The organism is Streptomyces sp. NPDC090045, assembly GCF_044747975.1.
Classification (GTDB): Bacteria; Actinomycetota; Actinomycetes; order Streptomycetales; family Streptomycetaceae; genus Streptomyces.
Genome location: NZ_JBIVFA010000008.1, coordinates 113,738 through 228,114 on the forward strand (window position 1 = coordinate 113,738; position 114,377 = coordinate 228,114).

Sequence of the window (114,377 nt, forward strand, 5' to 3'; positions counted from 1 at the left end):
CACAGCGGTGTCATCCGGCACGGAGCGAAACTGCTGTACGCGTACTGCGCGGCCACGGTGCCCCGGGTGCAGGTGATCCTGCGCAAGGCGTACGGCGGTGCCTACATCGTCATGGACTCCCGCTCGATCGGCGCGGACCTGTCGTTCGCGTGGCCCACCAACGAGATCGCCGTCATGGGCGCCGAGGGCGCGGCCAACGTCGTCTTCCGCCGGGAGATCGCCGCCTCGGACGACCCGGAGGCGGCGCGCGCGCAGCGGGTCAAGCAGTACCGGCAGGAACTCATGCATCCCTACTACGCCGCCGAGCGCGGCCTCGTCGACGACGTCATCGACCCGGCCGTCACCCGGCAGGTGCTGGCGGACGCGCTCGAAGTGCTGCGCGCCAAGCACGTGCCGCTGCCCGAACGCAAGCACGGCAACCCGCCGTTCTGACCCCCGTCCCCCATCTCCCACCCCACTCCGACCGACCCGACCCGACCCGACGACCGAGGAAGCCGCCCGATGACCGAGCGGGCCGAACCAGACGTGAAGATCGTGCGCGGCGCACCCGACGGCACCGAACTGGCCGCCGTCCTCCTCGCGCTGCTCTCCGCCGCCCGGCAGCCGGGCGACGGCGGCACGGAGGCCGCGCCGCCGGCCCGGGCCGACTGGGGTCCCGCGCGCGGCTGGCGTCCGCCGGGCGCCTGGACCGCCGCCGTGAACCGGGCCGGCCCCCACCGAAAGGACACCGACCGACGATGACCCGTACGACCCTGACCCCCGCGACCCCGACCCGTTCGCCCCTGTCCCGTTCGACCCTGGCGGCGAACAGCGTCTGGCTGCGCCGGTTCCACCCCGCCGAGGACGCCCCGGTGCGGCTGTTCTGCTTCCCGCACGCGGGCGGCTCGGCCAGCTACTACTTCCCGGTGTCACGGGCCCTGTCCCCGGACGCCGACGTGCTAGCCGTGCAGTATCCGGGCCGCCAGGACCGCCGCCACGAGCGGTGCGTCGACGATCTGCACGAGCTCGCGGACCGGGTCGTCGCGGAGCTGCGGCCATGGTGCGACCGGCCGGTGGCGCTCTTCGGGCACAGCCTGGGCGCGTCCCTGGCCTTCGAGGTGGCCCGGCGGATGGAGGAGGCCGGCGATCCGGTGCCGGTGGCGCTGTTCGCCTCGGGGCGCCGGGCGCCCTCGCGCCCGCGCGAGAACCAGCTGGTCCACCTCGCCCCCGACGAGCAACTGCTCGCCAGGATCAAGGGGATGAACGGCACGGATGCATCGGTCCTGGCCGATGACGAGCTCCTGCGGTCGGTGCTCCCGGCTATCCGCGGCGACTACAAGGCCGCCGAGACCTACCGCTACCGCCCGGGTCCCGCCCTGACCTCCCCGATCACGGTGCTCACCGGGGACAGCGACCCCGAGGTCACCGCCGAGGAGGCCGCGGCCTGGGCCGACCACACGGTGGGCCCCTTCGCCCTGCGCCGCTTCCCCGGCGGCCACTTCTACCTCAACGAGCACGTCGCCGAGGTGATCGCCCTCATCCGCGGCGAGCTCGCGTAGCCGGTGCTCAGCCGTCCCGGCGCAGTACGGACATCACCATCAGCTCCGGTTCCTGGCGCAGCAGACGGGCGTGGAGCGTGCGCAGGGCGGGGCCGGGCTCCGCTCCCAGTTCCTCGACGACCCGGCTGCGCTGGGCGGCGTAGACCGTCAGTGCCTCGTTGCCGCGGTCCGAGCGGTAGAGGGCGAGCATGAGGAGCCACAGGAAGCGTTCCCGCAGCGGGTACTTGTGGACGGCGTAGTGCAGGTAGGGCACCGCGTTGCGGTGGCGTCCCAGCTCCAGTTCCAGCTCGGCGCGCACTTCCATGTCGGCGAGGAAGCGCTCCTGGCGGTAGAGGCGCTCGCGTTCCAGCATGGGCCCTTCGAGCCCTTCGCCGAGCGGGCCCGTGGACATCGTGCGGGCCTCCTCCAGCAGCCGCGCCGCCTCGGCGAGTTCGCCCGCGCGCGCCGCGGCGATGCCGGCCGCCGCGAGCCGCTCGTAGGTGTAGAGGTCGACGTCCGCGCCCGCGAGGTCCAGCCGGTATCCGCTGCCGGACCACTCCAGCCTCACCCCCAGGGCCCGGAGCCCGGAGGCGTACTTCTGGATCAGGTTCTTCGCGTACGCCGGGTGCTCCTCGCCCCAGAGGGACTCGATGAGCTGGTCCACCCCGGTCTCCAGGCGCGGCCTGAGCAACAGCACGGCCAGCAGGGCCTGCTGCCGGGGCGGACCGGGATCCAGCACCCGGCCCGCGCGGCGGACCTGCAGCGGGCCCAGCAGCCGGAAGGCCGTCCCCGAGGCGGCGCCCGCACCGTCCGCGGCGGCCGCGCCGGCCTCTTCGCCCTCGAAGCCGCGCTCGCGCAGCAGCACACCCGACATGAATTCTCCCCCGTGCCCGGACCCTCGTACGGAGGCTAGGCACTACCGGCCGGTTCGTGCGGGCACGGTCCACAGGGTGGTCAGCGATCGTTCCAGCGTCCGGTGAAGACCCCCCGGCCATGGTGGTGCGGTCCCCCTCCCCCTGTGGCTCCTGGAGAACGACGATGACCCGTGCCGTCCGTCCCGCGGACCGCCCACCCGCCCTCCAGCGGTGGGGGCGGCTGACCGCCGCCCGCTCCCGGCTCCTGACCTGGACCGGTGTCGCCCTGGCCGTACTCGGCCTGGTGCTGGCCGCCGGCACCATGGACCGCCTCGTCCTGAGCCGGTTCGAGAGTCCCGGATCCGAGTCGCTGCGCACCCGGGCCCTCCTGGAGGAGCGGTTCGGGACGGGCACGCCCGGCATGCTGCTGATGGTCACGGCCGCGCACGGCACCGTGGACGACGCCGCGGTCGCGGCCGAAGGGCGGGCGCTGGAGCGGGAACTGGCCGCCCGGGACGGGGTCGCCGAGGTCGCCTCCTACTGGTCCCGGGGCGACTCGCCCGCCATGCGCTCCGCCGACGGCCGCCAGGCCCTCGTCATCGCCCGGATGGCGGGCACGGTGACCGAGGCCCGGACCGCCATGGCGCGGATCTCACCGGCGTTCAGCCGGGACGGCGCCACCGTGTCGGTACGGGTCGGCGGCGGCGACGAGGTCTTCCGGCAGGCGGCCGAGCAGGCCCGCAAGGACTTCCTGCGGGCCGAACTGATCGTGTTCCCGCTGGTGCTGCTCCTGCTGTTCGCCATCCACCGCCGCTTCTCGGCCGCCTTCCTCACCCTCGGCATGGGCCTCTTCTCGGTGGTCACCACCTTGGCGCTGCTGCGCGGGATCACCTACGTCACCGACGTGTCCACCTTCGCCGCGAACCTGGCCCTGGTGATGGGCGTCGGACTCGGGGTCGACTACAGCCTGTTCGTCATCAGCCGGTTCCGCGAGGAACTGGACGCCGGACGCCCCGTCGCCGAGGCCGTCGAGCACACGGTCGCCCGGGCCGGCCGCACCGTCGCGTTCAGCGGCCTCACCGTGGTCCTCTCGCTCTCCGCCCTGCTGCTCTTCCCGTTCCCCTTCCTGCGCTCGTTCGCGTACGCCGGTGTCTCCACGGTCTTCACCTCGGTCTTCGCGGCGCTGGTGGTCCTGCCCGCCGCGCTGGCCCGGCTGGGCCCCCGGGTCGCCCGCCGGGCCGGCGGCGCCCGCCCCGGCCGGGGGTGGTGGCACCGCACGGCCCTGCGCATGATGCGCCGGCCGCTGCGGTACGGGATCCCGGCACTGGCGCTGCTGCTGGGGCTCGCCTCGCCGGCGCTGGGGCTGGACTTCGGCGTACCGGATGAACGGGTGCTGCCCGCGGGCGTGTCCAGCAGGGTGGTGCAGCAGCAGATCCGCGAGGGCTTCGCCGCGGAGGAGATGGACGCGATCCAGGTCCTGCGGCCCGGCCCTGCGGGCGGCGCGGGGAACGCGACGGCGGACGGGACGGCCGTCGAGGCCACGGCCCTCGGGCTGTCCCGGCTCTCCGGGGTCCACCAGGTCGACGCCCTGACCGGCTCGTACGCACAGGGACGGAAGATCTCCGGACCGGACGGTTCCGCCACCCGGTTCGCGGGCGGCGGGCCGGACACCTGGTACTCGGTGGTCGCCACCCACGACGGGCTCGACCGGGACGCCGACCGGCTGCTCGCCGAGATCCGCAAGATCGTCCCCGGCGCCCTGATCGGCGGCTATCCCGCCGAACTGAGCGACTTCCGGGCCGAACTGACCGACCGCCTGCCGCTGGTGTTCGGCCTGGTCCTGCTGGCCACCTTCCTGGTGCTGTTCCTGATGACCGGCAGCGTGCTGCTCCCGGCGAAGGCGATGCTCCTCAACGCCCTCAGCACGGGGGTGATGGCCGGAGTCCTCGTGTGGATCTTCCAGGAGGGCCACCTGTCCGGCGTGCTGGGCTTCACGGCGAGCGGCTCCATCGAGCCCAGCATCCCCATCCTGATGTTCTGCATCGCCTTCGGGCTCTCCATGGACTACGAGGTCTTCATGCTCTCGCGGATCAAGGAGGAGTACGAGCGGACCGGCGACGGCCCCGGCGCGGTCGCCGTCGGCCTGGAGCGCGGCGGTCCGCTGATCACCTCGGCGGCGGTGGTCCTGGCCGCCTCCTTCGCCACGTACGCCTCGTCCGGGATCGTCTTCCTCAAGATGCTCGGCATCGGCATGGTCGTGGTGATCCTCGTCGACGCCACGCTGATCAGGGCGGTCCTCGTCCCGGTCGCCATGCGGCTGGCCGGCCGGGCCAACTGGTGGGCCCCGGCTCCCCTGCGCGCCTTCCACGCCCGGTTCGGCCTCTCCGAGACCGGATCGGCGGACAACCCGCACGAGTCGGCGCGTTGGCGTGCGGAAAGTGATGAAACCCGATCGGCTGTGGGGCGTTAGAGAGGTGGGCCGCCGTTCGCCCGCGGCGCGCAGACGAGAGTACGAGGAGCACGATGACTGACCCGAAGCCGGCCGGACGTGGTCGGATGAAACTGGCGGCCCGGTGCCGGGTGGCCACGGAGGCCCCCGCCTTCGGGATGGTCGTCTTCTGCGCGATCCTGTTCAACGCCGCGCTGATGGGGGTGGAGACGTACAGCGGGCTCGCCGCGGAGCACCGGCTCGTCCTGCAGGGCGCGGAGAACTGCTGCCTGGCCCTGTTCAGCGTGGAGATGCTGCTGCGCATGGGCGCTTTCGCCGACCGGCCGAAAGCATTCTTCCGCGACCCGTGGAACCTCTTCGACCTCGCGGTCGTGGCCTCCGCCTTCGTCCCGCTCGTCCGCGAGAACACCACCCTGCTGCGGCTGCTGCGACTGGCCCGCGTGCTGCGCACCGCCCGTTTCCTGCCGCACCTGCGGATCCTGCTGATCGCGGTCGGCCGCAGTCTGCCGGGCACCGCCAGCTTCCTGTTCGTCGGCGCGCTGGTGCTGTACGTGTACGCCATGGTCGGCTGGGTCTGCTTCGCCGAGTCCGACCCCGGACACTACGGCTCGGTGGGCCGCGCCATGCTCACGCTCTTCCTGCTGACCACCCTCGACGGCCTGACCGACGCCGTCCGGGCCGGGCTGCAGATCTCCCGGCTCAGCATCATCTACTACGCCTCCTACGCGCTGCTCGCCTCCTTCGTCCTGGTGAACGTCCTCATCGGGGTCGTCCTCAACTCCCTCGACGAGGCGCGCGAGATCGAGGACGCGGCCAACCGCGACCGGAAGCAGCCGGGGCCGCCGCCGGCCGACGCCGACGTACGGGACCGCATCGCGACGGCCCGCCGGGCCCTGGACGAGATCGAGGCGAGCCTCCCCGCGGCGGACGGCCGCCCGCCGCGCCGACTGGAGGCCTCGCACAGCGGGCCCTGAACGGCCGGGGTCTCACTTCTCCCCGGCGTCGAGCAGGCGGATGTCCCACGTTCCGTCCAGACGTCGGCCGGCCGCCCAGCGCTCGGGCTGGTCGGTGAAGGGGGGCAGGGCGTCCGGGTTCGCTTCGAAGCGCACGCCCTCGAAGCGGACCCGGCCCCGGAAGGCGGCGTCTCCGAAGTCGACCGGTCCGTGGAACACGGCGCCGCTGGAGACCAGCCCGCGCTCCCACACGGCGGACGAGAAGGAGACCGGTCCGGCGAAGTCGGCACCGCTCAGCCCGGCCGGGCCGCCGAAGACGGCGCGGGAGAAGTCCGCTGTCCCGGTCACCCGCATCCCGTTCAGGTCCGCCGGGGCCTCCAGCGCGGCCTGGCCGAAGGAGACCCCTTCGATGAACTCGGTGTCCGTGAACTCCGCCGAGCCGCGGAAGACCGTACGGCGGAACGTACCCGCGCGCTGGAAGAGGCTCCTGTCGAAGACGGCGACCCCGTGGAAGACCGCACCGGTGAAGGAGGCCCGCCCCGCGACGGCGGTCCGCACGAACACGGCCCGGCCGGCGAACACGGCCCGGGAGAAGGAGGCGCGGCCCGAGAACTCGGCGTCCACCGTGTTCCAGTCGTCCACGAAGTGGGCCCGGTCGAAATCGGCCGCGCCGAGCCGCACGCGCCGCGAACTCGGCTGCCGCACCGCCTCCAGGACCTCCTGGAGCAGTCCGCGCTCAAAGGTGGTGCCCCGCAGGTCCAGAGGTGACCCCGGTTCGAGCGTCTCGAGGTAGGCCCGCTGCTCCGCGCTCTCCAGATGGGCCAGGCACCGGTCGTACCCGGGCAGCCGGATCCCCGTGCACGGGGTGGGAAGGGACTGCACGGAACGCCGGCCGCAGACCGGCCAGTCGATGTCCCCGCCCTGGAGCTCACCGGCCTCCGTCAGGGCGAGGCCCAGTTCGACGGGGTCGCCGGTGCACACCCAGCCCTCGGCCCCGCCGCCGATCGGCACGAGGGTGAGCAGCACCGTGGGACCGACCAGCTCGGCGAGTTCCTCGTACACGGAAGGGGACAGGGCCACGGCGAGGGGCCACGGCGCCGACCCGGTCCGGTCCACCTGGCGGAGGACCCGGACGGCCTCGGACGCGGTCGGCCAGGTGATGACGGGGGTCCCCTCCGGGAGGCCTTCCGTGGGCCCCGCGGCCACACCCACGCCGAGGGAGAAGGGCCGCCCGTCCATCCTCCGGCTCGCGAACAGGGCCATGGCCGCGGGCAGTTCGGACAGCAGCTGGCCGGCCTTGCCGAGGGCCCCCGGCGCGTCCAGCAGCACGAGCGTCGGCACGCCGTCCGCGGCGGCGACCAGCCGGACTCTGACGCCCGCGGCCCCCGTGAGCTGCACCACAAGGTCTCTCATCTCCGCTTCCGGCGAGCTTCCGACCGGGTACACGCCGTCGTCACCGGGCCGCACCGCCAGGCACACGCCGGAGTCCTCCGGCGCGTGTACCGGTTCGTGCTCGGCCATGGCCTCCCGGAAGCCGGGCTGTTCCCGCAGGGCGCGGCCCGACAGGAACACCATGCGGTCGGGCCAGACCCCGTGCACGACACCGATCAGCGCACCGTCGCGGGAGACGGGGCCGCCGCGGTAGTGCGTCCAGCTCTCGGGCTCGGCGGAGAGCCGGACCAGCTCGCCGTTGCGGGCGCCGCCGTCCGGGACCACCTCGCCCGTCAGCGCGACCGGTTCCCCGCGGTCCGTACGGCCGTCGACCCGGACCCTCCCCGCCCCCGCGTCCGCTTCCGCTCCCGCCCAGGGCAGTGGCTCCAGCCACGCGGCCGGATCCGCCAGGTCCTCGTCGGCCGCCATCAGGGACACCCGGGGCTGCCCGTCGTCCCACCACACCGGGGAGCAGGACACCTCCCGGGCCCCGGCCCGCACCCAGGCGACCGCGCCCCTGGAGAGCGGGGCGTCGCCGACCGTGAGCACCAGCCGGGGCGCCAGGAGCGTGCCGACCTCCTGGGGCTCCGGCGCCCCTTCGTACCGGACCCGTACGACCCTGTCCCGCAGGCCCGGTTCGGGATCCGGCGGCGGCCCGGCCGCGAAGGGCAGGGCGCCGTCGGCCACGCGGCGGCGGCCGGCCCGGCCCGCGGTGACCCGGACCGCGGAGAAGTCCGGGCCGGTGCTCCGGTTGCGGGACATGAACTCCCAGACGCGGCGGCGCACCAGTTCCCGTACGGCGGCCACGTCCCCGCGCAGCTGCGAGCCGAGCAGGGCTTCGCGCACGCCGGGCAGGAACTCGAACTCCACCTCCTCGGCGTCCTGTTCGGCGCCCCAGGGGGCGAAGAGCCCGCCGAGGGCGACCTCCGCGAGGTGGCCGTGCTCCGAGTCGCGCAGCAGGGAGCGCCGGACGAGCGTCATGACCGGCAGGGTCAGCGGTACGGCGGCCAGGTGGGCTGCGAGCTGCTGCGCGGTCGGGGAGGCGCTCGCCCGGAAGCGTTCCACGACGTCCAGGGCGCCGCGGGCGCCGGCGGGGGCGGGATCCTCCGGGGCGCCCGCGGCCCCCGGCTCCGCGTCCAGGCGCAGGCAGGCCAGCCGCCGCCACCGGCCGTCCCCGGAGACCACGCCCACCAGCCGGGCCAGGCTTCCCGAGGCGACGCCGACCACGGGCACGACGGCCGCGGCCGCTGCGGCGGCGGCGCGGCGGCGGCCGGCGCCGGCCCGCCGGGTGGCCGGTACCTGCTGCCAGGAGCGGGTGGCCGCCGCCGGCCGGTCCGCGCGGACGGCGAAGGGCACGGGCCGGACGGCGCCGCGCGTCCAGAGCCGTTCGGGCAGGACGTTCAGGACGGCCACGGCGTTGTGCGCGCACCAGTGCCGGAGCACGCCCTGGACGGGGGCCTCCCGCCAGCCGCCCGCCACGGTGTCGGAGAGGACGAGGATCAGCCGGCGGCCGGCGGGGTCGGCCAGTTCGAGCGGGTTGCGGGGCGGGCCGCCGCGGCCCTGCGTGACCATCGGGGTGGCGCCGGATCCGGTGCCGGTGAGCTGCCAGGTGCGTACGTCGCGGAAGACGCCGCTGCGGGTCAGGACGCGGCGGAGCTCGTCCACGAGGTCCGACCACAGCAGCATCGAGTGGTGCGTGTCGACGACCAGTGCCAGGTCCAGCCAGCGGCTCTCGGCGGGCCGCAGGACCGGGGTCGGCACCCTCCGCTCGATGCTGCGCTCGACGGTGAGCTGTTCGTCCAGTTCCTCCCCGGGGCCGCCGATGGAGCGCCGGCCGACCGGGCGCAGGGAGCGCATCAGGGCGAGCGGATCGTCGAGCGAGGAGGCCCGCGGCAGCCGTACGGGCGAGCCCCCGCGGCCCGCCGCGTCGGCCGGCTTTCCGTGGACGTCGGGCTTTCCGGCGGGCTCGCGCGGGGAGGCCGGGAAGAACTGCACGGCGGGCTCGTCCCCGTCCCGGGCGCCGGGCACGGGTGGGGAAGGGGTGTCCGGTGCGGACTCCGGCGCGTGCGGTCCGGGGACCGGAGGCTGCCCGCCCGCGGGGCCGGCGGCCGGCGCACCGGGCGGGCGGGCCCCGGCCGGGTCCACCCGGGCCGCCAGCCACAGGATGTCGGCGATCTCCTCCGCCCCCACGCCGGTGCGCGGGCCGCCGTCGTCGTCGGCGCCCTCGGCGAAGGCGGCGAGCAGCCTCTCGATCACGCCGTCGGCCCGGTCAGGTGCTGCATGACGGTGGCGAGGAAGCGGTCGCGGTCCCCGGGAGCGGACCAGGCGCCGGCCAGGCGCAGTTGGATGGCGTTGAGGAGCTGGTCGGTGGCCAGGTCCCCGTCCTCGCCGCGGTCGAGGAAGCTCTGGACGAGTTCCTGGTACTCCTCGCCGTCCTCGATGTCGACGCCCAGCCGGCGGCGCACGATGCGGGCGAGCTTCTCCGGTCCGGGCGGCTCCAGGTGGAGGCGGACGCAGCGCCGCAGGAAGGCGGGCGGGAAGTCGCGTTCGCCGTTGCTGGTGAGGACCACGACGGGGAAGTACCGGCACTGGACGAGGCCCTGGGTGATCCGCACGGCGGCGTCGGGGTCGTCGTCGGTGCCGATGGCGACGGTGGGGTCCTCCTGGGCGAGCCGGGCGAGTTCGGGGATGAGGAAGCCGCCGTCCTCGAAGACGGTGAGGAGGTCGCCGGGCAGGTCGATGTCGCTCTTGTCGATCTCGTCGACGAGCAGGACGCGCGGGCGGTCCTGCGGCAGCAGTGCGGTGCCGAGCGGTCCGAGGCGCAGGTAGCGGGAGATCGACGGGGCAGTGGGGGCGGCGGGCGGCGCGCCGGCGGCGGGGGCGGTGGCCGGGTCCGGTGGGGGCGGTACGGCAGCCCCGGCGGCGGCCTCCACTGCGCCGGCCTCCCCGGCGGCGGTCGCGGGCCGCGCGCCCGGCGGGCGCAGCTGCTCCAGGCCGGCCTCCTGGAGGCGCCCGATGGCGTCGTACAGGTACAGCCCGTCCCGCAGCACGGTCCGGCTGGTGATCGGCCAGTGCAGTACGGGCCCCAGGCCCAGGTCCGCGGCGATGCTGTAGGCGAGCGTGGACTTGCCGACGCCCGGCTTCCCGGTGATGAGCAGCGGCCGGCGCAGGTACAGGGCCGTGTTGACCACGTCCTTCTCCGGCTCGTCGGGTACGTAGCCCGCACCGCGCAGCACGGTGCGTTCCCAGGCCGGCCCCTCGCACCCGGGGGGCGCGTAGCCCGGGTCGGGGGTGCCGGTGAAGTCCCGCCAGGGCGGCGGGGATCCGGCCTCCAGGCGGGTGCGCCGGTCCCCGCCCGGGCCGCTCCCGTGGTACAGCCACCAGTCCTTCACCACTGCCTCTGCCTCCATCGTCGGTGTCGCGGTCTGTCAGTGGTCGGGGGTTCAGGCCAGGGACCGGAGGTCCGGCATGTCGTCGGGATCGTCCCACAGGAGCACCAACTGGTCTCCCCCCAAAGGTGGTTGGCGGGCGGCGCGGACGGCTCCCGCGGGAGCGTCCGGGGCGCTCGCGGCGGCGCCCGCGGCTCCCGACGCGGCGCTCGCGGCCGCCCGGCGTACCTCGCGCACGCGCGCGGGCAGGGCCAGTACGTCGAGCGCGCCGGGGTCGGGACGCCCGTCCGGCCCGGCCGGCGCGAGCAGGTCGAGGAGCGCGGGCGCCGGTGCGCCGCCCCCGCGCCGCCACACCGCCACCGGGACGCCGCCCTCGAGTACGGCTTCCAGCAGTCCGGCGTGCGGCGCGGCCGTGGTGTGCGCGAGGACGCAGGCGGGAGCCGGCCCCCCGGCCAGTTCCATCCCGAGCGCGTCCGTGACCGCGGAGTCGTCCACCACCCGGACGGCGTCGCGGTGCCGGCCGCCCTGGGCGCACAGCCAGCGCCAGGAGGTGTGCCATTCGGTCCGGGTGTCCGTCCGCTCCTGCGGGCAGCGCACCACCACCTGGTGGAGCAGCCCGAGGGCGCGCGGGCGGCCGGCCGGGCCGCGGGGCACCGGCCACTGGTCGAAGTCGGCGTCCAGCAGCTCGTACGGCACGTGGAACTCGATGCGGTCCACCGCGCCGTAGGTCCGCCGCCCGGCCTCCCCGCCGTCCGCCGGCGCCCCTCCGATGAGGGCCAGTTGACGTACGAGCTCCTCCCGTACGGCGTCCAGCCGGACCGGCGCGCCCTCCGACTCCCATATGTGCTCGGCCCGTTCGCCGTGCAGCCACATCCGGGCCAGGTGGCCGGGCCCGCCGTCCGGCGGCGCCTCCAGCCGCACGTGCACGACCGTCCGGCGCGGGGGAGGCGGGGGCGGGGGCAGTGCGGGCAGGGCGAGGCGCTCGCGGGCGGCGTGCACCCAGTCCCGCAGCCGGGCCGCCCAGTCCGCGTCGCCCGCGGCGGCGGCCCGGTCCGCGAGGAACCGTACGAAAGGCACGGCCAGCGGCATCCCGCCGCGCCCGCCCTGGCGCTCGTCCAGGTCCTGGACCACCTCCAGGAGGCTGTCCCCCGGCAGGCCGCCGCGGACCGGGGTGGTGCAGCCGGCCGCCTTGAACGCCCACGCGTAGGCCTCGTGGGCGCAGCGCGGCAGCTCGCGGCCCTCGAAGAGTGCGCCGAGTCCGTCCCAGGCCGGCTGGTCGAGCCGGGCGGCCCGGGGCAGCCGGGGCCCGGGCAGGTCGTCGTCGAGGAAGGAGCAGGCGTCCCAGTCCCGGTCCACGAGGAACTGCGGCAGCTGCCAGCCCTCGCCGCGTGCGCGCATCTCCTGGAAGGCGCGGTGGATGCTGAGGGCGGCGCCGGGCAGTCCGCTGACGCTCTCGCGCACGGAGCGCTGCCCGAGTTCGCCGAGCAGGGCCTCGGTGAACCGGCCGGCGCCGCGTTCGGCGTCGTTCTGCGCGGCCTCCCCCTCCCGGGAGGCGTAGAGCCGGAACTGCCGGCGGCCCGGCACCGAACTGCCGCCGCCGTAGTCGGTGGTGCCGAAGTTCCACCGGGCGTCGCGGGGCGCGTCGACCCGGCAGGAGTCCACGAGTGCGGCCTGGAGCGGGAAGCGGCGGGGTTTGACCAGGTCGGTCCGCCACCAGCGCAGCGCCGAGTCGAGGTTGAGGTGTCTGATCTGGCCGCGGCGGGCGTCGGCGCAGGGCAGCATCAGTTCCTGGCGCGGGCCGAGGTAGCCGTGTCCGGCCCAGAAGATCCACAGCAGGTCGCCGTCGCACTGCGGGAGTTCGTCGAGGAGCACCGCTTTGACGTTCTCCTCGGTCGCCGGGCGGTGCGCCGTCCGCAGGGCGGCCATGGCGGGCGTGTCCGTCCAGTCGAGGTCGTCGGGCGCGTCGAGCGGGGACAGCAGCAGCCGGACGTTGCCGGCCGGCACCTCGGCGGGGCCGGTCAGCCAGCGGGCGAAGCGCAGGGCGTCGCGGGCCGGACCGCGCAGGTTCCAGTGGTGGCTGATGTCGTAGCGCTCTACCCCGGCGACGAGCGCGAAGGTGCGCCGCGGCCCGAGGGCCGGGGGCAGGAAGTCGGCGGGGATCACCCGATCTCCGCCTCGGCCACCGCCTGTTCGATCCGCTCGTAGAGGGAGTCCTGTTTCCAGTAGGCGCTGTGGCAGGCGGGGAAGGGCTGGCGGCTGCCGACCTCGTGGTCGGTGACGCGCGGGTCGCCGGGGAAGACCGGCCCGGCGAGGTAGGAGAGCACGTCCTGGCGGTCGTAGACGTTGAGCCAGTGCGGGAAGCCGTACGGGAGCTTCGCGCCCGGTTCGAGGGCGGTCAGCGCGCCGAGCTCGTAGAGGAAGGGTGCCTGGGAGCCGACGGTGACGAGCAGTTCCGCCCCGGGGACGGCCTCGCCGCGGGCTGCGGCGAGGGCGAGGAGGTCCACCAGGGCGATCCCGCCGAGGCTGTGGCCGATGAGCACGGTCGGCCCCGGGTCGGCGGCGATCCGGGCGTGCAGGAACGTGCGCAGGTCGTGGCCGCGGGCCTGGTAGCGCAGGATGTCGCCGAGCGCGGGGGTGGCGCCGACGGTGAGGGAGCCGCGCCAGGCGTTGAGCAGGGGCTGGGTGGTGACGCGCAGGGCGAGCCGGCCCAGGACGGCGGCGGCGCGGGCGCCGGGCACCCGGGCGTCGCCGCCGAGGCGGGTGGTGAGCAGCTCGACGAGGCGGTCGCGTTCGGCGCCGGTGCAGTCGGCCTCGGCTCCGGCGCGGGCGAGCGCGGCGGCGGTCACGGCCCGGGCGAGGGCGGTGGCCAGCTCCCGGGCCTGCGGCTCGCCGGCGGCGCGTTCCCCGGCGCGGGCGGCCTCGGTGGAGCGGGCGGTGGATTCCAGGGCGGCGGCGAAGCCCTCGGCGAGCCCGGTGCCGTGCAGCAGTGCGCCGAGTTCGTCCCCGGTCCGGGGCGGCGCGGGCGGTAACGCGGTCAGCAGTGCGAGCACCCGGGCCCCGGCGGACCGGACGCCGGGCATCGCGAAGCCGTCGTCCTCGGCATCCCCGCCGTCCGCGCTGCCCCCGCCGTCCGCGGCGCCTCGGCCCTCCCAGCCGGCCTCGGCCAGGACGCGCAGCTCGCACAGCGGGTCGGCGAGCAGGAGCGCCCACTCGGCCGTCTCCGCGTCCACGGGGTCGGGCTCGGCGTCCGGCCCCGGCGGCCGCAGCCCGGGCACGGACCGGCCGCCCGCGCCGAGGGTCGCGCCGAACCGGTCGCCCCAGTAGCAGGATTCGACGTCCGCGTCGGGGAATCTCGCCGTCAGCCGCTCCCGGACCAGGCCGAAGAGCCGGTCGTGCCGCTCGCGCCGTACCCCCGTGCCGTGGACAAACAGAAAACGCATCGCCGCCCCGCCCCCCTCGTGCAGTCGCCCCCGCTCGCACCATAGCGCCGGGTGGGTGACAAGGGGCGTGGAAAGGCGAGTTCGGCGAGGAGCCCGGGGGTGACGCGCACACGGCCCTGCGGTCGGCTGTGAGCACGGACACGTCCGATTCCCGGAACCCGCGCCGCCGTCCCCCCATCGAACGAAGAGTCAGAAGTGTCGGTGGGGTGGGAGTGCAGATGGTCAGCAGGGTTCACGGGCGGAGCCGGGGACGTGAGCGGGGGCGGGGCGTACGGGGCTCCGTCCTCGTCGGCCTGCTCTGCACCCTCGCCCTCGCGGGCCTCGGGTACACCGCCTGGGAGCTGCGCGGCATCGCCGCCAACCGCGCCGACGGGGATCCCGCCCTGGGCACCTACCGGCAGGACCCCGAGCGCGCCGACAAGACGGCGGCCGCCGTGCTGGACGGGATCGTCCGGGAGGCCATGGAGCCGCCCACGGACGGCAAGGCCTTCGCCAACGGCGCCGGCCCGGTGGACTGGCGGACCGCCGGATGGCAGCCCTCCGATCCGCTGGAGGCCCGGCCCGCCCCCGCCGAGCCCGCGATCGGCGCGCTCTTCTCCCCCGGCTCGGACGGCGACCCCGACCACCACTGCTCGGCCGTCGTGGTCCACTCCCCCGGCGGCGACCTCATCGCGACCGCCGCCCACTGCGTGTACGGCGGCGGGTTCCGCACCAACCTCGCCTTCGCCCCCGGCTACCGGGACGGCCTGGCCCCGTACGGCGTGTGGGTGCCCACCCGGATCGACGTGGACCCGCGCTGGACCGAGGACCAGGACCCCGACCACGACATCGCCTTCCTCCGGCTGCGCCGGCCCGGCTACCCCGGCCAGCGGCTGGAGGACGTCACCGGCGCCGAGACCATCGCCTTCCGGACCCGGCTGCCCGCGCCCGCCCGGCTCGTGGGCTACCCGCACGACTCCGAGCAGCCGCTGGAGTGCCGCAACACCGCCGTCGCCGCCGGGCCGACGCAGCTGCGGCTGGACTGTGCGGACGTACCGAACGGAACCAGCGGCGGCCCGGTGCTGACCGACGGCCGCACGCTGATCGGGGTGATCGGCGGCCGCGACGGGGGCGGCGACGAGAGGACCTCGTACAGCATCTACTTCGGCGACGACACCAAGACCCTGTACGAGCGCTCCAGCACGCCCTGACCCCCACGCCGGCGCGAGGAATCACGAAGGATCTTTCTAGAAAGGTCTTCCAGTTCCGCGATCTTGCTACGCTCGGTGGCGCAGATTCCGGACAGCATCACCACGCACACCGACGGGACCGCAGCATGACTCCCAAGCAACAACGCGGCGAAGCCACCGTCGACCTCCTCCTGACCACCGCGCTGCGGGTGTTCGCCGAGTCCGGGCAGCAGGGCTTCACGGTGAACGCGGTCGTCTCGGCCAGCGGGGTCAGCCTCGGCAGCCTCTACCACCACTTCGGCAGCTTCGACGGCCTGGCCGCCGCGCTCTACATCCGGTGCATGGACATGCTGTGCGACGACATGGTCGCCGCGCTCACCCGGTGCCGCACGGCCCGCACCGGGGTGCGCTCCTGGGTGGCGTCGTACCTGGCCTTCACCCAGGAGCACCGGGACGTGGCGCTGTTCCTGCACGCCTCCGCCTACTCCGGCTACCTGGTGGCCCACGCCGAGGAGATCGGCGCGGCCAAGGCGGAGAAGTTCGCGGCCATCATGCAGTGGCTGGGGGTGCGCATGGAGCGCGGCGAGATCGCCCCCCTGCCGGCCCCCGTGATCGAGGTCCTGGTCATGGGCCCCCTCGCCGAGGCCGCCCGCCGCTGGCTGTCCAGCACCTACGAGATCGACCTCACCGAAGCCGCCCGCTACCTCCCGGACCACATCTGGCGCTCCCTCCGCCCCGACCCGGCCTGACCCGTCCGCTCGCGCGGGAGCGTGCGCGTCGCGCAACGACCAGGGACCCGGGGGTCCTGGACCTGTGGGGTCCGCGGCCACACCCGGAGGACCACCGCGTGATCGTGGGCTTCTGGGTGGTTGTCCATATCGTCGTCGCTCATGCCGCCGAGTCTCCGGCGCGGGAGGGGCGCGGGTCAGGCCCGGGCCGGGGCGGACGGAGGCGCCCCGGGGGCGGACGGACTCATGGCGGGGGCGCCCGCGCGGGAGCGTGCCGGCGCCCCTGTCCGGCCGGCGGGTCGGCCCCGCGGGGATCAGCGCGGCAGGGATGCGTACGAGACTCCCGTGAGCTTCTCGGAGGCCGCCCAGAGCAGTTCACCGGACGTGTCGTCGAGGGTCCACTTCGCCCGCCAGGACGGCGCCGGCGCGCCGCGCCAGCCGAACCGCGGGCCGATGAAAGCGTCCTGCCCGACCCCGGGCGCGGTGGCCGCGTAGAGGGTGGGCAGCGCGCCCGCGGAGGTGGGCTGGGCGACGACCGCGTTACCGAAGGCCGCCACGCGCGAGTTGAGGGTGGGGCCCTCCAGCTTCGACGCTCCGGAGTGCAGGTTGCTGGAGGCGTAGCCGGGGTGTGCGGCGGCGGCGGTGATCGTGGCGCCGGCGGCCGTGAAGCGGCGGGCCAGCTCGTGCGTGAAGAGCAGGTTGGCGGTCTTGGAGCGGCCGTAGGCGATCCAGCGGCGGTAGCCGTGCTCGCCGGAGAGCGCATCCAGGCCGCCCCCCTCGGCGTCGATCCTCCCCAGTACGTGGAAGCCGCTGGAGACGTTGACGATCCGGGCCCCGGGGGCGGCCGCCCGGATCCTGGGCAGCAGCAGCCCGGTGAGGGCGAAGTGCCCGAGGTGGTTGACGCCGAACTGCGTCTCGAAACCGTCGGCGGTCCGCCCGTACGGGAGCGCCATCACGCCGGCGTTGTTGACCAACAGGTCCAGCGCGGTGTGCCGCTGCCCGTACGCGGTGGCGAACTCCCGTACGGAGGCCAGGTCGGCGAGGTCCAGCGGCATGAACTCCACCCCGGCCCCCGGCACTTCGGCGCGCAGCCGGACCATCGCGGCGCGCCCGCGCGCGGCGCTGCGGCAGGCCAGCACGACCGAGGCGCCGCGCCGCGCGAGCTCGCGGGCGGTGACGTAGCCGATCCCGCTGTTGGCCCCGGTGACGACGGCGGTCCGGCCGCTCTGGTCGGGGATCTTGCTGGCGTTCCAGCCGGGCATGGCGACTCCCTCGGTTGGCAGTGGGTTACCGAGGGTAGCTCCAGGCGTTCGACGAGGTGTCACGAGGGCCGCGCGAGGGCCACGCGAGGGTGGGCGCGAGGGTGGGCGCGAACCGCGGATGCGCAGGCCAGTAGGCTGCGGGTCCGCCGCCTTTCCCCTTCCCGTCCCCGAGGTACCGCGCCGTGAGCTCCGCACCGCCCCCCAGAACCGTGACGGTCGTCGGCCTCGGCGCCGACGGCTGGGCCGGGCTCACCGCCGCCGCGCGGTCCGCGCTGTCCTCGGCCCAGGTGCTGATCGGCGGGCCGCGCCAGCTGGACCTGCTGCCGGCCGGGGAGTGCGCCGGTGAGCGGGTGGCCTGGCCGAGCCCGCTGCGGCCGGCCGTGCCGAAGCTGATGGCCGAGCACGCGGGGCGCCGGATCGCGGTGCTGGCCAGCGGCGATCCGATGTTCTACGGGATCGGCCGCGCCCTCGCCGAGGAGCTCGGGGCACGGTCCCTGCGGGTCCACCCGCACCCGTCGTCCGTGTCGTACGCCTGCGCCCGCCTGGGCTGGCCGGTGGAGGACACCGAGGTGATCACGGTGGTCGGCCGCCCGGTGGCCCGGCTCGCGGCCGCGCTCCACGACGGGCGCCGGGTGCTGGTGCTCAGCGCCGGAGCGGCGTCCCCGAACGAGATCGCCGCTCTGCTTCGAGAGCGGGGCTTCGGCCCGAGCCGGATGCGGGTGCTGGAGCAGCTCGGCTCCGAGCGCGAGGACGCGTACGAGGGCCGCGCCGACAGCTGGGACCGCCCGCCCGGCGACCCCCTGAACGTGGTGGCCCTCGACTGCCGCCGCGACCCGGCCCACGCCGCACCGCGCCTCGGCGCGACCCCCGGCCTGCCGGACGCCGCGTACGAACACGACGGGCAGCTCACCAAGCGACACGTCCGGGCCGCGACCCTGTGCGCGCTCGCCCCGGCCCCCGGCGAGCTGCTGTGGGACATCGGCGGCGGCTCCGGCTCCATCGGCATCGAGTGGATGCGCACGCACCCCTCGTGCCGGGCGGTGGCGGTGGAGCGCGTACCGGAGCGGGCCGCGCGGATCGCCCGTAACGCGGCGGCGCTCGGCGTACCGGGCCTGCGCGTGGTCGTCGGCGCCGCACCGGAGGCCCTCGACGGACTCCCGGCCCCCGACGCGGTGTTCATCGGCGGCGGGCTGACCGCGCCGGGCCTGCTGGACGCGGCCTGGGCTGCGCTGGCCCCCGGCGGACGTCTCGTCGTCAACACCGTCACCCTCGAATCGGAGGCGGTCCTCACCGACCGCTACCGCCGCCACGGCGGCGAACTGGTGAAACTCGCGGTCGCGCACGCCGTGCCGGTCGGCGGTTTCACGGGCTGGCGGCAGGCGATGCCGGTCACCCAGTGGTCGGTGACGAAGCCTGCCGAGCCGGCCACCGCATCCAAGGAGAAGGATCGAACATGACCGTGTACTTCATCGGTGCGGGCCCCGGCGCCGCCGACCTGATCACGGTGCGCGGTGCCCGGACCCTCGCCGCCGCCCCGGTCTGCCTCTACGCGGGCAGCCTCGTACCGCGCGAGCTGCTCGCCGAGTGCCCGGCGGACGCCCGCCTCGTCGACACCTCGCAGCTGAACCTCGACGAGATCATCGCCGAGTGCGTACGGGCCCACGCCGCCGGCAAGGACGTGGCGCGGCTGCACTCCGGCGACCCCTCCATCTTCAGCGCCGTCGCGGAGCAGATGCGCCGGCTCGACGCGGCCGGCATCCCCTACGAGGTCGTCCCGGGCGTACCGGCCTTCGCCGCAGCGGCCGCCGCCCTCAAGCGCGAGCTTACGGTGCCCACCGTCGGCCAGACGGTGATCCTGACCCGCATCGCCCAGCAGGCCACCCCGATGCCGCCCGGCGAGGACCTGGCCACCCTGGGCCGCAGCGGCGCGCTGCTGGTCCTGCACCTGGCCACCCGCTACGTGGACCGGGTCGTCGACGAGCTGCTGCCGCACTACGGGGCCGAGTGCCCGGTGGCGGTGGTGGCGATGGCCAGCCGCCCCGACGAGCTGATCCTGCGCGGCACCCTGGCCGACATCGCCACCCAGGTGAAGGAGCACGGCCTGGTGCGCACCGCGGTCATCGTGGTGGGCCGCACCCTGGGTGCGGAGCAGTTCCGGGACAGCCACCTGTACTCCCCCGAGCGCGACCGGCATGTCTGCTGAACCGCAGTTCCTCCCCGCCCACCACGTCCTGATCCTCGGCGGTACGACGGAGGCCAGGCAGCTCGCGGAGGCGCTGGCACCCGACCCCTCGGTCCATGTGACCACCTCGCTCGCGGGCCGGGTCGCCTCGCCGGTGCTCCCGCCCGGTGACACCCGCATCGGCGGCTTCGGCGGCATCACGGGCCTCGCGGCCTGGATCGTCGCCCACGACGTCACGCGCGTCGTCGACGCCACCCACCCCTTCGCGGAGCGGATGAGTTTCCACGCCTCCGAGGCGGAGGCTCTCACCGGCGTCCCGCTGCTGGCGCTGCGGCGCCCCGGCTGGACGCCGGAGCCCGCCGACGACTGGACCTTCGCGGACTCCCTCGCCGATGCGGCCGCGCTGCTGCCCGGCCTCGGCACCCGCGCCTTCCTCACCACCGGCCGGATGGGCCTGCACGCGTTCGCGCACCTCACCGACACCTGGTTCCTGGTGCGTTCGGTGGACCCGCCGGACGCACCGGCGCCGCCGCGGCTCGAAGTGCTGCTCGCCCGGGGCCCGTTCACCCTCGACGACGAGCGGGAGCTGCTGGCCCGGCACCGGATCGACCTCCTGGTGACGAAGGACAGCGGCGGCTCCGCCACCGCCCCGAAACTGGCCGCCGCCCGCGAGGCGGGCATCCCGGTCCTGGTCGTACGCCGCCCCGCGGTGCCGCAGGGCGTGGCGGAGGCGGACTCGGTGGCCGCGGCCCTGCGGTGGCTCGGCGTGGTGGAGTGAAACGGTCCGGGCGGTGGAGATCCCGGCCCGGGGCGGCTCGCCACCCCGGGAAAAGGGATTGCCCCGGGGCGAGGCGTCACGTTGGGTGGGCGGCATGACCGAACTGCACACCGACCGCCTCGTCCTGCGCCGATGGCGTGACTCCGACCTCGACCCCTGGGCGGCGATGAACGCCGATCCCGAGGTGCGCCGGCACCTGGGCGACCTGCTCACGCGTGAGCAGAGCGAGGCCTCCATCGTGCGGTTCCGGGCCGCGTTCGACCGGCGGGGCTACGGCTGGTGGGCCGTCGAGGTCCGGGCCACGGGTGAGTTCATCGGCTTCGCGGGCATGGACCACGTGGACGACGGCCTGCCGTTCACCGGAGTGGAGATCGGCTGGCGGCTCACCCGGGCGGCCTGGGGCCAGGGTTACGCCACCGAGGCCGCGCGGGCGGTCCTGGCGTACGGCTTCGACACGCTCGGGCTGCCCGAGATCCTCGCCGTGACGACGGCCGGCAACGTCCGCTCCCAGGCGGTGATGAAGAGGATCGGGATGACCCGGGACCCGGCCGACGACTTCGACGACCCCGACGCGCCCGAGGGACCGCTGCGTCCGAACGTGCTGTTCCGCCTGGCCTGCGGCGCGGCCGCGGGAGACGGCGCGACCGCAGCCGGCTGACGCGCCGCCGGCGACGGCCCGGAGTCGTTCCGGAGGTGTTCCGGCTCCGGACGGGCGAAGGCCCGGTGCGGTCGTCGCACCGGGCCTTCCTCACGTACGGCTGCGCCTCACCCGGTCACGGGTAGCGGCGCGGGGTCCACGTGATCCGCGACCCGTCGGGCCGGTCGGTGACCTGGGTCTGCGAGGAGCCGATCAGGAGGATCGTGCGCATGTCGACCTCGGACGGCTCCAGTTCGGCGAGCGTGACGATCCGCACCGACTGCTCCGGCCCGCCCACGTCGCGCGCGACGACCACCGGGGTCCGGGGCGCGCGCAGTTCCAGCAGCAGCTCGCGGGCCTGGGCCACCTGCCACGTGCGGCTGCGCGAGCCGGGGTTGTAGAGGGCGAGCACCAGGTCGGCCGCGGCGGCCGCGCGCAGCCGCTGCGCGATGACCTCCCACGGCTTGAGCCGGTCCGAGAGGGAGACGGTGGCGTAGTCGTGGCCGAGCGGGGCGCCGGCCGCGGCGGCCGCCGCGTTGGCCGCGGTCACGCCCGGCAGGACCCGTACGGGCACGTCCTTGTACTCCGCCTGCCCGGCCACCTCCAGGACCGCCGTGGCCATGGCGAAGACACCCGGGTCGCCCCCGGAGACCACGGCCACCCGCTGCCCGCGCCGGGCCAGGTCGAGCGCGAACTCGGCGCGCTCCGACTCCACCTTGTTGTCGGAGCCGTGCCGGATCTGCCCCGGCTTCACGGGAACCCGGTCCAGGTACGTGGTGTAGCCGACCAGCACCTCCGCGTCGGCCAGCGCGCGCCGGGTCTGCGGGGTGAGCCACAGCGGGCCCGCCGGGCCGGTGCCGACGACCACGACCTCGCCGGGCCCGGACGGCACGCTGCCCGGGTTGCCGATCCGGCTGGGCACCACGGCGACGGCGAAGTACGGCACGCTCTCCGCGTCGGTGTCGGCGAGGCGGCCGGTCCGCTCCCCCGCCATGGTGGCGCGCTCGACGTAGCGGGCCTCGGCGAGCCGGCCGCTCTTCTCCATCGCGCCCCGTACGGCGGGGAAGGTCCGGCCGAGCTTCATCACGACCGCCGAGTCGGTGGCGGCGAGACGGGCGGTGAGCTCCTCCTCGGACAGCGTGCCGGGAAGGATGGTCAGGACCTCCTCACCCTCCACGAGCGGGGTGCCGAGCCGGGCGGCGGCGGCGCTCACCGAGGTGACGCCGGGGATGACCTCGGTCTCGTACCGGTCCGCGAGCCGCTTGTGCATGTGCATGTACGAGCTGTAGAAGAGCGGGTCGCCCTCCGCGAGCACGGCGACGGTCCGGCCGGCGTCCAGGTGCGCGGCCAGCCGGGCGGCGGCCGCCTCGTAGAACTCCTCCATCGCACCCTGGTAGCCGCCGGGGTGGTCGGTGGTCTCGGTGGTGACCGGGTAGACCAGCGGCTCCTCGATGTGCGTCTCGCGCAGGTGCGCCACGGCGATCGAGCGGGCGATGGACCGCCCGTGCCGGGCGCTGTGATAGGCGACGACATCGGCCTCGCCGATCACCTGGACGGCCCGCAGCGTCATCAGGTTCGGATCGCCGGGCCCGAGCCCGACCCCGTAGAGGCGGCCCTTGGGCTGTGCGTCGCTCATTCGGCCACGCTCGCGATGGCGTTGACGGCGGCCGCGGCGATGGCGCTGCCGCCCCGGCGGCCGCGCACGATCAAGTGGTCGAGCCCCGAGGGGTGGGCGGCGAGGGCGTCCTTGGACTCGGCGGCGCCGATGAAGCCGACGGGCACCCCGATGACCGCGGCCGGACGCGGTGCGCCCTCCTCGATCATCTCCAGCAGCCGGAACAGCGCGGTCGGCGCGTTGCCGACGGCGATCACCGAACCCTCCAACAGGCCGCGGTCGCGCCAGACTTCGAGGGCCGCGGCGCTGCGCGTGGTGCCCATCTTCGCCGCGAGGTCCGGCACCGCCGGGTCGGAGAGGGTGCAGATCACGTCGTTGCCGGCGGGCAGCCGCTTGCGGGTGACCCCGCTGGCGACCATCTGGACGTCGCAGAGGATCGGCGCACCGGCCTCCAGGGCCGCGCGGGCGCGCAGCACCACCTCGGGGGTGTACCCGAGGTCCTGCGGAAGGTCGGTCATTCCGCAGGCGTGGATCATGCGCACCGCGACCTGGGCGACCGAGGCGGGCAGGCCGGAGAGGTCCGCCTCGGCGCGGATCGTGGCAAAGGACTGGCGGTAGATCGCGGCGCCGTCCTTCTCGTACTCGAACACGGTGTACTCGCTCATTTCTGCACTGAGTCGGGGCGGTGGTGACGTACGTGATCTGCGTGTCGGGCGTCCGCGAGGGCGGGGGCGAGCTCCTGCTCCGGTACGCCGCGCCGCGGTGCGCGGCCTTCGACGTGGAGGTCGTATCCGGCGGGGGTGGCGACCAGGTCCACCCAGGCGGAGCCGCGCGGATGCCCGCAGCGCCGCTCGCAGCCGGACCAGTGCACGGCCAGCGGTCCGCGGGCCCGTTCCATGACGGCCCGCGCGTCGGCGCGCACGTCGGCCAGCGCCTTCGCGCAACCGGGCTTTCCCGTACAGGCGGTGACGGACCGCCAGGGACTGTCGGGCGCCGTGACCAGTCCCGTTTCCGCGAGGCCGGCGAGCGCGGCGGCGGCCGCGTGGCCGGGCAGTCCGGGGACCACGATCCCGCGCCAGGGAGTGAGCCGGACCCGGTCCGTGAGGCCGGCGAGCCGCCGCCACTGCGCGGTGGTGAGCCGCCCGAGCGGCGCGAGGACGGACAGCGCGGCGGTGCCGTCCGGGCCGGGCACGATGCCGGGCTCGGGCGCCCCGGCGGACCGGGCGGACGGGCCCGGCGCCGGGGCCGCAACGGCGGCGCGGACACCGGCATCGGCCAGCCGCTGCGTCAGCCGGGCACCGGACAAGGCGTGTTCGGGAGGCAGCTCGGCCACCCGCCAGGCCCGGGTACCGGCTTGGCGAACGGCCTCCAGGAAGTACTCGGCGGCCGTCAGCGCGGCCCGCGGCGCGTCCTGCGAGGAGACGAGCACGGCGTCCCGCGGGTCCCCCGCCCACAGCCGGGCCCTCCCGCCACCGCAGGGGGCGAGATTCACGTCCGCGTCGAGCGAGGACACATCACCCCGGCCGTCGTCGAGGGCGAAGAGGAACCGCCCGGACAGCCCGGCCGCCGCGTCGCTCGCGCACAGCAGCGCGTCCAGCTCCGCCACCCAGGGGGACACGTCGGGCAGGCCGAGCCGGTCGAGGCCGGCGAGGGGCGAGGAAACGATGTTGCGGACCCGCTCGTGCGTGGGCGCGGGCAGCAGCCCGGCGCCCGCCAGCAGCGCGGCGAGTTCCCCGCCGCAGCTCTCGCCGAGGCCGCGCAGTTGCACGTTGCCGCGCGAGGTGAGGTCGAGGTGGCCGTCGCCGAGCCGGTCGGCGGCATCGGCCAGCAGCCGCGCGGCGGCGCCGCCGAGCATCCCGCCGGGAATCCGCACCCGCGCCAGGAACCCGTCGTCCGCCGCGTGCAGCCGCAGCGCGCCGGGGCAGGCGTCACCGCGGTCCCGTATGACGGGTTCGTCCCGCGATGCGGCGGAAGGGGACTGGGGCATGGCGGCGAGCATACCCACGATTCCCCTCCCCCGACCTGTGTCCGTCACCACCCCCACCAGCCACTCCACCCCATCCAGCCCAACTCAACCCACCCAGCCCGGCCCGCCAAATCCAGCCCCGCCGGGCCAATCCAGCCCGGCCCACCCCATCCAGCCCGGCCCACCGAATCCAGCCCCGCCGGCGTTTGAGGCGCGGGGGCCCGGGGGCAGAGCCCCCACAACGCCGCCGCACCCGCCCCATCCAGCCCGGCCCACCGAATCCAGCCCCGCCGGCGTTTGAGGCGCGGGGGCCCGGGGGCAGAGCCCCCGCAACGGCGTCGCACCCGCCCCCTACCCGCCCGGCCCAGCGCAGCGACCCGGCGGAGCGACCCGGCCCAGCGCAGCGCCCCGCCCCGCCCACCCCTAAGATGACCTTCCGGCGGACCACACGGCCCGCCGTCGCCGAGGACGGCGACATGGGAGGAAGCCCGGTGCGATTCCGGCGCGGACCCGCCACTGTGAACCCGGCAGAGCCACACCGCCGGGCAAGTCAGGAACTCCCGCTGTCCTCACTGCCCGGGGCGCGGAAACCCCGAGGAAGGCCTGCCGCCGCATGATCCTGCTGCTGTCGACGTCCGACACCGATCTGCTCAGCGCTCGCGCAGCGAACACCGCGGACGGCCCCGTCCCGTACCGGTTCGCGAATCCCTCCCGCCTTCCCCTCGACGACCTCCCCGGCCTCCTCGACGGGGTCGAGCTGGTCGTCGTACGCCTCCTCGGCGGCCTCCGAGCCTGGCAGGACGGCCTCGACCTGCTGCTCGCCCCCGGCCAGACCCGCCCGGTCGTGGTCCTGACCGGCGAACAGGCTCCGGACGCCCAGCTGATGGAGGCCTCCACGGTCCCGATCGGCATCGCGGCCGAGGCGCACGGCTACCTCGCGCACGGCGGCCCGGCCAACCTCGACCAGCTGGCCCGGTTCCTCTCCGACACGGTCCTCCTGACCGGCCACGGCTTCGAGCCGCCCGCCGCCGCCCCCACCTGGGGCCCCCTGGAGCGCGACGCGCAGCAGACCACGGAGGCCGTCCCCGAGACGGCCCCCAAGGTCGCCGTGCTCTACTACCGCGCGCACCAGATGAGCGGCAACACCGCCTTCGTCCACACCCTCTGCGAGGCCATCGAGGCGAAGGGCGCCCAGCCCCTCCCCCTGTACGTCTCCTCCCTGCGCACCCCCGAGCCGGAGCTCCTGCAGGCCCTGGAGTCCGTGGACGCGATCATCACCACCGTCCTCGCGGCCGGCGGCACCCGCCCCGCCACCGCCTCCGCCGGCGGTGACGACGAGTCCTGGGACGCCGGCGCCCTCGCCGCGCTCGGCGTGCCGATCCTCCAGGCGCTGTGCCTGACCGGTTCGCGTTCCGCCTGGGAGGAGAACGACGAGGGCCTGTCCCCCCTCGACGCCGCCACCCAGGTCGCTGTGCCCGAGTTCGACGGCCGCCTGATCACCGTCCCGTTCTCCTTCAAGGAGCTCGACGAGGACGGCCTGCCCGCCTACGTGGCCGACCCCGAGCGGGCCGCCCGGGTCGCGGGGATCGCCGTACGCCACGCGCGTCTGCGCCACATCGACCGCCGCGACAAGAAGGTCGCGCTGGTCCTGTCCGCGTACCCGACCAAGCACTCCCGCATCGGCAACGCGGTCGGCCTCGACACCCCGGCCAGCGCCGTCGAACTGCTGCGCACGCTGATCGCCGGCGGGTACGACTTCGGCCCCACCGAGGACATCCCCGGTCTGGTGTCCGGCGACGGCGACGAGCTGATCCGCGCCCTGATCGAGGCCGGCGGCCACGACCAGGACTGGCTGACCGAGGAGCAGCTGGCCCGCAATCCGGTCCGCATCCCGGCCGCCGACTACCGGCGCTGGTTCGCCGAGCTCCCGGCGGAGCTGCGCGAGAGCGTCGAGCAGCACTGGGGCGAGGCCCCGGGCAACATGTTCGTGGACCGCTCGGCGAACCCGGAGGGCGACATCGTCCTGGCGGCCCTGCGCCGCGGGAACCTGCTCATCCTCATCCAGCCGCCGCGCGGCTTCGGCGAGAACCCGATCGCGATCTACCACGACCCGGACCTGCCGCCGTCGCACCACTACCTGGCCGCGTACCGCTGGATCCAGGCGCGCGCGGAGGACGGCGGCTTCGGCGCCGACGCGATGATCCACCTGGGCAAGCACGGCAACCTGGAGTGGCTGCCGGGCAAGAACGCCGGCCTGTCCGCGGCCTGCGCGCCGGACGCCGCGCTCGGCGACCTCCCCCTCATCTACCCCTTCCTGGTCAACGACCCGGGCGAGGGCACCCAGGCCAAGCGCCGTGTGCACGCGACCCTGGTCGACCACCTCGTCCCGCCGATGGCCCGGGCCGAGTCCTACGGCGACATCGCCCGCCTCGAACAGCACCTGGACGAGTACGCCCAGATCTCCGCGATGGACCCGGCGAAGCTGCCCGCCATCCGCGCCCAGATCTGGACCCTGATCCAGGCGGCGAAGCTCCACCACGACCTGGGCCTCGAAGAGCGCCCGGACGACGAGGGCTTCGACGACTTCCTGCTGCACGTCGACGGCTGGCTGTGCGAGGTCAAGGACGCCCAGATCCGCGACGGCCTGCACGTGCTCGGCGGCGCCCCGACCGGTGAGGCCCGGGTCAACCTGGTCCTCGCCATCCTGCGCGCCCGTCAGATCTGGGGCGGTACGACGGCCCTGCCGGGCCTGCGCGAGGCGCTCGGCCTCGACGAGTCCAAGGCCACCCGTACCTCGGCGGACGAGGTCGAGGCGCAGGCCCGGGCCCTGGTCCAGGCGATGGAGGACGCGAACTGGTCCGTGGACGCCGTCTCCTCGGTCGCCGCGGACCAGTCGCCGGAGGTCGTGGCGGTCCTGTCCTTCGCGGCCCGCGAGGTGGTCCCGCGGCTGGCCGGCACGACGGACGAGATCGCCCACGTCGTCGCGGCCCTGGACGGCCGCTTCATCCCGGCGGGCCCCTCGGGCTCCCCGCTCCGCGGCCTGGTCAACGTGCTGCCGACGGGCCGCAACTTCTACTCGGTCGACCCGAAGGCCGTCCCCTCCCGCCTCGCGTGGGAGACGGGCCAGGCCCTGGCCGAGTCGCTCCTGACCCGCTACCGCACGGACAACGGCGAATGGCCCGCCTCCGTCGGCCTCTCCCTCTGGGGCACGAGCGCGATGCGCACCTCGGGCGACGACGTGGCGGAGGCCCTCGCCCTCCTCGGCGTCCGCCCGGTCTGGGACGAGGCCTCGCGCCGCGTCACGGGCCTGGAGCCGATCCCGCTCGACGAGCTCGGCCGCCCCCGCATCGACGTGACCCTGCGCATCTCGGGCTTCTTCCGCGACGCGTTCCCGCACGTCATCGGCCTCCTGGACGACGCGGTCCGGCTCGCGGCCTCCCTGGAGGAGTCGGCGGAGTCGAACTTCATCCGCGCCCACGCCCAGGCGGACCTCGCCGTGCACGGCGACGAGCGCAAGGCCACGACCCGTATCTTCGGCTCGCGCCCGGGTACGTACGGAGCCGGCATCCTCCAGCTGATCGACTCCCGCGACTGGCGCACGGACGCCGACCTCGCGGAGGTCTACACGGTGTGGGGCGGCTACGCGTACGGCCGCGGCCTGGAGGGCCGCCCGGCGCGCGACGAGATGGAGACGGCCTACAAGCGCATCACGGTCGCCGCCAAGAACACGGACACCCGCGAGCACGACATCGCGGACTCGGACGACTACTTCCAGTACCACGGCGGCATGGTGGCCACGGTCCGCGCCCTGCGCGGCACCGCCCCCGAGGCCTACATCGGTGACTCCACCCGCCCGGAGACGGTCAAGACCCGCACCCTGGTCGAGGAGACCAGCCGCGTCTTCCGCGCCCGCGTCGTGAACCCCAAGTGGATCGAGGCGATGCGCCGCCACGGCTACAAGGGCGCCTTCGAACTCGCGGCGACGGTCGACTACCTCTTCGGCTACGACGCCACGACGGGCGTGGTCGCGGACTGGATGTACGACAAGCTCACCGAGACGTACGTCCTGGACCCGACGAACCGCGCCTTCCTGGAGGAGGCCAACCCCTGGGCCCTGCACGGCATCGCGGAACGCCTCCTCGAAGCCGAGTCCCGCGGCATGTGGGAGAAGCCGGACCCCCAGATCCTCGAATCCCTCCGCCAGGTCTACCTGGACACCGAGGGCAACCTCGAGGGCGAAGGCGAGTAGGACCGCGGAAAGAGGCCGTCCTCCCCACCGTACGAGGGTGGGGAGGACGGCCTCTTCCGTTGCCCGACTACTCGACTAATCGACTACGCCTTGACGGTCTGGTTCAGCGCGACGAGCGCCTGCGCCCACCGCACGTACTTCAGCTGCCCGAAGTCGGCGACGGTCTTGACCCCGAACGCCTCGTGCAGCAGCTCGCCGTCCTTGTCGCTGACCCCCTTGAGCGCGGCCACGGGAGCCGCGAGCACCTCGGCGAGCGGCTTGTCCGCCCACGCCTTGTCGAGCACCTTGTCCAGATCAATAGCCACGAGTGTCCCTCCCGGAACGCCGAAACCAAATATCGGTGCAAACCTAACCGAACCACACATTCCCCCAAGCTCCGACACCCCGGCGGACACGGCAGCCGCGCGCACCGCGCAGGAGGGGGCCACCACCGGGCGGCCTCCGCCGGTTCCGGGCGCAATCCCTCGAAGGGGGGCATCGACACCTCCGGGTGGTTCGAACGCCGGGTCACCGGGCGTGCCTTGGGGTGTGCGAGTGCGTCGCAACTGTGTGCGGGCGTTCGTTCCCCGGCGGCCGTGACGCCGCTCTGAGCAGCCACGTTCTTCCGGCGTCAGTTCGCAGCCGCAGCGCCTCGGGAGGAATCTTGCGATCCGTGCACGTTCATGTGGTGTTCGACCCGGCACCGGGCGGAGGTGGCCGCGCGTGAGGCTCCTCAAGCGGCCCGCGGCCGCCGAGCCCGCCGTCTCCGAGAGCGAGCGCCGTCTCTTCGGCGGGCCCCTGCGCTACGACGCCGGCTGGTCCAACCACGACTACGCCCGGCTGGAAGGCCGGCTGATCAGCACCCTGCGCTCCATGCCCCGCATGGTCGGCGGCACCCTGCGCCTCGCCTGGGACACCGACCGGCCCGCCCTGCTCACCGTCGCCGCCGCCGAGGCCGGGCAGGGGATCACCTCCGCCGTCGGGCTGCTCGTCATCAGCGACGTGCTCCGTACGCTGCTCGGCGCGGGCAGCGCCGCCGACCGGCTGCACGCGGCCGTGCCCGCGCTCGCCGCCGGCGCGCTGGTCGCCGTACTGGGGGCCGTACTGGCCTCGCGGTCCACGGCGGCCGCCGGGCGGCTGGAGCCCAAGGTCGAGCGGGCCGCGCACGAGCAGTACCTGAGCGCCGCCGTCGCGGTGGAGCTGGAAGCCATCGAGGACGGGGAGTTCCGGCGGCTGCTGGACAGCGCCCAGTGGGGGCCGCCCTCCGCCCGCCGGACGGTGGGGGCCTGCGTGGCCACCCTCGGCGGGGTCATCTCGCTCGTCGCCACCGCCGGGGTGCTCACCGTGCTGCACCCGCTGCTGCTGCCCATGCTGCTGCTCATCGCCGCCCCGCGCGGCTGGGGCGCGATGCGGGTGGCCCAGCGCCGCTACCTGTCCATGATCACCTGGGTGGAGCACGTACGGGCCGCCCGGCTCATCGGCCAGCTGCTGATCTCCCGTACGTCGGCCCCCGAAGTACGGGTGCACGGCGTCGGCCGCTATCTCCTCGGCCACTACCGCAACATGGCCGAGGTCGCCGAGGGCGAGGCCACCCGCCTCGCCAAGGACAAGGCCGGCACCGAGCTGCTCGCCGCCGCGCTCTCCGGCCTCGCGGCCCTGGTCACGTACGGGGCGATGGGCGCGCTCATCGTCTCCGGCCGGATGGACCTCGCCGTCGCCGGCACCGCCGTGATCGCGGTGCGCACCGGGTCGGCGAGCCTGGGCGCGCTCGTCGCCACCACCAACACCCTGCACGAGGAGTCCCTGTACGTGCGCGACCTGGAGCGGTTCGTCGCCGAGGCGGCCCGCCGCGCCATCCCCTCCGGAGGGCTGCCGCTGCCCGAGCGGCTCGGCGTCGTACGCCTCGACGACGTGCACTTCAGCTACCCGGACCGGGAGGAGCCCGCCCTCAGCGGGGTCAGCCTCACGATCGAGGCGGGCACCGTCGTCGCCCTCGTCGGCGAGAACGGCTCCGGCAAGAGCACCCTCGTCAAACTGCTCGCGGGCCTGCACCTGCCCGACTCGGGATCGCTGACCTGGGACGGCGTGGAGCTCCGGGAGGCCGACCGGGAGCAGGTCTTCGACCGGGTCGCCCTGCTGACCCAGGACTTCGAGCGCTGGCCGGTGACCGCCCGTACCAACATCGCCATCGGCCGGCCCGGCGCCGAGGACCCGGACCGCGCCGCCGGCCCGGGCGCCGAGGTGATCGCCGCCGCCCGGTACGCGGGGGCGGACCGCGTCGTCGAGAAGCTGCCGCACGGCTACGAGACCCTGCTCGCCCGGGTGTTCCGGGGTGCCTCGGAGCTCTCCGGCGGGCAGTGGCAGAAGTTCGGCCTGGCCCGCACCCGCTTCCGCGACGCCCGCCTCCTCGTCGTGGACGAGCCGACCTCGGCGCTGGACCCGGAGGCGGAGATCGCCGCCTTCGAGAGCATCCGGGGCCTCGCCGGGCCGCAGCGGGCGGTGGTCCTCGTCACGCACCGGATGTCCGGGGTCCGCTTCGCCGACGTCATCTACGTGCTGCACGAGGGCCGGCTCGTCGAACGGGGCGGCCACGAGGAGCTGCTCGCCCTGGGCGGGCGGTACGCGGCGATGTTCCGGATGCAGGCCGAGCAGTTCGCCCGCACGGCAGGCGGCACGGCAGACGGCACGGCAGACAGCACGGCAGGCGGCACGGCAGGCACTGGGACGGGCGGTGGTGCGGACGGCGCCTCCGACGGCACACCCGCGGCACCGCCCCCTTCTATCCCCCGGCAGGCGCCCGCGCCGCGGAACGGCAGGTCCATCACCTGATGCGGTGAACTCCCCCTTATCCCGGCGGCACCCCGGGTAGGGCACTGCTCATCTCGTGCGGGGGCCCGGGACGACCGGGCCCCCGCACCCATGGACGAAAGGCCCATCCCGTCGTGACGCAGCCGTTTCAACTGCCGGATTTCTATGTGCCCTATCCGGCACGACTGAACCCCCACCTGGAGGACGCGCGGATCCACACCAAGCGGTGGGCCCGCGGCCTCGGGATGCTGGAAGGTTCCGGCGTCTGGGAGGAGAGCGATCTCGACTCGCACGACTACGCGCTGCTCTGCTCGTACACCCACCCCGACTGCGACGCCGCGGCGCTGTCCCTCGTCACCGACTGGTACGTGTGGGTGTTCTTCTTCGACGACCACTTCCTGGAGATGTTCAAGCGCTCGCAGGACCGGGCCGGCGCCAGGGAGTACCTCGACAGGCTGGCCGCCTTCATGCCGATGGACCTGGCCGGCGGCTTCCCCGCGCCGACCAACCCGGTCGAGGCCGGGCTCGCGGACCTGTGGGCGCGGACCGTCCCCGCGATGTCCAAGGCCTGGCGGGAACGGTTCTCCTCGTCCACGAAGAACCTCCTCGACGAGTCGATGTGGGAGCTCGCCAACATCGGCATCGGGCGGGTGGCGAACCCCCTCGAATACATCGAGATGCGCCGCAAGGTGGGCGGCGCCCCCTGGTCGGCCGGCCTGATCGAATACGTGGCCGCCGAGGTCCCGGCGCGCGTCGCGCACGCGCGCGCGCTCGGCGTCCTGCGCGACGCCTTCTCCGACGCCGTCCACCTCCGCAACGACCTCTTCTCCTACCAGCGCGAGGTCACCGACGAGGGCGAACTGTCCAACGCCGTCCTCGTGTTGGAGACCTTCCTCGGCTGCACCACCCAGGAGGCCGCCGAGGTCTCCAACGATCTGCTCACCTCCCGCCTGCACCAGTTCGAGCAGACCGCGCTCGCCGAACTCCCCCAGCTCTTCACCGACCACGCGATGACCCCGGCGGAGATCGCGGCCGTCCTCGCCTACGCCAAGGGCCTGCAGGACTGGCAGTCCGGCGGCCACGAATGGCACATGGTCTCCAGCCGCTACATGAACAAGGAGGCCAGGGCCACCGCCCCGGTCACCCTGCCCTTCCTCCCCTCCGGGCTCGGCACCACCGCGCTCGACCTCAGGTCCGTCTTCACGCAGCGCTCGGCCGACCTGCGCCGCCGCTCCTTCACCCACGTCCCCTTCGAGCGCACCGGGCCCTCCGTGATCCCGGAGGTCTACATGCCGTTCGCCCTCTCCCTCAGCCCGCACCTGGACCACGCGCGCGAGGGATCGGTCGACTGGGCCCGGCGGATGGGCCTGGTGGAACCGCAGCCCGGCGACCCCGGATCCGCCATCTGGACCGAACAGAAGCTGCGGGGCTACGACTTCGCGCTCTGCTCGGCCGGCATCGACCCGGACGCCACGCGCGAGGCACTGCTCCTCAACGCGTGCTGGCTGACCTGGGGAACGTACGGGGACGACTACTACCCGGCGGCCTTCGGCCAGGCCAAGAACCTCGCGGCCGCCAAGGCGACGACCGCGCGGCTGGTCGCGATGATCCCGGTCGACCACGCCGAACAGCCGGCGCCGGTCACGGCGATGGAGCGGGCGCTCGCCGACCTGTGGGTCCGCACGAGCCGGAGCATGACCCGGGCCGTCCGCGCCGAGTTCCGGGCGACGCTCGTCAGCATGCTGGAGAGCTGGGTGTGGGAGATGGAGAACCAGATCCAGAACCGCATCCCGGACCCGGTGGACTACGCCGAGATGCGCCGGCACACCTTCGGCTCGAACCTCACGATGTACCTGTGCCGGCTCGGCCAGGCGGGCCGCGGCATCCCCGAGGAGATCTACGCCTCCGGGACGATCCGGTCCCTGGAGAACGCGGCGGCCGACACCGCGTGCCTGATCAACGACATCTTCTCCTACCAGAAGGAGGTGGAGTTCGAGGGCGAGGTCCACAACCACGTCCTGGTCACCCGGAACTTCTTCGACATCGGCTACCCGGAGGCGCTGCACATCTGCCACTCGCTGATGACACAGCGCACGGAGGAGTTCGAGCACATCGTCGCGAACCAGCTGCCGCTGCTCTACGACGACTGGCAGCTGGACGCCGGCGCCCGGGCCGGGCTCGACGCGTACGTGCGCGAGCTCCAGGACTGGCTCTCCGGGATCCTGAACTGGCACCGGAACTGCCGCCGTTACCGCGAGGAGGATCTGCACCGGCCGGGGACCGGCCTGTCCGGCGGCGTCCGGAGCCCCGGCTTCGGCATGTCGGCCGCCCGGATCTCCCTCCCCGCCTGAACCGGGCCGGCCCGATGACCGCCGGCCCGGTCCCCGCCCGCCCTCAGAACTCGTCGCTCGTGTGCGGCAGTACGGGCGTGCACAGGGCCGCGTCCAGCGCGGCGGCCGCGCCGGGCGTGTGCTCCCGTACCAGCCCGGCCGCGACCAGTTCGGCGACCCGGGTCCCGCCCAGGTAGCAGGCGGCCAGCTCCCGTACGTCCAGGGCAAGGTCGGGGGCCGCGTCCGTGGGCTCGTACGCCGCCCGGCCCGGCCCCGCGTCGAGCCGGAACCGCCCGGTGTTGCCGGGCAGCCGTACGTCGTGCACCTCCAGCACCACGTCCACCGGTGCGGCCCAGGACCGTGCGGTCAGCGCCGCGCGTACGTCGACCAGGCGCAGCCAGAGCGCCGGGAACTGGGCGGTGACCCGCACCTGGTCCCGGTCGGCGGCGAAGTGCAGCAGGGGGTCGTCGGGCGGGCGCCCCCACGCGCGGACCCGGCCGGTGAGGTCGAGGGCGGCCAGGCACTCCCACAGGGCGGCTGCCACCGCCGGGGTGTCGGCCTCCAGTTCGTCGACCCGGACCAGGCCCTGGGGTGCGCGGGCGGGCCCGCCGTCGGCCTCGGGCTTCGTGCGGTAGAGCACGTAGCCGGCGATCGGCTCGCCCGGCTCCCCGAGGACGATGATCCGGGGCGGGCTCAGCTCCTCGTCCTGCTCGTCCTGTTCGGCCAGCCACTCCTCGCGCCAGCGCGGTGCGCTGCGGCTGGGCCGGCCGGCCCGCCGGGTGCGGGCCGACTCGTGGAAGGGCCCGATCACGGCGAGCGCCTCCTCCGGGTCGACGAGCCGCAGCGGGCGCCGGTCCGGGTCGATGCGCAGGGCCAGCGGCCGGGTGGAGTCGATCTCGATGGTGACGCCGGTGGTCGCGCCGCCGTAGCCGAAGCGGCCGTAGATGGCGGCCTCGGAGGCCCACAGGGCCGCGACCGGGCTGCCGGTGCCCAGGGCGCGCTCCAGCATCTCGGTCATCAGCCCGGTGAGAACGCCGCGGCGGCGGTGGGTGGGGGCGACGCAGACGAAGGTGAGCCCGGGGCAGGGCAGGTCCGCCCCGGGCACCGAGAGCCGGAAGTCGTGCGCGGCCATGAAGCCGACCAGGGCGTCCCCGTCGTAGGCGCCGATCCGCAGGCACCGCACCAGCAGCGCGTGGTGTCTGGCGCGGGCCTCCTTCTCGGGCCGGTCGTGGAAGACGAGGTACGCGAGTTCCAGCGCGCGGTCGATGTCGGCCTCGGGTACCTCATGGATGTCCACCATGATCGCGAGACTAATCGGTCATCGAGGACCGGTCATCCCATATAGGTCGGAGGCGGTGGGTTTCAGCCGATCCGGCGGCCGGCCGCAGCCCGCAGGTCGCCCAGGAGTGGCTCCCGGCTCCGAAAATCCGTGGCCGCCATGATCATCTGTGGGTACGGTGTGCCGTCGGCCGTCACGGGGAGAGGATCAGGACGTGATCGAGGGAGAGTTCGTCGCGCTGCGCGCACTGCGCGCGGAGGACGCGGAGCACCACCTGCGCTGGCGCAACGACCCCGAGGTGGTCCGTTGGGCGTGCGCCGGGGACCCGTGCTTCGGCCCGGTCACGCGGGAGGCGGTGGCCCTGTCCTTCGAGCGGATGCTGATGCTCTCGCCCCGGGAGTCGGCGGTGTTCACGGTGGAGACCCTGTCGGACCGCCGGGTGATCGGCACGGCCGACTACCGCGACCTGGACCCCTGGGCCGGAACGGCGACGCTCGGGATCACCATCGGCGAGCGGGAGTTCTGGGGCCGGGGGCACGGCTCCGAGGCGCTGCGGCTGCTGGTCGACCACCTCTTCGGCGCCTTCCCGCTCACCCGGCTCCAGCTGGACACCTGGAGCGGGAACGACCGGGCCGTCCGGGCGTTCACCCGGCTCGGCTTCCGGGAGGAGGGGCGACTGCGGGCCGCCGTGCTGCTGGCGGGTGAGCGGTACGACCGGGTGCTGTTCGGGATGCTCCGGGAGGAGTGGCGGGCCTGACCCCGCCGGCGGTGCGCCCGTCGGGCGCCGTCGACCGCCTCGCGGAGGAAGCGGGCGCGGCCGTCGCGACCGCCGTACGATCCAGGTCGGCGCCCCGAACCGCCCGGCACCGCCGCCACGCCCCGGCCACCCGCGCCGACCGGTCCCGTACCCGAGAGACGGAGCAGCCGCCATGGCCCGACTGCACTCCTACACCACCCGCGTCACCTGGACCGGAAACCTCGGCACCGGCACCAGCCACTACCGTGCCTACTCCCGGGCGCACGAGGTGGCCGCCGGAGAGCTGCCGGCGATCCTCGGCAGCGCCGACCCGACCTTCCGCGGCGACGCCTCCCGCTGGAACCCCGAGCAACTGCTGCTCGCCGCGCTGTCCCAGTGCCACATGCTGTCCTACCTGCACTTCTGTACGGTCAACGGCGTGGTGGTCACCTCGTACGTCGACGAGGCGACCGGGACGATGGCCACGGCCGGGGACAGCGGGCACTTCACGGAGGCCGTGGTGCACCCCCGGATCACCGTCAGCGAGGAGTCGATGGTGGCTGCGGCGGTCGAACTGCACAAGGAGGCCCACCGGGCCTGCTTCATCGCCAACTCGGTCAACTTCCCCGTCCGGCACGAGCCGACCGTGACGGTGGGCTGAGCCTCCGACCGGCCTACCGGCCGGCGGGGCCGGTCCAGGAGGCGGGGACGTGGCCGATGCGGACCCGCTGGGGGTGGTCGCCGACGGGGACGGAGACCCGTTTGGCGCCGGTGGCGAAGTCGATGGCGGTGACCCGGTCGGCGCCGCTCTCGGAGATCACGCAGCCCGTCCCGTCACCGTCGACGGTGGCCCAGTACGGCTTGGCGGCGGGCACGAGCGGCCCCTCGGTGAGGGTGGCGCGGTCCACGACGGTCGCGTAGTCGTCCATGGTTCCGGCGATGCACAGCTTGGCCCCGTCGGGGCTCATGGACATGCCGTGGTGGCGGGAGTCGTTGACCCAGGTGGTGCGGTCGGTGCTGGTGGCGGGGTTCTCGGGGAGGGTCTTGAGGCGGGTGATCCGGTCGGACGCCACGTCGTACTCCAGGAAGCCGTTGAAGAACGACACCTGGAAGTAGAGCTTCGACTCGTCGGGGCTGAAGGACACGGGGCGCACGGCGTCGGACAGGTCGCGGCGGCCGAAGGCGTCCAGCCGCTCCCGCATGTCGATCACCCGTACGGTCCGGAAGGTCTGCGCGTCGACCACGGTGATCTTCCGGTCCCCCTTCGTCCAGTCCAGCCAGGGCGCGTCGAGGGCGGTGTTCACCTCGCCGATGGAGCTGTTCCACAGGAAGCGGCCGTCACGGCTGAAGGTGTTCTCGTGCGGCTTGTCCCCGGTGCGGAAGGAGCCGGTCTGGCGTCCGGTGGCGATGTCCAGGACGTGCACGGTGTTGGAGGTGGAGGCCGAGACGGCGATGCGGGTGCCGTCCGGGGAGACCGCCATGTGGTCGGAGCGGTAACCGGAGACGGGGAAGCGCCAGTTGATCCGCCCCGAGGTCACGTCGATGGACACGACGTCGGCGAAGCTGGGGCGGGAGACGACGACCGCGGAGCCGTCCGGGGTGGTGAACATGTCGTCGACGTACTGGTCGTGGCCCTCGCCGGCGCTCTCCCGGATGCCGAGGAAGAAGGCGAGTTTCACGGGGTTGAGGTAGATCTCGCGGAGCCGCTCCGCCTTGTCGGGGATCACGTTGATCCGGCCGACCTTGGCGAGATCGCCGGTGGAGGCGAGGACGTCGGCGGTCCCCTCCCAGTTGTTCCCGACGAAGAACACCTCGCGCAGGCCGGCCGCGGGAGCGGCGGGGGCCGGTGCCGCGGGTGCCGGTGCCGCCGGGGCCGGTGCCGGTGTGACGGCGGTGAGCAGGGCGGCGGCCGCCAGGACGCCCAGGGTTCGCACGGTACGCAACATCCGCTCAACTCCGGTGTGGGCAAGGGACGGAGAGGGCGCCTCCGGTGAGGACACCCCCTATTACCGGCCGGTAAGATAGGGGGAACGTCAAAAGGGCGCAACCCCTACGGGTGGCGCCCTTTTCTCACCTTCGGCCGTCACTCACCCCTTCAAGCGACGGAACCGATCCTGCTGATGGCGGTGTTCGCGACGTCCGGGTGGATCGGGATGTGCGCGCCGGTCAGGGCCGCGCCGCTGCCGCCGCGGCGGTTCGCGACGATCTCGGCGGCGATGGACAGCGCGGTCTCCTCCGGGGAGCGGGCGCCGAGGTCCAGGCCGATCGGGGAGCGCAGCCGGGCCAGTTCGAGCTCGGTGACACCGACGTCGCGGAGCCGCTTGTTGCGGTCCTCGTGGGTGCGGCGGGAGCCCATGGCGCCGACGTAGGCGACGGGGAGCTTGAGGGCCAGTTCGAGGAGCGGGACGTCGAACTTGGCGTCGTGGGTGAGCACGCACAGGACGGTCCGGCCGTCCACGTCCGTGCTCTCGAGGTAGCGGTGCGGCCAGTCGACGACGATCTCGTCCGCCTCGGGGAAGCGGGTCTTCGTCGCGAAGACGGGCCGTGCGTCGCACACCGTCACCCGGTAGCCGAGGAACTTGCCGATCCGCACGAGGGCGGAGGCGAAGTCGATGGCGCCGAAGACGATCATCCGCGGGGGCGGGACGCTGGACTCGACCAGCACCTTCAGGGGCTCTCCGCAGAGCCTGCCGTCGGCGCCGATCTCCAGGACGCCGGTCCGGCCGGCGTCGAGCATGGCGCGGGCCTCTTCGGCGATGGTGCGGTCCAGTTCGGGGTGTCCGCCGAAGCCGCCCTCGTGGACGCCCTCGGTACGGACGAAGACGGCGCGGCCCATGAGCTCGGCCGGACCCTCCGCTATCCGGGCCACGGCCGCGGCCTCACCGCGGGCCGCGGCGGCCAGGCCGGCCGCGAACACCTCCCGGGCCGGAGAGCCCACCGGGACCGGGGTGACGAGGATGTCGATGATCCCGCCGCATGTCAGACCCACGGCGAAGGCATCGTCGTCGCTGTACCCGAAGCGCTCCTGGACGGTCTCGCCGTCCTCCAGCGCCTGCCGGCACAGCTCGTACACCGCACCCTCCACGCATCCGCCGGAAACCGAGCCGATGGCCGTGCCCTCGCTGTCGACGGCGAGAGCGGCCCCGGGCTGCCGGGGCGCGCTCCCGCCGACCGCCACGACGGTGGCGACGGCGAAGTCACGTCCCTGCTCGACCCACCGGTTCAGCTCTTCGGCGATGTCCAGCATGGGGGCCTCCTCGGAGAGGTTCGTTTTCCAGTATCGGATACGTGGAGCGTGCGGTACTTCGTACGGATTCAGGCAGGTCCGGGTCAGCCGACCCCGAGCCAGCCCTCGATCGGGTGGAGCGCGAAGAAGACCAGGAAGATTCCGGTCAGCGCCCACATGAAGCCGCCGATCTCACGGGCCTTGCCCTGAGCGATCTTGATGGCGACGTAGGAGATGACGCCCGCGGCGACACCGGCGGTGATCGAGTAGGTGAACGGCATGATCACGACGGTCAGGAAGACCGGGATCGAGGTCGCGCTGTCGGACCAGTCCACGTGGCGGGCGTTCTGCATCATCATCGCGCCGATGACGACCAGGGCCGCGGAGGCGACCTCACCCGGGACGATCTGCGTGATCGGGGTGAAGAAGAGGCAGGCGGCGAAGAACAGGCCGGTGACCACGGAGGCGAGGCCCGTGCGGGCACCCTCGCCGACGCCGGTCGCGGACTCGACGAACACGGTCTGGCCGGAGCCGCCCGCGACACCACCGATGGCGCCACCGGCGCCGTCGATGAACAGGGCCTTGGACAGACCCGGCATGCGGCCCTTGTCGTCGGCCAGCTTGGCCTCGGTGCCGACACCGATGATGGTGGCCATGGCGTCGAAGAAGCCGGCGAGCACCAGGGTGAAGACGATCATGCCGACCGTCATGTAGCCGACGTCGCCCCAGCCGCCGAAGGAGACGTCACCGAAGAGCGAGAAGTTCGGCATCGAGACCGCGGAGCCGTCGAGCTCCGGCGGACCGTTCTTCCAGGCCTTCGGGTCGATGTCGACGATGGCGTTGAGGATCGCGGCGAGGACCGTGCCGCCGACGATGCCGATCAGGATCGCGCCGGGCACCTTGCGGGCCTGGAGCATGAAGATCGCGACCAGGGTGATGCAGAAGAGCAGGACGGGCCAGCCGGAGAGCTCACCGGTCGCGCCGAGCTGGACGGGGGGCATGAACTCCCCGCCGTTGCCGACGAACCCGGCCTTCACGAAGCCGATCAGGGCCACGAAGAGGCCGATGCCCATGGTGATGGCGTGCTTGAGCGCGAGGGGGATCGCGTTCATGATCATCTCTCGGAGGCCGGTGACGACCAGGAGACAGATCACCACGCCGTACACCACGCACATGCCCATGGCCTGCGGCCAGGTCATCTGCGGGGCGACCTGCGAGGCGAGCACGCCGGACACGGAGAGGCCGGCGGCGAGGGCCAGCGGGACCTTGCCGACGAAGCCCATGAGGAGCGTGGTGACGGCCGCGGCGAAGGCGGTGGCGGTGATGATCGCCGATCCGTCCATCACCGTGCCGGCGACGTCCTTGCCCGACAGGAGCAGGGGGTTGAGCAGGAGGATGTACGCCATGGCCATGAAGGTCGTGATACCGCCACGGACCTCGTTGCCGACGTTGGAGCCTCTGTGCGTGATGTGAAAGTAGCGGTCGAGCCAAGAACGCCCGGCGGGATTACGGGAGCCGTCGCCGGCGTCCTCCGCGGTGGTCTTGGTCTCTACAGACGATTGGGTCATGGTGCCTAACTCCCAAGGTTCAAAGGGGCACCCGCGTGGGGATTGGAGATTGCGGGATTTGGTGCGTTTGGCTGCACGACCCGGGGTGACGGCCCGAGGCGACGCGAAGGTGCACTGCGTGTACTGCGGGTAGTGCGGGGGTGACCGCTGGTACTACGTGGGGGTTTCGCAGGGGTACTGCCAGGTGAAGGGACCGCGAGCGGTGCGGTGCTTCGTAGGTACTCCGGACAGTGCGCTGTGAAGTGTGACGTTCCCATTGCGCACCGCCCGGAGAGTCTGAGGGGGTCCGGGGGCCTCGCGGCCCCCGGACCACGCCGTCCTAGAGGGTCCCGGTGAGGGCTTCCGGACGGATCGGCGTCTTGTTGATCTCAAGACCCGTCGCCTGCCGGATCGCCGCGATGACGGCCGGGGTGGACGAGAGGGTCGGGGCCTCGCCCATACCGCGCAGGCCGTACGGGGCCTTCGGGTCGGCGAGCTCCAGGACGTCGACCGGGATGGTCGGGGTGTCGAGGATGGTCGGGATCAGGTAGTCCGTGAAGGAGGGGTTGCGCACCTTCGCGGTCTTCGGGTCCACGATGATCTCTTCCATGATCGCCACGCCGAGACCCTGGGTGGTGCCACCCTGGATCTGGCCCACCACGGAAAGCATGTTGAGCGCCTTGCCGACGTCCTGCGCGGTCGCCAGCTCGACGACCTTGACCAGGCCGAGCTCGGTGTCCACCTCGACGACCGCGCGGTGCGCGGCGAAGGTGTACTGGACGTGGCCGTTGCCCTGGCCGGTCCTCAGGTCGAAGGCCTCGGTCGGCGCGTGCCGGAACTCGAGTTCGAGGTCGATGGCCTCGTCGCCGAGGATGTCGGCGATGTCCGCGAGGACCTCGCCGCCGTCGGTGACGACCTTTCCGCCTTCGAGCAGGAGCTCGGCGGTGGCCCACGCCGGGTGGTAGGAGCCGTTCTTGCGACGGCCGATCTCCAGCAGGGCCTCGCGTACCGCCTCGCAGGTGTTCTTCACGGCGCCACCGGTCATGTACGTCTGCCGGGAGGCGGACGTGGAACCGGCGGAACCGACCTGCGTGTCGGCCGGGTGGATGGTCACCTGCGTGACACCCAGCTCCGTACGGGCGATCTGCGTGTGGACGGTGATGCCGCCCTGGCCGACCTCCGCCATGGCCGTGTGGACCATCGCGACGGGCTCGCCGTTGATGACCTCGAGGCGCACGCGGGCGGTCGAGTAGTCGTCGAAGCCCTCGGAGAAGCCGACGTTCTTGATGCCGACCGCGTAGCCGACGCCGCGGACGACGCCCTCGCCGTGGGTGGTGTTGGAGAGGCCGCCGGGCAGCGCGCGGACGTCCGCGCTCTCGCCGGCGGTCTCCCACTGGCGCTCGGGCGGCAGCGGGCGGGCCTTGACCCGGCGCAGCAGCTCGGCGACGGGCGCCGGGGCGTCCACGACCTGGCCGGTGGGCATGACCGTGCCCATCTCCATGGCGTTCAGCTGGCGGAACTCGACCGGGTCCATGCCCAGCTTCGCCGCGAGCTTGTCCATCTGGGCCTCGTACGCGAAGCAGGCCTGGACGGCGCCGAATCCGCGCATCGCGCCGCAGGGCGGGTTGTTCGTGTAGAGCGCGATCGCCTCGATGTCCACGTCCTCCAGGACGTACGGACCGACCGAGAGGGAGGAGGCGTTGCCCACGACCGCCGGGGAGGCGGAGGCGTAGGCGCCGCCGTCCAGGACGATCTTGCACTTCATGTGCGTGAGCTTGCCGTCCTTGGTGGCGCCGTGCTCGTAGTAGAGCTTCGCCGGGTGACGGTGCACGTGGCCGAAGAAGGACTCGAAGCGGTTGTAGACGATCTTGACCGGCTTGTTCGTGGCCAGGGCCAGGAGGCAGGCGTGGATCTGCATCGAGATGTCCTCGCGGCCGCCGAAGGCACCGCCGACGCCCGAGAGCGTCATGCGGACCTTCTCCGGCGGCAGGCCGAGGACCGGGGCGATCTGCTGGAGGTCCGAGTGCAGCCACTGGGTGGCCACGTACAGCTCGACGCCGCCGTCCTCGGACGGCACGGCCAGGCCGGACTCCGGGCCGAGGAAGGCCTGGTCCTGCATGCCGAAGGTGTACTCGCCCTCGACGATGACGTCGGCGCGCTTGCGGGCCTCTTCCACGTTGCCGCGGATGATCGGCTGGCGGTGCACGATGTTCGGGTGCGGGACGTGACCGATGTGGTGGTCGTCGCGGCCCTCGTGGATCAGCGGCGCGTCGGGGGCGAGGGCGGAGGCCTCGTCCGTGACGAGCGGCAGCTCGCGGTAGTCGATCTTGATCTTGGCGGCCGCGCGGCGGGCGGTCTCCGGGTGGTCGGCGGCCACGAGGGCGACCGGCTCACCGTGGTGACGTACCCGGCCGTTGGCGAGAACCGGGGTGTCCTGGATCTCCAGGCCGTAGTTCTTCATCTCGGCGGGCAGGTCGTCGTACGTCAGCACCGAGTAGACGCCGGGCATGGCGAGCGCCTCGGAGATGTCGATGGAGACGATCTCGGCGTGGGCGACGGTGCTGCGCAGGGTCTGGCCCCACAGCATGTCCTCGTGCCACATGTCCGAGGAGTACGCGAACTCGCCGGTGACCTTGAGGGTGCCGTCCGGGCGGAGAATCGATTCGCCGATGCCGCCCTTGTTGTGCTTCTGGGTGACGTTCGTCGGCGTACCGGCGGGCACGGTGCGGGTGTTCTGAGCCATGGTCAGACCGCCTCTCCCTGACGGGCGGCCGCGAGGCGGACCGCGTCGAGGATCTTCTCGTAGCCCGTGCAGCGGCAGAGGTTGCCGGACAGGGCCTCACGGATGTCCTGGTCGGACGGGGAGGAGTTCTCCTCCAGGAGCGCGTCCGCCTGGATCAGCAGACCCGGGGTGCAGAAACCGCACTGGACGGCGCCGGCGTCGATGAACGCCTGCTGGATGGTGGAGAGCTCCACGCCCTCGCCGGTCTGCGAGTCGCCCGCCCGCGAGCGGAGCTCGCTGTTGGGCCCGTGCGCCTGCCACTGCTTGGCCGCGTCCAGGGACACGCCCTTGCCGCCGCAGCCGCCGCCGGTGCCGCAGGCACCGCCGTGGCCGTGCTCGTCACGCTGCTTGGAGAACTCCGCCAGGCCCTCGACGGTCACGACGTCGCGACCCTCGACCTGGCCGGCGGCCACGAGACAGGAACAGACCGGCACGCCGTCGAGGCGGACGGTGCAGGAACCGCACTCGCCCTGCTCACAGGCGTTCTTCGAACCCGGCAGGCCCAGGCGCTCGCGCAGGACGTAGAGGAGGGACTCGCCCTCCCACACGTCGTCGGCTTCCTGCTGACGGCCGTTGACCGTGAAATTGACGCGCATGATTACGCAGCCCCTTCAAGCGAGCGGCCGTTGCCGGTACCGCGGTACTGCTCCCAGGTCCAGACGAGCTGGCGGCGAGCCATGATGCCAACCGCGTGACGGCGGTACTTCGCCGTGCCGCGGACGTCGTCGATCGGGTTGGCCGCGCCGGAGGCGAGGTCACCGAACTGCTTGGCGATCGACGGGGTGATGACCTTGCCGGACTCCCAGAAGCCGCCCTCTTCGAGCGCGGCGTTCAGGAACTCCTCGGCGGCCTTCGCCCGGATCGGGGTCGGCGCGGCCGAACCGATGCCGGTGCGGACCGTGCGGGTCTCCGGGTGCAGCGCCAGACCGAACGCGCAGACCGCGATGACCATCGCGTTGCGGGAGCCGACCTTGGAGTACTGCTGGGGGCCGTCCGCCTTCTTCACGTGGACGGTCTTGATGAGCTCGTCGGCGGCGAGCGCGTTGCGCTTCACGCCGGTGTAGAACTCGTCGATCGGGATCAGGCGGGAGCCGCGTACGGACTCCACCTCGACCTCGGCGCCCGCCGCGAGCAGCGCGGGGTGCGAGTCGCCGGCCGGCGAGGCGCAACCGAGGTTGCCGCCGACACCGCCGCGGTTGCGGATCTGCGGGGACGCGACCGTGTGCGAGGCGAGCGCGAGACCCGGAAGCTCCGTCCGGAGGTTCTCCATGATCTGCGTGTACGGGACGGAGGCGCCCAGACGAACCACGTCCTCGCCGACCTCCCACTCCCGCAGGAGACCGATGCGGTTCAGGTCCAGGAGGTACTCCGGCCGACGGTGGTCGAAGTTGATCTCGACCATCACATCGGTGCCACCCGCAATCGGCACAGCTGTGGGGAACTCGGCCTTAGCGGCGAGCGCCTCCTCCCAGCTGGCGGGGCGAAGGAAGTCCATGAGCGGCTCTCTTCTTCTTCATCGTGTCGTTCACTTCAAGCCAGGAGGCCTACAGGCCCTCGACTGGTCGTTCACGTGCTGTTAACGCGGTGTGGACTCAGTACACCGGCCGCCCGTCCCCCGGGTGCAGTCACCGAAACCATGAAGGAGTTGGCTGACGGCCTCCCTCGTCTTGTAGATTCGTATGAAAGGCAGGATGCGACGACCTGCCCGATTTCCAACGGCAACATTCGAGACAGATCGGCGGCGACATCATGCGGCTGCGCGCACTGCTGGAAACCGAGGCGCTGGGGCTGCGGCTGCTCGGCGGCGAGGAAGAACTCGACCGGACGGTCCGCGGGGTCATGACGACCGACCTGCGTGATCCCAGCCGGTACCTCTCGGGAGGTGAACTCGTCCTCACTGGCCTGGCCTGGAGACGAAATTCAGCCGACTCCGAGCCGTTCGTACGAATCCTCGCGAGCGCCGGCGTCGCCGGGCTCGCGGCGGGCGAGGCGGAGCTGGGCGCGATCCCGGACGATCTTGTTTCGGCCTGTGTGCGCAACCGGCTGCCGCTGTTCGCCGTGAACGAGGACGTTGCATTCGCCACGATCACCGAGTACGTCGTACGGCAGGTCTCGGGCGAGCGTGCCGGGGATCTCGCGGCCGTCGTGGACCGCCACCGTCGGCTCATGACCTCGGGTCCGGCCGGCGGCGGACCCGACGTGGTGCTGGATCTGCTCACCACCGACCTCGATCTCCGGGCCTGGGTGCTGTCCCCCACGGGCCGGCAGATCGCCGGGGCGGGCGAGCCGCTGGCGCCGGGCGTGTGCGCAGCACTGGCGAGCGAGCACCTTGCGGCGGTCCGGACGGGCCGTAGGGGACCGCACCGGATCTCCATCCAGGGTATTACCTACTCGCTCTTCCCGATCAGGGGACACGGCCGCGGCGCGGCCGGCCCGGCGGCCCGGGACGTGCGCGAGACCGTGCTGTCGGACTGGCTGCTGGCCGTCGAGGCGGACGCCGGCGACTGGCCCGCCGAGCGGCTGGATCTGCTCCAGGGCGTGACCCAGCTGATCGCCGTGGAGCGGGACCGGCGCGACGCGGCCCGTACGGTGCGCCGCCGCCTCGCGCAGGAGGTCCTGGAGCTGGTCCAGACGGGCGCCGCGCCCGCCGAGATCGCTGCCCGTCTGCGGGTGGCGGCCCCGGTGCTGCTGCCCGGCCTGGGCGCCGCCCCGCACTGGCAGGTCGTCGTGGCCCGGGTGGACTGGGAGGGCGGGGACATCCCCGGCGGCCCGGTGGCCCAGTCGCTGCTGGAGGAGATCCTCGTCGACCCGTCGGTGTCGGGGCCGGAGCCCTCCGACCGGATCGCGGTGGCCCATGCGGGCGACGAGGCCATCGCGCTCGTGCCGCTGCCCTCGCTCTCCGGGGACGCCGGGGAGGACAAGGGCCCGGACTCGGCCCTGCACGCCGACGAGCTGCTCTCGGCCGTACGGGACCCCCTGGCGGCCGGTCTGGCCGACGACGGCCGGCTCACGCTGGGCGTCAGCGCGGCCGTGCACTCCGCCGAGGGGCTGCGCGGGGCGCTGGAGGAGGCCCGGCACGCCCGCCGGGTGGCCGCGGCGCGCCCCGGCCGGGTCTGTGCGGCCGGCCACCACGAGCTGGCCTCGCACGTGCTGCTGCTGCCGTTCGTGCCGGACGACGTCCGCCGCGCCTTCACGGCCCGGCTGCTGGACCCGCTGCGGGACTACGACCGGCGCCACCGCGCGGAGCTCATCCCGACCCTGGAGGCCTTCCTGGACTGCGACGGTTCGTGGACCCGCTGCGCGACGCGGCTGCACCTGCACGTCAACACGCTGCGCTACCGGGTGGGGCGAATCGAGCAGTTGACGGCGCGGGACCTGTCCCGGCTCGAGGACAAGCTCGACTTCTTCCTGGCACTGCGGATGAGCTGAGAAGATCCGTCCCGCGGCCGGAGGGGTCCGGCCTGTGGGACGGCTGATGATCCGTCCGGACTTTGTGAAAGAGTTCACCCGACCCCTTGGCCGATGCCGCCGATCCGTGCTCTCATTTCGCCCCAGGGCTCAACGATGTGCTGCTTGGTTGCTTTGGGGAGGGCAATGTGGCGGATACCGCCATGTCGGGTGCCGGAACAACCGGAGGGGACGACCCCCTCCAGCGGGCGATATGGCGGCTGCGCTCGCGCGGCTGTTGGACCGACGCGGCGGCGCTGCTGACGCCGCACCTCGCCGATGCGGGTGCCGCGGTCCAGCGCACCGCGCTGCTGGTCGAGCGGTGCCTGTTCACCGGCCAGGGCTGGGCCGAGGCCGAGGACGCGCTGCGGGTCGCCGAGGCGGTGGCGCAGGACGACGACGACCGGGGCGCGGCCGCGTGCGAACGGGGCCAGCTGGCGTACGCCGCCACCGTGCTCGGTGTGCGCGACCGGGCCGACGAGGCCCGCTCCGCGCTGGGCCGGGCGGCGGCCCTGCTGTCCCCGGGGTCCCGGACCCGCCCGCTGCTGGACTTCCGCCGCGGCCTGGTCGCCGAGCACCTGGCGGACGCCCCGCAGTCGGCCCGGCCGGCGTACCACCGGGCGCACGCGGGCGCGGAGGCCCACGGGGACACGCTGCTGCTGTCGTTCACGTGGCGGCACCTGGCCGCGCTCTCCCTGCGGGACGGCGAGGTGGCCGAGGCCCGCAAGGGCTTCGCGGAGTCCCTGCGGATCCGGGAGGACCTGGGCTTCCTGATCGGCACGGCCCCCGCGCTGGCCGCGCTGGCCGAGGCCGAGCCGGAACCGGAGGCCGCCCGTCTGCGCGCGGAGGCCCGCCGCCTGTTCCACCTCCTGGGCGGCATCCCCACCTGGCTGGCGGACCAACTCCAACCCGCCCCTTCGCCTGCGACGTAGCCCCGCCGCACCTGCACGGCGCTCCGCGCCCGCGCCTCAAACGCCGGCGAGGCTGAAAGATCCGGGGCTCCGCCCCGCACCCCGCTCCTCAAACGCCGGAGGGGCTGAAATCCCCAGCCTGCCGGCGTTCGAAGCGCGCGGGTCTGCTTTGAGCCCCGCCGGCGTTCGAGGCGCGCGGGTCTGCTTTGAGCCCCGCCGGCGATTGAGGCGCCCGGGTCTGATTTGAGCCTCGCCGGCGTTTGAGGCGCGGGGGTCTGGGGGCGGAGCCCCCGGTCTTTGAGCCGCGCCTGGGGCGGGGTCCGGGGTCAGGAGCCGGCGAAGTGTTCGCGGACGAGGGACTCGACCACCGGGAGGTCGCGCGCGATCAGCGCCTCCAGCAGCGCGGAGTGCTCCGCCGCGTCGGCGACGAGATCCGCCCGCCGAACCCGCGGAGCGCCCGGCAGGGGCCACTGCGCCCGCCGGTGGAGCTCCTCCGCCACCTGCACCAGCTGCGCGTTGCCGGCCAGCCCCAGCACCGCCCGGTGAAAGGCCCGGTCCGCCTCCGCGTAGCCCGGCAGGTCGCCCGCCGCGGCCGCCTCCGCCGTGGCGGCGGCCTCCGGGCGCAGGGCCTCCCAGGTCGGCGCGGGCACCGTGCGGGCCAGCCGGAGCATGACGGGGACTTCGAGCAGCGCCCGGACCTCGGCCAGCTCGGCGCGCTCCCGCGGGGTGCGCGACAGGACGCGGAAGCCCCGGTTCGGCAGGCATTCCACCGCGCCCTCGACCGCCAGCTGCTGCATCGCCTCGCGCACGGGCGTCGCGGAGACCCCGAAGCGCTCCCCGAGCGCGGGGCCCGAGTAGATCTCCCCGGGCACCAGCTCGCCGTCGATCAGCGCCGCGCGCAGGGCGTCGAGGATCTGCCCGCGCACCGAATGGCGCAGTACCTTCCGTGTTTTTTGTGCCGGTATCCGGGCTCGGTCCGTGTCGTGCACTCGGTCCTCCTCCGGGTCTCGACCTGACCTGAGGATACGGCCTTGCCGAGATCGGGTAAGGTAAGGCTAACCTGTTAACGATCGTGCGATTCGGTGGTCCACCCCATGGCCGTCACTGTCGTGACCCCTGCCCAGCACGTCCCGTCCACCCCGGCCGGCTCTCCGGTGGCGGACGCGTACGCACGCCTGGCCGAGGTCTACGGCGGACTGGGGGTCGACGAGCGAGCCGCGCACGAACCCGTCCCTCGCGGTGTGGGATGGGTCGGCGCGGACGAGCTCGCGGCGGGCGGACCGGCCCTGGACGCCTTCCTCGCCTGGGACAACGCCCAGGTGCTGAGGGACTACGGGACCCAGGCCCGCCCCGACGTGATCGCGAGCTTCGGGCTGCACCGGTACGCGTGGCCGGCCTGCCTGCTGATCACCCTCCCGTGGTTCCTGCACCGGCGGGTCCCGTACCTCCCGGTCGACGGGGTGGCCTTCCACCGGACCCTCGGCCGGATGGCCGTGCGCGTCGAGGGCTTCGCCTGCCTGCCGGACGATCCGGCGGCCGTTCTCCCCGGGGCCCGTGTCGTGCCCGACGAGGAGGCGCTGCGCGGTGAGGTGCGGGCTGCGGTGGCCCAGCACCTCGGGCCCGTGCTGGAAGGTTTCGGCCCGCGCATGCGGCGCGGCCGCCGCGCCCTGTGGGGCATGGTGACCGACGAGGTCGTCGAGAGCCTCTGGTACGTCGGCGAGCTGCTCGGCGAGGAGCCCCGGGCAATGGCCGAGCTGGAGGCGCTGCTGCCCGGCTCCACCGCCCCGTACACCGGGGGCGCGGGATTCCGTACGCTCGCGGGTCCCGACGGCCGCGGGCTGCCCACCCGGGACCGGGCCAGCTGCTGCTTCTTCTACACGATCCGACCCGAGGACACCTGCGTCACCTGCCCCCGCACCTGCGACGCGGACCGCGTCGCCCGGCTCACGGCCGACGCCGTCGACTACTGAGCGTGATCCCGGCACTAACCCACCCGTAGGGGTGGCCGTAATCGAACGCAACCCGGCTCGTACGGGCGCCAGTTCGAGCCACAACACCCTATCCGGCGGGCCCCGCCCCCCGTTGGCGTCCACTTGCCCCGAAACCCGCGTGCACGGCTCACCGGCTACGCCACTATGGCGCCCGGAAAGCCGCACGGCCGCATGGACGCATACGCGAGGCAAGGGACATCCGCATGAGACTGACCGACATATCGCTGGACTGGCTGCTGCCCGGCAGCCTGCTGATCCTGGGCGTGCTTGCGGCAGTTGCGGTCCTGGCCCGTGGCAAGCGCGAGAGCGAGAAGGCCGCGGCCGAGGACAGCTGGGAGCGCAGCGAGGAACGGCGGCGGCGCAAGGAAGCCGTCTACGGGACGGCCTCGTACGTCCTGCTCTTCTGCTGCGCGGCCGTCGCCGCCGCGCTCTCCTTCCACGGCCTGGTCGGCTTCGGCCGGCAGAACCTCAACCTCACCGGGGGCTGGGAGTACCTGGTTCCCTTCGGCCTCGACGGCGCCGCCATGTTCTGCTCGGTGCTCGCCGTGCGCGAGGCCAGCCACGGTGACGCGGCCCTCGGATCCCGCATGCTGGTCTGGCTGTTCGCGGGCGCGGCCGCGTGGTTCAACTGGGTGCACGCCCCCCGCGGCCTGGGCCACGACGGGGCCCCGCAGTTCTTCGCCGGGATGTCGCTCTCGGCGGCCGTGCTCTTCGACCGTGCCCTCAAGCAGACCCGCCGGGCGGCGCTGCGCGAACAGGGCCTGATCCCGCGGCCGTTGCCGCAGATCCGGATGGTGCGCTGGCTGCGCGCGCCCCGGGAGACCTTCGGCGCCTGGTCGCTCATGCTGCTGGAGGGGGTCCGCACGCTCGACGAGGCCGTGGACGAGGTGCGCGAGGACAAGAAGGAGAGGGAGCAGGACCGGCACCGCAGGCGCGACCAGAACCGGCTGGACCGGGCGCGCATCAAGGCGCTGGGCCGGCAGAACCGGGCGTTCGGGCGGTCCCGCGGCCGCCAGGTCGAGCTGCCCGAACTGACGCAGGGAGCGGGCTCCGCGCCGGTCGGCGCGGAGCCGGCCATACCGGAAACCGGACAGCTGCCTTCGCCCCGCCGGCCCTCCCTGCAGGCCGTGATTGGAACCGAATCCCTTGACGTGACCGGCACCCGGACGGTGGACCTCACCGCCGAGGACGACACCCAGACCATTCCCCGGCTGGACTCGCTGGAGCGCAAACTGAAGGACCTGGAGCAGCAGTTCGGCTGACAGATCCTGATCGGGGAAGACCCCGGAGGGCCCGCCTGCTCAGGCGGGCCCTCCGTCGTACGGCGCGTCGTGGCGCCCGTCCAGCTCGAACCACACCACCTTGCCGCTGCCGAGGGCCAGCGCGTCCACGCCCCAGTCGTCGGCGAGGGCCTGCACCAGCACGAGTCCCCGGCCGTGCGTACCGTCGTCGGCGGTCGGTACGTACGGCCGGGGTCTGCGTGCGGCGTAGTCCCGGACCTCCACCCGTAACCGTGTGGCGGCGAGACTCGCGGACACCTCCGCGCCCCGGTCGGTGTGGACGAGGGCGTTGGTGACGAGCTCGGTGATCAGCAGCTCGGCCACCTCGGCCGCATCGGTCCGGCACCGGTGACGCATCAACTCCCTCAAGGCTCTGCGGACTTCGCCCACCGCTTTCAGGTCGGCCCGGCGCACGCTCCGGGTGATCCGCAGCGTGTCCACCGCTCCCCCGTTCTCACCGGCGGACGGTTCGCGCGGCACCGGCCTGCCTCTCCGCCACGGCTTCCCGTTCTTCGCCCCCACCCGCACGGCGATGTCCCTCCCCGCGTCCACGCTCTCGAACAGGTCTACGGGATGCATGCCCCCCGGGGGGTTCCGCACTCCTGCGGGCTTACGGGCGGGGCACGTTGCGGAGGTTGGATCGAGCCATCTGGATCATGCGGCCCACCCCGCCGTCCAACACGATCTTGCTGGCGGACAGTGCGAATCCGGTCACCATCTCGGCGCTGATCCTCGGTGGAATCGACAGGGCGTTGGGGTCCGTCACCACGTCCACCAGAGCGGGTCCCTTGTGCCGGAAAGCGTCCTTCAAAGCCCCTGTGAGCTGCTTGGGCTTCTCGACGCGGACCCCGTAGGCGCCCGCCGCGCGGGCGATCGCGGCGAAGTCGGGGTTCTTGTTGGTCGTCCCGTAGGAGGGCAGGCCGGAAACCAGCATCTCCAACTCGACCATCCCGAGGGATGAGTTGTTGAACAGGACCACTTTGACGGGGAGGTCGTACTGCACCAGGGTGAGGAAATCTCCCATCAGCATCGAGAAACCGCCGTCGCCCGACATCGACACCACTTGACGGTTCCGGTCGGTGAACTGTGCCCCGATGGCCTGCGGGAGGGCGTTGGCCATGGAGCCGTGGCTGAAGGAGCCGATGATGCGCCGTTTGCCGTTCGGGGAAAGATAGCGCGCCGCCCACACATTGCACATGCCGGTGTCGACGGTGAAAACGGCGTCCTCGTCGGCCAGTTCGTCGAGGACGGCGGCCACGTACTCCGGGTGGATCGGGGTGTGCTTCTCTACCTTGCGCGTGTAGGCCTTCACCACCCCTTCCAGGGCGTCCGCGTGCTTCTTCAGCATCCGGTCCAGGAAGCGGCGGTCCGTCTTGGCCTTCACCCTCGTGTTCAGCGCGCGCAGGGTCTCCCGTACGTCTCCCCAGACCGCGAGGTCCAACTGGGAGCGCCGGCCGAGGTGTTCGGGGCGGATGTCCACCTGGACGATCTTCACGTCGTCGGGGAGGAAGGCGTTGTACGGGAAGTCCGTGCCGAGCAGGATCAGCAGGTCGCACTCGTGGGTGGCCTCGTAGGCCGCGCCGTAGCCGAGCAGCCCGCTCATGCCGACGTCGTACGGGTTCTCGTACTGGATCCACTCCTTGCCGCGCAGGGCGTGCCCGACGGGTGCCTTGACCCGTCCGGCGAACTCCATCACCTCGGCGTGCGCCCCGGCCGAGCCGCTGCCGCAGAAGAGCGTGACCTTGTCCGCCTCGTCGACGAGCCGGACCAGCTTCTCGATCTCGCCGTCGCCGGGCCGCACCGTGGGGCGGGCGGTGACGAGCGCGTGCTCCACCGCCTTCTCCGGGGCGGGCAGGGCGGCGATGTCCCCGGGCAGGGCGACGACGCTGACCCCGCTGCGGCCGACGGCGTGCTGTACGGCGCTCTGGAGCAGCCGGGGCATCTGGGCCGGGTTGGAGATCAGCTCGCTGTAGTGGCTGCACTCGCGGAAGAGCTGGTCGGGGTGGGTCTCCTGGAAGTAGCCGAGGCCGATCTCACCGGAGGGGATGTGCGAGGCGAGCGCGAGCACCGGCGCCATCGAACGCTGGGCGTCGTACAGCCCGTTGATCAGGTGCAGGTTCCCCGGACCGCAGGATCCCGCGCAGGCGGCGAGGCGGCCGGTGATCTGGGCCTCGGCGCCCGCCGCGAAGGCCGCCGTCTCCTCGTGGCGCACCTGGATCCAGTCGATGTCACCCGTCCGGCGGATCGCGTCCACGACGGGGTTGAGGCTGTCGCCGACGACTCCGTACATCCGCCGCACGCCGGCGCGCACGAGGATGTCGACGAACTGCTCCGCCACGTTCTGCTTGGCCATGGGGAGGCACCTTCCCGGTCGCCGGTCCGGTCCGGTCGCGTCCGGCCCGGTCCTCCGTTGCGTGTGCCTCCCATCCAGCCACGTATGCGCCGGTTACGCCTCCCAGACCGCGGCGGCCGTGCGGTCGTCGGCGTACCCCTTGAGGCGGAGCTGGGTGTCCGCGAGGAAGGCCGCGAGGCCGGGCGGTTCTCCCTCGCTCCAGCGGGCGGCGAGCTCCGCCGTGAGCGCGGCCTCCTCCCGCATCGGCTCCGCCAGGCCGCCGGAGCACAGCAGCAGGGTGTCCCCCGGCCGGGCGACGGCCGCGCGGAACCGGAAGCCGCCCTCGGCGTCCTCGGGCTGCGCGGCGGGTTCCAGGTCCTGCCACTGGCCCGTACGGAGCCGGAACAGTCCGCCCGCGCCGGCGCCGAAGCAGACCCGCGTGCGGCACTCCGGGTCCACGGGGAGCAGCAGCCCGCGCAGCCCGGCGGTGTACGCCGCCTCGGCGAGCCCCAGCTCGGCGGCGCGGGCCCGGAGCCGGCCGTAGCCCCGGTCGGTGAGCCGCTGCAGGCCCGAGCGCAGGGCGTCGCGGCGCCCGGCGCGGATGTCTTCGGCGAGGCGGCCCTGGCTCCGCCCGACGGCCGCCGCGACCGTGCGGCACAGCTCGGCGGCGGCCTCCGCGGCCCCGGGCGCGGCCCGGTCCCCGCCGGCCAGGGCCACCAGGACCAGGGCGTCGTCGCCGCCGCCGAAGCGGGCGGTGAGCAGGAAGTCCCGGCGGGCCTCGCCGCGGAAGCGGGCGGAGTCCCCGCGCAGGGAGGCGGCGCGCAGGGTGTAGGTGCCGTAACGGGCCCCCTCCAGCACGGTGTCCGGGGTCAGCCCGTCGAGGGCGGCGGGGTCGGCGGGCGGGAGCGCGCCCGGTTCGGCGGCGTAGGTGGGCGCGCGGTCGCCGAGGTGGTGCACCTCGGGCCGCCGCGCGCCGGGGGCGTCCGCTGCGGGTACGGGGCCGGGCGCGGCCGGGGCCGGGGCCGCGGGCTGCGGCACCTCCTCGGTCCGGTCCTCGGGGCGCGGCGCCTGCGCACGCCGGACCGGCAGCTCGGACCCGGGCACCGGCGGCACGTCGACACCCCCGAGCGCGTACCCGGTGACCCCACCCGCACGCGGATCCTGCGGCACGCCGGCGCCCGCCGGGGGTTGCGCGGCGGCCGAGGCCCAAGGCTCAGGCGGAAGCGGCAGCCCAGGCGGCACGGGAGCCGGGGCCGAAGGCGAACCCGAGACCCAAGGCTGCGCCGGCGCCGGAGGCGGGCCCGAGACCCAAGGCTGCGCGGGCGCCGGAGGCGGACCCGAGACCCAGGGCTTGTCAGCGCCCGAGGCCGAGGCCGCGGGCGACGCCGAGGGCGTGGGCGTGGGCAAAGGCGAAGCCGAGGGCGAGGGTGCGGCCGCGGGAGTGGGCGTGGGCAAAGGCGAAGCCGAGGGCGAGGGTGCGGCCGCGGGCGTGGGCGAGGACGAGGCCGTGGGCGAAGCCGGTGGCACGGCCGGAGTCGAAGCCTTGGACGAAGGCGAGCCCGAAGGCGCAGGCGGACCCGAGGGCGTAGGCGGAGCCGACGGCAGTGGCGCCGACTGGCCCAAGGCCGTCGACGGAGCCGAAGGCGGTGGCGAGGCCGTGCCCAAAGACGGTGGCGCGGCCGGAGCCGCAACCGTAGACGAAGGCGAGCCCGAAGGCGTAGGCGGAGCCGAGGGCAGTGGCGCCTGCGGGCCCGAAGGCGTAGGCGGGACCGAAGGCAGTGGCGCCTGCGGGCCCGAAGGCGTAGGCGGGGCCGAGGCCCAAGGGTGTGGCGGAAGCGGTAGCTCAGGCGGGGGCGGAGCTGAGGGCGAAGGCTGTGTCGAGGCCGTGGGCGAGGGCGTAGACGAAGGCGGGCCCGCGGGCGCAGGCGGGGCTGCGGGCGAAGACAGCGGCGGAGCCGGAGTCGTGGGTGGGGGGGTGTACCGGTCGGTGGGGGGCGGTAGTTCCGCTTCGGGTGGGGACTCCGGGGCCGGGCGCGGGGCCGGCAGCACCGGCGGCGGGACGTACCGCTCGCGGGGCGAGGGCACTTCCGGCGCGGGCGGCGGCTCCGGGGCGGGGCGCGGGCCCGGCAGCAGCGGCTGGGTCCGCCCTTGGTCGCCGGGCCCGTCGTCCCGTACCGGAGCCGGCCCCGGCGGGCCGGCGTCGTGCCGGAACGCGTCCGCCACCGGCGGCCGGGCGGGCAGGCCCGCGTCCGGAGCCGCGGCCTGTCGCGGGCCCGGCAGCGGTCCCCGCTCCGGAGCCTGCTCCGGCCCCCACTCCCACTCCCACTCCTGCTCCGGCGGAGCCGGCGACGCGGGTGCGGCCGGGTCCGCCGTCACTCCCGCCGCCGAGCGGAACCGGTTGTCCAGGGTGTCCCCCGGGTCGGCTTCCGGCCCAGCGTCCGGATCCTCGTAGAGCTTCTGCCACCAGTCGTCCGCGCCCTGCTGACTCATGCCCTCATTCTCGGCCTCCCGCACGGGCGGAAAACGCCGAACGCGCGAAATCGGCCCGGGGGAACATCGGTCCGGCGGTCGACGCGGTTCTCGTACGCACGGCGGGAGTTGCGCCGATCCGGGATCGCCGGGCAGACGCGCAGGGGTGCGATCCTGCCGGCGCCGTCCGGTCACGACGCAGTCGAGCACAGCGCCCGTACGGGGCAAATCTGCGCCCTGCCCGGCCTGTTGAGGGCGACCGGCACCTCCGGGGCCGGGGCGCCTCCGTGGCCGGCGGCAGTGTGCGCGGGCACGGGGCCGGCCACGGCTGTGCGCACGGCGCCCCGGCCGCCTCCGGCCGCGCCGGCCCGCGGCGCCGCCACTGGCGGACTTCCGTCCGAACTGACCTACGAGGGACGCGTACGCCGGCAGTTCGCGGGACGGGACTCCGTTCGCCGGAGCGGTGGGTGCGGGCACGGGGCCGGCGACGGCCGTGCGGTCGCGCGCCCCGGCCGCCTCCGGCCGCGCCGGCCCCGCCGGCCCGCAGTGCCGCCACTGGCGGACTCCCGTCCGAACTGGCCTACGAGGGACGCGTACGTCGGCAGTTCGCGGGAAGGGACTCCGTTGTCAGGCCTGTGCGGTGGGCCGGACGACGATCTCGCTGACGTCGACGCCGTCGGGCGCCCCGATCGCGTAGCCGATGGCGGAGGCGACGGCGGAGGGCGGCATGGCGATCTCGTCGCGCTGCCGGGTCATCGCGGCCGCGACCTCGGGGCCGGCCCCCTTGCCCACGCCCTCGGTGTTCGTGAAGCCGGGCGAGACCAGGGTCACGCGCAGGTCCGGGCCCGATTCCTGGCGCAGGCCCTCGGTGAGCACCTTCACGGCCGTCTTGGTGGCCGCGTAGACGGCCTGGGGGGACTTGACGACGTAGGCCGCGGTGGAGCCGACGTTGACGAACTGGCCGGAGCGCTGCCGGCGGAAGACCGGCAGCGCCGCCCCGATGCCGTTGAGCAGGCCGGTGATGTGGGTGGCGACCATCGCGTCCCAGTCATCCTGGCGCAGGTCGTCGAACGGCGAGACGGCCATCGTGCCCGCATTCGAGACGAGGACGTCGAGCCGGCCGAACCGGTCGACGGCCGTGTCCGTCAGGCGCTGGAGGTCATCACGGCGCGTGACGTCGACGATGATGCCGGTGGCGGTGCCGCCCTTGGCGGTGATGGCGTCCACGACCGCGTTCAGCCGGTCCTCCCGGCGGGCGCCGAGGACGAGCCGGGCGCCCCGTTCCGCGAGGTGGATCGCGGTCGCCTCGCCGATGCCACTGCTGGCGCCCGTGATCGCGACGACCTTGCCCTGGATACCCGACATGATCAGCTTCCTTCATCGGTGGGCGCCGGCCGGTCCGGTGACCTACAGTGAAAGCGGGGATGTCCCCACTTATTTGCAGACTAAGTGGGGGCGCCTCCGTTCAGCAAGTTGCCGGGGAAGCCGAAGGGCGCCCGAGAGGGGATGGTGAGCACTGATGACCGAGGGAGCACAGCGACCGCTGCGGGCCGACGCACGGCGCAACAGGGAGAAGATCCTCGCCGCCGCCGTGCACGCGTTCACGACGCAGGGGCTGGACGCGCAGATGGAGCGCATCGCCAAGGAGGCCGGCGTGGGCAGCGCGACCCTGTACCGCAACTTCCCCACCCGGGAGGCCCTGGTCGAGGCGGTCTACCGCAACGAGGTGGCCCACCTGTGCGACGCGGCCCCCGCCCTGCTCGCACAGAAGCCGCCCACCGAAGCCCTGCGCGCGTGGACCCGCCTCTTCCTGGACTACGTCACCGCCAAATACGGCATGATCGACGCGCTGCGCGCCATCGCCGCCACGGGAGGCAACCCCTACGGTCACAGCCGGGAGATGATCCAGGCCGCCATCACCGCACTCATGGACGCGTGCGCGGCCGCCGGGACGATCCGGACCGACATCAGGCCCACCGACATCGCCGCCGCCCTCGAAGGCATCGCCCTCACCTCGGCGGGCGCCGAGCACCGGCAGCAGGCCGAGCGCCTGCTCGACCTCACCCTGGACGGCCTCGCGGTCCGCCCGTGATCCGTTCTCGCCGTACGTGCCCGGGGTCGCCTTCTTGCGCGACCACGAGTGGAGGCGTCCCCGGAACGGGACACGGTCCACCGGGCCGCCGCCCGGTGGACCGTTTCCGCGCTGCCCGTACGGACTAGCGCACGTCGTACGCCCGCACGACCGTCTGGGTGACCGAGGCGCCCTTCGCGTCGGTCAGTTCGACCTTCAGGGACACCGGCCTGCCGGAGGCTCCGGCGTGGTCCACGACCGCGGTCCAGCGGCCGTCGGTCTCGCTCACCTTCGCCTCGGTCCAGTTCTCACCGTCGTAGGAGTACGACAGCTTCGCCGACTTCAGGGCGCCGGGCGCGTAGCCCGCGTGCCCGGTGACGCCGAGCCCGATGCTCTGGCCGTTCGCCGCCGCGACCGTCTTCATCCCGTCGAGCGGGGCCGCGTACCGGGGGAAGAGGACCGGCAGGCCCTGCGAGTACGCCGACGCGTCCAGCTTCGAGGTGAAGCCCCAGGTCGTCCGGACGGAGGTGGACCGCTGCCAGACCCGGGCGGGCGGGCCGATCTTCTCGATGCTCTGGGTCAGTTCGTAGCGGCTCTCCTCGGCCGGGATCTCGAAGACGCCGAACGGGTACCAGCTGTCCCCGATGACCTCGCCGTTGCGCTTGAGCTGGAGCCCGCCGATGTCACCGAAGGAGCCCGGCTGGGCGGCGTGGGCGCCGTCGCCCCACATGGCGGGGGCGAAGCCGATCAGGTTGCCCTGCCGCTCGGCGGCGAGGGTCTCCTTGCCCGAGAGGTCGCGCGGCGCGACCGGCCCCGTGATCCCGTCGTACCAACTCGCCTTGCTCTTCCGGCCCTTGGTGTAGGTGCGCTGCTCGCCGACCATGAACTCGCCCCAGGGGAAGCTGCTGGAGAGCATCTGGTCCCAGGCGGTGTCGCCGGCCGAGTAGTACTCGGTCCGCGTGCCGGGCGCCGCGACGGTCTCGATCCCGCCGAAGTAGACCGCGCTGCCGATCGGCCGGTAGGCGCCGGCCAGGTCGATGAAGTCGGCTGCCACGCCCATGGAGTTGTAGGCGGACTCGACCTGGCCGAGATCGCGGTCGCGCACGCGGTAGGTACGGCCGCCCTTGACCTCCCCCGTCTCGGGGAAGGCGAGGGAGTAGATGTACGGGCTCTTCGCCGTGGCCTTCCAGGACAGCGTGACCTTGCCCGTCTTCAGCCTGGCGAGCAGCGCCTGCCCTTCGGCGGCCTCGACGGCCATCGTGGGCAGGGCGCCGCCCGCGTAGCCGGTGAAGGCGACCCAGCGGCCCGGGGTCTCGCGGTGGGCGAGCACCGCCTTGGCGCCGGCGGCCCTGGCGTTCTGCGCGACCTCGTACAGGGCGCCGTCCACCGCCTTCACCAGGACGACCGCGTCCCTGGCGCCGGCGGCGGCGAGCTCCTCGGGGGTGCCGGAGCCGGCGTCGACCAGCGGGGCGCTGCCGGTTCCGTCGAGGTTGTCGCTGCCGGTGGAGGCGGTGATCGGGTGCAGGACCGGTCCGCCGGCGGCCTTCAGCTCGGAGATCAGCGGCGCGGCCGCCCGCCAGTAGCTGCCGAACTCGAAGTCGCCGTCCTTCGCGCGGCCTTCGACGGAGGCGTAGAAGCCGCGGATGGTCCGGCCGCCCATCGCCGTGCCCGCGTGCAGCCAGGTGCCGTCCCAGCTGCGGGCGAAGCCGAGGGTGGTGTTGCGGGCCTCGACGGGCTGGTCGGCCGCGATGTCCAGGCGCCCGGCCTTGCGGGCGTCGAGCACGATCGTGGTGTCCTTCTTCACCTCGACCTGGGGGCGGCCGAGGTAGGTGAGGGAGTCGGTCATCCGGTCGCCCCCGCCCTCCCCCGCGTCGGGGGTGGCGACGAAGGCGGAGAGGAAGTAGGCGCCCGGGCGCACCCGGTAGACCTGGTCCACGGAACCTTCGTTGAAGCGGCGCTCACCACTGGCGTCGTCGGTGCCGATGACGTCCAGGGAGGACGGTCCGGCGGCCGGCTTGCCCGCGCGGTCGACGAGCTTGACGCGCAGCGTCACCGTCTCGGGCTCCACGTAGAGCGAGAAGGGGGTGGAGACGCGCACGCCGTTCGCGGTGGCGACGACACGGCCGGTGACGTCCCCGTACTGGGAGCGCTCCAGCTTCGCGGCCGGGTCGAGGGCGAGTGGCACCTTGACGGTGGCTCCGGCCGGGACGGTGACGGTGCGCCGGTCGAGGCGGGCGACCTGGCTGCGGACGGCGGATCCGTCGTTGCCGGTGACTTTCTCGACGGCGAGGTTCAGCGTGACGGGGCTCTTGCCGAGGTTGGTGTACGGGACCTCGGCACTGGTGCGGTCGCTGCGGTCCTGCGGCCAGTGGTACGTCCCGCCCTGGACGGCGGGGGCGCTGGTGACGGTGGTGTCGATCGCGGCCTTCACGTCGAGGCGGCCGCCGCCGGTCTCCCGTACGTCGCCGGGAACCCGGGTGTTCGCGGAGCCGACGAGGGCGGCCTTGATCTGCGGGCCGGTCCAGTCGGGGTGGCGCTGCTTGACGATGGCGGCGGCGCCCGCGACGTGCGGGGTGGCCATCGAGGTGCCGGACATGGACTGGTAGGCGTACACCCCGCGGCCGCCCGCGGCGGCGGCCGAGATCCCGACGCCGGGGGCGGCGATCTCGGGCTTGAGGGTGTGCTGGAGGCCGGCCGGTCCGCGGCTGGAGAACGCGGCCGTGGTGTCGTCGCGGTCAACGGCTCCGACGGTCAGCACGCTCGCCGCACAACCGGGTGAGGAGACGGTGTTGTTGCCGGGGCCCGAGTTGCCGGCGGCGATCACGAACAGCGGGCCCTGCTGGGAGAGCCGTTCGGCGGCGGCGGCGAGCGGGTCGTCGCAGGCGGTCTGGGAGGGGTCGCCGAGGCTCATGGAGACCACGTCGGCCTTGGACTCGACGGCCCACTCCATGCCGGCGATGATCCACGAGTCGAGGCCGTAGCCGGCGTCGTTGAGGACCTTGCCGCTGAGCAGTTCGGCGCCGGGGGCCACGCCCTTTTGGGCGCCGCCGCTCTCGGCTCCGGAGCCGCCGACCGTGGAGATGGTGTGGGTGCCGTGGCCCTGCCGGTCGGCGTCGGTGTCGGAGTCGGTGAAGTTCTTCGACGCGCCGACGCGGCCCTTGAGGTCGGGGTGGTCCAGGTCGGTGCCGGTGTCGAGGACGGCGACCTTGGTGCCCTTGCCGTCGTATCCGGCGGCCCAGGCGGCGGGGGCGGCCACCTGCTGCGTGGAGCGCTCCAGGTTCGCCTGGACCTTGCCGTCCAGCCACAGCTTCTTCAGCCCGCCCGAGACGGAGCGCGCGCGGGCGTCCGTACCGGTGACGTCGGCCCAGAAGGCGGCGGCCTGCTCCTTGTCTGCGGCGAGCGCGACGGCCCCGATGGAGCCGAGGACGAGCGAGCGGTCCGCGCCGCGGGGTGCGGGCGGGGCGCTGCGCGCCACGTTCACGGAACCGTCGTAGACCGCGATGAGCGGGAGCTTTCTGGTGTGCGCGTCGTCGTAGCCCTGCCGGACGAGGCCGGTGACGTTGAAGAGCTCGTGGTCGACCCGGCCCGCGGCGAGTGCCTTGATCGCGCTCTCGGGGTACACGTACAGGTCCTTGCCGGACTGTCTCGTCTGCACGAGCGGCTGCGAGCCGTCCTCGCGCGGCATCGCGGTGGCGGCCGTCCGGCCGGCCGCGTCCGTGGAGACCACGATCCGGTCACCCGTGACGAGGGTGACGGTGACGGGGGCCGTGGGCTGCTTTCCGGCCGCCCCGCTCCCGACGAGTGGTCTCCGTCCCGCTCCAGGTGCTCCGTCGGCCGGCTGCGCCGTCGACGGGCCGACGGCGGTGACGGCGAGGACGGCCGCGGTGGCCGCCCCGAGTGCCGTACGCGATATCGGACGCATCGCTCTCCCCAGGTGAATTCCGGCCAACTACTGCATTGCGCGGCAAAGCTGCCGCGTAAATGGCTTCTGGCCAGCGGATGTTGGTGCTGCGGTGGCGCCACCTTGGCAGAGGGGCGGGGGGTGCGGCGATGATGTCCGCGGCGGGTTTGCGCCGTGGCCGCTTCCCGCCAGGCGCTGTGTCGAAAGGTGGTGGACGGGTTGCTGGGTGCCATAGGCCTCGACGAGGGGCAGGAGTCGGCGTACCGCGTGCTGGTGGCGCTGGGTGCGGCGGAGGTGCCCGACCTCGCGCACCGGCTGACGCTGCCGGTGCCGCAGACCGAACGGGCCCTGCGCCATCTGGAGCGGCACGGGCTCGCGGCGCAGTCCTCGGCCCGGCCCGGACGCTGGGTGGCGGCCCCGCCCGGGGTCGCGCTCGGTGCCCTGCTGACCCAGCAGCGGCACGAGCTGGAGCAGGCGGAGCTGGCGGCGGCGCGGCTGGCGCAGGAGTACCGGGCGGAGGCGGCCGAACCGTCCGTGCACGACCTGGTGGAGGTGGTGACGGGCGCGAGCGCGGTCGCGCACCGTTTCCACCAGCTCCAGGTGGGCGCGGTGGAGGAGGTGTGCGCCCTGGTCAGCGCCCGGCCCCAGGTGGTGACGGCGATGGACAACGAGGCGGAGGAGCAGGCCTCCGCGCGCGGCGTCGAGTACCGGGTGGTGATCGAGCGGGACGTGCTGACACTGCCGACCGGGATCCGGGAGGCGTCGACGGCGCTCGCGCGGGGCGAGGGCGTCCGGGTGATCCAGCGGGTTCCGACCAGGCTGGTGATCGCGGACCGGTCGCTGGCGCTGGTGCCGCTGACGGGGCCCGGAGCGGAGCCGGCGGCGCTGGTGGTGCACGCGTCGGGGCTGCTGGAGTCCCTGACGGGGCTGTTCGAGGCGGTGTGGCGGGAGGCCCTGCCGTTGCGGCTGGGGGCGGCGGGAGCGGAGGAGTCCGAGGCCGTGCCCGACGCCACGGATCTGGAGATCCTCTCGCTGCTCCTGGCGGGCATGACGGACGCGAGCGTGGCGAAGCACCTGGAGCTGGGCCTGCGGACGGTGCAGCGGCGCGTCAAGGGCCTGATGGAACTGTCCGGGGTGACGACCCGCCTGCAGCTCGGCTGGCACGCCTACGAACGGGGCTGGGTGGCCCGATAGGTCCTGGTCGGTCAGGCTGAGCAGATGGATCTGCCTCAGCTGCTCCTGGTGGGGCTGGTGCTGCTGCTCGGGGTACTGGGAGTGCTGGTCCCGGGTGTGCCGGGCACCTGGCTGGTGTGGGCGGGGCTGCTGTGGTGGGCGCTGCACGTGCGGTCGGCGCTGGCGTGGTCCCTGCTCGTCGCGGCGACGGCCCTGCTGCTGGTGGTCCAGGTGGTGAAGTGGCAGCTGCCGCCGCGGCGGGTACGGGGGCTGGGGGTCACCCCCCGGATGGCGGTGTTCGCGGGGGCGGGCGCGGTACTGGGCTTCGTCCTGATCCCCGTACTGGGGGCGGTCCCGGGCTTCGTGGGCGGCGTCTACCTCTGCGAGCGGCTGCGCCTGGGCACGCACGGCGAGGCGTGGGCGTCGGTACGGGCGGTGATGCGGGCGGTGGGGACGAGCGTGCTGGTGGAGCTGTTCGCGTGCCTGCTGGTGGTGGGGGCGTGGGTGGGGGCGGTGGCGACGGCGTAATGCTGCGGGAGGCCCCCGTCCGGCCCCGAGGCGTCGGGGCGGCGGCCTCGGGGCCAGGTCGTCGGCGGCCACCGCCGGACCGGTCGTCAGACCGCGAACCACACCTTCTCGATGCGCTCCGGGCCGACCTCGTACATCGCGACGGCCGGCCGGACCTCGCCGCCCATGAACCCGGTGACGCGTTCCTGGTCGATCACGATGCGGCCGTGGGTGACACGTGAGACGAGTTCCGCGTGCAGGTCCGGGCTCGACTCGAAGAGGGCGGCGTAGCGCTCCGCGAACGCCGGGCCCGAGCGGTCGGCCATCACCTCACCCGACGGGAAGGCGTGCACCGGCACGTCCTTCACGTAGAAGGCGAGAAAACCCTCCAGGTCACGCGCGTTGTAGGCGGCGAGCTGGCCGTCGACTATCTCCTCCGGGGACATCCGGCGAGTTCCTTTCCTCATCCCGCCGGCACCGGGTGCGGCGGGAACGTGTACGGATGACGAGCGGCGCGCCCGCCCCTGCGAAGATCATGTTCTCCCTGACCTGTCCGATCCGGTCCGCCGGGGTCTGACGAACGCACGGTTCCCTGCCTAGGTCCTTCGGGGGAACCCGGCTACGTCCGCGGTCCGATGCGGAGGGGGCCGGCAGGTGCGAGGCTTCGGGGCATGAGGGCGTTCGAGGGTTTCAGCGAGTCGGAGTCGGCGTACCTGCGGTCCCAGCACCTGGGCCGCCTGGCCACCGTGGACGCCGCCGGGCAGCCGCAGGTGAACCCGGTGGGGTTCTTCCCCCAGGAGGACGGAACGCTGCTGGTGGGCGGGATGGCCATGGGCCGTACGAAGAAATGGCGCAACCTCCGGCACGACCCGCGGCTCGCCCTGGTGGTGGACGACCTGGTGAGCACCAGCCCGTGGCGGGTCCGGGGCATCGAGATCCGCGGGCACGCCACGCTGGAGACCGGGCCGCACGGGCTGGGCCCGCACTTCAGCCCGGAGGTGATCCGGATCCACCCCGACCGGGTCCACACGTGGGGCCTCTGACCTCCGGCTGCCGGCCGTCACGGGCGGGGCCGAGACGGGCCGCGCGCCCGAGCCCCGCCGGCGCTTGGGGCGCGGGCGGAGGCTCTGGGGCGGGGCTTCGTGGGGCGGTGGGGGTCAGGAGCGGTTGCCGCGCTTGGCCGCGTAGTTGGCGCGGCCCTCCGCCGACTTGAGGCGCCAGTCGCGGCGGATCTCCGACCGCAGCCGCGCGTCCGTCTTCGCGACGATCCGCTGGTTCTCCCGCAGCAGCTTGCGGTAGCTGTCCAGGCGGCGTTCCGCCAGCTCCCCCGATTCCAGTGCGGCCAGCACCGCGCACCCCGGCTCCGCCTCGTGCGCGCAGTCGTGGAAGCGGCAGTGCTCCGCGTACTCCTCGATCTCCGAGAAGACCTGGCCGACTCCGGTCTCGGCGTCCCAGAGCCCGACGCCGCGCAGCCCGGGCGTGTCGATCAGGACGCCGCCGCCCGGCAGGGCGAGGAGGTTGCGGGTCGTCGTGGTGTGGCGGCCCTTGCCGTCGACCTCGCGGGCCTCCTGGACCTCCATGACGTCCGCGCCGAGGAGCGCGTTGGCCAGGGTGGACTTGCCGGCGCCGGAGACGCCGAGCAGCACGCTGGTGCCGCCCGCGACGATGGCGGCGAGGACGTCCGTGCCCTCTCCGGTGACGGAGGAGACGGTCAGGACCTGGACGCCCGGCGCGGTGTGCTCCACGTCCTGGACCAGGTGTCCGAGCGTCACCGGGTCGGGGACGAGGTCCGCCTTGGTGAGGACGACCAGCGGCTGCGCCCCCGACTCCCAGGCCAGGGCCAGGAAGCGCTCGATGCGTCCCAGGTCCAGTTCGACGGCGAGGGAGACGGCGATGATCGCGTGGTCGACGTTGGCGGCGAGGATCTGTCCCTCGGACCGCTGCGAGGAGGTGGAGCGTACGAAGGCGGTGCGGCGCGGCAGGTACGCCTTCACGTAGCGCGGGTGGCCCGCCGCCTCGACGGCGGCCCAGTCACCGGTGCAGATGACCCGCATCGGGTCGTGCGGGGTGACGAAGGCGGTGTCGGCGCGGACGACGCCGTCCGCGGTCATGACGTCGCACTGGCCGCGGTCGACGCGTACGACCCGGCCGGCCACGAGGCCCTGTGCGGCGTAGGGGGCGAACTCGGCCGCCCACGCGTCGTCCCAGCCGAAGGGGGCGAGGGTGTCCGCGAGCGAGCCCTGCGGGGAAGCGGAGAGGGAGGAGCCGGAGAGAGAAGAGGTGGAGAAGGAGGAGAGAGACAAGGGGAACCCTTCACAGGGTGGCCCCGGCCGCGTGCGCTCGCTCGGTGGCGGCGCGCGAAGAGGTGTGAGGTCAGCCGGAGACCACAGAAGTGAGATTGATGGTCTTCTGAGTGCGGGCAGCGCCCTGCGCAGCGACAGTCATCAACTGGCTCACCTCCGGATCGTGCACGTACTGACGGTTCCGCGGCGACCGGCGGAACGGAGTCACCGTAACAAGTCCCCTCACGGGCGCGCCATTTATTTTCTCCGCGCTAGGCCGGTTCGCTGAAGTGGTCCAGGAGCCTCTGCTGGAGGCTCACGAGCACCAGGGTGTGCTGCTTGAGCATCGAGAGGCGGTACGCCGCCGTAGGGGCGTACTCCTCGACCTCGTGCACGGCCGCGGCGATCACATAGCCGTTCAGCGCGTCCATGCTCCACGCCCCGCCGTAGTCCTGGCCCGTGGGCAGCAGACGGCGGTCCACGGGGGTCTCGTCACTGGTGATCACATTGGCGACCACCGACGGCTGCCAGTCCCTGGCATTGGTGAGGGAGTGGTGGGTGTCGAACCGCACGGTGACCGTTTCGCCTGCGGCGATCGCCACGCTGTACCGGCCCTCTTCGTCGGTGAAGACGTGCTCGATCTCCGAGAGGTCACTGCGATAGACGCTGACCTTGATCATGAAGATCGGACTGTCGTCGGAAACTGCTCGCACTTGCCCGAACATCCGGGTCTCCTCCCGGTCGGAATACCGCTGGAGACCACCCCGCATCCCAGTCTGTCCGCACCCCACCGCCGCCGCCAGTCGGATCCGACCCGGTTCAGAGGCCTGCCGGGTACGAGGCCCCGGCGCGGCCGACGCCCGATTCGATGTCCATGGTGCGCGGGGAGCCGGCGTCGTGCAGGGCCTCCGGGACCTCGCAGCGGCCGCTGCCGGTCGTGCAGTGGACCCGGAAGCGGGTGGCCGCGGGCACGGTGAGTTCGAGCCGGCCGGAGCCGACCCGGCCGCTGACCTGGTCCGGCGGGGTGACGAAGGCCGCGTCGGCGCGGCCGGAGCCGACCCGGAACTCCGCCTGGGGCCCGGTGAGGCCGGTGGCGCGCAGGCTGCCGGAGCCGACCTTCGCGCGCAGCGCTCCGCGCAGCCCCACCAGGTCGATCCGGCCGGAGTCGACCTCGGTGTCGACGGCGCCGCCCAGGCCGCTGAGGAGGACCCGGCCGGACCCGGCCGTCACCTTCACCGGGATGCCCTCCGGGACGGTCACCCCGAGCCGGACCGAGCAGGGCCCGGCGGCGGGCCAGAGCTCCTCGCCGGGGCAGCGCGGGGTCAGCCGCAGGGTGTCGCCGAGCCAGCTCTCCTCGATGGTGGGCGCCTTGAACGACCAGCCGACCGTGGCGCGGTAGCCGACCTGCCGGTCCGCGCGGGGGGTCACGGTGACGTCCGCGTCGCCGCCCACGATCTCCAGCGCGGTCACCGGGCGGCCGCCGCTGCCGCCGGTCAGGGTGTCGCTGCGGGCGCTCCCGTACGACCAGACCTGCCAGGTGGCCGGTGCCACGACGAGGAGCGCGCTCAGCAGCGCGGCGACGGTCCAGGCGAGCCGCTGCCCCGGACCGGCCGGGGCGGCGGCCGGGTCGGGTGCGCGGGCCGGTGCGGGGCCCGGGTCTCGGGCCGGCGCGGCTGCCGGCGTCACGGCGTGCCGTCCAGGAAGCGCAGGACCGCGAGGACCCGGCGGTGGTCGCCGTCGGCCGGCGGCAGGTCGAGTTTGGCGAAGATGTTGTTGATGTGCTTGGCCACCGCGCTCTCGCTCACGACGAGTTCGGCGGCGATCCCGGCGTTGGAGCGGCCCTCGGCCATCAGGGCCAGCACCTCGCGCTCGCGCGGGGTGAGGCGTTCCAGCGGGTCCGGTCCGCCGCCGCGGCGCAGCAGGAGCTGGGCGACGACCTGCGGGTCGAGTGCGGTGCCGCCGGCCGCGACGCGCCGCAGTGCGTCGATGAACTCCTCGACGTCGGCGACCCGTTGCTTGAGGAGGTAGCCGATGCCGGCACCGCTCGGGGCGGCGAGCAGATCGGCGGCGTACCGTTCCTCCACGTACTGCGAGAGCAGCAGCACCGCCGTGCCGGGGCTCTGCCGGCGGATCATCAGGGCGGCCCGGACCCCCTCGTCGGTGAAGCCGGGTGGCATCCGCACGTCCACGAGCGCCAGTTCGGGCCGGTGTTCCTCGACGGCGGCGAGCAGCCCCTCGGCGTCCCCGGTCTCGGCGGCCACCTCGAAGCCGGCCATTTCGAGGACCTTGACGAGTCCTATCCGCAGCAGGACGGAGTCCTCGGCGATCACAGCCCGCACGGCAGCTCCACGGTGATGACGGTCGGGCCCCCGAGGGGGCTGTTGATCATGATGGTTCCGTCGACCGACCCTACGCGTTTGCGCAGGCCGACCAGGCCGGTTCCGCGGGCCGGGTCGGCTCCGCCCACCCCGTCGTCGGTGACGGTGACCCGCAGCAGGTCCCCGCGGCGGCCGGCCCCGCCGGGTGCGGCCGTGCGCACGGCCCGCACCGAACAGCGGCGGGCCCGGGCGTGCTTGGCCACGTTGGCCAGGGTCTCGGAGACCACGAAGTAGGCGACGGCCTCCACGGTGGCGCCCGGCCGCGTCCCGATGTCCACGGTCAGCTCCACGGGGAACGGGGCGCGGGCGGCGATCCCGGAGAGCGCCGCGTCGAGCCCGCGGTCCTCCAGCACGGCCGGATGCAGGCCCCGTACCAGGCTGTTGAGCTCCTCGATGGCCTCCTTCGCCTGGCGGTGCGCCTCGTCGATGACGGCCTTGGCCTCGGGCGGCAGATCGGGCAGGGTGGCGCGGGCGATGCCGAGGTTCATGGCCAGGGCGACCAGCCGCTGCTGGGCTCCGTCGTGCAGGTCCCGTTCGATCCGGCGGCGTTCGAGGTCGGCGGCGTCCAGCACCCCGGCCCGGCTCACCGCGAGGTCCTCGACGCGCCGCTCCAGCTCGCGGGCCCGGTTCGGGCCGAGGAGGGCGGCCGCGGCGGAGGCGTCGAGCCGCGCGAAGAGGGCGGCGAGCCAGGGCGCGGCGAGCAGCAGCAGGACCCCGCCGACGGTGACGAGGTCGTAGTCGCCGGTCCAGCCGGGGGTACGGGTGTCCGCGGGCAGGAACCAGAACCAGCCGTAGACGGAAGCGGCCGCGGCGCCGAAGGCCCAGGCCAGCACCACCAGCGCGCCGGCGGCCGCGGCGAGCGGGCTGACGAGCAGGTGGTAGCCGTACTGCCGCCAGGTCGCCTCGGAGCACACCCGTTCGGCCAGCCCGCGCAGGCTCGACCAGCGGTGCTCCCGTACGACCTCCGGCACGTCGAGGCCGAGGAGCGCCCAGAAGCGGCTGCGCTGGAGCGTGGTGAGCAGCGGGCAGAGCCCCAGCACGGCGAGCAGCGGCACCGGGCTGAGGCCGGGCGCCACGGACACGTAGGTGAAGCCGAGGAGCGCGGGCAGGGCCGGCGGGATCGCGGCCGTGGTGAAGACCGTGTTGCGCCGGGCCCACGCCGACCACGGTGCGTGCGCCGCGATCCAGGTGTACGTGCGCCCCACCGCGCCGCGAAATGCCATGACCCGTACGGTAATCGCACTGGTCAGGGGCTTTCCATCACGCTGGCACCCGCCCGGAGGTGTACCTGGTGCCACCCCCGGTTCGGACAGTGGAGCCAGTGATCTCGACGGCGCGGCGGACGAGGCTGGTGGTGTGCCCGGGGGACGGACCGCCGGGCCGGAAGGAGACCCGCTGTCATGGCACTTGTCGCCCCGCAGGCCCGCACCTGGCGCATCCCGCGGCCGGCCACCGTGTTCACCTGCGCGGGGGTGGCGCTGCTCCCGTGGGTGCTGGTCCTGGCGAAGACGACGCCGCAGACCACCGAGGTGTCGAACTGGGCCACGGCGTGGATCGGCCTGGACCTGATGCTGGCCGCCGGGCTGACCGGGACCGGGATGCTGCTGCGCAGGGGCGACCCCCGGGTGTCGCCGGTCGCGGCGGCGACGGCCGCGCTGCTGGTGATGGACGCCTGGTTCGACGTCACGACCTCGGCCGGGACCGGTGGGCAGGGCATGGCGCTGCTCCTGGCGGCGGGCGCGGAGCTACCGCTGGCGCTGGCGTGCGCGATGGTGGCCGCCCGGCGCCGGGGCTGAGGCCGGCCGCGGCGGTGTCCGTTTCGTCCAAGCGCTGTCCGTTTCGTTCAAGACGGGCCCCACACGGCCTGCCTAGCCTGCTGTCATGACTCCACGACTCGACATGATCGGCCTGGTCGTCTCCGACATGGCCGCCTCGCTCGCCTTCTACCGCCGCCTCGGGCTGGACGTCCCGGCCGACGCCGACGGCCTGCCGCACGTGGAGGCCGCGCTTCCCGGCGGGCTGCGGATCGGGTGGGACACCGAGGAGACCGTCCGCTCCTTCGACCCGTCCTGGACCCGCCCCACCGGCGACGGCCGCCGGGACCTGGCCTTCCTGTGCGACTCCCCCGCCGAGGTGGACTCCTTGTACGCGGAACTCACCGCGGCGGGGTACCGGGGCCACCTGAAGCCCTGGGACGCCTTCTGGGGGCAGCGCTACGCCGTCGTGCTCGACCCGGACGGCTGCGGCGTGTCCCTGTTCGCCCCGGCGGAGCCCGCCGCGTAGGCGGTCAGCGCGGTCAGCGTGGTCCCGGCCAGCGCGCGCACCTCGCGGGCGAGGTGCGCCTGGTCGGCGTACCCGGCGGCGTGGGCCACCTCGGCGTACGGCATGCCCGCCCCGGCCAGCGCCAGGGCGCGGCGCAGCCGCAGGATCCGGCCGAGCGTACGGGGCCCGTACCCGAAGGCGTCCAGGGAGCGGCGGCGCAGTTGGCGCTCCCCGAGGCCGGCCGCCGCGGCGATGGCGGCCACCGTCTGCCCCGCCCGGAGCCGGGCCGCGATCTCGGCGGGCAGCGGGTCGGGCGGCCCCGTCTCGGCCGCCCGGTGCGCGGCCAGCGCCTCCAGTCCGGCGCGCGGGTCCCCGTACGCCGCCACGCGTCCGGCGAGGCGGCGTACCTCCCGCGCCGGCCACAGCTCGGCGAGCTCCACGCGCCGGTCCCGCAGGACGTGGGCCGGTACGCCGAGCAGCGCGGGCGCGGTGCCGGGCGCCAGCCGGATGCCGGCGAACGCGCCGCCCGGGACCTCCCCGGCGGGGTGCGGGCCGGTGTCGGGCCCGGCCACCAGCAGCCGCCCGTCGGCCCACAGCAGGTCCATGCAGCCGTCGGGCAGCACCGTCCCGCCGTTGCCCTGCGCCCGCCACAGCACGGCCCCGGGTACGGCCGCCGACGGCGCTTCCTCGTACACCCCTCCAGCGTAGGGGGAAGATCGACGGCTCTCCCGGGTACCGGTCAGTGCTTGCGCAGCCGCGACGAGTAGTCCTCGGGCGGCAGGAACTTCGACCACCGCTCCGGGAACTCCGAGGGCATCCCGCCGTCCTCGTCGTCCTCCGACTCGCCCTCGGCCAGGGCCCGCCAGGCCGCGGCCCGCGCGATCAGCTGCGCGGCCTCCAGCTCCCGGGCCCGCTCGTTCGCCTCGCGCGCCGCCGCCGTGGCCACGGACGGCCAGACCCGGTCGATGGCGGCGTTGACGGCCGCGCCGACCAGCACCGCGAAGGCCGAGATGCCGATCCACAGCAGCACCGCCACGGGCGCCGCCAGCGATCCGTAGATCGTCGGCCCCTCCACGGTGTTGGTGAGGTAGATGCGCAGCAGGAACGAGCCCAGCACCCACATGGCGAGGGCCACCAGCGCCCCCGGCACGTCCTCGATCCACGGCGAACGCACCGGTACGGACACGTGGTAGAGCGTCGTCAGGAAGACGATGGACAGCAGGGTGACGGTCGGCCAGTACAGCACCGCGATCACGCTGGTGCCCCAGGGCACCAGCTCGATCACGGCGTCCGGCCCCACCACCATCAGCGGCAGGACGATCGCCCCGATCAGCAGGGCGATGATGTAGAGCACGAAGGCCAGCAGCCGGGTCTTGACGATGCCGCGCTGGCCGTCGAGCCCGTACATCACCGTGATGGTGTCGATGAAGACGTTGACGGCGCGCGAGCCCGACCACAGGGCGAAGGCGAAGCCGAGCGAGATCAGGTCGGGGCGGCCGCGGCCGGTCACGTCGTCGAGCATCGGTTTGGCGATGTCGTTGACGCCCCGGTCGGACAGCACCGTGCCGACCGCGCCCAGGATGTTCTCCTCGATGCTGGCCACCGTCGTCTTGCCGGTCCAGCCGTCCACGTAGCCGAGCAGGCCCAGCAGGCCGAGGAAGAGCGGGGGCAGCGAGAGCAGCGTGAAGAACGCCGCCTCGGCCGCCAAGCCGAGGATGCGGTACTCGATGCACGAGTTGACGGTGTCCTTCAGTAGCAGCCAGCCCATCTTCCGCTTCGAGACGTTGCGGTAGAGGGCGCGGGCCCGGTGGAGCCGTCCTGGGGGTCCCGGGATCCGCTCGGGTGTTTCTTTTGCTGGCTGCACGTCCTTACGGTATCCGCATGGCAGCCACCACCCACACAGTCAGCAACCAGGCCCCGCCCCTGGTGGGCTACGACGTCTACGGCGGCGATCGGGCCCTCACCGAGGGCGTCGAGCGTCACCTCGCATCCGCGGAACCCGAACTCCTCGGCGAGGTACGGGAGGAGCTCACCGACCTCGGGCGCGCGGCGGGTTCCGCGCAGGCCCAGGAATGGGGCGTGCAGGCGAACGAGAACCCGCCGAAACTGCGGACGCACGACCGGTACGGGAACCGGATCGACGAGGTGGAGTTCCACCCGGCCTGGCACCGGCTGCTCGGGCACGCCGTGACCTCCGGGCTCACCGACGCCTGGGGGCGGCCGGCCGGGCACCTGCGCCGGGCCGCCGGGTTCTTCCTGTGGTCGCAGGCCGAGGCGGGGCACGGCTGCCCGGTCTCGATGACGCACGCCGCCGTGCCGGCGCTGCGGGCCGATCCGGCGCTCGCCGCCGAATGGGAGCCGCGGCTGACCTCGCACGTGTACGAGCAGGGGCTGCGGCCGGCCGCTCAGAAGGGCGGCGTGCTCTTCGGCATGGGGATGACGGAGAAGCAGGGCGGCAGCGACGTACGGGCGAACACGACGGCGGCGGTGCCGCTGGACGCGTCGGGCGAGTACCTGCTGACCGGGCACAAGTGGTTCTGCTCGGCGCCGATGTGCGACGGGTTCCTGGTGCTGGCGCAGGCTCCGGGAGGGCTGACCTGCTTCCTCGTGCCGCGGGTGCTGCCGGACGGCACGCGGAACGTCTTCGCGATCCAGCGGCTGAAGGACAAGCTGGGCAACAAGTCGAACGCGTCGAGCGAGGTGGAGTTCGACGGGACCTGGGCGCGGCGGGTGGGCGAGGAGGGCCGGGGGGTGCGGACCATCATCGAGATGGTCGCGGCGACCCGGCTGGACTGTGTCATCGGCTCGGCCTCGCTGATGCGCCAGGCGCTGACGCAGGCCGTCCACCACGCGGAGCACCGCTCTGCTTTCGGAGCACCGCTCATCGACCAGCCGCTGATGCGCAACGTGCTCGCCGACCTGGCCCTGGAGTCGGAGGCCGCCACGACCCTGACCCTGCGCCTGGCGGCCGCCTACGACGCCGGGACGGAGCAGGAGAAGGCCTTCCTGCGCCTCGCCGTGCCCGCCGCCAAATACTGGGTGACCAAGCGCTGTACGCCGATGGTCGCGGAGTCCCTGGAATGTCTGGGCGGCAACGGCTACGTCGAGGAGTCCGGGCTGCCGAGACTGCTGCGCGAATCCCCGCTGAACTCCATCTGGGAGGGCTCGGGCAACGTACAGGCGCTGGACGTACTCCGCGCCCTGCAGCGCGAGCCCCAGGCGCTCAACGCCTTCCTCCAGGAGGTCGGCCTGGCGCGGGGCGCCGACCACCGGCTGGATTCGGCCATCAAGGACCTGCTGACGGACCTCGCCGACCTGGAGGGCATCGAGGCGCGGGCCCGCCGCGTGGTGGAGCGCATGGCGCTGGTGCTGCAGGGGTCGCTGCTGGTGCGCTGGGCTCCGCCGGAGGTCGCGGACGCGTTCTGCGCCTCCCGGCTGGGCGGCGACTGGGGCGCGGCCTTCGGCACGCTGCCGCACAGCCTCGATCTCGGCGCGGTGGTGGAACGGGCGCGGATCGCGGGCTGACGGGCGCGGACCGCGGGCCGGGGAGGAGCCCCCGTCGGGCTCCTCCTGCGGTCCCCAAACCGCTCCGAGCCGCGGTCCGGGCCCGTCGACCGGTCCAGAGGTGGCGCCGCGCCGACTCGGCACCACCTCTGTTCCGAAGCCCCGAGGAGGAGCTGTCACGCCGCTCGGCGGCGTCCGGACAGTTTCGGTCGGGCGACCGGGACTTGGCGAGAGTTGCATACCGTTGCAACCTTTGAGTCGGCAGCCGCCCGCCGGGGTGCGGGGGGGATGCGGAACCGCGGTCCGCCCGGGCGGCTCGCGTCGTACGTCCTGTTCGCACGGGGAGGTTCCGGTGGCCGACACCACAGGCAGCACGGTCGATGTGGCACGCATCTCGGCCATGGACGCGCGGGCCGCGGCGCGTCTGCTCAAGGGGGTACGGGCGGCCGCTCTGGCCGGGGACCGCCCCCCGGCCGCGCCGAGACCGGAGATCGCGGAGTCCTGGCGGCGGATGCTGGCGGGCGGGGTGCACCCGGACCGGGACGCGCGCTCGCGGATGCTGTCGGCCGCCGAGACGGAGGAGCGGCGGCACGGTTCACCGCTGCGGGAGATCCTGCCCGTACTGCGGGAGGGGCTGCTGCCCGCGCTGGACGAGGCCCTGCACATCATGGTCGTCGCGGACGCGGACGGACGGCTGCTCTGGCGGGAGGGCCACTCCTCGATCCTGCGCAAGGCCGACCGGCTCGGCTTCTCGGTGGGGGCCGACTGGGACGAGGCCGTGGTCGGCACCAACGGCGTGGGCACGGCGCTGGTGGCCCGGCGGCCCGTGCAGGTGTTCTCGGCGGAGCACTTCGTCTCCAGCCACCACGACTGGACCTGCGCCGGAGCCCCCGTACGGGACCCGCGGGACGGGCGGCTGCTGGGCGTGGTCGACGTCAGCGGGCCGCTGGCCACCATGCACCCGGCGACGCTGGCCTGGGTGAGCTCGGTGGCCCGGCTCGCCGAGCGGGAGCTGCGCGTCCGGCACCTGGAGTCGCTGGAACGGCTGCGGACGGTGGCGTCCCCGCTGCTGGCCCGGCTGCCGGGACGGGCGCTCGCCGTGGACCCGGACGGCTGGACGGCCGCGGTGACGGGGCTCGCGCCCACGGACCGGATCCCGCTGCCGAAGGCCTTCGGGCCGGGCCGGGTGTGGGTGCCGCGGCTCGGCGACTGCGTGGTGGAGCCGCTGCCCGGCGGCTGGCTGCTGCGGATCGCGCGGGAGCGCACGAGCACGGCGGCGACCCGGATCGTCCTGGACCTCAGCCGGGCGGGCTCCTGGTCGGCGACGGTGTACGGATCCTCCGGCAGCTGGTCGCAGGAGCTGAGCCCGCGCCACGCGGAGCTGCTGTTCCTGCTGGCGGACAGCCCGCGGGGGCGCTCGGCGGCCGAACTGTCCGCGGAGCTGTTCGGGGACCCGACGCGGACGGTGACGGTCCGCGCGGAGCTGTCCCGCGTACGCCGCCACCTCGCGGGCGTGCTGACCCACCGGCCGTACCGCTTCGCGGAGGACGTGGAGGTGGAGCTGATCCGCCCCGAGGACCCGGCCGCGCTGCTGCCGCACTCCACCGCCCCCGCGGTGATCAGGGCCCGCCTGGGGCGCCGGGGACCCGGCGTGGTTCCCTGAAGGGCATGAGCACCATCACCCTCACCACCTGGTCCCTGGAAATGACCTCCCCGTCGGACCTCGCCCCGGCGGCCGTACCGGGCCCTGAGATCACGATCTCGCGGGCGGAGGTCCCGTCCCCGGAGTTCAGCCGCTTCCTCTACGCCTCGGTGGGCGGCGACATCCACTGGACGGACCGGCTGTCGCTGACCCGGGCGCAGTGGGTGGAGCAGCTGCGCCGGCCGGGGGTGGAGACGTGGGTGGCGTACGACCGCGGCACGCCCGCGGGGTACGTGGAGCTCGACCCGCAGGACGACGGCGTGGTGGAGATCATGTACTTCGGTCTCCTCCCGGACTTCCGCGGCCGCCGCATCGGCGGACACCTGCTGTCGGTGGGCATCGCCCGGGCCTGGTCCCTCGCGGAGCGCTGGCCGGAGCTGGAGCCGACCCGCCGGGTGTGGGTGCACACCTGCAGCCAGGACGGCCCGACGGCGATGAGCAACTACGAGCGGCGCGGCTTCAAGATCTTCAAGACGGAGACGGAAGAGAAGGAAGACACCCCGACCCCCGGCCCCTGGCCGGGAGCCGGCGCGTAGGCGCCTGCGCCCTAGTCAGGGGGGGCGTCCCGGCCGGGCCGGTGGACGTGCAGGTCGCCTCGCTGGACGGCGAAGAGCGTCGCGGAATCGCGCGCGTTGTTCGTCTGCTCGCAGTGGGGTGCCCGGCGGCTCCCGGGGAGGGCCGCGGCGACCGCGTCCGCCAGTCGCGCGAGCGGCTCGACGTTCGACGGGTCCCGGCGCAGCAGCTCCGTGAGTTCCAAGGCCCAGAGGTGGGACAGGGTCCGCCGGACGTCCTCGGGGACCTCCGCGTTGCGCATCAGGGCGGCGTTGCCGTCGAGTTGGGCCTCGATCTCGGCCCGGCGGCCGCGGTCGGTCCGGTGGAAGAGGCCGAGCACGGCGTCGCGCGTGCTCTGCCACAGGTCCGTGGTCATCGCCGTGACCACGGCCCCGGCGCCGGCTTCGGCGAGGGCGGTCAGCTCCGCGTCCATGAAGGCTCCCTCACGCCCCGCGGGTGATGTGGACGTTCGTCGTACCGCTCTGAGTGGCGTAGACGACCCCGCTCCCCGATGCCTTGTTGATCATTTTGCCGGGCCCGGGGTCCGTCGCGGCGGTGTGCCCGGGCAGGGCCGGCTGGTGGGGAGCGGGCTCCTGCCCCGGCAGGTGCAGCCAGGCTTCCGCGGCGTACTCCTTCTCGGCGAGGGTGACGCGCTGGAAGGAGTCGGGGTCGATCCCCGGATATCCGTGACGAGCCGTCTCGTCGTAGAAGTGCCCCGACAGGAGGACGGAGGCGGTCACGGTCTCCGGGGCCTGGGCCAGGGCGGTGCGGGCCGGACCCGCGTCGAGCAGCCTGGCGAGGACTTCGAGCGGCTGGCCCGTGGCCTCGCCGTCCGGGCCGAGCACGACGTCGCCGGCGTGCAGCGCGACGCGGACGCGGATGTGCGTCGCCGGAGCCGCGGTCCGGTTGTGGGCGCGCAAGCGGACCGCGAGTTCGTGGATCAAGGGGTGGATCAGTCGGGTCTTGCGGGTGCCGGCCGGAGCGATCACCCGGAAGCCGTCACCCAGATCGGCGTGGAGGCACCCCTTCCAGTCGATCCCGCTCTCCTCGAACGCCTCGCGCAGTGCCGTCGCGAGCACCTCGCGGATCTGCCGGAACGCAACGTTGCCGCGCCCGGCGGAACGGGCGATGTCGACGGCCAGCATGGCCCGGTACGCCACTTCGTCTTCCATGGACCCTCCTCGGTGGCAGCAACCCTCGCAACCCACTGTGGCCGGAACGGATCGCGAACACCCCGTCACAGTACGGGATTTGCTATGAGTGCCCCATGGAAGACAAAGGCGTGGGCCATGGCGCGGGCTGGCACGGGCTCCGCGAGGAGTGGGCGTGGCCCGCATCGAGTCTGCTCGGTGGTCTCACCCCGGACGCGCGCGATCAGCTGCTCGCCCTGGGCGCCCGGGTCCGGTACGAGGCCGGCCGCGTGCTCATGCGCGAAGCCGAGCGGACCAGCTTCGTATTGATCCTCCTCGACGGCGTGGTCAAGGCCACCGGGCACACCCAGGACGGACGGGACGCCCTGCTCGCCGTCCGCATGGGCGGGGATCTGGTCGGCGAACTGGCCGCGGTGGACGGGTACCCCCGGTCGGCGACGGTCACCACCTGCGGGACGGTCCTCGCCCGGACCGTCACGCGCGCCGACTTCCTGGAGTGCCTGCGCCGGCACCCCGGGATCGCCCACGCGGTCAACACGTCCACCGTGACCAAACTCCGCGTCGCCACCACCCACCGGATCGATCTCACCGGGTGCGACGCCGCCACCCGGCTGGCCCGGGTGCTCCATCAGATCGCCATGACCTACGGGGAACACACCGGCGACGGGGCCGTGATCCCCTGGCCCATCACCCAGCCGGAGCTGGCCACGCTGTCGGGCGCGTCGGAACCGACCGTGCACAAGGCACTGCGCCGGCTCCGTGAAGCGGGCGTGGTCTCCACGGGCTACCGGACGATCAGGGTCGAGGACCTCAGCCTCCTGGGGAGCATCGCTTTCGGCCAACGGTGAAGGAAGCGGGTGGAAACCGTCTGCGGACGGGATCGCGGTCCGGCGCCGTCATTAGAGTGCCGCCCGGGAGACCGGCGGCAGCTGCGCCCCGGTCGGACGGGGGAGGGCCATGGAGCAGGAGCACGGCACGCACCGGATAGACATCGACGGGGACGCCACCGGACCGGTGATCGCGGGCAACCACAACGTGGTGGTGGACGCGCAGCACGGGTCGACCGTGACCCTGCTGGTGGAGCGGGAACAGCCCCGGCCGGTGCGCCGGGACCGGGTCGAACTGCTGCCGCGGCGGCAGCACGCCCCGCTGGGCCGGGAAGCCGAGCTGGCGGCGCTCGCCGCCGCCCTCCGTGACGGCGGTCCGGTGCAGCTGTGGGGGCCTCCAGGGGTCGGCAAGAGCTCGATCCTGCGGTACGCGGCGCGCACGCTCGAACCCGGACCGGACGGAGTGGTGTTCCTCAGCGGAAGCCACCGGGAGCCCGGGGACCTGGCGCAGGACGTCTTCGAAGCCTGCTACGAAGCCGCGGCGTACGCCCCCTCGGGCACCGAGCTGCGCAGGCTGATGGCCGGGATCCGCGTGACGGTGTACGTCGACAACGCCCAGCTGACCGAGGAGCAGTTACGGGATCTCATGGACGCGGCCCCGGACGCGCGGTTCGTGTTCTGCGGGCGGGAGAGGTCACTGCTCGGCGACGGCACGGCACTGGAGGTGGCGGGGCTCGGCCGAGCCCCGGGGCTGGCCCTGCTGACCCGGGCTCTCGGTGCCCGCACACCGGAGAGCGAACGCGCGGCCCTGGAGCTGTGGAAGGCGGCCACGGGGCGTCCCCTGCTGCTCCTGCGTGCGGCCGCGCTCGCCCGGCCCGACGCCTCGGGCACGGTGGCGCTGCCCCGGCCCGGCGCGCTGGCGGATCTGCTGCCGCTCCTGCTCGACCAGCTCGACGCGGAGGCCATGGGCGTCCTGCGCCTGCTGGCCACCCTGTCCGATGCGGACGTGGATCCGGCGCACCTCGGTGCCCTGACCGGCGCGGCGGACCCGTCCGCCGTGTGCGTCCGCCTCACGGAGCTCGGTCTGTCCGAGTTCACGGAGCGCGGGTACCGCTGCGCCGCGGATGCGGTGCCCGCGCTGTGGGATCGCGATCCGGCGGCGTTCCCCGTCGACCGGCTGTGCGAGTACTTCGCCCGGTGGGCCACGCAGAGATCGACGACGCCGAACCAGATCTCGGACCACGCCCGGGCACTGGAGGTCGCCGCGGAGCTCGCCGAGCGGGCGGGACGGCCGGACCTCGCGGTCAGGGTCGCGTGGGCCGCTTCACCCGCGATGGCCCGCTCCCTGCGGTTCGGGTCGTGGGGCCGGCTGCTCGACCGGGGCCGGATCGCCGCCGAGCACGCGGGCGACCGGCGTGCGCTGGCCTACTTCACCCACGAGGAGGGCATCCGGAGCCTGGTGACCGGCCGCCGGGTCGTCTCGGCGGTGCTGCTCGCCGAGGCGGCGGTGCTGTGGCGGCAGCTGGGTGATGCCCAGGGCGCCGACGCGGCCGCGGGGGCGCAGCAGTACACCCCGCAGGCGCCGGAGCCGGCCCCGGCGGACGGCGGTTCGACGGCCGCGACACCTGACGAGGGCGGCACCTCAGCGGCGCTCCCGGACGACGGCGGCACCACGGCGGCCGCGCCCGGCGACGGCGGCACCACGGCGGCCATCCCGGACGACGGCGGCACCACGGCCACCGTGCCGAGCGACGGCGGCACCACGGCGACGGCCCCCGGCGACGGCGGCTCCACGGCCGCGATCCCCGGCGACGGCGGTTCGGCGGGGCACGCCGCCGGGCACAGCGGCGGCTGGCCGGGGGGCGACGGCACGGCCGTGCAGGCGGGTGGCACACCGGGCGGTGACTTCGCCTCCCACTCCGCGATGCCCGACCCCACGGCGGCGGCCTGGTCCCACCCGGCGGCTTCCGTGCCGCCGCCCGGCGTCGAACACGTCGGCCACCTCGCGAGCGGCGCGGGCGCCACGGGCGGGGTCCCCGCGGGGGCCGCCGCGACAGCCGGTGCCGGCGCCGCCGCCGCGGGCGGAGCGTCGGTGCTCACGGTGGTGCTCGCGGTGATCGCCGTCGTCGTCGCGGTCGTCATCGGCGGGAACGTCCTGGCCGAGCAGCAGGCCGCCGAGGACGTACCGAGTTCCCCGTCCGGCCTCGCCGGGGTGTGGCTGGACAGCCAGGGAGGCGCCTACCGCTTCGAGGAGAAGTCACCCGGGGCGTACACGGTGACGGCGGGGACGATCTGCAAGGACATCGTCACGATGAGGTTCACCGGCGGCCTCGGCACCTACCGGAGCACGGACGAGCCGCTGTACGACATGAGCAACAGCTCGTGCACCCGTGTCGGGCACATGAACACGACCCTCACCGTCTCCTCCGACGGACGCAGCCTGCAGTGGACGCGCGTGGCCCCTGCGTCCGTCAAGGAGGGGTGCACCTCCTGCGGGTCCATCTCGCTGACCCGCGTCCCGTGATCCTCTGCACACGCCACGTCCCGTCCCCCACCCAGGAGCTACCGTCATGACATCCACTCCCGGCGACCGGTTCACGATCCGGATCGGCGGCGACGCCTCGGGCCCCGTCGTGGCCGGGCACGAGAACCACGTCGAGATCCACCAGGACCGGCCGCCGACGCCCGCGGGCGACATCGCGTCGCCTGACACGGACACGGACACGGACACCGGCACCGGTACCGGCGCCGACCAGATCAACACCGCGAACGACCACGGCACCGTCTATACGGTCATGCAAGGCGATCTGCACATCCACCACGAGGGGAGCGGCGAAGCCCCGGAGGGCTCCTCACCGTCCTGACCGAGGGAGGACGGGGGGCACTGCAGGGAGTGACCCCCGTCACGTCATCCCGCCATCCGAGACGAGTTCGTCCGGATCGTGGACAGTAGTGGACTCCTCCAAGAGGCACATGACACGCTTCCGTCATGAATGGAGCTGGAATTGCCTTGGTGAGTCGGCGGCACGTCGACCTCGGCCGCATGTCCAGCGCCATCTGTCCGGCGCGCTGACGGAACCAGCCACGCCGCACATCGTCGCCGTCCCCGCCGCCGCGGACGCGCCGATCACCCGCTAGTCCCCTGAGGCCTATGTCCCGCCCTGCCCGCCGGCAACCCCGGCAGCGAAGCGGGAATCAGCCACACGCGCTCAGAGTCGCAGACCTGACAGGGGCACCTGCCGCCGCCGCTCCGCCTCCCCTGCCCTTGCCCTTGCCTTGAGCCGCCGAAGAAGGACGTACCGCCATGGCCGCCACCCCCGAAACGCCCGCAGCCGCACCCGCAGCCGCCGCGCGCCGCAAGACCGGCCGTCACCGCGGTGAGGGTCAGTGGGCCGTCGGACACCACACGCCCCTCAACGGCAACGAGCAGTTCAAGAAGGACGACGACGGTCTCAACGTGCGGACACGCATTGAGACGATCTACTCCAAGCGCGGCTTCGACTCGATCGACCCCAACGACCTGCGCGGCCGCATGCGCTGGTGGGGCCTCTACACCCAGCGCAAGCCCGGGATCGACGGCGGCAAGACCGCGATCCTGGAGCCGGAGGAGCTGGACGACGAGTTCTTCATGCTGCGCGTCCGCATCGACGGCGGCCGGCTGACCACCGAGCAGCTCCGCGTCATCGGCGAGATCTCCGAGGAGTTCGCGCGCGGCACCGCCGACCTCACCGACCGCCAGAACGTGCAGTACCACTGGATCCGGATCGAGGACGTCCCGGAGATCTGGCGCCGGCTGGAGGCCGTGGGCCTGTCCACCACCGAGGCCTGCGGTGACACGCCCCGCGTCATCCTCGGCTCCCCCGTGGCCGGCATCGCCCGGGACGAGATCATCGACGGCACCCCCGCCATCGACGAGATCTACCGCCGCATCGTGGGCAACAAGGACTTCTCCAACCTGCCCCGCAAGTTCAAGTCCGCGATCTCCGGCTCGCCGCTGCTCGACGTGGCGCACGAGATCAACGACATCGCCTTCGTCGGCGTGAACCACCCCGAGCACGGTCCGGGCTTCGACGTCTGGGTCGGCGGCGGTCTGTCCACCAACCCCAAGCTGGGCGTGCGCCTGGGCACCTGGGTCTCGCTCGACGAGGTCCCGGACGTCTACGAGGGCGTCATCTCGATCTTCCGCGACTACGGCTACCGCCGGCTGCGCACCCGCGCCCGCCTGAAGTTCCTCGTCGCCGACTGGGGCCCGGCCAAGTTCCGCCAGGTCCTGGAGGACGAGTACCTGCAGCGCAAGCTGACCGACGGCCCCGCCCCCGAGCAGCCGACCGGCCAGTGGCGCGACCACGTGGGCGTCCACCAGCAGCAGGACGGCAAGTTCTACGTCGGATTCGCGCCCCGCGTGGGCCGCGTGGACGGCGCCACCCTGACCAAGATCGCGGACATCGCCGAGCAGCACGGCTCCGGCCGCCTGCGCACCACCGCCGAGCAGAAGATGATCGTGCTCGACATCGAGGCCGACCGGGTCGACTCGGTGGTCGGGGCGCTGGAGGCGCTGGACCTGCGGGTCAAGCCGTCCCCGTTCCGCCGCGGCACGATGGCCTGCACCGGCATCGAGTTCTGCAAGCTGGCCATCGTCGAGACGAAGGCGCGCGGCGCCTCGCTGATCGACGAACTGGAGCGCCGCCTGCCCGACTTCGCCGAGCCGCTCACGATCAACATCAACGGCTGCCCGAACGCCTGCGCCCGTATCCAGGTGGCGGACATCGGTCTCAAGGGGCAGCTGGTCCTGGACGACGACGGCAACCAGGTGGAGGGCTACCAGGTCCACCTGGGCGGCGCCCTCGGCCTGGAGGCCGGCTTCGGCCGCAAGGTCCGCGGCCTCAAGGTCACCTCGGCCGGCCTGCCCGACTACGTCGAGCGGGTCGTCAAGCACTACGAGGAGCAGCGCGAGGACGGCGAGCGCTTCGCGGCGTGGGTCGCCCGCGCGGACGAGAAGAGCCTCTCGTGAGCGAGCGCGCCGCACCGTTCTACTGCCCGTACTGCGGCGACGAGGACCTGTTTCCGAACGAGACGGGCCACGGCGCGTGGGAATGCAGGGCCTGCAACCGAGCCTTCCAGCTGAAGTACCTCGGGCTGCTGGCCCGTGGCGTCCGGTCCGATGCAGCGGGAGGGGACGAGATATGACCACCACTCAAGACGCAAGTCTCACGAGCGTGGACCTCAAGGCCACGGACCTCAAGGCCACGGATCTGAAGGCACTGGCCGAGCAGGCGGGCCGGGACCTGGAGGACGCCTCCGCGCTGGACATCCTGCGCTGGGCGGCCGAGACCTTCGGCGGGAAGTTCGCCGTGACCTCCTCGATGGAGGACGCGGTCGTCGCCCACCTGGCCTCGCGCGTCTTCCCCGGCGTGGACGTGGTCTTCCTCGACACGGGCTACCACTTCGAGGAGACCATCGGCACCCGTGACGCGGTCGAGGCCGTGATGGACGTCAACGTCATCACGCTCACCCCGCGCCGCACGGTGGCCGAACAGGACGCCGAGCACGGCCCGAAGCTGCACGACCGCGACCCCGACCTGTGCTGCGCGCTGCGCAAGGTCAAGCCGCTGGAAGAGGGCCTGACGGCGTACGACGCGTGGGCGACGGGCCTGCGCCGCGACGAGTCCCCGACCCGGGCGAACACCCCGGTCGTCGGCTGGGACGAGAAGCGGCAGAAGGTCAAGATCTCCCCGATCGCACGCTGGACCCAGGACGACGTGGACGCGTACGTTGCCGATCACGGGGTTCTCACCAACCCGCTGCTGATGGACGGTTACACCTCCGTCGGCTGCGCCCCCTGCACCCGCCGCGTGGCGGAGGGCGAAGACGCGCGGGCCGGCCGGTGGGCCGGGCGGGGCAAGACCGAGTGCGGACTGCACGGCTGATGACGAGCAGCACGACGACCGGCGCGACGACGAGCGCGACGACGAACGAAGAACTTACGGAGACAGAGCAGATGAGCGTGAGCGACCAGGGCGCCACCGTGTGGCTGACCGGGCTGCCGAGCGCGGGCAAGACCACCATCGCCTACGCGCTGGCCGACCGGCTGCGCGCCGAGGGCCACCGCGTGGAGGTCCTCGACGGTGACGAGATCCGCGAGTTCCTCTCCGCCGGCCTCGGTTTCAGCCGCGAGGACCGGCACACCAACGTGCAGCGGATCGGCTTCGTCGCCGAGCTCCTCGCGAGCAACGGCGTCAAGGCGCTGGTGCCGGTGATCGCACCGTTCGCGGACAGCCGTGAGGCCGTCCGCAAGCGGCACGCGGCCGCCGCGACGGACTACCTCGAAGTGCACGTGGCCACGCCGGTCGAGGTGTGCTCCGAGCGTGACGTCAAGGGCCTGTACGCCAAGCAGGCGGCGGGCGAGATCTCCGGTCTGACCGGGGTCGACGACCCGTACGAGGCGCCGGAGTCGCCGGACCTCCGTATCGAGTCGCACACGCAGACCGTGCAGGAGTCGGCTTCGGCCCTGCACGCGCTGCTCACCGAGAGGGGCCTGGCATGACCGCCACCGTCGCACACGTCCACGAAGGGACGGACGCGCCCTACGCGCTGTCGCACCTCGACGCCCTCGAGTCGGAGGCCGTGCACATCTTCCGCGAGGTGGCGGGCGAGTTCGAGAAGCCGGTGATCCTGTTCTCCGGCGGCAAGGACTCCATCGTCATGCTGCACCTGGCGCTGAAGGCGTTCGCGCCGGCGCCGGTGCCCTTCACGCTGCTGCACGTCGACACGGGCCACAACTTCCCCGAGGTGCTGGAGTACCGCGACCGCACGGTCGAGAAGCACGGACTGCGCCTGCACGTGGCGTCCGTCCAGGACTACATCGACGCGGGCAAGCTGCGCGAGCGTCCGGACGGCACCCGCAACCCGCTGCAGACCGTCCCGCTGACCGAGGCGATCCAGAGCCTCAAGTTCGACGCCGTGTTCGGCGGCGGCCGCCGCGACGAGGAGAAGGCCCGCGCCAAGGAGCGGGTGTTCAGCCTCCGCGACGAGTTCTCCCAGTGGGACCCGCGCCGCCAGCGCCCCGAGCTGTGGCAGCTCTACAACGGCCGCCACGCGCCCGGCGAGCACGTGCGCGTCTTCCCGCTCTCCAACTGGACCGAGCTGGACGTCTGGCAGTACATCGCCCGCGAGGGCATCGAGCTGCCGGAGATCTACTTCGCCCACGAGCGCGAGGTGTTCCTGCGCAACGGCATGTGGCTGACGGCCGGCGAGTGGGGCGGCGCGAAGGAGGGCGAGACGCCCGAGACGCGTCTCATCCGCTACCGCACCGTCGGTGACATGTCCTGCACCGGCGCCGTCGACTCCGACGCCGCCACGCTGGACGCCGTGATCGCCGAAATCGCCGTCTCCCGTCTCACCGAGCGGGGCGCGACCCGCGCCGACGACAAGATGTCCGAGGCCGCGATGGAAGACCGCAAGCGCGAAGGGTACTTCTAGAAATGACCTCCACCACCGAGCAGTTCGCCGATCTGTCGGCGACCACGCTGCTGCGCTTCGCGACCGCCGGATCCGTCGACGACGGCAAGTCCACCCTCGTCGGCCGGCTGCTGCACGACTCCAAGTCGGTCCTGACCGACCAGATGGAGCACGTCGAGGCGGTCTCCCAGGCCCGCGGCCAGGAGGCCCCCGACCTCGCGCTGCTCACCGACGGCCTGCGGGCCGAGCGGGAGCAGGGCATCACCATCGACGTCGCGTACCGCTACTTCGCCACCGCGCGCCGCCGGTTCATCCTCGCGGACACCCCGGGGCACGTGCAGTACACCCGGAACATGGTCACCGGCGCCTCCACCGCCGACCTGGCCGTGGTCCTCGTCGACGCCCGCAACGGCGTGATCGAGCAGACCCGCCGGCACGCGGCCGTGGCCGCGCTGCTGCGCGTCCCGCACGTGGTCCTGGCCGTCAACAAGATGGACCTGGTGGGCTACGAGGAGTCGGTCTTCGCGAAGATCGCCGAGGAGTTCACCGCGTACGCCTCGGACCTGGGCGTCCCGGAGATCACCGCGATCCCGATCTCGGCCCTGGCCGGGGACAACGTGGTGGACCCGTCCGCCAACATGGACTGGTACGGCGGCCCGACGGTGCTGGAGCACCTGGAGACCGTCCCGGTCAGCCACGACCTCACCGCCTGCCCGGCGCGTTTCCCGGTGCAGTACGTGATCCGCCCGCAGTCCGCGGAGCACCCCGACTACCGCGGCTACGCGGGCCAGATCGCCTCCGGCGTGCTGCGCGTCGGCGAGGCCGTGACCGTCCTGCCCTCGGGCCGTACGAGCACGATCGTGGGCATCGACGCGCTCGGCGAGAGCGTCGACATCGCCTGGGCCCCGCAGTCGGTGACGCTGCGTCTGGCGGACGACATCGACATCTCGCGCGGCGACCTGATCGCGCCGTCCGCGAACGCCCCGGCCACCACGCAGGACGTCGAGGCGACGGTCTGCCACGTGGCCGACCAGCCCCTCTCCGTCGGCGCCCGGGTGCTGATCAAGCACACGACGCGCACGGTCAAGGCGATCGTCAAGGAGATCCCCTCGCGGCTGACCCTGGACGACCTGTCCCAGCACCCGAACCCCGGGCAGCTCGTGGCCAACGACATCGGCCGCGTGGTCGTCCGTACCGCCGAGCCGCTCGCGCTCGACGCGTACGCCGACTCGCGCCGCACCGGGTCCTTCCTGCTGATCGACCCGGCCGACGGAACCACCCTCGCGGCGGGCATGGCCGGCGAGTCCTTCGCCTCCAAGGCGGAGACGACCGTTCAGGCCGACGAGGAAGGGTGGGACTTCTAGATCATGACTGCCGACATCTACTCCACCTTCGCCAAGGAAGGTGGCCGCGTGGGCAGCGGCCACCTCGGCAGCGGCCAGGGAGGGGTGGCGCGATGTGCGCGATGACGTACGCGCACCGCATGCGCGCCCACACCCCCCATGAGCTGTACCTGCCCCTGCTCCACAGACGAAGACGTGCGTCATGAGATGACCGCGTCACGAGAGGAAGTCCTCCCGTGCCTGCCACCGCCACCACCCGCACCACCCGCACCACCCTGCGTCGCGGCGTCGTCGCCGCTGCCGCCCTGCCGCTGCTGATCGGCGCGCTCGCCTCGTGCGGCTACGGCTCCGAGGCCAAGAAGGACGAGGGCGGCAAGGCCAACGTCGCGGCCACCGACGGCAAGAAGCTGTCGGCCTCCGAGGTGCGGATCGGCTACTTCCCGAACCTGACGCACGCGACCGCGCTGGTCGGCCTCCAGGAAGGCCTGATCCAGAAGGAGCTCGGCGCCACGGCGGTCAAGCCGCAGTCCTTCAACGCCGGTCCGTCCGAGATCGAAGCCCTCAACGGCGGCTCTCTCGACATCGGCTTCATCGGCCCCTCCCCGTCGATCAACGGCTATGTGAAGTCCAAGGGTTCGAACCTGCGGATCATCTCCGGCTCCGCCTCGGGCGGCGTGAAGCTGGTCGTGAACCCTGACAAGATCAAGACCCTGGACGACCTCAAGGGCAAGAAGATCGCCACCCCGCAGAAGGGGAACACGCAGGACGTCGCGTTCCTCAACTGGATCTCCGAGAAGGGCTGGAAGGTCGACCCGGAGTCCGGCAAGGGTGACGTCTCCGTCGTCCGCACGGACAACAAGGTCACCCCCGACGCCTTCAAGCAGGGCTCGATCGACGGCGCGTGGGTCCCGGAGCCCACGGCCTCCAAGCTCGTCTCCGACGGCGGCTCCGTCCTCCTCGACGAGACCGCCCTGTGGCCCGACAAGAAGTTCGTGATCACGAACATCATCGTGTCGCAGAAGTTCCTCAAGGAGCACCCGGACGTGGTCGAGGCCGTGCTCAAGGGCACCGTCAAGACCAACGAGTGGATCAACGCCAATCCGGACAAGGCGAAGGCCTCCGCCAACGCCAAGCTGGAGGCGGAGGGCGGCAAGCCGCTCGACGCGAAGGTCATCGACCCGGCGTGGCCGAGCATCGCGATCACGGACGACCCGCTGGCCTCGACGCTGAAGACGCAGTCGGAGTGGGCGGTCAAGGCCAAGCTCATCGAGCAGCCCGACCTGGCCGGCATCTACGACCTGACGCTCCTGAACAAGGTCCTCAAGGCCGCCGGCAAGCCCGAGGTCTCCGACGCCGGTCTCGGCGCCAAGTAATCCCGTAGTCCAGCTATCCCAGGAGGTGACGACCATGGCCACCACGCTTGCCAAGGCTGCCGAGGGCTCCGTAGCGGAGCAGACCCACGCTGCCCGCATCGAGCACGTCTCGAAGTCCTTCTCCGGCCCGGCCGGATCGCAGCTCGTCCTGGACGACATCAGCCTCGATGTCGCTCCCGGAGAGTTCGTCACCATCCTGGGGGCCTCGGGGTGTGGAAAGTCCACCCTGCTGAACCTGGTCGCGGGCCTCGACAAGCCGTCCGCGGGGTCCATCGAGACCCCCGGCGGCCGTCCGGCCCTGATGTTCCAGGAGCACGCCCTCTTCCCGTGGCTGACCGCGGGCAAGAACATCGAACTCGCCCTGCGCCTGCGCGGGGTGGCCAAGGCCGACCGCAAGCCGGAGGCCGAGCGCCTGCTGGAGCTGGTCCGCCTCGGCGGCTCGTACGGCAAGCGCGTGCACGAGCTGTCGGGCGGCATGCGCCAGCGCGTGGCCCTGGCCCGGGCGCTCGCCCAGGACAGCCAGCTGCTGCTGATGGACGAGCCGTTCGCGGCGCTCGACGCCATCACGCGGGACGTGCTGCACGGCGAGCTCACCCGCATCTGGGCCGAGACGAACCTGTCCGTCCTCTTCGTCACCCACAACGTGCGCGAGGCCGTCCGCCTCGCCCAGCGCGTGGTCCTGCTCTCCTCGCGCCCCGGCCGGGTCGCGAAGGAGTGGACCGTGGACATCCCGCAGCCGCGCCGCATCGAGGACGCGGACGTCGCGGAACTGTCCCTCGAGATCACTGAACACCTGCGTGGGGAGATCCGCCGCCATGGCCAGCACTGAAACGAAGGCGAAGACGGACGACCTCGCGGGTCTGGAGGCCGGCCTCGACGCCCTGGACGCGGTCCAGACCCACCGCACGCCGGTCCGCGAGGTCCTCGTCAAGAAGGTCCTGCCGCCGTTCCTGGCCGTGGGCCTGGTCCTGGTGGTCTGGCAGGTCCTCGTCTCCCTGAAGGTCACCGACGAGAGGAAGCTCCCCGCCCTTTCCGCGGTGTGGGACAGCCTGACCGACATGTGGCTGAAGGGGACCCTGCTGGAGGTCATCTGGACCTCCGTCTCCCGCGGCCTGCTCGGCTTCCTGCTGGCCCTGGCCATCGGCACCCCGCTCGGCCTGCTGGTCGCCCGGGTGAAGTTCGTGCGCGCCGCGATCGGCCCGATCCTCCAGGGCCTGCAGTCGCTGCCGTCGGTGGCCTGGGTGCCGCCGGCCGTGCTGTGGTTCGGCCTGAACGACGCGATGATGTTCACGGTCATCCTGCTGGGCGCCGTGCCGTCCATCGCCAACGGCCTCGTCTCCGGCATCGACCAGATCCCGCCGCTCTACCTGCGGGCCGGCCGCACCCTGGGCGCCACCGGTCTGCGCGGCGCCCGGCACATCGTGATGCCGGCCGCGCTGCCGGGCTACCTCGCGGGCCTGAAGCAGGGCTGGGCCTTCTCCTGGCGCTCGCTGATGGCCGCCGAGATCATCGCCTCCTCGCCCGACCTGGGCCTGGGCCTGGGCCAGCTCCTGGAGAACGGCCGCAACAACATCGACCTGCCCGGCGTGTTCCTCGCGATCATCCTGATCCTGGTGGTCGGCATCGCCATCGACCTGCTGATCTTCAGCCCGGTCGAGCGGTGGGTGCTGCGCAGCCGCGGCCTGCTGGTCAAGAGCTGAGTCCGATGTCCCACGCACCCGCACTCCTGGTCATCGCCCACGGCAGCCGCGACCCGCGGCACGCGGCGACCGTGCACGCCCTCGTCGGGCGGGCGCGGGCGCTGCGGCCCGGGCTGCGGGTGGAGACGGCCTTCCTGGACTTCAACACCCCGACGGTGGGCCAGGCCCTGTCCTCGCTCTACCTGTCGGGCGTACGGGAGGTCGTCGCCCTCCCGCTCCTCCTCACCAGGGCCTTCCACGCGAAGTCCGACATCCCGGCGGCACTGGCCGAGTCGTCGGCCCGCCTGCCGGGGCTCTCGGTGCGGGTGGCCGATGTCCTCGGCCCCTCCCCGCTCCTGCTCTCGGCCCTCGACCGCCGGCTCGCCGAAGCCGGCCTCACCCCGGCGGACCGCGCCACCACCGCGGTGGTACTCGCGTCCGCCGGCTCCACAGACCCGGAGGCGATCGCAGCGATCGCTGAAACCGCGCGGGAGTGGCGGCACACCGGTTGGTGCGCCGTGCGGCCTGCGTTCGCCTCCGCTGCCCTTCCCCGTACGGAAGACGCCGTACGGGCCCTGCGCGCCGAGGGCTTCGCCCGGGTGGCGGTGGCCCCGTACGTCATCGCCCCCGGACGGCTCCCGGACCGCATCGCGGCGGGCGCCGAGGCCGCGGGCGCCGACGTGGTGGCCGGCGTCCTGGGCGCCTCCCCCGAACTGGCCCGCCTCCTGCTCCACCGCTACGACGCCTCGGCCGCCACCACCTCGGCGGGCCTCCCCGCCCTGACGGCGTAGGCCCGGCCCCTCTCCTCAGGGCAGGGTCCAGATCCGGACGGTCACCAGGTAGAACACCACGACCCAGAAGGCGAGCAGGACGGCGGTGATCCCGATGCCGATGAGGTTGGTCCTGGCCGCCGGCTCGTCCGGCGACGGGCGCAACCACCGCCCCAGCAGCGGGTTCACGTAGTAGGGCATCGTGAAGAAGCTCATGACGAGGCTCGACAGCAGGTTCCCCACGAGCAGGCCAAGCCAGAGCGGCATCTTCAGCGGTGACGTGGCGAGCGCCAGGAGGACGACGGTCGGGTACAGGCCGACCCAGACGGCGATGGCGGTCTTGGTGACCGAGGGCGGGGGCGCTTCCCTGCCGTTCTCCTCGAAGGCGAACCAGCTGCCGAAGGAGTTGTCGATCGTGCGCAGTTTGAAGTCGAACTCCTTTCCCTCGGCGAGGACCTTCCGCCTCCTGTCCGAGGTCAGCCAGGCGTCGAGGTGCTCGGCGTTGTCGAACCGGTACAGCGTGGTCCATTCCTCCTGGACCCCCTCGATGGGCGGGAAGAACTCGCTTCCGCGGAAGCCCTCGAACTTGCTCTCCTCCTCGTTCATCCGGCGCTGCCACGCGAGGAAGTCCTCGACGTGCTCCGGGTGGACGCGGTGGGTGATCACCACGGTCACCAGCGGGTCCTGTGAGGGTGCGTGGCCGCTGACCACCTGCTGGGTTCCGGGGCCGTCGAGGTACTTGTCGCCGGCTTCGAGGAGTCCCTGCCGGGTCGAGCTGTTGATCCACGCCTGCAGGTGGGATACCGAGTCGTACCGGTAGACCACGACCCATTCGGGCTGCAGGGACGTCGGCGGGGCGACCTCGACCCCGAGGTACCCGTCGTACTCGGCGGCGGCGGCGTTGACGTCCTGCTGCCACGTCTCGTACTCCTGCTCGCGGCCGGGCAGGACCTTCTGGGCGATGATCGCCGTGGCTTCGGCGTCCTCTGCGTGCTTCTCGGTGTCCATGTGCTCAGGCCTTCGAGTGCGACCGCTTCTCGCCGAGCCGGCCGTAGATCCGTTCCGGCGTCAGCGGCAGCGACCGGTAGCGGATTCCCGTCGCGTCCTGGAGTGCGTTCGCCAGTGCGGGGGCCACCGGGTTGATGCTGCACTCCGCCATCCCCTTCGCCCGCATCGGCCCGACGGAATCCGCCGAGCCCACCAGGAGCACCTCGGTGCGCGGGACATCGGCGTAGGTGGGGATGCGGTAGTTGCGGAGGTTGGGGTTGACCACGACGCCGTTCGCGTCGAGCCGGAGGTTCTCGGTCAGTGCGAAGCCGATCCCCTGGGCGACGGCGCCTTCCACCTGTCCCCGTACCTGCGCGGGGTTGATGACGACGCCGGCGTCGACCGCCTGGACGCTGTGGAGCACCCGGATCTCACCGGTCACCCGGTGGACCGCGATCCGGAACCCGTGGGCGTTGGAGACGGCGCTCCGGGGCGATCCGTAGGCCTTGCGGGCGGCGGTGAAGCGGATGCCGCGCGCCCGTGCCAGCGCGACGAGTTCGGCCAGCGACACCCGCTGGTCCCCGCAGACGACGCCGTCGTCGTCCATCGAGCACATCACCGGGTGGACGCCCGTGTGGGCGGCGGCGAATTCGAGGATGCGGTCGCGCACGGCGTTGCTCGCCCGCAGGACGGCGTTGCCCGCCACGAAGAGGCCCGCGCTCGCGAAGGCTCCGGTGTCGAATCCCGTGCGGTCGGTGTCGGACTGCACGAGGCGGATCCGCGACGGTGTGGTGCCCAGCTGGTTGGCGGCGATCTGGACGTGGGCGGTCGAGGTGCCCTCGCCGAATTCGACCGTGCCGACGGCGAGCTCGTAGACGAGGTCGTCGCCGAGCGTCACCCAGGCCTCCGAGATGTGTTCGGTCGGGGGCGCGGTCTCGTGCAGGGAGGCGGCGACGCCCGCCCCGACGAGCCAGTCCGGACCGAGGTGCGGGTCCCCTGCCGTCCGGGCCAGGGCCCGGTCCACCAGGTCGATGCACTGCGCGAGGCCGTCCTCGGTGAACATCACGTCGTCGGGGCCGTCGTGCATGGCGACGAGCGGGTCGCCGGGCCGCACGATGTTGCGGCGGCGCAGTTCGAGCGGATCCATGTGGAGGGCGAGGGCCAGTTCGTGCATCGCCGATTCCACGGCGAAGGCCGGCTGCGTCATCCCGTACCCGCGCAGCGCGCCGCTCGGAACGGTGTTGGTGTAGACGGAGTAGGCGTCGTACTTCTTGTTGGGGCAGCGGTAGATCATGACGGCCGCGCCGCCCGCGAACAGGGTTTCGCCGCCGTGGTTCCCGTAGGCACCGGTGTTCGACACGTTGCGGACCTGGAACGCGGTGAGCGTGCCGTCCGACCTCGCGCCCAGCTTGACCGTCAGGGTCATCGGATGCCGTGGCGAGGCCGTGGTGAACTCCTCCTCGCGGGTGAACTCGAAGCACACGGGCCGCCCTGTGTCCAGCGCGGCGAGCGCGGCCAGGTCCTCCGAGATGACCTCCTGCTTGCCTCCGAAACCGCCGCCGACGCGCTTGCAGAACACGCGGAGCTGGTCCGGGCGCAGGGCGAAGAGGTGGGCGAGTTTGACCTTGGCGATGGAGGGCGACTGCGAGCTGGTGCGGACGTTCAGACGGCCGTCCTCCATCCAGGCGATCGAGCCGTGGGTCTCCAGGTGCGCGTGCTGCACGCGCGGTGAGGAGTACGTGCCTTCGTGGATCACGTCGGCCTCGGCGAAGCCCGCGTCCACGTCTCCGATGTGCGAGTGGATCTCGAGCAGGACGTTGTGGGCGGGGTCGCGGACGAAGGGGTCGTCCGCGCCGTGGATCTGCGGGGCCCCCTCGGCCATGGCCTCCTCGGGTTCGAACACCGCGGGCAGCACCTCGTACTCGACGACGACCTTCCGGCAGCCCTCCTCCGCGGCGCCGGGGGTGTCGGCGACGACCGCGACGACGCGCTGGCCGGCGAAACGGACCGTCCGGTCGAGGACGAGGGTGTCGTCCGGGTCGACCAGGTGGTCGGTGTGGATCGCCGTGGTGAAGCGTCTGCGCGGCACGTCCTCCCAGGTGTAGACCCGCTGGACGCCGGGAACCGCGAGGGCGGCGCTCTTGTCGACCGACAGGATCCGGGCGTGGGCGTGCGGCGCGTGCAGCACCTTGAGGTGCAGCATGCCCTCCATGCGGGTGTCCATCGTGAATTCGGCGCGGCCCGTCACCACGTCGTTGGCGGCCGGGGCGCCGACGCTCGTTCCGACGGCCTTTCCCGGCTTGGCGCTCTCCACGCCGACGACGCCCCGCACGGCGTCCTCGATCCCCCGATAGCCGGTGCAGCGGCAGAGGTTGCCCTTCAACGCCCGGGGCAGATCCGCCTTCTGGGCCTCGGTGAAGGTCGCCGAGGTCATGATCATCCCTGCGGTGCAGAAACCGCACTGGAATCCCGGGGCGTCGCGGAACTGCCGCTGCATCGGGTGCAGGCTGCCGGGCGAGCCCAGCCCCTCGATGGTGGTCACCTCACGGCCGTCGGCGCGGAAGGCGGGGGTGATGCAGCTGTGCACGGGACTGCCGTCCAGCCATACCGTGCAGGCGCCGCAATCTCCCGCGTCGCAGCCCTTCTTGACACCGTAGTGGCCGAGCGCGCGGAGGAAGGTGCGCAGGCACTGTCCGGGCGCCGGCTCCTCGTCGAAGCTCCTGCCGTTCACGTGGTACGTCATGTCGACCCCCCGGCCACGAGTTCACGGCGGATCTCCTCGGCGAAGTGCTTCGTCAGATGGCGGCGGTGTTCGGGGGTGCCGTTGGGATCGTCGAACCAGACGTCGGCGGGGATGACGTCGATGCTCTGCTGCAGGGTCGGGGCGTCGGGCATGGTGTCGAAGAGCATGCGCACGGGTCTGGTGGTGCCGGCGGTGACCGTGAGCAGCAGGTCGTTGTTCCCGGGCGTGCGCGTACCGATGAGGAACACCGTCGAACGGCCGAGGCGGGTGAGCGTGAAACGGCGGTGCGCGGCGCGTTTGCGCAGGGCGTGCACCGGGATCTCGACGCGCCGCAGGATCTCCCCGGGGGCGAGGACGTTCTCGTGGTTGCCTGTCACGAAGTCGAGGGCGTCGACGGTGCGCGTCGTCCCGTCGGGGTCCCACAGTTCGTAGCGCGCTTCCAGCGCGACCGTCAGCGTGATCATGGGGCCGGCCGGCAGCGACATGCAGATGTTTCCGCCCACGGTGGCCGCGTTCCAGACCTTGAACGAGGACAGGAACGCCTCGCAGGCGGTCCCGAAGAGGGGGCCCGCGGTCCAGTCGGCCGGGGGTCTGAAGGCGTAGAGCTCGCGGATGGTGCAGGTCGCACCGATGTCGAGGCCCTTGTCGGTCGGGAGGAGGGGGTCCCACCGCAGCGTGGTCAGGTCGACCAGGCGGCGCAGGTCCGGCTGCTCGACCGAGAACAGCCACGTCCCGCCGGCGAGCCAGGCATCGCCCTCGCGCCAGTCCGCGCCCGGCCGGTCGGGCGGGCGCCGGACGACTTCGGTGATCGTGTTGAGGTCCACGGGGATCGCTCTCCCTCACGACGGCAGCCGTGTGACGGACCGTCCACCGGCCTCCGGTGCGTGCGGGCAGCGTCACGACCTCGGGCGACCGCATCGCATCTGCGTCGGGACCGGGTCGGCGAGGGGTCGACACCGGCTCGGCTCCGGTCGTGTCCGGGGCGCGTCCGGTTCGGCTCCGGCCGCTGCGGTCGGGCACTTCGACGAGGACCGGCGGACGTGGAGACTCCTCTTCAGCGTATCCCCGACCGGCCCCGCACCGCACCGCCAGGCGCAGCCGCTAGGCGCGAGCCGCCGCCTCGTCGGCCAGGGTGGTGAGGTCCTCGATGGACATCGCGCCCGGCGGGAGGCCTTCCCGGGCGAAGATGTTCGCGGCGTGCCGCAGGACGTTGTTGACCGGGGTGGGAATCCCGTGCAGCCGGCCCAGCAGGGAGATCTCCCCGTTGAGATAGTCCGCCTCCACCGAGCCCGTCCCCCGCGCCAGGCTCTGCCAGGACGACCCGCCCCGGACGCCCGGAGGCTGGTTCACCTTCCCGTCCCGCGCCAGTGACTGCTCCGCGTCGGAGGCGTACGCGATGCCCTCCGCCCCGAAGACGGCCTTCGCCTCGCGCACGGCCCGCAGCAGCAGCGCCGCCTTCGCCGGGTCCGGCTCCGGGCCGGTCGTCGCCTGGACGGCGTTGCCCAGGTTGCCGAGCAGCTTCGCGTACTTCCACCGCATCACGTCCTCGACCACCGGCGCCTCGAAGCCGGCCTTCCCGAGGTCCGCCGCGACGGCCCGGCACAGGGCGTCCGCGCCGCCCGCCGCCCGGCCCACGTGGAGGATGCCGGTCAGCGGTGTGCACAGCGCCGAGACCACGCCCGGCTCCAGGAAGGTCGCGGGCAGCCATACGCACACCCCGTACACGCGCGCGAAGCGCCGTAGCGCCAGTCGCTCGCTCTCCACTCCGTTCTGCGCGCACAGCACCGGCAGCCGCTGCGCCGCCGTGCCCCCGCCCGCCACCTCCGCGTCGCCCCACGCGTCGAGCGCGGCGACCGCGTGCTGGGTCTTCACCGCCAGCAACAGCACGTCGTCGGGGCGCAGTTCGCCCAGCTCGTCCGGTCCGGTGACCACGGGCAGCCGGTGGACCCGCTCCCCGTCGGCCGTGGTGAGCCGCAGCCCGTCGGCCCGCAGGGCCTCCGCGTGCGCGCCGCGCGCGACGAGGACGACCTCGCCGCCCGCCTCCGCGAGCCGTCCGCCGATGGTGGCGCCCACAGCGCCCGCGCCGATGATGATGTAACGCATGGCACGAGCCTGGCACATCCGGCGCCCTCCGCTACCGGCGGGGCACGGCGGAAGCGGTGTTCACACGCTCCGGGTGGAGCGGACCGGCCTTCAGGGCGTGTCGATGACCAGCTGGGCGCGGGCGGTCTCGAAGAGCTCGGTGAGGTCCGATGCCTGGTCCAGGTAGATGTCGTCGGCCAGCAGTTGGTAGACCTGGCCGCCCGCGCCCGCGACGAAGAGTTCGATGCGGCGGGCGGGGGTTCGCTGACCCTCCCAGCGGAAGTCCAGGTCCAGCCGGACGGCGTCCCGGCCGCGCTGGTCGAGGGTCCGGGAGTCGGCGGTGAGTTCGTACATCTTGGACTGGGCGCTGTCGCGGTAATAGGCGAGCTGGCCGATGGAGGCGGCCTGGGCGGTGCTGCCGTGGGTGCTGTCGCGCTTCACTCCGAGCACGTAGCGGCCGTCGGGGGAGATCCAGTTGGCGCGCTGTGCGTCGTCCTCCTTGAGCTTCCAGCCGTCGGGCAGCGCCAGGGAGGCGGTGAGGGCCTTGACGTCGATCCGCCGCCAGCCGGACGGGAGCGGCGGAGGGGGGCTCGGGGTGGGCGTGGGAGTGGCGCCCGGCTCGGCCGAACCCGTCGGCGCCGGTGTCGGCGTCGGCTTCGGTGTCGCGGTCGCGGTCGCGCTCGTCGAGGGGGTTTCCGCGGGCGGCCTGGAGGTGCCGCCTCCCGCCGTGCCCGGCGTACGGGTGGAGCCGCCCGCGCCGACCAGCCCGAACAGGCCGAGCACCAGGGCCGCGAGAGCGGTGGCGGCCGACACCACGGCGGCCAGCTCCGCCATCCGCCGGGTCCGTCCGGTGCGGGCGCCCGGCGGTGTGCCGCCGTCCTCCGCAGATTCGTGGTCAGTCACCGCGTGCCCCCTCGCAGCTCCCCTGTTCCCTCGGTCCATTGAAACCGAACACCCCTCCGTCCGGGGCGCGTTCGGATCAGATCACCCCTGTCCCCCGCCGGTCAGCCGGTCAGCCGGTCAGTTCGACGAGTTTGGCGACGGTGTTCCAGTTGCGGGTGGTCACGTCGATGCCCTTGACGACGGCGGGCTTGGCGAGGGCCTCGGCCAGTTTGGAACGGCCCAGGCCGTCGGGAGCGTAGAGGTAGAGGACGCGGTCGCCGAGCCGGTACTCCTCCGGGAGGTACGAGGCCTCGTCGAGCGCGGCGAAGCGCTCCGCGCCCGGCTGTTCGGAGAAGAAGGTCGCGTGGAGCTGCTTGCCCTCCAGCTCCGCGGCCGGGAAGGGGCAGGCGTCGGCGACGGCGCGCAGGTAGGCGCCGTCCACCACCAGGCAGGCCACCCGGAAGCCGAAGCGGGCCTCGATGGCCGCCTCCAGTTCCCGGGCGAGCGCCGCCGGGTCCTCCTTCTCGCTGCTGAACGCGGCGTTGCCGCTCTGCAGGTACGTCTGCACGTCGCCGTGGCCGAGCTCCTCCAGCACGGAGCGCAGCTCCGCCATCGGGACCTTCTTGCTCCCGCCGACGTTGATGCCGCGCAGCAGCGCCGCGTACTTCGTGGTCGTGGCCTTCTTCGTCATGGCGGCACCTTAGGGGGTGCCTACGACAGTTCGGCCTCGACGAGGTCGGCGGCCTGCCGCGTGCCACCCTCGGCGGCCATCCCGGCGCGCACGGCCTCGGCGCGGGCGGCGACCTCGGGGTCGGCGACCAGGGCGAGGACCGCTTCCCGGAGGGTCGCGGCGTCCGCGTCGGCCATCGGTACGTGCCGGGCCACGCCGAGCGAGACGAGCATGTCGGCGTTGCCGAACTGGTCGACGGCCTGGGGGACGGCGACCATCGGGGTGGCGGTGGCGAGCCCTTCCTGGCTGCCGCCGGCGCCCGCGTGGGTGATGAAGGCGTCGGCCCGGCGCAGGATGTCCAGCTGGGGAACCCAGCGGTGGACCTCGACGTTGGCGGGGATCTCGCCGAGGTCGGCCTCGTCGGTGAACTTGCCGATCTGGAGGACGACGTGCCAGTCGGGCAGGTCCGCGAAGGCGTCGATGCAGGCGCGGTAGAAGGCGGGCTGCCGGGTGAAGGCGGAGCCGAGCGAGACCAGGACGACCTTCTTGCCCTCGGCGTTCGCGGGCTTGTGCCAGCTGCCCTGGGCCGCGCGGTCGCCCTGGCAGGCGCCGACGAAGGTGTGTACGGACCGGTCGACGCGGTCGGCGTGGGGCTGGAGTGCCTCGGGGATCAGGACGAGGCTGCGGCGCGGGCGGCTCTGGAGGCGTTCGATCCGGCCGTCGAGACCGTTCTCGGTGAGCCAGGCGGCGAACCGGGCGTAGTACGCCTGTCCGCGCTCGGAGGCCTTCAGTCCGGCGAACATCGGCTCGGCCACCTCCTCCTCGTAGCCCTCCCAGGCGACGAGGTTCGGGGAGAGGGAGACGGCGGGCACGCCCCACCGGTGGGCGAGCACGGGCGCCGGGTAGGAGGTGATGTCGTGGAGGACGAGGTCCGGCTCGTCGCCCTCGAAGGCGGCGGCGAGCTGCGGGAGGACCTGGATGGCGTCGTTCAGGAAGGGCTCCAGGTTGTCGATGAGCTCGGTGCCCCAGGCCTCCGGCTCGTCGTCGGTGGGGAGGGTGGAGGTGTAGATCACGGGGGTGGCGCCGGTCTCCGCGATCTTCTCGGCGAAGGCGGCGGGGATGGCGTAGCTGACGCGGTGGCCGCGGGCGACGAGTTCCCGGATCACTTCGATGCTCGGGTTCACGTGGCCGTGGGCGGCGATGGAGAACATGGCGATGTGTGCGGGCTTGGCAGGCTTGGCTGAGGTCATGATCAGACCATAGCGAGACGAGACGTCTCGTGCAACCATCTTTCAGGCCGCCGCCGCCCCGTCCGACCCCCCGGAACCGCCGGTGGGTGCGGTGATGCGCTCGACGTCGGTGGTCAGCGAGTCCAGCCAGGCAAGGGCCGCGTAGAACCGCGGCAGCGCCACCCCGGCCCCTGGCGCGGGCGCCGCCTGGAAGCCGGGCACGGGCCCGGACTCCGGTACGGGCCCAAGCGCGGGCCCCCCGCCCTGCGCGGCCGCAGGCCCCGGACCGGGCGCAGGCCCAGACTCCGGTACGGACCCAGGCGCGGGCGCCCCGCCCTGCGCGGCCGCGGGCCCCGGACCGGGCGCAGGCCCCGGACCGGGCGCAGGCCCAGACTCCGGTACGGACCCAGGCGCGGGCGCCCCGCCCTGCGCGGCCGCAGGCCCCGGACTGGGCGCAGGCCCCGGACAGGGCGCGGGCCCAGACTCCGGTGCCGGCCCAAGCGCGGGCCCCCCGCCCTGCGCGGCCGCGGGCCCCAGGCCGGCCGCAGGCCCCGGACCCGGCGCAGGCCCCGGGCCGGGCGCAGGCCCAGACTCCGGTACGGACCCAGGCGCGGGCGCCCCGCCCTGCGCGGCCGCAGGCCCCGGGCCGGGCGCGGGTGGGTTCGTGGGGGCCGGCTCGTGCGGGGGCGGCGGTCGGGGTGTGTCCCGTGGCGGGTTCGTGGACGGCGGACGGAGGGTGCCCGGGGGGTCGGCCGGGGCCGGCGGACGGGCCGTGTCCCCCGCCGGCGGGGAGGTGGCCGAGGCCAGGGACGAGGCGGCGCGCAGGCCGGTCGCCACCTGCGCGGCCTTGGCGCGCAGGCGTGTCTGCTGGGCCCGCTCCAGGGGTGGGCCTCCGCGGGCGTGCAGGCGGCGCGAACCCCACAGCACGTGGTGGCCCGTCATCAGGGCCGCCTGCCAGTCCGCCGGGGCGCCGACGAGGGCCCGGGGCTCGCTCAGGCGCTGCGAGAACGCCGACTCCGCCAGCAGCAGCGCGCGCTGGAGCGGCTCGTCGTCGGGGAGGCGTCCCGGCCCGCCCGCCGCGAGGGCGGCCGCGGTGCTCCTGACCGTATCGGCCGCCTCCGCCAGCAGCACGGCGACCGCCCGGTGCAGCTCCACCTGCGCCCCCCGCGGCCAGGCGAGCAGTCCGAACACGACGCCGATCATGCTGCCGATGGCCACGTCCAGGATCCTGATCTCCGCCAGCCGCCAGGTCACCGGCGCCAGCTGCGCGAAGGCGAAGGACACGACGAGGGTGAACATGCCCTGGGCCCAGCCCACGCCCCGCACCGGCCCGACCCGGAAGGCCACGAACATGACGAACGGCAGGGCGATGGCGTAGACGGTGCTGTTCCCGCCGATCAGGGCCAGCAGGCAGCCCGTCGCGAGGGCGCCGAGCAGGGTGCCGGCGAGCGCCACGCGCACGGTCGCCCGGGTCTGGGCGACCGTGGTCCGGGTCAGGCTGAGCACGGCGAGCATCGCCCAGAAGCCGTGCGGCAGGGAGTCGACGCCCGCGATCGTACGGGCGGCCGCGAGCGCGAGGCTGATCCGGACGGCGTTCTGGAAGTGCACCGACCGCGGCCCGGCGTGTGCGGCCAGCCGGTGCCACCACAGCTGGGGCGCGGGCCGGCCGGCGTACCAGAAGCGGCCCGCGTCGGTCTCGGCCGGGAGCCGCGCGTGCCGGCCCCGTACCGCCAGTTCGGCCGCCGTCGTGAAAGCGACGGCGGCGTCCGCCACCTCCAGCAGCGCGGCCCGCCGCACGCCCAGCGCCTCGCCCGCCGGCTGTTCGTCGACCTCCACGGCCCGCTCCCGTACGCCCCGCAGGGCGGAGGCCGCGTCGGTGGATGCGCCGGTGCCGCGCAGCAGGGCCGCGCACTCGGCGGCGGCCGCGCCGACTGCGGCCGGCACCCCGGGCGCCTGCTCCGGCGGCGGGCGCTCCGGGGGCGGCGCGGGCAGGCTCACCATGCGGTTCAGGAGCGTGCGGGCGGCCAGGCCCGCATGAGCGAGCCCCCGGTCCCGCAGGCCCGGCCCGGCGGGTCGGTCGGCCTCGGGGACCCGGAACGGCCGCAGCGACTCGCCGGCGGCCTTGGCCGCCTGCGCCCCTGCCGCGGACAGCGTGTACGGGGCGCGGCCCAGCTCGCCGGCGCAGCGGGCGGCGGTGTCGGCGGCCTCGGCGGCCAGCAGCCGGTAGGAGGGGCCGCGCGGCTCGGGCAGCACGAAGAGCTCGGCGAGGATCAGCAGTGCGAGGCCGCAGGTCGTGCCCAGCAGGCGCTGGCCGAGGGTGTCGGGGGCGTAGGGCGGGAAGGACGGCAGGATGTAGAGCAGCTGCAGGCCGGGCGCGGCGCCCGACGCCCGGGGCCCGGCCACGGCCACGAAGGCGAGGAGGAAGCCGATGACCAGCATGCCGGCCACGGCGCTCCAGGTGCGCACCGCGAGATAGGTGCCGATCGTGACGAGCACCCAGGCCACGGGCGTGGTCCGGGCGATGACGGCCGCCCGCTGGCGTCCGGTGCCGGGGATGTGCGAGAGGGCCGCCATCGACACGACCCCGAACAGGGCGTACAGCGCCGCGACGGACTGGTCCAGCCCGTACAGGAACAGGAAGAACCCGGCGCACGCGGCGAGCGTGGTGCGGAGGGCGCGCCGCGCCACGCCGCTGGGGCCGCGGGCGGCGCCTGCGTCACGGTCGGCGCCCATGCCTCCAGCATCGGGCCGCCCCCGCGAGGCCACCACCCGCGCGGGCGGTGATAGAACTCGGATGCACGGTGATCACGATCACCGCGATCCGGCGGAGGGCGGAGCAGGGGCATGGACGAGGCGCAGGCCAGGCGGGCGCTGAAGGCGGCGGGCCTCACGTCGGCGGGCCGGGGGGCGGCCGGCGAACCGGCCCTCCTCGCCTTCGGCGAGAACGCCGTCTTCGCCCTCGGCGACCTGGTGGTGAAGGTGGGCCGGGAGGCGGCACTGCTGGGGCGGGCCGAGCGGGAACTCGCGGTGGCCGGCTGGTTCGCGGCGGCCGGGATCCCGGCGGTCCGCGCGGCCGAGCCGGAGCCGCGGCTGGTGGACGGGCATCCGCTGACGCTGTGGCACCGGCTCCCGGACGCGGTCCGGCCCGCGGGCGCCGAGGACCTGGCCGTGCTGCTGCGCGCCGTGCACGCCCTGCCCGCGCCGCCGTTCGCCCTGCCCGCGCGGGACCTGCTGGGCGGGGTCGAGCGCTGGCTGCGGCTGGCGGGGGACGCGATCGACCCGGCGGACGCGGCGTACCTGCGGGACCGCCGGGACGCCTACGCCGACGAGGTGGCGGCCCTGATCCCGCACCTCCCGCCGGGCCCGGTCCACGGCGACGCCCTGCCCCGCAACGTCCACGTGGGCCCGGACGGCCCGGCCCTGGTCGACCTGGAGACCGTCTCGGCCGATCTGCGCGAGCACGACCTGGTGGTGATGGCCCTCTCCCGCGACCGGTACGGCATGCCCGCCGAGGAGTACGGGGCGTTCGTGTCGGCGTACGGGTGGGACGTCCGCGACTGGACGGGCTGCGCGGTCCTGCGCGGGGCCCGGGAGACGGCCAGCTGCGCCTGGGTCGCCCAGCACGCCCCGGGCAACCCGGGGGCGCGGGCCGAGTTCCGCCGCCGCGTGACCTCCCTCAGGAACGGCGACCCCGAAATGCGCTGGCATTCGTTCTAGCTCATGCCTCTGCGCCGACCTCGACGGTCTCCGTGAAGACCTGCTGCAGGAGGTAGCGCTCGCCGTCTGCCACATAGCCCGGCACCACGACGAAACTCACATCCGATACGGGATCGCAATTCGACCAGACCTGCTGGATTTCACCGTCCAGTGGAAACCCCTCGTCGCAGTCGTAGTCCCAGGAGAACTCCGCACCGCGCGCCCGCGCCGCGGCAAGGATCTTCTTCGCCTGCAGGGCGGCCTGCCCAGCCGCCTGCCAGCATTCGTCCCCCTTGCGCGCCTTGAGCATCCTCCGGACACGGATCAGGTCGATCTCGGCCGGCCCGAGGTATGCGACACAGAGACTGCTCACCAATTGAGCGGTCTGGCGGCGGGTCAGACCGCTCGCCGTCGCACGCGACCGCATGTACGCCAGTCTGAGCAGCTTCTGGCTCACGAAGGAGTTCAGTTCCTCTGCGATGCCGCGGTGCATCTCATCGTGGTCCCCGGTCAGATCCTCCCTGTAGTGAGTCCACCGGGCGAGCACTTCATGGAACCTGTCGTCCAGACCGACGACCTGATCACCCAGCTGATCGAGTCTCAGCAGGATGCTGCTCAGCTTTTCGTTTATCTCGGACAGGACATCGGGGTTGTTGTCTCGGATCACCGTCACACCTCCAGAGGTCAAGGATGGCCATCACTACTCGGCGGCTTCGGTGAACCGCACCTGGGCCACGGTCGCCTCCCCCGTCTCCTGCACCACGGCAGTGACGCGGATCTGCACCTCGCCGAACATCATGGAGAGGCTGACCGAACGACTGGACAGCGGAAGGTGCATGACGTCGGAGAGATCCACCTTGACGACGCCGATCTTGGCGCACCCCGGGTCCGTGACGTAGCCGGGAGACTTCCCGCCCGAGGCGTAGAGGTCGAACGTCAGGGTCTTCTGGTCCTCGTAGAGGGGGGAGAAGGAGCGAACGACCTCCTCGTCGACCGGCACACTCTGCCCGGCGGAGACGAATACCTTGAAACGATCCTTGCATTTCACCCGACCATCGGGAAGAGCATACTTCTTCTCCTCCGGATCGACTCCCGGACGGAAATTCGAGGCCACGTCGCATCCGTAGGTGAACTTGGTGCGCCGCGATTTCGTCTGCGGGTCATAGGTGTAGTGGACTGCACCGAGCAGAACAGCCACTTGCGGGTCCGGCGGAACGAGAACGTCCGCCCGGCCGGCCAGATGCTCCTGGAGTCTTTCCTGAAGATAGGGGGAACTGGCGAACCCGCCCACCAGGATCACCAGCTCCCGGCCCGGAGCATTGCGCCGCTGGACCTTCATCTCCGCCAACTGCTTGTCGATGATGTCAAGGATGCCGGGCACGACCGACTCGAATACGTCTCGCGCCTCAGCCGCGGACACGATGATGTGATCGGTGATGCCGTCCTGCTGCTCACCAAGCGCAAAACGTTCTTCTTTGCCCAGCAAACGGTCGATGGCCGCGGGCAGCTGCAGGAATATGTCGTCCTGCGAGGTGGTGTCGACGTTCACCTTCGCCTTCTCCCAGGAGCCGAGCACTTCCAGCAATGCGGCAGGCGCCTCCGCATGCACCCGGTCCATCACCTCGAAGGATCCCAGGCGCTTGACCAGAATCTTTTCGAGGAAGGCTTGGTTGACGTACTCGGAACCGAATTTCCCCCCGAAGTCGCGTCCGATCTCTTCGAGTCGATTGCGCTCATCCGTACGGTAGGCGGTGATGTCGACGGTTCCACCGCCGCAGTCGGCCACCAGAAAGCGGGACCCCTTGGTCATGAGGCTGGCGCGACGGCCACTGGCCCGAACCGTGCGGACTCCCGAGACCCGCGCATGATAGGCCGCGGCCTCCGGCTCGATGACCAGTTGCAGACGGTGCTCGTCGCCCGGCAGTCCGGCGCTGACCGCCGCCTCCCGCATCAGCTGTTTCTGATAGTTGCCCCAGATGGCCGGCACGGTGAGGCACCATCGGATTTCCGCAGCGGAGTGACCGCTCTGTTCGATCTCGGCAACCGCCAGGGCGTAGATGTTCCGCAGGTAGTGGGTGACAAGCCCTTTCGACCGCTCGGGAGAAAGCAGCCCTCCGGAAAGATCGCCGCTCCCCCCGCTGCCGGCGGCCAGCGACATCTTGAAGTTGGCGAAGTACTGGTAACCGTCCGTTTCGCCACGCGCCGACCTCATGGCCCACTTGCGGCGCGCCTCGTGCCCCCAGGCGACCAGATCTCCCTTGGCGTCCAACAGCAGGGCCGTGAGGTTCTTCGGATACGGGGTCGGGAGATCCTGCCACCGCGTACGGAAGTGCACCGCCCGCTTCTTGGCATCCTTGTGACGGTCCTCGATCGTCGTCCACGCGTATCCCGTGCCGTGGGTGCCGAAGTCGATCGCGGCGATGATGCGCTGCTTCAACGGTTCCTCCATCCGAGGTTGTGCAGGATGCTTCGCCGCGCCGCGGATTCGAGAGCGACACGCGCACGGTCCCTGTCCATGGGGCGACCGAGCGATTCGAGAATCGACACGAGGCTCCGCAGGCTCGCGGGGCTGGGGTGGGAGGCAGGATCTCTCAGCGTCTCCTCGGCGCACACCAGCCCCTGCACGGCGGCGGCCTCCGCCTGATCCCTCAGTCCCGCCGCCCGGAACATTTCGGCCTGTCCGACCCTTCCGGCGATCCCGTCCACCCGGCCGCTCTCAATGGCCACTTCGTAGGAGGTTGCGAGACCGGCGGCGATGACCCGGCGCTCCCCTGTCAGCTCGGGCGCGAGCAACGTGTGCAGCCGGGGGGCACGGCCGTACCGCACCAGGTGGAACCACTCGGCGATGAGCGCCGCGCTGATCGCCGTCGTCGTGCCCAACTCGTCCTCGAACGCCAGCTGCGCGGGATTCCGGAGCGGGCCCGCCGAGTCGGCATCGGGAATGGACAGCGGAGGGAAGGTGAACTGGACGGACCGCAGGTCGGGCGCGTCTACGATGTTCCAGGCGCTCAGCGAGGGCCAGACCCGGCGGCTGGACTGCACCCTTCCGTACACCAGGATGACAGGAAGGTCCCGAAGCGCCCTTTGAATGAGCAGGATGTCCAGATCCGTGTTCCTCAGAGGCCGGTTGATCACACCGTCGAGGCTCACGAGATCCTCTGACCACTGCGACTGGATCCAGGCCTGCCTGATGGCGTACCTGAAGGAATGCGGACCTTCGTCGTTCTGCTGGCCGCTCTGGTCGTCGCGGACGAACGGGGCGACGAGCAGAGCGGGCGAGGAACCGCCGGCCGTGGCATCGTGGACCAGGTCGTAGAGCTCGTCCTGCCGGTATCCGAAAGGAGACTCGGTGGCCTCTCGGTCCATCCGCTCCTGTACCGCACGGACCTGGATCGCTATCTGGGCCTGGCGCCAATCCCGCTCGATCTCGTAGGCATTCCCTGCAACGGCCTCGCTGCGGCGCTCCCAGGAGTTTCTGGAATCTCGGTGAACGGCGCGGGCATGCGCATTCACCGCCTCCTCTTCACGAAGCTGCGACAATAACTCCTGCTGTGCGCGAAAATTCCCGTCCTGCTTCATTTTGTACAACGTCAGCAGATTTCCGCTGAGTCCGGACAGGCCTGATGCCAAACCGGCAGCCAGCAAGCCACTCACCCCCGTAAAAGCTGATCTTCACGGTACCAATCCCGGTCGGGCATCGGAGCGGGATCCCGCCGGATACCCCGCTCCCCTTTCTCTCAGGCCTGGGCCGGAACCAGCCCGCGCAGCGGCCAGGCCGTGTCGATGACCGCGTCCGGGGTGCCCTGCCGGCGCAGGTACGACTGGAAGTCCCGGGCCCAGCGCGCGTGCCAGGTGCCCTGCCGGGCGTGCAGATCGGCCGCGGCGAGCTCGCCCACCTCCGGATGGCGCTCGGCTATCGCGCGAGCCACCTGGACCGCGGCCAGCGCGTCCGCCCCGGCGTCGTGCGCGTCTTCGAGGGTGACCCCGTACACCCCGCAGACCGCCTCCAGGGTCCGCTTGCCGCGCCGATAGCGGTCCACCGCCCGGTCGATGGTCAGCGGGTCCACCACCGGTCCGGTCTGCGCCCCGCCCAGCCGGTCAGCCAGTGACGGCAGCCCGTGCCGGGCCAGCTCGGCCGACAGCAGCGTCAGATCGAAGGCCGCGTTGTACGCGACGACCACCGCGCCCCCGCGCCAGTGCCCGACCAGGGCCTCCGCGACCTCGTCCGCAACCTCCCGCACTGGCCGGCCCTCGGCGACGGCACGCTCCGTACTGATCCCGTGGATCGCCGACGCCCCCTCCGGGATCGGTATCCCCGGGTCCGCGAGCCAGCCGCGCCGCTGGCTCACCGCTCCGCCCCGCACCTCGATCACGGCCGCCGTGACGATCCGCGACTCTTGCGGCTCCGTGCCCGTGGTCTCCAGATCGAACCCGATCAGCACCCCGCCGTGCCAGCCCCCCATGCCGTGCCCCTCCCCCGTACGCCTTCGGTCAACGGCTTTCAGCCTGCCACGGGGCACTGACAAGCCCGACGACACCCCCCTCCAGGGGTATCGGGCATCCGGCTCCGGCGTCCGGTGTCCGGTCCTCAGGACACGGGGCGGGAGTCCTCCCACATCGACTCGAACTCCTCCCGGTAGGTCGCGAACAGCCCGTGGTCCGCGTCCTTCGGCACCCCGCGCCCGCCGCCCCGCAGGACGAGGACGGGGGATTCCATCCCGCGCGCCCGCCGCAGGTAGGACTGGACCACCGCGATGCCCGAGGAGTTCCCCTCCACCAGGTAGGCGGTGAAGCGCGGGGTCTCGTCGAAGACGTGGATCTCGAAGCGCGAGGGGTCCCGCAGGCCCGCCCGGACCCGGCGGACGTGCAGGATGTTCATCTCCACCGAGCGGCTCAGCTCACCCTTGCGCAGACCCAGCTCCCGCTCGCGCCGCTTGACCGCGCTGCTCGCCGGGTTCAGGAACAGCAGCCGCACCCGGCAGCCGGCCTCCGTGAGCCGGACGAGTCTTCGGCCCGAGAAGTTCTGGACCAGCAGGTTGAGCCCTATGCCGATGGCGTCGAGCCGCCGCGCGCCGCCGAAGAGGTCCTCCGCGGGGAGCTGCCGCTGCAGGCGCACCCGGTCCGGGTGGACCGAGATGACGTCCGCGTAGCGGTCGCCCACCAGGTCCTCGACGGCGTCGATCGGCAGCCGGTCCGCCGAAGGGCTGCCGGCGCCGCCGCCCAGGACCTCCAGGAGCCGCGCCGAGGCCCGTTCCGCCTGTTCCAGCACGGGCCGGGACAGCGCCCGGTTGCGGGAGACGACGTTGCGGGTGACCTCCAGCTCGTCCAGGGCCAGCTCGATCTCGCGCCGGTCGTCGAAGTACGGTTCGAAGCACGGCCAGTGCTGGACCATCAGCTCCCGCAGCTGGGGCAGGGTCAGGAAGCTCAGCACGTTGTCGTCGGCCGAGTCGAGCAGGTAGCCCTTGCGCCGGCTGACCTCGCGCACGGCCACGGCCCGCTGCACCCACTCCTGCCCGGCGGGCCCGGCGGCCGCGACCACCCAGTCGTCGCCGCCGTGCACCGGCTCGTAGATCGGCCGGAGCACCGCCCCGACGACCGAGCGCAGCCGCTGTTCGATCAGGTTGAGCCAGATGTAGGCCCGGCCGGCCCGCTGGGCCCGGGTGCGGACCTCGCTCCAGGCCTCCGCGCTCCAGTCCAGTTCGGCGCCGGCGGATCCCGGCCCGCCCGCGCTCCCGGCCTCCGCCGGTCCGCCCGCCAGGGAGACCGCTCCGGCCGCGACCCCCGCCGGTGCCCCGCCGGGGACACCACCTGGGGCGTCCGCCGGGCCACCCTCGTGACTGCTGTCACCAGGGGGCAGCTCCAGACCTCCCGAGCTCACCCGTGCACCGCCTTCTGCGTCTGGACGCCCGTCTCCAGTGATCACGGAAGGGTATCCCGCGCGTGCGCCCCGGTGCAGCCCGATGGTCCCTGCAACGGTCGTCCGTTGACCCATTATCTGATGCGCAGACAGTCCGCTGACCCGCATATCAGCTCTGCGGGTCACCCGGTAGGACCCCTCCCAAGTCCGCGCGTGGGGGCCCTCTTTCGGGGAAGATCGGAAGTGACGTGGTCCACGCCGGATCAGCCGGGACATCCGACAACGCGGGAAGAGTCGTTATCTATGCAGGTCTGGCCGGGACAGGCGTATCCGCTCGGCGCCACTTACGACGGCGCCGGCACCAACTTCGCGGTCTACTCCGAGGCCGCCCGACGGATCGAGCTGTGCCTCCTCCACGACGACGGTTCGGAGTCCGCCGTGGAGCTGCGCGAGACGGACGCCTTCGTCCGCCACGCGTACCTGCCCGGCGTCATGCCGGGCCAGCGCTACGGTTTCCGCGTGCACGGCCCGTACGAGCCCGAGCGCGGCCGTCGCTGCAACGCGGCGAAGCTGCTGCTGGACCCGTACGCGCGGGCCATCAGCGGCCGTGTGACGTGGGGCGAGGCGGTGTACGGCTACCACTTCGGCCGGCCCGACTCGCGCAACGACCTGGACTCCGCCCCGCACACCATGAGCTCGGTCGTGGTGAACCCGTACTTCGACTGGGCCAACGACCGGCCGCCGCGTCACGAGTACCACCACACCGTGCTGTACGAGGCCCACGTCAAGGGTTTGACGATGTGTCATCCCGACCTGCCGGAGGAGCTGCGCGGCACGTACGGGGCGCTCGCGCACCCGGCGGTCATCGGCCACCTCGCCAAGCTCGGCGTGACGGCGCTGGAGCTGATGCCGGTGCACCAGTTCGTCAACGACCACCGGCTGGTCAACGACGGGCTGAGCAACTACTGGGGCTACAACACCATCGGCTTCTTCGCCCCGCACAACGGCTACGCCTCGGGCGACCGCGGCCAGCAGGTGCTGGAGTTCAAGTCGGCGGTGCGGGCCCTGCACGAGGCGGGGATCGAGGTGATCCTCGACGTGGTCTACAACCACACCGCGGAGGGCAACCACCTGGGCCCGACGCTGTCCTTCCGCGGGCTCGACAACGCCTCGTACTACCGGCTGGCGGACGATCCGCGGCACTACATGGACACCACCGGCACGGGGAACTCGCTGCTGATGCGCTCCCCGCACGTGCTCCAGCTGATCATGGACTCGCTGCGCTACTGGGTGACCGAGATGCACGTGGACGGTTTCCGCTTCGACCTGGCGGCGACGCTGGCCCGCCAGTTCCACGAGGTGGACCGGCTGTCCTCGTTCTTCGACCTGGTCCAGCAGGATCCGGTGGTCAGCCAGGTGAAGCTGATCGCGGAGCCCTGGGACCTGGGCGAGGGCGGCTACCAGGTGGGCAACTTCCCGCCGCTGTGGACCGAGTGGAACGGCAAGTACCGGGACACGGTACGGGACCTGTGGCGCGGGCAGCCGCGCACGCTCGCGGAGTTCGCCGGGCGGCTGACCGGCTCCTCGGACCTGTACCAGGACGACGGGCGGCGCCCGCTGGCGTCGATCAACTTCACCACCTGCCACGACGGTTTCACCCTGAACGACCTGGTCTCGTACAACGAGAAGCACAACGAGGCCAACAGGGAGGGCAATCGGGACGGCGAGACCCACAACCGGTCCTGGAACTGCGGGGTGGAGGGGCCGAGCGAGGATCCGGAGGTCGTGGAGCTGCGCGAGCGCCAGATGCGCAACTTCACGGCCACCCTGATGCTTTCGCAGGGGGTGCCGATGCTCAGCCACGGCGACGAGTTCGGCCGCACCCAGAGCGGTAACAACAACGCGTACTGCCAGGACAACGAGTTGTCGTGGGTGAGCTGGCCGGAGCCGGGCAAACCGCCGCCGTCGCTGCTGGAGTTCACCCGGCGGATGGTGTGGCTGCGCCGGGACCACCCGGTCTTCCGGCGACGGCGGTTCTTCCACGGCCGGCCGGTGGAGGGCACGCACGACGAGCTCTCCGACATCGCCTGGTTCACCCCGCACGGAGAGGTGATGCGGGCGCGCGACTGGCAGGCGCAGCACGCGCGGGCGCTGACCGTCTTCCTCAACGGGGAGGCGATCTCCGAGCCGGGCACCCGCGGGGAGCGGATCACCGACGACTCGTTCCTGCTGATGTTCAACTCGGGCGCGGATCCCCAGGACTTCACCATTCCGGCCGGGCACGGCGCGCAGTGGCACCTGGTCGTGGACACGGCGCGGGCGGACGTGCTGCCACCCGGCACCGGGCCGCAGTACGCGGCCGGCGACCGGGTGGCGCTGACGGGGCGGTGTCTGGTGGTGCTTCAGCGTCCGGCGTAGGCGGCGCCGTTCTCCCCGGACACCGGCGAGGCGGACGCCTGCGGGGCGGACATCGGCGGGGCGGTCCGCTGTCCGGGCACGAAGGCGGCGGTGTGCGTCCGGGCGGCGGGCACCCGGGTGACGAGGGCGAGGACCAGGCAGAGCGCGGCGGCCCCGACGGCCACGGCGAAGGCCCCGGCGGGGCCGTACCACTCGGCGAGGCGCCCGCAGACGACGAGCGCGGTGGCCTGCCCGGCCACCAGACAGCTGGCGGCGAAGGCCATCGACGTGGAGAGTCGGGCCGGTTCCACGGCCCGCTCGGTGAGGGCGAACGCGGTGATCAGGTGGGGCGCGTAGGCCGCCCCGAGCACGGTGACGACGGCGTACAGCGCCCACAGGCCGTCGGTGAACAGCAGGGGCACCGACAGCACCAGGGCCGCTCCGGTCGCCACCCGCCAGCGCAGCCGCAGTCCGAAGCGGGCGGGCAGCGCGCCCAGCGAGAGGCCGACGACGGCGCTGACGACCCCCATCGCGGAGTAGACGACGGCGGCCTGGTCGGGGACGCCCAGCCGGATGGTCAGTGCGGTGATGCCGGCCTGGCAGGCGCCGAACATCGCGCCCTGGAGGGCGAGGGAGCCGCGGACGGCGTGGACCACGCCGGGCGGCCTGACCCGGCTGCCCGTACCGCGGCCTCGCGCGGGCGACCCGGCCGTGACGGCGGCGGTCGGGTGCAGCGCGTAGATGCTGCCGAAGACGGCGACGAGGCCGGCCGCGCCGCCGAGGGCGACCGCCGGGTGCGCGAGGAGCGCGGCGAGCCCGACCAGGGCGGGTCCGAAGACGAAGGAGACCTCGTCCAGGGTGCCTTCGAGGGCGTGCACGGCGCCCACGACGCCCTCGTCGGCCCTGGCCCGGCGGGCCAGGGCCACGGAGCGGGTCCGGGCGAGCGGCCCGATCAGCGGTACGGAGGCGCCGGTGAGGGCGCCGATCGCGGCGAGCGGCACGGTGGCCAGATGGGTGAGGGCGCCCGCGACCAGGGCGGCGGTGGCCACCGCGTTGACGGCGGCGGCGGTCAGGACGACGGACCGCTGCCCGTGGCGGTCGGCGAGCCAGCCGAGGACGGGGCCGAAGAGGACCTGGCCGAGGGAGAGGGCGCCGCCGACCACGCCGGCGGTCGCGAGCGAGCCGCTGGTCTGGGCGACCAGCAGGAAGCTCCCGAACTGGGACATCGCGACGGGCAGTCGGGCGAGGAAAGAGACGAGCGGGAGTAGGGGCCCGGTCAGGGCGATGACTTTTCGATAGGTGTTGACGGTTCCAACCACTTGATCGACATTAACCCGGTGCAGTCACTCGGATGCATTGGGTAATGGCACGGAATCCGGCAGGTTGGGTACGTACGTTCTCATGAGCCAGCCGCAACCGGTCACCGAATCGGAATCTGACGTTCCGACACCTGTCACTCCGGCGTCGACGTACCGCCTCCAGCTGCGTCCGGAGTTCCCCTTCGCGGCGGCCGAGGCAGCCGTACCGTACATCGCCTCGCTCGGCGTGTCACACCTGCACCTCTCCCCCGTCCTGGAGGCGGTACCCGGCTCCGCACACGGGTACGACGTCACCGACCACTCCCGCGTACGGGCCGAGCTCGGCGGCGAGCCGGGCCTGCGCGCCCTGGCCCGGGCCGCCCGGACGCACGGGCTCGGCCTGGTCCTCGACATCGTGCCCAACCACATGGCGGTGCCGACGCCGCTGCGGCTGAACCGGCCCCTGTGGGAGGTGCTGCGGGACGGGCCCGCCTCGCCCTACGCCCGCTGGTTCGACATCGACTGGGAGGCCGGCGGCGGGCAGGTGCTGCTGCCGGTCCTCGCCGGGCCGGTGGAGTCCTGCGAGCTGACGGCCGACGGCGACGTACTGCGCCACGGCGAGCAGGAGTTCCCGCTGCGGCCGGGCACCGCGGGGCTGGCGCTGCCCGAGCTGCTCGCCGCCCAGTGGTACCGGCCCGCCTGGTGGCGGGAGGCCCGGACCTCGCTCAACTACCGGCGCTTCTTCACCATTTCGGACCTGATCGGGGTCCGCGTGGAGGATCCGGAGGTGTTCACCGCCACCCACGCGAAGGTGCTGGAGCTGCTCCGGGACGGGGTCGCGCAGGGACTGCGGATCGACCACGTGGACGGGCTGGCGGACCCGGAGGAGTACCTGAGGCGACTGCGGGCGGCGGCCGGGGACGACTGCTGGGTGGTCGTCGAGAAGATCCTCGCCCGTCACGAGCGGCTGCCGCCCGCGTGGCCGGTGGCGGGGACCACCGGGTACGACGCGCTGCACCGGGTGGACGGGGTGTTCACCGACCCGGAGGGCGCCGCCGAACTGGCGGCCCGGTACGGGCGGTCGACCGGGCTGCCGCCGTGGCCGGAGGCGTCCCGGGCCTGCGCACGGGAGGTCCTGACCGGCGACCTGGCCGCCGAACTGCGGGCGCTGGAGCGCCGGTCCGGTCCGGAACTGGCCGAAGCCGTACGGGAGCTGCTCATCGCCTTTCCCGTCTACCGGCCCTATCCCGGCGAGCCGGAGCTGCCGCCGCAGGCGCTGGAGCAGGCGGCCGCGGCGGCCGGTCCGGGCCCGGTGGCCGGCGTGCGTGAACTGCTGCTGCGCGACCCGGCGTTCGCGGCCCGCTTCGCGCAGACCTCGGCGGCGCTGCGCGCCAAGTCCCTGGAGGACCGCGCCTTCTACCGGTACGCGCCGCTGCTGTCGGCCACCGAGGTCGGCGGCGAGCCGGGACAACCGGCGGTGTCGGCCGAGGAGTTCCACGCGTACTGCGCCGCCCAGGCCCGGGAGTGGCCCGCGGCCGGGACCGTGCTGTCCACGCACGACACCAAGCGCAGCGCGGACGTCCGGGCCCGGATCTCGGCCCTGTCGCAGGCGCCGGAGCTGATGGGCCGGCCCGACGGCCCCGACCCCCAGCTGGCCTGGGTGGCCCGGCAGACCGCGCTCGGGCTCGGCCCGGTCCCCGACGCCGCGCCCCGCCTGTCCGAGGCGCTGCTCAAGGCGGTCCGCGAGGCCGCCCTGCGCACCAGCTGGACCGAGCCGGACGAGGACTACGAGGCGGGCGTGGCCGGGTACGTCCGGGCCCCCCACGACCTCCCGGCGGAGCTGGCGGAGGCCGCCCGCGCCAACCTC

General features: G+C 73.1%; 93 protein-coding genes, 1 pseudogene and 1 riboswitch (2 of these 95 running past the window's edge). Of the genes and pseudogenes, 46 read left to right on the plus strand and 48 right to left on the minus strand.

Annotation, left to right across the window (positions count from 1 at the left end; all coding sequences use genetic code 11):
• The 3 genes from ACIPYQ_RS22065 to ACIPYQ_RS22075 all read left to right on the plus strand — a co-directional run.
• Positions 1-432, plus strand: partial view of an acyl-CoA carboxylase subunit beta gene (locus ACIPYQ_RS22065; protein ID WP_401253674.1) — the end only. It extends 1,128 nt beyond the left edge of the window; only the last 432 of its 1,560 coding nucleotides appear in the window; its start codon lies beyond the left edge, outside the window; the stop codon is at positions 430-432.
• Positions 433-501: 69 nt separating this feature from the next.
• Complete coding sequence (locus tag ACIPYQ_RS22070) at positions 502-741, plus strand: hypothetical protein (protein WP_361754262.1); 240 nt, start codon at positions 502-504, stop codon at positions 739-741.
• Complete coding sequence (locus ACIPYQ_RS22075) at positions 738-1,538, plus strand: thioesterase II family protein (protein ID WP_401253677.1); 801 nt, start codon at positions 738-740, stop codon at positions 1,536-1,538. The genes ACIPYQ_RS22070 and ACIPYQ_RS22075 overlap by 4 nt, the downstream gene beginning before the upstream one ends.
• A gap of 7 nt (positions 1,539-1,545) precedes the next feature.
• Here the strand turns inward: ACIPYQ_RS22075 and ACIPYQ_RS22080 are convergent, their stop codons facing one another.
• On the minus strand, positions 1,546-2,391 hold the full coding sequence (locus ACIPYQ_RS22080) for a BTAD domain-containing putative transcriptional regulator (protein WP_401253680.1): 846 nt from the start codon (positions 2,389-2,391) through the stop codon (positions 1,546-1,548).
• Positions 2,392-2,555: 164 nt separating this feature from the next.
• Between ACIPYQ_RS22080 and ACIPYQ_RS22085 the strand changes: the two genes are divergently transcribed.
• Together ACIPYQ_RS22085 and ACIPYQ_RS22090 are read left to right on the plus strand one after the other, a co-directional pair.
• Positions 2,556-4,841, plus strand: coding sequence for an MMPL family transporter (locus ACIPYQ_RS22085; protein WP_401253683.1), 2,286 nt, complete (start codon positions 2,556-2,558; stop codon positions 4,839-4,841).
• A 53-nt stretch (positions 4,842-4,894) separates the two neighbouring features.
• Positions 4,895-5,794 (plus strand): ion transporter, encoded by a 900-nt coding sequence (locus tag ACIPYQ_RS22090; protein ID WP_401253686.1) that lies wholly within the window; start codon positions 4,895-4,897, stop codon positions 5,792-5,794.
• A 12-nt stretch (positions 5,795-5,806) separates the two neighbouring features.
• Here ACIPYQ_RS22090 and ACIPYQ_RS22095 read toward each other — a convergent pair whose 3' ends face one another.
• From ACIPYQ_RS22095 to ACIPYQ_RS22110, 4 genes are read right to left on the minus strand one after another with little or no spacing between them, the layout of a single operon-like run.
• Complete coding sequence (locus ACIPYQ_RS22095; RefSeq protein ID WP_401253689.1) at positions 5,807-9,460, minus strand: SAV_2336 N-terminal domain-related protein; 3,654 nt, start codon at positions 9,458-9,460, stop codon at positions 5,807-5,809.
• Positions 9,457-10,614: a MoxR family ATPase gene (locus tag ACIPYQ_RS22100; protein ID WP_361754244.1), complete on the minus strand. Its 1,158-nt coding sequence runs from the start codon at positions 10,612-10,614 to the stop codon at positions 9,457-9,459. Before ACIPYQ_RS22100 ends, ACIPYQ_RS22095 begins: the two co-directional genes overlap by 4 nt.
• Positions 10,615-10,647: 33 nt before the next feature.
• Entirely contained in the window at positions 10,648-12,756 is a 2,109-nt protein-coding gene (locus ACIPYQ_RS22105; protein ID WP_401253693.1) for a hypothetical protein, read from the minus strand.
• Positions 12,753-14,033: a hypothetical protein gene (locus ACIPYQ_RS22110; RefSeq protein ID WP_401253696.1), complete on the minus strand. Its 1,281-nt coding sequence runs from the start codon at positions 14,031-14,033 to the stop codon at positions 12,753-12,755. The genes ACIPYQ_RS22105 and ACIPYQ_RS22110 overlap by 4 nt, the downstream gene beginning before the upstream one ends.
• A 218-nt stretch (positions 14,034-14,251) precedes the next feature.
• Between ACIPYQ_RS22110 and ACIPYQ_RS22115 the strand changes: the two genes are divergently transcribed.
• Entirely contained in the window at positions 14,252-15,223 is a 972-nt protein-coding gene (locus ACIPYQ_RS22115) for a trypsin-like serine peptidase (RefSeq protein WP_401253699.1), read from the plus strand.
• Between the two features lie 125 nt (positions 15,224-15,348).
• On the plus strand, positions 15,349-15,951 hold the full coding sequence (locus ACIPYQ_RS22120; protein ID WP_361754232.1) for a TetR/AcrR family transcriptional regulator: 603 nt from the start codon (positions 15,349-15,351) through the stop codon (positions 15,949-15,951).
• 293 nt (positions 15,952-16,244) lie between these two features.
• On the opposite strand, the gene ACIPYQ_RS22125 is transcribed toward ACIPYQ_RS22120, so the two are convergent.
• On the minus strand, positions 16,245-17,192 hold the full coding sequence (locus ACIPYQ_RS22125; RefSeq protein ID WP_401253702.1) for an oxidoreductase: 948 nt from the start codon (positions 17,190-17,192) through the stop codon (positions 16,245-16,247).
• A 182-nt stretch (positions 17,193-17,374) separates the two neighbouring features.
• On the opposite strand from ACIPYQ_RS22125, the gene cbiE reads away from it, so the two are divergent.
• From cbiE to ACIPYQ_RS22145, 4 genes are all read left to right on the plus strand, one after another.
• Positions 17,375-18,649 carry a precorrin-6y C5,15-methyltransferase (decarboxylating) subunit CbiE gene (gene cbiE, locus ACIPYQ_RS22130; RefSeq protein WP_401253705.1) on the plus strand — a complete coding sequence of 425 codons (1,275 nt, stop codon included), beginning with the start codon at positions 17,375-17,377 and terminating at the stop codon, positions 18,647-18,649.
• Positions 18,646-19,395 (plus strand): precorrin-4 C(11)-methyltransferase, encoded by a 750-nt coding sequence (cobM, locus tag ACIPYQ_RS22135; protein WP_401253708.1) that lies wholly within the window; start codon positions 18,646-18,648, stop codon positions 19,393-19,395. The genes cbiE and cobM overlap by 4 nt, the downstream gene beginning before the upstream one ends.
• Positions 19,385-20,152: a cobalt-precorrin-6A reductase gene (locus tag ACIPYQ_RS22140; RefSeq protein ID WP_401253711.1), complete on the plus strand. Its 768-nt coding sequence runs from the start codon at positions 19,385-19,387 to the stop codon at positions 20,150-20,152. The genes cobM and ACIPYQ_RS22140 overlap by 11 nt, the downstream gene beginning before the upstream one ends.
• 94 nt (positions 20,153-20,246) lie before the next feature.
• Positions 20,247-20,810 (plus strand): GNAT family N-acetyltransferase, encoded by a 564-nt coding sequence (locus ACIPYQ_RS22145; RefSeq protein WP_401253713.1) that lies wholly within the window; start codon positions 20,247-20,249, stop codon positions 20,808-20,810.
• 115 nt (positions 20,811-20,925) lie between these two features.
• On the opposite strand, the gene ACIPYQ_RS22150 is transcribed toward ACIPYQ_RS22145, so the two are convergent.
• Genes ACIPYQ_RS22150 through cobG form a run of 3 tightly spaced genes read right to left on the minus strand, consistent with a single transcriptional unit; the run spans position 20,926 to position 24,391 of the window.
• Complete coding sequence (locus tag ACIPYQ_RS22150; RefSeq protein ID WP_401253716.1) at positions 20,926-22,425, minus strand: precorrin-2 C(20)-methyltransferase; 1,500 nt, start codon at positions 22,423-22,425, stop codon at positions 20,926-20,928.
• A complete protein-coding gene (locus ACIPYQ_RS22155) occupies positions 22,422-23,069 on the minus strand; it encodes a precorrin-8X methylmutase (protein WP_078893060.1) in 648 nt (215 codons plus the stop codon). Before ACIPYQ_RS22155 ends, ACIPYQ_RS22150 begins: the two co-directional genes overlap by 4 nt.
• Positions 23,066-24,391: a precorrin-3B synthase gene (gene cobG / locus ACIPYQ_RS22160; RefSeq protein WP_401253720.1), complete on the minus strand. Its 1,326-nt coding sequence runs from the start codon at positions 24,389-24,391 to the stop codon at positions 23,066-23,068. The genes ACIPYQ_RS22155 and cobG overlap by 4 nt, the downstream gene beginning before the upstream one ends.
• A gap of 459 nt (positions 24,392-24,850) precedes the next feature.
• Positions 24,851-24,930: riboswitch (cobalamin riboswitch) on the plus strand.
• Positions 24,931-24,983: 53 nt separating this feature from the next.
• Here cobG and cobN point away from each other — a divergent pair.
• Positions 24,984-28,619 (plus strand): cobaltochelatase subunit CobN, encoded by a 3,636-nt coding sequence (cobN, locus tag ACIPYQ_RS22165; RefSeq protein ID WP_401253723.1) that lies wholly within the window; start codon positions 24,984-24,986, stop codon positions 28,617-28,619.
• An 83-nt stretch (positions 28,620-28,702) separates the two neighbouring features.
• Here cobN and ACIPYQ_RS22170 read toward each other — a convergent pair whose 3' ends face one another.
• Positions 28,703-28,984 (minus strand): hypothetical protein, encoded by a 282-nt coding sequence (locus ACIPYQ_RS22170; RefSeq protein ID WP_401254251.1) that lies wholly within the window; start codon positions 28,982-28,984, stop codon positions 28,703-28,705.
• Positions 28,985-29,321: 337 nt separating this feature from the next.
• On the opposite strand from ACIPYQ_RS22170, the gene ACIPYQ_RS22175 reads away from it, so the two are divergent.
• Entirely contained in the window at positions 29,322-31,427 is a 2,106-nt protein-coding gene (locus ACIPYQ_RS22175) for an ABC transporter ATP-binding protein (protein WP_401253726.1), read from the plus strand.
• A gap of 113 nt (positions 31,428-31,540) precedes the next feature.
• Entirely contained in the window at positions 31,541-33,757 is a 2,217-nt protein-coding gene (locus tag ACIPYQ_RS22180; RefSeq protein ID WP_401253729.1) for a germacradienol/geosmin synthase, read from the plus strand.
• A gap of 43 nt (positions 33,758-33,800) precedes the next feature.
• Here ACIPYQ_RS22180 and ACIPYQ_RS22185 read toward each other — a convergent pair whose 3' ends face one another.
• Positions 33,801-35,036 carry a GNAT family N-acetyltransferase gene (locus ACIPYQ_RS22185; RefSeq protein WP_401253732.1) on the minus strand — a complete coding sequence of 412 codons (1,236 nt, stop codon included), beginning with the start codon at positions 35,034-35,036 and terminating at the stop codon, positions 33,801-33,803.
• 193 nt (positions 35,037-35,229) lie between these two features.
• Here ACIPYQ_RS22185 and ACIPYQ_RS22190 point away from each other — a divergent pair, with 193 nt between their 5' ends.
• Positions 35,230-35,772, plus strand: coding sequence for a GNAT family protein (locus tag ACIPYQ_RS22190; RefSeq protein ID WP_361754196.1), 543 nt, complete (start codon positions 35,230-35,232; stop codon positions 35,770-35,772).
• 172 nt (positions 35,773-35,944) lie between these two features.
• On the plus strand, positions 35,945-36,412 hold the full coding sequence (locus tag ACIPYQ_RS22195) for an OsmC family protein (protein ID WP_401253735.1): 468 nt from the start codon (positions 35,945-35,947) through the stop codon (positions 36,410-36,412).
• Between the two features lie 13 nt (positions 36,413-36,425).
• On the opposite strand, the gene ACIPYQ_RS22200 is transcribed toward ACIPYQ_RS22195, so the two are convergent.
• From ACIPYQ_RS22200 to ACIPYQ_RS22225, 6 genes are all read right to left on the minus strand, one after another.
• Complete coding sequence (locus tag ACIPYQ_RS22200) at positions 36,426-37,697, minus strand: YncE family protein (protein WP_401253738.1); 1,272 nt, start codon at positions 37,695-37,697, stop codon at positions 36,426-36,428.
• A 149-nt stretch (positions 37,698-37,846) separates the two neighbouring features.
• Complete coding sequence (locus ACIPYQ_RS22205) at positions 37,847-38,998, minus strand: XdhC/CoxI family protein (RefSeq protein WP_361754187.1); 1,152 nt, start codon at positions 38,996-38,998, stop codon at positions 37,847-37,849.
• A gap of 83 nt (positions 38,999-39,081) precedes the next feature.
• On the minus strand, positions 39,082-40,545 hold the full coding sequence (locus ACIPYQ_RS22210) for an NCS2 family permease (protein WP_361754184.1): 1,464 nt from the start codon (positions 40,543-40,545) through the stop codon (positions 39,082-39,084).
• A 319-nt stretch (positions 40,546-40,864) separates the two neighbouring features.
• A complete protein-coding gene (gene pucD, locus ACIPYQ_RS22215) occupies positions 40,865-43,267 on the minus strand; it encodes a xanthine dehydrogenase subunit D (RefSeq protein ID WP_361770887.1) in 2,403 nt (800 codons plus the stop codon).
• A gap of 2 nt (positions 43,268-43,269) precedes the next feature.
• Positions 43,270-43,902, minus strand: coding sequence for a (2Fe-2S)-binding protein (locus ACIPYQ_RS22220; protein WP_361770889.1), 633 nt, complete (start codon positions 43,900-43,902; stop codon positions 43,270-43,272).
• Positions 43,903-43,904: 2 nt separating this feature from the next.
• Entirely contained in the window at positions 43,905-44,801 is an 897-nt protein-coding gene (locus ACIPYQ_RS22225; RefSeq protein WP_326587260.1) for a xanthine dehydrogenase family protein subunit M, read from the minus strand.
• A 254-nt stretch (positions 44,802-45,055) separates the two neighbouring features.
• Here ACIPYQ_RS22225 and ACIPYQ_RS22230 point away from each other — a divergent pair, with 254 nt between their 5' ends.
• Together ACIPYQ_RS22230 and ACIPYQ_RS22235 are read left to right on the plus strand one after the other, a co-directional pair.
• Positions 45,056-46,735 carry a PucR family transcriptional regulator gene (locus tag ACIPYQ_RS22230; RefSeq protein ID WP_401253743.1) on the plus strand — a complete coding sequence of 560 codons (1,680 nt, stop codon included), beginning with the start codon at positions 45,056-45,058 and terminating at the stop codon, positions 46,733-46,735.
• A gap of 167 nt (positions 46,736-46,902) precedes the next feature.
• On the plus strand, positions 46,903-47,685 hold the full coding sequence (locus tag ACIPYQ_RS22235; protein WP_361770893.1) for a hypothetical protein: 783 nt from the start codon (positions 46,903-46,905) through the stop codon (positions 47,683-47,685).
• Positions 47,686-47,990: 305 nt separating this feature from the next.
• On the opposite strand, the gene ACIPYQ_RS22240 is transcribed toward ACIPYQ_RS22235, so the two are convergent.
• Positions 47,991-48,653: a GntR family transcriptional regulator gene (locus tag ACIPYQ_RS22240; RefSeq protein ID WP_361770895.1), complete on the minus strand. Its 663-nt coding sequence runs from the start codon at positions 48,651-48,653 to the stop codon at positions 47,991-47,993.
• 105 nt (positions 48,654-48,758) lie between these two features.
• Between ACIPYQ_RS22240 and ACIPYQ_RS22245 the strand changes: the two genes are divergently transcribed.
• Together ACIPYQ_RS22245 and ACIPYQ_RS22250 are read left to right on the plus strand one after the other, a co-directional pair.
• Complete coding sequence (locus ACIPYQ_RS22245; protein ID WP_401253747.1) at positions 48,759-49,634, plus strand: (2Fe-2S)-binding protein; 876 nt, start codon at positions 48,759-48,761, stop codon at positions 49,632-49,634.
• A 224-nt stretch (positions 49,635-49,858) separates the two neighbouring features.
• Positions 49,859-50,917 carry a DUF2637 domain-containing protein gene (locus tag ACIPYQ_RS22250; protein ID WP_401253750.1) on the plus strand — a complete coding sequence of 353 codons (1,059 nt, stop codon included), beginning with the start codon at positions 49,859-49,861 and terminating at the stop codon, positions 50,915-50,917.
• A 39-nt stretch (positions 50,918-50,956) separates the two neighbouring features.
• On the opposite strand, the gene ACIPYQ_RS22255 is transcribed toward ACIPYQ_RS22250, so the two are convergent.
• The 5 genes from ACIPYQ_RS22255 to ACIPYQ_RS22275 form a co-directional block, all read right to left on the minus strand.
• Positions 50,957-51,349 (minus strand): ATP-binding protein, encoded by a 393-nt coding sequence (locus tag ACIPYQ_RS22255; RefSeq protein ID WP_376619825.1) that lies wholly within the window; start codon positions 51,347-51,349, stop codon positions 50,957-50,959.
• 196 nt (positions 51,350-51,545) lie between these two features.
• Complete coding sequence (locus ACIPYQ_RS22260; RefSeq protein WP_401253753.1) at positions 51,546-53,288, minus strand: pyruvate dehydrogenase; 1,743 nt, start codon at positions 53,286-53,288, stop codon at positions 51,546-51,548.
• 93 nt (positions 53,289-53,381) lie between these two features.
• Positions 53,382-54,437 (minus strand): protein phosphatase 2C domain-containing protein, encoded by a 1,056-nt coding sequence (locus ACIPYQ_RS22265; protein WP_401253756.1) that lies wholly within the window; start codon positions 54,435-54,437, stop codon positions 53,382-53,384.
• Positions 54,438-54,621: 184 nt separating this feature from the next.
• Positions 54,622-55,089 carry a hypothetical protein gene (locus ACIPYQ_RS22270; protein WP_401253759.1) on the minus strand — a complete coding sequence of 156 codons (468 nt, stop codon included), beginning with the start codon at positions 55,087-55,089 and terminating at the stop codon, positions 54,622-54,624.
• A gap of 1,274 nt (positions 55,090-56,363) precedes the next feature.
• Positions 56,364-57,101, minus strand: coding sequence for an SDR family oxidoreductase (locus ACIPYQ_RS22275; protein ID WP_401253762.1), 738 nt, complete (start codon positions 57,099-57,101; stop codon positions 56,364-56,366).
• A gap of 154 nt (positions 57,102-57,255) precedes the next feature.
• Between ACIPYQ_RS22275 and ACIPYQ_RS22280 the strand changes: the two genes are divergently transcribed.
• Positions 57,256-57,828, plus strand: a complete 573-nt coding sequence (locus tag ACIPYQ_RS22280; RefSeq protein ID WP_401253765.1) for a TetR/AcrR family transcriptional regulator — start codon at positions 57,256-57,258, stop codon at positions 57,826-57,828.
• A 124-nt stretch (positions 57,829-57,952) separates the two neighbouring features.
• On the opposite strand, the gene ACIPYQ_RS22285 is transcribed toward ACIPYQ_RS22280, so the two are convergent.
• Positions 57,953-61,729, minus strand: coding sequence for a S8 family peptidase (locus ACIPYQ_RS22285; protein ID WP_401253768.1), 3,777 nt, complete (start codon positions 61,727-61,729; stop codon positions 57,953-57,955).
• A 198-nt stretch (positions 61,730-61,927) separates the two neighbouring features.
• Here ACIPYQ_RS22285 and ACIPYQ_RS22290 point away from each other — a divergent pair, with 198 nt between their 5' ends.
• Both ACIPYQ_RS22290 and ACIPYQ_RS22295 read left to right on the plus strand, forming a co-directional pair.
• Positions 61,928-62,902 (plus strand): helix-turn-helix domain-containing protein, encoded by a 975-nt coding sequence (locus ACIPYQ_RS22290; protein WP_361769399.1) that lies wholly within the window; start codon positions 61,928-61,930, stop codon positions 62,900-62,902.
• Positions 62,903-62,926: 24 nt separating this feature from the next.
• A complete protein-coding gene (locus ACIPYQ_RS22295; RefSeq protein WP_401253771.1) occupies positions 62,927-63,409 on the plus strand; it encodes a DUF456 domain-containing protein in 483 nt (160 codons plus the stop codon).
• Between the two features lie 86 nt (positions 63,410-63,495).
• Here the strand turns inward: ACIPYQ_RS22295 and ACIPYQ_RS22300 are convergent, their stop codons facing one another.
• Entirely contained in the window at positions 63,496-63,834 is a 339-nt protein-coding gene (locus ACIPYQ_RS22300; RefSeq protein WP_361769373.1) for a nuclear transport factor 2 family protein, read from the minus strand.
• A gap of 225 nt (positions 63,835-64,059) precedes the next feature.
• On the opposite strand from ACIPYQ_RS22300, the gene ACIPYQ_RS22305 reads away from it, so the two are divergent.
• Positions 64,060-64,431, plus strand: coding sequence for a PPOX class F420-dependent oxidoreductase (locus ACIPYQ_RS22305; protein WP_361769375.1), 372 nt, complete (start codon positions 64,060-64,062; stop codon positions 64,429-64,431).
• 114 nt (positions 64,432-64,545) lie between these two features.
• Here the strand turns inward: ACIPYQ_RS22305 and rsgA are convergent, their stop codons facing one another.
• The 5 genes from rsgA to ACIPYQ_RS22330 all read right to left on the minus strand — a co-directional run bounded on the left by rsgA (position 64,546) and on the right by ACIPYQ_RS22330 (position 69,271).
• On the minus strand, positions 64,546-65,691 hold the full coding sequence (gene rsgA, locus ACIPYQ_RS22310) for a ribosome small subunit-dependent GTPase A (protein WP_401253776.1): 1,146 nt from the start codon (positions 65,689-65,691) through the stop codon (positions 64,546-64,548).
• Positions 65,692-65,942: 251 nt separating this feature from the next.
• Positions 65,943-66,383, minus strand: a complete 441-nt coding sequence (locus tag ACIPYQ_RS22315; RefSeq protein ID WP_401253779.1) for a carboxypeptidase regulatory-like domain-containing protein — start codon at positions 66,381-66,383, stop codon at positions 65,943-65,945.
• Positions 66,384-66,489: 106 nt separating this feature from the next.
• The gene (locus ACIPYQ_RS22320) at positions 66,490-67,356 is read right to left on the minus strand and encodes a hypothetical protein (protein ID WP_401253782.1); all 867 of its coding nucleotides are present in this window, start codon (positions 67,354-67,356) and stop codon (positions 66,490-66,492) included.
• Complete coding sequence (locus ACIPYQ_RS22325) at positions 67,353-68,009, minus strand: LuxR C-terminal-related transcriptional regulator (protein WP_401253785.1); 657 nt, start codon at positions 68,007-68,009, stop codon at positions 67,353-67,355. Before ACIPYQ_RS22325 ends, ACIPYQ_RS22320 begins: the two co-directional genes overlap by 4 nt.
• On the minus strand, positions 67,997-69,271 hold the full coding sequence (locus tag ACIPYQ_RS22330) for a sensor histidine kinase (protein ID WP_401253788.1): 1,275 nt from the start codon (positions 69,269-69,271) through the stop codon (positions 67,997-67,999). Before ACIPYQ_RS22330 ends, ACIPYQ_RS22325 begins: the two co-directional genes overlap by 13 nt.
• A gap of 177 nt (positions 69,272-69,448) precedes the next feature.
• On the opposite strand from ACIPYQ_RS22330, the gene ACIPYQ_RS22335 reads away from it, so the two are divergent.
• Both ACIPYQ_RS22335 and ACIPYQ_RS22340 read left to right on the plus strand, forming a co-directional pair.
• Complete coding sequence (locus ACIPYQ_RS22335) at positions 69,449-69,844, plus strand: hypothetical protein (protein ID WP_361769387.1); 396 nt, start codon at positions 69,449-69,451, stop codon at positions 69,842-69,844.
• A gap of 85 nt (positions 69,845-69,929) precedes the next feature.
• Entirely contained in the window at positions 69,930-70,331 is a 402-nt protein-coding gene (locus ACIPYQ_RS22340; RefSeq protein WP_401253792.1) for a VOC family protein, read from the plus strand.
• On the opposite strand, the gene ACIPYQ_RS22345 is transcribed toward ACIPYQ_RS22340, so the two are convergent.
• Together ACIPYQ_RS22345 and ACIPYQ_RS22350 are read right to left on the minus strand one after the other, a co-directional pair.
• Positions 70,262-71,005: a helix-turn-helix domain-containing protein gene (locus ACIPYQ_RS22345; protein WP_401253795.1), complete on the minus strand. Its 744-nt coding sequence runs from the start codon at positions 71,003-71,005 to the stop codon at positions 70,262-70,264. The two genes, ACIPYQ_RS22340 and ACIPYQ_RS22345, sit on opposite strands and share 70 nt — an antisense overlap.
• 44 nt (positions 71,006-71,049) lie before the next feature.
• On the minus strand, positions 71,050-72,174 hold the full coding sequence (locus tag ACIPYQ_RS22350; protein WP_361769393.1) for a YihY/virulence factor BrkB family protein: 1,125 nt from the start codon (positions 72,172-72,174) through the stop codon (positions 71,050-71,052).
• A gap of 17 nt (positions 72,175-72,191) precedes the next feature.
• Between ACIPYQ_RS22350 and ACIPYQ_RS22355 the strand changes: the two genes are divergently transcribed.
• From ACIPYQ_RS22355 to ACIPYQ_RS22365, 3 genes are all read left to right on the plus strand, one after another.
• Positions 72,192-73,835 carry an acyl-CoA dehydrogenase family protein gene (locus ACIPYQ_RS22355; RefSeq protein WP_401253798.1) on the plus strand — a complete coding sequence of 548 codons (1,644 nt, stop codon included), beginning with the start codon at positions 72,192-72,194 and terminating at the stop codon, positions 73,833-73,835.
• Positions 73,836-74,214: 379 nt separating this feature from the next.
• Positions 74,215-75,477: a GAF domain-containing protein gene (locus ACIPYQ_RS22360; protein ID WP_401254256.1), complete on the plus strand. Its 1,263-nt coding sequence runs from the start codon at positions 74,215-74,217 to the stop codon at positions 75,475-75,477.
• A gap of 5 nt (positions 75,478-75,482) precedes the next feature.
• Positions 75,483-76,052: a GNAT family N-acetyltransferase gene (locus ACIPYQ_RS22365; protein WP_401253801.1), complete on the plus strand. Its 570-nt coding sequence runs from the start codon at positions 75,483-75,485 to the stop codon at positions 76,050-76,052.
• Between the two features lie 11 nt (positions 76,053-76,063).
• Here ACIPYQ_RS22365 and ACIPYQ_RS22370 read toward each other — a convergent pair whose 3' ends face one another.
• The gene (locus ACIPYQ_RS22370; RefSeq protein WP_401253804.1) at positions 76,064-76,501 is read right to left on the minus strand and encodes a hypothetical protein; all 438 of its coding nucleotides are present in this window, start codon (positions 76,499-76,501) and stop codon (positions 76,064-76,066) included.
• A 10-nt stretch (positions 76,502-76,511) separates the two neighbouring features.
• Positions 76,512-77,240 (minus strand): hypothetical protein, encoded by a 729-nt coding sequence (locus ACIPYQ_RS22375; protein WP_401253807.1) that lies wholly within the window; start codon positions 77,238-77,240, stop codon positions 76,512-76,514.
• Between the two features lie 95 nt (positions 77,241-77,335).
• Here ACIPYQ_RS22375 and ACIPYQ_RS22380 point away from each other — a divergent pair, with 95 nt between their 5' ends.
• From ACIPYQ_RS22380 to ACIPYQ_RS22445, 14 genes are all read left to right on the plus strand, one after another.
• On the plus strand, positions 77,336-78,067 hold the full coding sequence (locus ACIPYQ_RS22380; protein ID WP_401253810.1) for a Crp/Fnr family transcriptional regulator: 732 nt from the start codon (positions 77,336-77,338) through the stop codon (positions 78,065-78,067).
• Between the two features lie 109 nt (positions 78,068-78,176).
• Positions 78,177-80,570, plus strand: a complete 2,394-nt coding sequence (locus ACIPYQ_RS22385; RefSeq protein ID WP_401253813.1) for an AAA family ATPase — start codon at positions 78,177-78,179, stop codon at positions 80,568-80,570.
• 46 nt (positions 80,571-80,616) lie between these two features.
• Entirely contained in the window at positions 80,617-80,910 is a 294-nt protein-coding gene (locus tag ACIPYQ_RS22390; protein WP_401253815.1) for a hypothetical protein, read from the plus strand.
• A gap of 125 nt (positions 80,911-81,035) precedes the next feature.
• Positions 81,036-81,119: a putative leader peptide gene (locus ACIPYQ_RS22395; protein ID WP_312847410.1), complete on the plus strand. Its 84-nt coding sequence runs from the start codon at positions 81,036-81,038 to the stop codon at positions 81,117-81,119.
• A gap of 231 nt (positions 81,120-81,350) precedes the next feature.
• Complete coding sequence (locus ACIPYQ_RS22400; RefSeq protein ID WP_401253818.1) at positions 81,351-83,057, plus strand: nitrite/sulfite reductase; 1,707 nt, start codon at positions 81,351-81,353, stop codon at positions 83,055-83,057.
• A complete protein-coding gene (locus ACIPYQ_RS22405; RefSeq protein WP_361770329.1) occupies positions 83,054-83,233 on the plus strand; it encodes a hypothetical protein in 180 nt (59 codons plus the stop codon). The genes ACIPYQ_RS22400 and ACIPYQ_RS22405 overlap by 4 nt, the downstream gene beginning before the upstream one ends.
• Entirely contained in the window at positions 83,230-83,973 is a 744-nt protein-coding gene (locus ACIPYQ_RS22410; protein ID WP_401253821.1) for a phosphoadenylyl-sulfate reductase, read from the plus strand. The genes ACIPYQ_RS22405 and ACIPYQ_RS22410 overlap by 4 nt, the downstream gene beginning before the upstream one ends.
• Before the next feature lie 71 nt (positions 83,974-84,044).
• Positions 84,045-84,590 (plus strand): adenylyl-sulfate kinase, encoded by a 546-nt coding sequence (gene cysC / locus ACIPYQ_RS22415; RefSeq protein WP_361770344.1) that lies wholly within the window; start codon positions 84,045-84,047, stop codon positions 84,588-84,590.
• The gene (cysD, locus tag ACIPYQ_RS22420; RefSeq protein ID WP_361770335.1) at positions 84,587-85,525 is read left to right on the plus strand and encodes a sulfate adenylyltransferase subunit CysD; all 939 of its coding nucleotides are present in this window, start codon (positions 84,587-84,589) and stop codon (positions 85,523-85,525) included. The genes cysC and cysD overlap by 4 nt, the downstream gene beginning before the upstream one ends.
• Positions 85,526-85,527: 2 nt before the next feature.
• Entirely contained in the window at positions 85,528-86,868 is a 1,341-nt protein-coding gene (locus ACIPYQ_RS22425) for a sulfate adenylyltransferase subunit 1 (RefSeq protein WP_401253825.1), read from the plus strand.
• 215 nt (positions 86,869-87,083) lie between these two features.
• On the plus strand, positions 87,084-88,220 hold the full coding sequence (locus ACIPYQ_RS22430; protein WP_401253827.1) for an aliphatic sulfonate ABC transporter substrate-binding protein: 1,137 nt from the start codon (positions 87,084-87,086) through the stop codon (positions 88,218-88,220).
• 34 nt (positions 88,221-88,254) lie between these two features.
• Positions 88,255-89,049, plus strand: coding sequence for an ABC transporter ATP-binding protein (locus ACIPYQ_RS22435; RefSeq protein WP_030713685.1), 795 nt, complete (start codon positions 88,255-88,257; stop codon positions 89,047-89,049).
• Complete coding sequence (locus ACIPYQ_RS22440) at positions 89,036-89,920, plus strand: ABC transporter permease (RefSeq protein WP_401253830.1); 885 nt, start codon at positions 89,036-89,038, stop codon at positions 89,918-89,920. The genes ACIPYQ_RS22435 and ACIPYQ_RS22440 overlap by 14 nt, the downstream gene beginning before the upstream one ends.
• Before the next feature lie 5 nt (positions 89,921-89,925).
• On the plus strand, positions 89,926-90,690 hold the full coding sequence (locus ACIPYQ_RS22445) for a sirohydrochlorin chelatase (RefSeq protein ID WP_401253833.1): 765 nt from the start codon (positions 89,926-89,928) through the stop codon (positions 90,688-90,690).
• A 15-nt stretch (positions 90,691-90,705) separates the two neighbouring features.
• Here ACIPYQ_RS22445 and ACIPYQ_RS22450 read toward each other — a convergent pair whose 3' ends face one another.
• From ACIPYQ_RS22450 to ACIPYQ_RS22485, 8 genes and pseudogenes are all read right to left on the minus strand, one after another.
• Positions 90,706-91,677 carry an antibiotic biosynthesis monooxygenase gene (locus ACIPYQ_RS22450; protein WP_401253839.1) on the minus strand — a complete coding sequence of 324 codons (972 nt, stop codon included), beginning with the start codon at positions 91,675-91,677 and terminating at the stop codon, positions 90,706-90,708.
• 4 nt (positions 91,678-91,681) lie between these two features.
• On the minus strand, positions 91,682-94,399 hold the full coding sequence (locus tag ACIPYQ_RS22455) for a molybdopterin-dependent oxidoreductase (protein WP_401253842.1): 2,718 nt from the start codon (positions 94,397-94,399) through the stop codon (positions 91,682-91,684).
• Entirely contained in the window at positions 94,396-95,223 is an 828-nt protein-coding gene (locus ACIPYQ_RS22460) for an FAD binding domain-containing protein (RefSeq protein ID WP_401253845.1), read from the minus strand. Before ACIPYQ_RS22460 ends, ACIPYQ_RS22455 begins: the two co-directional genes overlap by 4 nt.
• A gap of 277 nt (positions 95,224-95,500) precedes the next feature.
• Positions 95,501-96,502 (minus strand): ketopantoate reductase family protein, encoded by a 1,002-nt coding sequence (locus ACIPYQ_RS22465; RefSeq protein WP_401253848.1) that lies wholly within the window; start codon positions 96,500-96,502, stop codon positions 95,501-95,503.
• 90 nt (positions 96,503-96,592) lie between these two features.
• The gene (locus ACIPYQ_RS22470) at positions 96,593-97,384 is read right to left on the minus strand and encodes a hypothetical protein (RefSeq protein WP_401253851.1); all 792 of its coding nucleotides are present in this window, start codon (positions 97,382-97,384) and stop codon (positions 96,593-96,595) included.
• Positions 97,385-97,493: 109 nt separating this feature from the next.
• Positions 97,494-98,054 carry a DUF1697 domain-containing protein gene (locus ACIPYQ_RS22475; protein WP_401253854.1) on the minus strand — a complete coding sequence of 187 codons (561 nt, stop codon included), beginning with the start codon at positions 98,052-98,054 and terminating at the stop codon, positions 97,494-97,496.
• Positions 98,055-98,074: 20 nt separating this feature from the next.
• Positions 98,075-99,318 (minus strand): annotated as a pseudogene (gene mgt, locus ACIPYQ_RS22480) (macrolide-inactivating glycosyltransferase).
• Positions 99,319-99,325: 7 nt separating this feature from the next.
• Positions 99,326-101,995: an FUSC family protein gene (locus ACIPYQ_RS22485; RefSeq protein WP_401253857.1), complete on the minus strand. Its 2,670-nt coding sequence runs from the start codon at positions 101,993-101,995 to the stop codon at positions 99,326-99,328.
• Positions 101,996-102,106: 111 nt separating this feature from the next.
• On the opposite strand from ACIPYQ_RS22485, the gene ACIPYQ_RS22490 reads away from it, so the two are divergent.
• Entirely contained in the window at positions 102,107-102,979 is an 873-nt protein-coding gene (locus ACIPYQ_RS22490; RefSeq protein ID WP_401253860.1) for a phosphotransferase enzyme family protein, read from the plus strand.
• Between the two features lies 1 nt (position 102,980).
• On the opposite strand, the gene ACIPYQ_RS22495 is transcribed toward ACIPYQ_RS22490, so the two are convergent.
• The 5 genes from ACIPYQ_RS22495 to ACIPYQ_RS22515 all read right to left on the minus strand — a co-directional run bounded on the left by ACIPYQ_RS22495 (position 102,981) and on the right by ACIPYQ_RS22515 (position 108,836).
• Positions 102,981-103,625, minus strand: a complete 645-nt coding sequence (locus tag ACIPYQ_RS22495; protein WP_401253863.1) for a hypothetical protein — start codon at positions 103,623-103,625, stop codon at positions 102,981-102,983.
• 33 nt (positions 103,626-103,658) lie between these two features.
• The gene (locus ACIPYQ_RS22500) at positions 103,659-105,395 is read right to left on the minus strand and encodes an Hsp70 family protein (RefSeq protein WP_401253866.1); all 1,737 of its coding nucleotides are present in this window, start codon (positions 105,393-105,395) and stop codon (positions 103,659-103,661) included.
• Positions 105,392-106,537: a hypothetical protein gene (locus tag ACIPYQ_RS22505; RefSeq protein WP_401253869.1), complete on the minus strand. Its 1,146-nt coding sequence runs from the start codon at positions 106,535-106,537 to the stop codon at positions 105,392-105,394. Before ACIPYQ_RS22505 ends, ACIPYQ_RS22500 begins: the two co-directional genes overlap by 4 nt.
• Before the next feature lie 158 nt (positions 106,538-106,695).
• Entirely contained in the window at positions 106,696-107,421 is a 726-nt protein-coding gene (locus ACIPYQ_RS22510) for a 3'-5' exonuclease (RefSeq protein WP_401253872.1), read from the minus strand.
• Positions 107,422-107,546: 125 nt separating this feature from the next.
• Positions 107,547-108,836 carry an SAV2148 family HEPN domain-containing protein gene (locus ACIPYQ_RS22515; RefSeq protein ID WP_401253875.1) on the minus strand — a complete coding sequence of 430 codons (1,290 nt, stop codon included), beginning with the start codon at positions 108,834-108,836 and terminating at the stop codon, positions 107,547-107,549.
• A gap of 282 nt (positions 108,837-109,118) precedes the next feature.
• On the opposite strand from ACIPYQ_RS22515, the gene glgX reads away from it, so the two are divergent.
• Positions 109,119-111,233, plus strand: a complete 2,115-nt coding sequence (glgX, locus tag ACIPYQ_RS22520; protein ID WP_361768140.1) for a glycogen debranching protein GlgX — start codon at positions 109,119-109,121, stop codon at positions 111,231-111,233.
• Here glgX and ACIPYQ_RS22525 read toward each other — a convergent pair.
• A complete protein-coding gene (locus ACIPYQ_RS22525; protein ID WP_401253879.1) occupies positions 111,218-112,531 on the minus strand; it encodes an MFS transporter in 1,314 nt (437 codons plus the stop codon). The genes glgX and ACIPYQ_RS22525 overlap by 16 nt on opposite strands.
• Positions 112,532-112,613: 82 nt before the next feature.
• On the opposite strand from ACIPYQ_RS22525, the gene treY reads away from it, so the two are divergent.
• Positions 112,614-114,377 carry the 5' portion of a malto-oligosyltrehalose synthase gene (gene treY, locus ACIPYQ_RS22530; protein WP_401253882.1) on the plus strand. It continues 507 nt past the right edge of the window, so only the first 1,764 of its 2,271 coding nucleotides appear in the window; it begins with the start codon at positions 112,614-112,616; its stop codon lies beyond the right edge, outside the window.

What these genes read in the sequence shown, in the direction of transcription:
- ACIPYQ_RS22395 (WP_312847410.1), top strand. Translation starts at nt 81,036, where the DNA reads ATGAATGGAGCTGGAATTGCCTTGGTGAGTCGGCGGCACGTCGACCTC.
- cobM (WP_401253708.1), top strand. Translation starts at nt 18,646, where the DNA reads ATGACCGTGTACTTCATCGGTGCGGGCCCCGGCGCCGCCGACCTGATC.
- ACIPYQ_RS22275 (WP_401253762.1), bottom strand. Translation starts at nt 57,101, where the DNA reads ATGTCGGGTATCCAGGGCAAGGTCGTCGCGATCACGGGCGCCAGCAGT.
- ACIPYQ_RS22230 (WP_401253743.1), top strand. Translation starts at nt 45,056, where the DNA reads ATGCGGCTGCGCGCACTGCTGGAAACCGAGGCGCTGGGGCTGCGGCTG.
- ACIPYQ_RS22125 (WP_401253702.1), bottom strand. Translation starts at nt 17,192, where the DNA reads ATGCCCGGCTGGAACGCCAGCAAGATCCCCGACCAGAGCGGCCGGACC.
- ACIPYQ_RS22450 (WP_401253839.1), bottom strand. Translation starts at nt 91,677, where the DNA reads ATGGACACCGAGAAGCACGCAGAGGACGCCGAAGCCACGGCGATCATC.
- ACIPYQ_RS22110 (WP_401253696.1), bottom strand. Translation starts at nt 14,033, where the DNA reads ATGCGTTTTCTGTTTGTCCACGGCACGGGGGTACGGCGCGAGCGGCAC.
- ACIPYQ_RS22250 (WP_401253750.1), top strand. Translation starts at nt 49,859, where the DNA reads ATGAGACTGACCGACATATCGCTGGACTGGCTGCTGCCCGGCAGCCTG.
- ACIPYQ_RS22170 (WP_401254251.1), bottom strand. Translation starts at nt 28,984, where the DNA reads ATGTGTGGTTCGGTTAGGTTTGCACCGATATTTGGTTTCGGCGTTCCG.
- ACIPYQ_RS22185 (WP_401253732.1), bottom strand. Translation starts at nt 35,036, where the DNA reads ATGGTGGACATCCATGAGGTACCCGAGGCCGACATCGACCGCGCGCTG.
- ACIPYQ_RS22475 (WP_401253854.1), bottom strand. Translation starts at nt 98,054, where the DNA reads ATGACGAAGAAGGCCACGACCACGAAGTACGCGGCGCTGCTGCGCGGC.
- ACIPYQ_RS22465 (WP_401253848.1), bottom strand. Translation starts at nt 96,502, where the DNA reads ATGCGTTACATCATCATCGGCGCGGGCGCTGTGGGCGCCACCATCGGC.
- ACIPYQ_RS22155 (WP_078893060.1), bottom strand. Translation starts at nt 23,069, where the DNA reads ATGAGCGAGTACACCGTGTTCGAGTACGAGAAGGACGGCGCCGCGATC.
- ACIPYQ_RS22440 (WP_401253830.1), top strand. Translation starts at nt 89,036, where the DNA reads ATGGCCAGCACTGAAACGAAGGCGAAGACGGACGACCTCGCGGGTCTG.
- ACIPYQ_RS22140 (WP_401253711.1), top strand. Translation starts at nt 19,385, where the DNA reads ATGTCTGCTGAACCGCAGTTCCTCCCCGCCCACCACGTCCTGATCCTC.
- ACIPYQ_RS22435 (WP_030713685.1), top strand. Translation starts at nt 88,255, where the DNA reads ATGGCCACCACGCTTGCCAAGGCTGCCGAGGGCTCCGTAGCGGAGCAG.
- ACIPYQ_RS22280 (WP_401253765.1), top strand. Translation starts at nt 57,256, where the DNA reads ATGACCGAGGGAGCACAGCGACCGCTGCGGGCCGACGCACGGCGCAAC.
- cobG (WP_401253720.1), bottom strand. Translation starts at nt 24,391, where the DNA reads ATGCCCCAGTCCCCTTCCGCCGCATCGCGGGACGAACCCGTCATACGG.
- ACIPYQ_RS22210 (WP_361754184.1), bottom strand. Translation starts at nt 40,545, where the DNA reads ATGACCCAATCGTCTGTAGAGACCAAGACCACCGCGGAGGACGCCGGC.
- ACIPYQ_RS22245 (WP_401253747.1), top strand. Translation starts at nt 48,759, where the DNA reads ATGGCCGTCACTGTCGTGACCCCTGCCCAGCACGTCCCGTCCACCCCG.
- ACIPYQ_RS22070 (WP_361754262.1), top strand. Translation starts at nt 502, where the DNA reads ATGACCGAGCGGGCCGAACCAGACGTGAAGATCGTGCGCGGCGCACCC.
- ACIPYQ_RS22400 (WP_401253818.1), top strand. Translation starts at nt 81,351, where the DNA reads ATGGCCGCCACCCCCGAAACGCCCGCAGCCGCACCCGCAGCCGCCGCG.
- ACIPYQ_RS22225 (WP_326587260.1), bottom strand. Translation starts at nt 44,801, where the DNA reads ATGGACTTCCTTCGCCCCGCCAGCTGGGAGGAGGCGCTCGCCGCTAAG.
- ACIPYQ_RS22085 (WP_401253683.1), top strand. Translation starts at nt 2,556, where the DNA reads ATGACCCGTGCCGTCCGTCCCGCGGACCGCCCACCCGCCCTCCAGCGG.
- ACIPYQ_RS22485 (WP_401253857.1), bottom strand. Translation starts at nt 101,995, where the DNA reads ATGGGCGCCGACCGTGACGCAGGCGCCGCCCGCGGCCCCAGCGGCGTG.
- ACIPYQ_RS22075 (WP_401253677.1), top strand. Translation starts at nt 738, where the DNA reads ATGACCCGTACGACCCTGACCCCCGCGACCCCGACCCGTTCGCCCCTG.
- ACIPYQ_RS22370 (WP_401253804.1), bottom strand. Translation starts at nt 76,501, where the DNA reads ATGGACGCGGAGCTGACCGCCCTCGCCGAAGCCGGCGCCGGGGCCGTG.
- ACIPYQ_RS22455 (WP_401253842.1), bottom strand. Translation starts at nt 94,399, where the DNA reads ATGACGTACCACGTGAACGGCAGGAGCTTCGACGAGGAGCCGGCGCCC.
- ACIPYQ_RS22410 (WP_401253821.1), top strand. Translation starts at nt 83,230, where the DNA reads ATGACCACCACTCAAGACGCAAGTCTCACGAGCGTGGACCTCAAGGCC.
- ACIPYQ_RS22510 (WP_401253872.1), bottom strand. Translation starts at nt 107,421, where the DNA reads ATGGGGGGCTGGCACGGCGGGGTGCTGATCGGGTTCGATCTGGAGACC.
- ACIPYQ_RS22380 (WP_401253810.1), top strand. Translation starts at nt 77,336, where the DNA reads ATGGAAGACAAAGGCGTGGGCCATGGCGCGGGCTGGCACGGGCTCCGC.
- ACIPYQ_RS22305 (WP_361769375.1), top strand. Translation starts at nt 64,060, where the DNA reads ATGAGGGCGTTCGAGGGTTTCAGCGAGTCGGAGTCGGCGTACCTGCGG.
- ACIPYQ_RS22390 (WP_401253815.1), top strand. Translation starts at nt 80,617, where the DNA reads ATGACATCCACTCCCGGCGACCGGTTCACGATCCGGATCGGCGGCGAC.
- glgX (WP_361768140.1), top strand. Translation starts at nt 109,119, where the DNA reads ATGCAGGTCTGGCCGGGACAGGCGTATCCGCTCGGCGCCACTTACGAC.
- ACIPYQ_RS22355 (WP_401253798.1), top strand. Translation starts at nt 72,192, where the DNA reads ATGGCAGCCACCACCCACACAGTCAGCAACCAGGCCCCGCCCCTGGTG.
- ACIPYQ_RS22285 (WP_401253768.1), bottom strand. Translation starts at nt 61,729, where the DNA reads ATGCGTCCGATATCGCGTACGGCACTCGGGGCGGCCACCGCGGCCGTC.
- ACIPYQ_RS22295 (WP_401253771.1), top strand. Translation starts at nt 62,927, where the DNA reads ATGGATCTGCCTCAGCTGCTCCTGGTGGGGCTGGTGCTGCTGCTCGGG.
- ACIPYQ_RS22335 (WP_361769387.1), top strand. Translation starts at nt 69,449, where the DNA reads ATGGCACTTGTCGCCCCGCAGGCCCGCACCTGGCGCATCCCGCGGCCG.
- ACIPYQ_RS22505 (WP_401253869.1), bottom strand. Translation starts at nt 106,537, where the DNA reads ATGAAGCAGGACGGGAATTTTCGCGCACAGCAGGAGTTATTGTCGCAG.
- ACIPYQ_RS22200 (WP_401253738.1), bottom strand. Translation starts at nt 37,697, where the DNA reads ATGTTGCGTACCGTGCGAACCCTGGGCGTCCTGGCGGCCGCCGCCCTG.
- ACIPYQ_RS22330 (WP_401253788.1), bottom strand. Translation starts at nt 69,271, where the DNA reads ATGGCATTTCGCGGCGCGGTGGGGCGCACGTACACCTGGATCGCGGCG.
- ACIPYQ_RS22115 (WP_401253699.1), top strand. Translation starts at nt 14,252, where the DNA reads ATGGTCAGCAGGGTTCACGGGCGGAGCCGGGGACGTGAGCGGGGGCGG.
- ACIPYQ_RS22365 (WP_401253801.1), top strand. Translation starts at nt 75,483, where the DNA reads ATGAGCACCATCACCCTCACCACCTGGTCCCTGGAAATGACCTCCCCG.
- cobN (WP_401253723.1), top strand. Translation starts at nt 24,984, where the DNA reads ATGATCCTGCTGCTGTCGACGTCCGACACCGATCTGCTCAGCGCTCGC.
- ACIPYQ_RS22340 (WP_401253792.1), top strand. Translation starts at nt 69,930, where the DNA reads ATGACTCCACGACTCGACATGATCGGCCTGGTCGTCTCCGACATGGCC.
- ACIPYQ_RS22080 (WP_401253680.1), bottom strand. Translation starts at nt 2,391, where the DNA reads ATGTCGGGTGTGCTGCTGCGCGAGCGCGGCTTCGAGGGCGAAGAGGCC.
- ACIPYQ_RS22360 (WP_401254256.1), top strand. Translation starts at nt 74,215, where the DNA reads ATGGACGCGCGGGCCGCGGCGCGTCTGCTCAAGGGGGTACGGGCGGCC.
- ACIPYQ_RS22220 (WP_361770889.1), bottom strand. Translation starts at nt 43,902, where the DNA reads ATGCGCGTCAATTTCACGGTCAACGGCCGTCAGCAGGAAGCCGACGAC.
- ACIPYQ_RS22490 (WP_401253860.1), top strand. Translation starts at nt 102,107, where the DNA reads ATGGACGAGGCGCAGGCCAGGCGGGCGCTGAAGGCGGCGGGCCTCACG.
- ACIPYQ_RS22195 (WP_401253735.1), top strand. Translation starts at nt 35,945, where the DNA reads ATGGCCCGACTGCACTCCTACACCACCCGCGTCACCTGGACCGGAAAC.
- ACIPYQ_RS22090 (WP_401253686.1), top strand. Translation starts at nt 4,895, where the DNA reads ATGACTGACCCGAAGCCGGCCGGACGTGGTCGGATGAAACTGGCGGCC.
- ACIPYQ_RS22205 (WP_361754187.1), bottom strand. Translation starts at nt 38,998, where the DNA reads ATGCTGGACATCGCCGAAGAGCTGAACCGGTGGGTCGAGCAGGGACGT.
- ACIPYQ_RS22425 (WP_401253825.1), top strand. Translation starts at nt 85,528, where the DNA reads ATGACCTCCACCACCGAGCAGTTCGCCGATCTGTCGGCGACCACGCTG.
- ACIPYQ_RS22385 (WP_401253813.1), top strand. Translation starts at nt 78,177, where the DNA reads ATGGAGCAGGAGCACGGCACGCACCGGATAGACATCGACGGGGACGCC.
- ACIPYQ_RS22445 (WP_401253833.1), top strand. Translation starts at nt 89,926, where the DNA reads ATGTCCCACGCACCCGCACTCCTGGTCATCGCCCACGGCAGCCGCGAC.
- ACIPYQ_RS22375 (WP_401253807.1), bottom strand. Translation starts at nt 77,240, where the DNA reads ATGGAAGACGAAGTGGCGTACCGGGCCATGCTGGCCGTCGACATCGCC.
- ACIPYQ_RS22260 (WP_401253753.1), bottom strand. Translation starts at nt 53,288, where the DNA reads ATGGCCAAGCAGAACGTGGCGGAGCAGTTCGTCGACATCCTCGTGCGC.
- ACIPYQ_RS22150 (WP_401253716.1), bottom strand. Translation starts at nt 22,425, where the DNA reads ATGAGCGACGCACAGCCCAAGGGCCGCCTCTACGGGGTCGGGCTCGGG.
- ACIPYQ_RS22300 (WP_361769373.1), bottom strand. Translation starts at nt 63,834, where the DNA reads ATGTCCCCGGAGGAGATAGTCGACGGCCAGCTCGCCGCCTACAACGCG.
- ACIPYQ_RS22120 (WP_361754232.1), top strand. Translation starts at nt 15,349, where the DNA reads ATGACTCCCAAGCAACAACGCGGCGAAGCCACCGTCGACCTCCTCCTG.
- cysD (WP_361770335.1), top strand. Translation starts at nt 84,587, where the DNA reads ATGACCGCCACCGTCGCACACGTCCACGAAGGGACGGACGCGCCCTAC.
- cysC (WP_361770344.1), top strand. Translation starts at nt 84,045, where the DNA reads ATGAGCGTGAGCGACCAGGGCGCCACCGTGTGGCTGACCGGGCTGCCG.
- pucD (WP_361770887.1), bottom strand. Translation starts at nt 43,267, where the DNA reads ATGGCTCAGAACACCCGCACCGTGCCCGCCGGTACGCCGACGAACGTC.
- ACIPYQ_RS22100 (WP_361754244.1), bottom strand. Translation starts at nt 10,614, where the DNA reads ATGGAGGCAGAGGCAGTGGTGAAGGACTGGTGGCTGTACCACGGGAGC.
- ACIPYQ_RS22145 (WP_401253713.1), top strand. Translation starts at nt 20,247, where the DNA reads ATGACCGAACTGCACACCGACCGCCTCGTCCTGCGCCGATGGCGTGAC.